103 protein-coding genes and 1 pseudogene (2 of these 104 only partly in view) are annotated in these 115,343 nt (G+C 64.6%); 32 read left to right on the top strand and 72 right to left on the bottom strand.

What is annotated here, in order from left to right:
- Positions 1-776, top strand: the 3' portion of a protein-coding gene (locus L0U81_RS20715) for a nucleotidyl transferase AbiEii/AbiGii toxin family protein (protein WP_233805382.1). Its footprint begins 127 nt before the window's first position; only the last 776 of its 903 coding nucleotides appear in the window; its start codon lies beyond the left edge, outside the window; the stop codon is at positions 774-776.
- Between the two features lie 60 nt (positions 777-836).
- On the opposite strand, the gene L0U81_RS20710 is transcribed toward L0U81_RS20715, so the two are convergent.
- Complete coding sequence (locus L0U81_RS20710) at positions 837-1,823, bottom strand: LysR substrate-binding domain-containing protein (RefSeq protein WP_233805381.1); 987 nt, start codon at positions 1,821-1,823, stop codon at positions 837-839.
- A 173-nt stretch (positions 1,824-1,996) separates the two neighbouring features.
- Here L0U81_RS20710 and L0U81_RS20705 point away from each other — a divergent pair, with 173 nt between their 5' ends.
- The 4 genes from L0U81_RS20705 to L0U81_RS20690 all read left to right on the top strand — a co-directional run bounded on the left by L0U81_RS20705 (position 1,997) and on the right by L0U81_RS20690 (position 6,454).
- Positions 1,997-3,292 carry a gallate dioxygenase gene (locus tag L0U81_RS20705; RefSeq protein WP_233805380.1) on the top strand — a complete coding sequence of 432 codons (1,296 nt, stop codon included), beginning with the start codon at positions 1,997-1,999 and terminating at the stop codon, positions 3,290-3,292.
- A 186-nt stretch (positions 3,293-3,478) separates the two neighbouring features.
- The gene (locus L0U81_RS20700) at positions 3,479-4,393 is read left to right on the top strand and encodes a LysR family transcriptional regulator (RefSeq protein WP_233805379.1); all 915 of its coding nucleotides are present in this window, start codon (positions 3,479-3,481) and stop codon (positions 4,391-4,393) included.
- Positions 4,394-4,550: 157 nt separating this feature from the next.
- On the top strand, positions 4,551-5,540 hold the full coding sequence (locus L0U81_RS20695) for a zinc-dependent alcohol dehydrogenase family protein (RefSeq protein WP_233805378.1): 990 nt from the start codon (positions 4,551-4,553) through the stop codon (positions 5,538-5,540).
- Positions 5,541-5,578: 38 nt separating this feature from the next.
- Positions 5,579-6,454 carry an MBL fold metallo-hydrolase gene (locus L0U81_RS20690; RefSeq protein WP_233805377.1) on the top strand — a complete coding sequence of 292 codons (876 nt, stop codon included), beginning with the start codon at positions 5,579-5,581 and terminating at the stop codon, positions 6,452-6,454.
- Between the two features lie 29 nt (positions 6,455-6,483).
- Here L0U81_RS20690 and L0U81_RS20685 read toward each other — a convergent pair whose 3' ends face one another.
- From L0U81_RS20685 to gltA, 5 genes are all read right to left on the bottom strand, one after another.
- On the bottom strand, positions 6,484-6,756 hold the full coding sequence (locus tag L0U81_RS20685; RefSeq protein ID WP_233805376.1) for a hypothetical protein: 273 nt from the start codon (positions 6,754-6,756) through the stop codon (positions 6,484-6,486).
- Between the two features lie 88 nt (positions 6,757-6,844).
- On the bottom strand, positions 6,845-7,504 hold the full coding sequence (locus L0U81_RS20680) for a hypothetical protein (protein ID WP_442793440.1): 660 nt from the start codon (positions 7,502-7,504) through the stop codon (positions 6,845-6,847).
- Positions 7,505-7,553: 49 nt separating this feature from the next.
- On the bottom strand, positions 7,554-8,180 hold the full coding sequence (locus L0U81_RS20675; RefSeq protein ID WP_233805375.1) for a DUF429 domain-containing protein: 627 nt from the start codon (positions 8,178-8,180) through the stop codon (positions 7,554-7,556).
- Complete coding sequence (locus tag L0U81_RS20670) at positions 8,177-10,456, bottom strand: amylo-alpha-1,6-glucosidase (RefSeq protein ID WP_233805374.1); 2,280 nt, start codon at positions 10,454-10,456, stop codon at positions 8,177-8,179. Before L0U81_RS20670 ends, L0U81_RS20675 begins: the two co-directional genes overlap by 4 nt.
- 244 nt (positions 10,457-10,700) lie before the next feature.
- Positions 10,701-11,999 carry a citrate synthase gene (gltA, locus tag L0U81_RS20665; RefSeq protein ID WP_233805373.1) on the bottom strand — a complete coding sequence of 433 codons (1,299 nt, stop codon included), beginning with the start codon at positions 11,997-11,999 and terminating at the stop codon, positions 10,701-10,703.
- Positions 12,000-12,376: 377 nt separating this feature from the next.
- Here gltA and L0U81_RS20660 point away from each other — a divergent pair, with 377 nt between their 5' ends.
- On the top strand, positions 12,377-12,778 hold the full coding sequence (locus L0U81_RS20660) for a hypothetical protein (RefSeq protein ID WP_233805372.1): 402 nt from the start codon (positions 12,377-12,379) through the stop codon (positions 12,776-12,778).
- 5 nt (positions 12,779-12,783) lie between these two features.
- Here the strand turns inward: L0U81_RS20660 and L0U81_RS20655 are convergent, their stop codons facing one another.
- The 3 genes from L0U81_RS20655 to L0U81_RS20645 form a co-directional block, all read right to left on the bottom strand.
- On the bottom strand, positions 12,784-13,572 hold the full coding sequence (locus L0U81_RS20655; RefSeq protein ID WP_233807868.1) for an alpha/beta fold hydrolase: 789 nt from the start codon (positions 13,570-13,572) through the stop codon (positions 12,784-12,786).
- A gap of 254 nt (positions 13,573-13,826) precedes the next feature.
- Positions 13,827-14,879, bottom strand: a complete 1,053-nt coding sequence (locus L0U81_RS20650) for a rod shape-determining protein (RefSeq protein WP_233805371.1) — start codon at positions 14,877-14,879, stop codon at positions 13,827-13,829.
- A gap of 188 nt (positions 14,880-15,067) precedes the next feature.
- Entirely contained in the window at positions 15,068-15,730 is a 663-nt protein-coding gene (locus L0U81_RS20645) for an alpha/beta hydrolase (protein ID WP_233805370.1), read from the bottom strand.
- A 223-nt stretch (positions 15,731-15,953) separates the two neighbouring features.
- On the opposite strand from L0U81_RS20645, the gene L0U81_RS20640 reads away from it, so the two are divergent.
- The gene (locus L0U81_RS20640) at positions 15,954-17,546 is read left to right on the top strand and encodes a DHA2 family efflux MFS transporter permease subunit (RefSeq protein ID WP_233805369.1); all 1,593 of its coding nucleotides are present in this window, start codon (positions 15,954-15,956) and stop codon (positions 17,544-17,546) included.
- Between the two features lie 54 nt (positions 17,547-17,600).
- Here L0U81_RS20640 and L0U81_RS20635 read toward each other — a convergent pair whose 3' ends face one another.
- Positions 17,601-18,389: an AraC family transcriptional regulator gene (locus L0U81_RS20635; RefSeq protein WP_233805368.1), complete on the bottom strand. Its 789-nt coding sequence runs from the start codon at positions 18,387-18,389 to the stop codon at positions 17,601-17,603.
- Between the two features lie 118 nt (positions 18,390-18,507).
- Positions 18,508-18,831 carry a hypothetical protein gene (locus tag L0U81_RS20630; protein ID WP_233805367.1) on the bottom strand — a complete coding sequence of 108 codons (324 nt, stop codon included), beginning with the start codon at positions 18,829-18,831 and terminating at the stop codon, positions 18,508-18,510.
- A 489-nt stretch (positions 18,832-19,320) separates the two neighbouring features.
- On the opposite strand from L0U81_RS20630, the gene L0U81_RS33575 reads away from it, so the two are divergent.
- The 6 genes from L0U81_RS33575 (at position 19,321) to L0U81_RS20605 (ending at position 25,256) form a co-directional block, all read left to right on the top strand.
- Positions 19,321-19,455, top strand: a complete 135-nt coding sequence (locus L0U81_RS33575) for a hypothetical protein (protein WP_267957162.1) — start codon at positions 19,321-19,323, stop codon at positions 19,453-19,455.
- Between the two features lie 53 nt (positions 19,456-19,508).
- Positions 19,509-21,044, top strand: coding sequence for a hypothetical protein (locus tag L0U81_RS20625; protein WP_233805366.1), 1,536 nt, complete (start codon positions 19,509-19,511; stop codon positions 21,042-21,044).
- Between the two features lie 153 nt (positions 21,045-21,197).
- Complete coding sequence (locus L0U81_RS20620; RefSeq protein WP_233805365.1) at positions 21,198-22,085, top strand: FecR domain-containing protein; 888 nt, start codon at positions 21,198-21,200, stop codon at positions 22,083-22,085.
- Positions 22,082-22,960 (top strand): Tll0287-like domain-containing protein, encoded by an 879-nt coding sequence (locus L0U81_RS20615; RefSeq protein WP_233805364.1) that lies wholly within the window; start codon positions 22,082-22,084, stop codon positions 22,958-22,960. Before L0U81_RS20620 ends, L0U81_RS20615 begins: the two co-directional genes overlap by 4 nt.
- A 1-nt stretch (position 22,961) precedes the next feature.
- A complete protein-coding gene (locus tag L0U81_RS20610) occupies positions 22,962-24,401 on the top strand; it encodes a serine/threonine-protein kinase (RefSeq protein WP_233805363.1) in 1,440 nt (479 codons plus the stop codon).
- Positions 24,402-24,428: 27 nt separating this feature from the next.
- Complete coding sequence (locus tag L0U81_RS20605) at positions 24,429-25,256, top strand: PP2C family protein-serine/threonine phosphatase (protein ID WP_233805362.1); 828 nt, start codon at positions 24,429-24,431, stop codon at positions 25,254-25,256.
- On the opposite strand, the gene tagF is transcribed toward L0U81_RS20605, so the two are convergent.
- The 17 genes from tagF to L0U81_RS20520 all read right to left on the bottom strand — a co-directional run bounded on the left by tagF (position 25,253) and on the right by L0U81_RS20520 (position 46,746).
- The gene (gene tagF, locus L0U81_RS20600; RefSeq protein WP_233805361.1) at positions 25,253-25,837 is read right to left on the bottom strand and encodes a type VI secretion system-associated protein TagF; all 585 of its coding nucleotides are present in this window, start codon (positions 25,835-25,837) and stop codon (positions 25,253-25,255) included. The two genes, L0U81_RS20605 and tagF, sit on opposite strands and share 4 nt — an antisense overlap.
- Positions 25,837-29,259: a type VI secretion system membrane subunit TssM gene (gene tssM / locus L0U81_RS20595; RefSeq protein WP_233805360.1), complete on the bottom strand. Its 3,423-nt coding sequence runs from the start codon at positions 29,257-29,259 to the stop codon at positions 25,837-25,839. Before tssM ends, tagF begins: the two co-directional genes overlap by 1 nt.
- A 66-nt stretch (positions 29,260-29,325) precedes the next feature.
- Complete coding sequence (gene tssL / locus L0U81_RS20590; protein WP_233805359.1) at positions 29,326-30,672, bottom strand: type VI secretion system protein TssL, long form; 1,347 nt, start codon at positions 30,670-30,672, stop codon at positions 29,326-29,328.
- A 41-nt stretch (positions 30,673-30,713) separates the two neighbouring features.
- Positions 30,714-32,066, bottom strand: a complete 1,353-nt coding sequence (gene tssK, locus L0U81_RS20585) for a type VI secretion system baseplate subunit TssK (protein ID WP_233805358.1) — start codon at positions 32,064-32,066, stop codon at positions 30,714-30,716.
- Between the two features lie 10 nt (positions 32,067-32,076).
- Positions 32,077-33,498, bottom strand: coding sequence for a type VI secretion system-associated FHA domain protein TagH (gene tagH, locus L0U81_RS20580; protein WP_233805357.1), 1,422 nt, complete (start codon positions 33,496-33,498; stop codon positions 32,077-32,079).
- A gap of 20 nt (positions 33,499-33,518) precedes the next feature.
- Positions 33,519-35,525: a type VI secretion system Vgr family protein gene (locus L0U81_RS20575; RefSeq protein ID WP_233805356.1), complete on the bottom strand. Its 2,007-nt coding sequence runs from the start codon at positions 35,523-35,525 to the stop codon at positions 33,519-33,521.
- Between the two features lie 14 nt (positions 35,526-35,539).
- Complete coding sequence (locus L0U81_RS20570) at positions 35,540-35,929, bottom strand: DUF4280 domain-containing protein (protein ID WP_233805355.1); 390 nt, start codon at positions 35,927-35,929, stop codon at positions 35,540-35,542.
- A 20-nt stretch (positions 35,930-35,949) separates the two neighbouring features.
- The gene (gene tssH / locus L0U81_RS20565; RefSeq protein ID WP_233805354.1) at positions 35,950-38,556 is read right to left on the bottom strand and encodes a type VI secretion system ATPase TssH; all 2,607 of its coding nucleotides are present in this window, start codon (positions 38,554-38,556) and stop codon (positions 35,950-35,952) included.
- Complete coding sequence (gene tssG / locus L0U81_RS20560) at positions 38,549-39,583, bottom strand: type VI secretion system baseplate subunit TssG (protein ID WP_233805353.1); 1,035 nt, start codon at positions 39,581-39,583, stop codon at positions 38,549-38,551. Before tssG (L0U81_RS20560) ends, tssH (L0U81_RS20565) begins: the two co-directional genes overlap by 8 nt.
- On the bottom strand, positions 39,568-41,463 hold the full coding sequence (gene tssF / locus L0U81_RS20555) for a type VI secretion system baseplate subunit TssF (RefSeq protein WP_233805352.1): 1,896 nt from the start codon (positions 41,461-41,463) through the stop codon (positions 39,568-39,570). Before tssF (L0U81_RS20555) ends, tssG (L0U81_RS20560) begins: the two co-directional genes overlap by 16 nt.
- On the bottom strand, positions 41,460-42,017 hold the full coding sequence (tssE, locus tag L0U81_RS20550) for a type VI secretion system baseplate subunit TssE (protein WP_233805351.1): 558 nt from the start codon (positions 42,015-42,017) through the stop codon (positions 41,460-41,462). The genes tssF (L0U81_RS20555) and tssE (L0U81_RS20550) overlap by 4 nt, the downstream gene beginning before the upstream one ends.
- Before the next feature lie 38 nt (positions 42,018-42,055).
- Entirely contained in the window at positions 42,056-43,558 is a 1,503-nt protein-coding gene (gene tssC, locus L0U81_RS20545) for a type VI secretion system contractile sheath large subunit (RefSeq protein WP_233805350.1), read from the bottom strand.
- Positions 43,559-43,562: 4 nt separating this feature from the next.
- Complete coding sequence (tssB, locus tag L0U81_RS20540) at positions 43,563-44,105, bottom strand: type VI secretion system contractile sheath small subunit (RefSeq protein WP_233805349.1); 543 nt, start codon at positions 44,103-44,105, stop codon at positions 43,563-43,565.
- A 33-nt stretch (positions 44,106-44,138) separates the two neighbouring features.
- Positions 44,139-45,194: a type VI secretion system protein TssA gene (gene tssA / locus L0U81_RS20535; RefSeq protein ID WP_233805348.1), complete on the bottom strand. Its 1,056-nt coding sequence runs from the start codon at positions 45,192-45,194 to the stop codon at positions 44,139-44,141.
- A 39-nt stretch (positions 45,195-45,233) separates the two neighbouring features.
- On the bottom strand, positions 45,234-45,791 hold the full coding sequence (locus L0U81_RS20530; protein ID WP_326489844.1) for an Hcp family type VI secretion system effector: 558 nt from the start codon (positions 45,789-45,791) through the stop codon (positions 45,234-45,236).
- A 55-nt stretch (positions 45,792-45,846) separates the two neighbouring features.
- Positions 45,847-46,332, bottom strand: a complete 486-nt coding sequence (locus L0U81_RS20525) for an Hcp family type VI secretion system effector (protein WP_233805347.1) — start codon at positions 46,330-46,332, stop codon at positions 45,847-45,849.
- 165 nt (positions 46,333-46,497) lie between these two features.
- Positions 46,498-46,746, bottom strand: a complete 249-nt coding sequence (locus tag L0U81_RS20520) for a hypothetical protein (protein WP_233805346.1) — start codon at positions 46,744-46,746, stop codon at positions 46,498-46,500.
- A 168-nt stretch (positions 46,747-46,914) separates the two neighbouring features.
- Between L0U81_RS20520 and L0U81_RS20515 the strand changes: the two genes are divergently transcribed.
- Together L0U81_RS20515 and L0U81_RS20510 are read left to right on the top strand one after the other, a co-directional pair.
- The gene (locus L0U81_RS20515) at positions 46,915-47,448 is read left to right on the top strand and encodes an RNA polymerase sigma factor (protein WP_233805345.1); all 534 of its coding nucleotides are present in this window, start codon (positions 46,915-46,917) and stop codon (positions 47,446-47,448) included.
- On the top strand, positions 47,445-48,275 hold the full coding sequence (locus L0U81_RS20510; RefSeq protein WP_233805344.1) for an anti-sigma factor family protein: 831 nt from the start codon (positions 47,445-47,447) through the stop codon (positions 48,273-48,275). The genes L0U81_RS20515 and L0U81_RS20510 overlap by 4 nt, the downstream gene beginning before the upstream one ends.
- Positions 48,276-48,360: 85 nt before the next feature.
- Here L0U81_RS20510 and L0U81_RS20505 read toward each other — a convergent pair whose 3' ends face one another.
- Positions 48,361-48,531: a BON domain-containing protein gene (locus L0U81_RS20505; protein WP_233805343.1), complete on the bottom strand. Its 171-nt coding sequence runs from the start codon at positions 48,529-48,531 to the stop codon at positions 48,361-48,363.
- 665 nt (positions 48,532-49,196) lie between these two features.
- Between L0U81_RS20505 and L0U81_RS20500 the strand changes: the two genes are divergently transcribed.
- Complete coding sequence (locus tag L0U81_RS20500) at positions 49,197-49,604, top strand: OsmC family protein (RefSeq protein ID WP_233805342.1); 408 nt, start codon at positions 49,197-49,199, stop codon at positions 49,602-49,604.
- Here L0U81_RS20500 and scpA read toward each other — a convergent pair.
- The 10 genes from scpA to L0U81_RS20450 form a co-directional block, all read right to left on the bottom strand.
- Positions 49,561-51,711 carry a methylmalonyl-CoA mutase gene (scpA, locus tag L0U81_RS20495; protein WP_233805341.1) on the bottom strand — a complete coding sequence of 717 codons (2,151 nt, stop codon included), beginning with the start codon at positions 51,709-51,711 and terminating at the stop codon, positions 49,561-49,563. The two genes, L0U81_RS20500 and scpA, sit on opposite strands and share 44 nt — an antisense overlap.
- A complete protein-coding gene (locus L0U81_RS20490) occupies positions 51,708-52,532 on the bottom strand; it encodes a Pnap_2097 family protein (RefSeq protein ID WP_233805340.1) in 825 nt (274 codons plus the stop codon). The genes scpA and L0U81_RS20490 overlap by 4 nt, the downstream gene beginning before the upstream one ends.
- Positions 52,529-53,830: an MSMEG_0569 family flavin-dependent oxidoreductase gene (locus L0U81_RS20485; RefSeq protein ID WP_233805339.1), complete on the bottom strand. Its 1,302-nt coding sequence runs from the start codon at positions 53,828-53,830 to the stop codon at positions 52,529-52,531. Before L0U81_RS20485 ends, L0U81_RS20490 begins: the two co-directional genes overlap by 4 nt.
- Positions 53,831-53,900: 70 nt before the next feature.
- Positions 53,901-54,185 (bottom strand): MSMEG_0570 family nitrogen starvation response protein, encoded by a 285-nt coding sequence (locus L0U81_RS20480; protein ID WP_233805338.1) that lies wholly within the window; start codon positions 54,183-54,185, stop codon positions 53,901-53,903.
- On the bottom strand, positions 54,185-55,378 hold the full coding sequence (locus L0U81_RS20475; protein WP_233805337.1) for an MSMEG_0565 family glycosyltransferase: 1,194 nt from the start codon (positions 55,376-55,378) through the stop codon (positions 54,185-54,187). The genes L0U81_RS20480 and L0U81_RS20475 overlap by 1 nt, the downstream gene beginning before the upstream one ends.
- The gene (locus L0U81_RS20470; protein WP_233805336.1) at positions 55,375-56,361 is read right to left on the bottom strand and encodes a sll0787 family AIR synthase-like protein; all 987 of its coding nucleotides are present in this window, start codon (positions 56,359-56,361) and stop codon (positions 55,375-55,377) included. The genes L0U81_RS20475 and L0U81_RS20470 overlap by 4 nt, the downstream gene beginning before the upstream one ends.
- Positions 56,358-56,921, bottom strand: coding sequence for an MSMEG_0567/Sll0786 family nitrogen starvation N-acetyltransferase (locus tag L0U81_RS20465; protein ID WP_233805335.1), 564 nt, complete (start codon positions 56,919-56,921; stop codon positions 56,358-56,360). Before L0U81_RS20465 ends, L0U81_RS20470 begins: the two co-directional genes overlap by 4 nt.
- Before the next feature lie 2 nt (positions 56,922-56,923).
- Positions 56,924-58,057, bottom strand: a complete 1,134-nt coding sequence (locus L0U81_RS20460; protein ID WP_233805334.1) for an MSMEG_0568 family radical SAM protein — start codon at positions 58,055-58,057, stop codon at positions 56,924-56,926.
- Positions 58,026-59,042 carry a Nit6803 family nitrilase gene (locus L0U81_RS20455; protein ID WP_233805333.1) on the bottom strand — a complete coding sequence of 339 codons (1,017 nt, stop codon included), beginning with the start codon at positions 59,040-59,042 and terminating at the stop codon, positions 58,026-58,028. The genes L0U81_RS20460 and L0U81_RS20455 overlap by 32 nt, the downstream gene beginning before the upstream one ends.
- A gap of 18 nt (positions 59,043-59,060) precedes the next feature.
- Complete coding sequence (locus L0U81_RS20450; RefSeq protein ID WP_233805332.1) at positions 59,061-59,543, bottom strand: MSMEG_0572/Sll0783 family nitrogen starvation response protein; 483 nt, start codon at positions 59,541-59,543, stop codon at positions 59,061-59,063.
- A 381-nt stretch (positions 59,544-59,924) separates the two neighbouring features.
- Here L0U81_RS20450 and L0U81_RS20445 point away from each other — a divergent pair, with 381 nt between their 5' ends.
- The 3 genes from L0U81_RS20445 to L0U81_RS20435 all read left to right on the top strand — a co-directional run bounded on the left by L0U81_RS20445 (position 59,925) and on the right by L0U81_RS20435 (position 62,405).
- Positions 59,925-61,316, top strand: a complete 1,392-nt coding sequence (locus L0U81_RS20445) for an aminotransferase-like domain-containing protein (protein WP_233805331.1) — start codon at positions 59,925-59,927, stop codon at positions 61,314-61,316.
- Between the two features lie 38 nt (positions 61,317-61,354).
- Complete coding sequence (locus L0U81_RS20440) at positions 61,355-61,501, top strand: LuxR C-terminal-related transcriptional regulator (RefSeq protein WP_442793439.1); 147 nt, start codon at positions 61,355-61,357, stop codon at positions 61,499-61,501.
- Between the two features lie 217 nt (positions 61,502-61,718).
- Positions 61,719-62,405, top strand: coding sequence for a response regulator transcription factor (locus L0U81_RS20435; RefSeq protein WP_233805330.1), 687 nt, complete (start codon positions 61,719-61,721; stop codon positions 62,403-62,405).
- A gap of 46 nt (positions 62,406-62,451) precedes the next feature.
- On the opposite strand, the gene L0U81_RS20430 is transcribed toward L0U81_RS20435, so the two are convergent.
- The 26 genes from L0U81_RS20430 to L0U81_RS20310 form a co-directional block, all read right to left on the bottom strand.
- A complete protein-coding gene (locus tag L0U81_RS20430; protein ID WP_233805329.1) occupies positions 62,452-63,720 on the bottom strand; it encodes a hypothetical protein in 1,269 nt (422 codons plus the stop codon).
- 378 nt (positions 63,721-64,098) lie between these two features.
- Positions 64,099-65,271, bottom strand: a complete 1,173-nt coding sequence (locus L0U81_RS20425; protein ID WP_233805328.1) for a M35 family metallo-endopeptidase — start codon at positions 65,269-65,271, stop codon at positions 64,099-64,101.
- A 146-nt stretch (positions 65,272-65,417) separates the two neighbouring features.
- Positions 65,418-67,019, bottom strand: a complete 1,602-nt coding sequence (locus L0U81_RS20420; RefSeq protein WP_233805327.1) for a hypothetical protein — start codon at positions 67,017-67,019, stop codon at positions 65,418-65,420.
- 275 nt (positions 67,020-67,294) lie between these two features.
- Positions 67,295-68,452: a type VI secretion system protein TssA gene (gene tssA, locus L0U81_RS20415; RefSeq protein ID WP_233805326.1), complete on the bottom strand. Its 1,158-nt coding sequence runs from the start codon at positions 68,450-68,452 to the stop codon at positions 67,295-67,297.
- Entirely contained in the window at positions 68,449-72,636 is a 4,188-nt protein-coding gene (locus L0U81_RS20410) for a type VI secretion system protein (RefSeq protein WP_233805325.1), read from the bottom strand. Before L0U81_RS20410 ends, tssA (L0U81_RS20415) begins: the two co-directional genes overlap by 4 nt.
- A gap of 37 nt (positions 72,637-72,673) precedes the next feature.
- Entirely contained in the window at positions 72,674-73,426 is a 753-nt protein-coding gene (locus tag L0U81_RS20405) for a DotU family type IV/VI secretion system protein (protein ID WP_233805324.1), read from the bottom strand.
- A 22-nt stretch (positions 73,427-73,448) separates the two neighbouring features.
- Positions 73,449-74,780, bottom strand: a complete 1,332-nt coding sequence (gene tssK, locus L0U81_RS20400) for a type VI secretion system baseplate subunit TssK (RefSeq protein ID WP_233805323.1) — start codon at positions 74,778-74,780, stop codon at positions 73,449-73,451.
- 78 nt (positions 74,781-74,858) lie between these two features.
- Positions 74,859-75,407: a hypothetical protein gene (locus L0U81_RS20395; RefSeq protein ID WP_233805322.1), complete on the bottom strand. Its 549-nt coding sequence runs from the start codon at positions 75,405-75,407 to the stop codon at positions 74,859-74,861.
- The gene (locus tag L0U81_RS20390) at positions 75,404-76,822 is read right to left on the bottom strand and encodes a dicarboxylate/amino acid:cation symporter (protein WP_233805321.1); all 1,419 of its coding nucleotides are present in this window, start codon (positions 76,820-76,822) and stop codon (positions 75,404-75,406) included. Before L0U81_RS20390 ends, L0U81_RS20395 begins: the two co-directional genes overlap by 4 nt.
- Positions 76,819-77,529: an aspartate/glutamate racemase family protein gene (locus L0U81_RS20385; RefSeq protein ID WP_233805320.1), complete on the bottom strand. Its 711-nt coding sequence runs from the start codon at positions 77,527-77,529 to the stop codon at positions 76,819-76,821. The genes L0U81_RS20390 and L0U81_RS20385 overlap by 4 nt, the downstream gene beginning before the upstream one ends.
- Before the next feature lie 9 nt (positions 77,530-77,538).
- Positions 77,539-78,813, bottom strand: a complete 1,275-nt coding sequence (locus tag L0U81_RS20380; protein WP_233805319.1) for a dicarboxylate/amino acid:cation symporter — start codon at positions 78,811-78,813, stop codon at positions 77,539-77,541.
- Positions 78,814-78,836: 23 nt separating this feature from the next.
- The gene (locus tag L0U81_RS20375; RefSeq protein WP_233807867.1) at positions 78,837-79,781 is read right to left on the bottom strand and encodes an ABC transporter substrate-binding protein; all 945 of its coding nucleotides are present in this window, start codon (positions 79,779-79,781) and stop codon (positions 78,837-78,839) included.
- Positions 79,782-79,801: 20 nt separating this feature from the next.
- Entirely contained in the window at positions 79,802-79,981 is a 180-nt protein-coding gene (locus L0U81_RS20370; protein ID WP_233805318.1) for a hypothetical protein, read from the bottom strand.
- 12 nt (positions 79,982-79,993) lie between these two features.
- The gene (locus L0U81_RS20365) at positions 79,994-80,380 is read right to left on the bottom strand and encodes a DUF4280 domain-containing protein (protein ID WP_233805317.1); all 387 of its coding nucleotides are present in this window, start codon (positions 80,378-80,380) and stop codon (positions 79,994-79,996) included.
- A 1-nt stretch (position 80,381) separates the two neighbouring features.
- Positions 80,382-81,098, bottom strand: coding sequence for a toxin-antitoxin system YwqK family antitoxin (locus L0U81_RS20360; protein ID WP_233805316.1), 717 nt, complete (start codon positions 81,096-81,098; stop codon positions 80,382-80,384).
- An 8-nt stretch (positions 81,099-81,106) separates the two neighbouring features.
- On the bottom strand, positions 81,107-83,011 hold the full coding sequence (locus L0U81_RS20355) for a type VI secretion system Vgr family protein (protein WP_233805315.1): 1,905 nt from the start codon (positions 83,009-83,011) through the stop codon (positions 81,107-81,109).
- Between the two features lies 1 nt (position 83,012).
- Positions 83,013-85,739 (bottom strand): type VI secretion system ATPase TssH, encoded by a 2,727-nt coding sequence (gene tssH / locus L0U81_RS20350; RefSeq protein ID WP_233805314.1) that lies wholly within the window; start codon positions 85,737-85,739, stop codon positions 83,013-83,015.
- Positions 85,740-85,752: 13 nt separating this feature from the next.
- Positions 85,753-86,850, bottom strand: coding sequence for a type VI secretion system baseplate subunit TssG (gene tssG / locus L0U81_RS20345; protein WP_233805313.1), 1,098 nt, complete (start codon positions 86,848-86,850; stop codon positions 85,753-85,755).
- Positions 86,805-88,565 carry a type VI secretion system baseplate subunit TssF gene (gene tssF / locus L0U81_RS20340; protein ID WP_233805312.1) on the bottom strand — a complete coding sequence of 587 codons (1,761 nt, stop codon included), beginning with the start codon at positions 88,563-88,565 and terminating at the stop codon, positions 86,805-86,807. The genes tssG (L0U81_RS20345) and tssF (L0U81_RS20340) overlap by 46 nt, the downstream gene beginning before the upstream one ends.
- Before the next feature lies 1 nt (position 88,566).
- Positions 88,567-89,052: a type VI secretion system baseplate subunit TssE gene (gene tssE, locus L0U81_RS20335; protein ID WP_233805311.1), complete on the bottom strand. Its 486-nt coding sequence runs from the start codon at positions 89,050-89,052 to the stop codon at positions 88,567-88,569.
- Positions 89,053-89,084: 32 nt separating this feature from the next.
- Positions 89,085-89,576: an Hcp family type VI secretion system effector gene (locus tag L0U81_RS20330; RefSeq protein ID WP_233805310.1), complete on the bottom strand. Its 492-nt coding sequence runs from the start codon at positions 89,574-89,576 to the stop codon at positions 89,085-89,087.
- Positions 89,577-89,643: 67 nt separating this feature from the next.
- Positions 89,644-91,140: a type VI secretion system contractile sheath large subunit gene (tssC, locus tag L0U81_RS20325; RefSeq protein WP_233805309.1), complete on the bottom strand. Its 1,497-nt coding sequence runs from the start codon at positions 91,138-91,140 to the stop codon at positions 89,644-89,646.
- A 52-nt stretch (positions 91,141-91,192) separates the two neighbouring features.
- Positions 91,193-91,729, bottom strand: a complete 537-nt coding sequence (gene tssB, locus L0U81_RS20320; protein ID WP_233805308.1) for a type VI secretion system contractile sheath small subunit — start codon at positions 91,727-91,729, stop codon at positions 91,193-91,195.
- Positions 91,730-92,153: 424 nt separating this feature from the next.
- Positions 92,154-92,279, bottom strand: a complete 126-nt coding sequence (locus tag L0U81_RS33570; protein WP_267957147.1) for a hypothetical protein — start codon at positions 92,277-92,279, stop codon at positions 92,154-92,156.
- A 77-nt stretch (positions 92,280-92,356) separates the two neighbouring features.
- Positions 92,357-94,300, bottom strand: a complete 1,944-nt coding sequence (locus tag L0U81_RS20315) for a sensor histidine kinase (RefSeq protein WP_233805307.1) — start codon at positions 94,298-94,300, stop codon at positions 92,357-92,359.
- Between the two features lie 275 nt (positions 94,301-94,575).
- Positions 94,576-95,142: a helix-turn-helix domain-containing protein gene (locus L0U81_RS20310; RefSeq protein WP_233805306.1), complete on the bottom strand. Its 567-nt coding sequence runs from the start codon at positions 95,140-95,142 to the stop codon at positions 94,576-94,578.
- Positions 95,143-95,457: 315 nt separating this feature from the next.
- Here L0U81_RS20310 and L0U81_RS20305 point away from each other — a divergent pair, with 315 nt between their 5' ends.
- The 7 genes from L0U81_RS20305 (at position 95,458) to L0U81_RS20275 (ending at position 104,151) form a co-directional block, all read left to right on the top strand.
- On the top strand, positions 95,458-96,144 hold the full coding sequence (locus L0U81_RS20305) for a response regulator transcription factor (protein WP_233805305.1): 687 nt from the start codon (positions 95,458-95,460) through the stop codon (positions 96,142-96,144).
- 463 nt (positions 96,145-96,607) lie between these two features.
- Positions 96,608-97,306 (top strand): response regulator, encoded by a 699-nt coding sequence (locus tag L0U81_RS20300; protein ID WP_233805304.1) that lies wholly within the window; start codon positions 96,608-96,610, stop codon positions 97,304-97,306.
- A 67-nt stretch (positions 97,307-97,373) separates the two neighbouring features.
- Positions 97,374-99,332, top strand: coding sequence for a sensor histidine kinase (locus L0U81_RS20295; RefSeq protein WP_233805303.1), 1,959 nt, complete (start codon positions 97,374-97,376; stop codon positions 99,330-99,332).
- Positions 99,333-99,393: 61 nt separating this feature from the next.
- A complete protein-coding gene (locus L0U81_RS20290) occupies positions 99,394-100,374 on the top strand; it encodes a helix-turn-helix domain-containing protein (RefSeq protein ID WP_233805302.1) in 981 nt (326 codons plus the stop codon).
- 424 nt (positions 100,375-100,798) lie between these two features.
- On the top strand, positions 100,799-101,515 hold the full coding sequence (locus L0U81_RS20285; RefSeq protein WP_233805301.1) for a PadR family transcriptional regulator: 717 nt from the start codon (positions 100,799-100,801) through the stop codon (positions 101,513-101,515).
- Positions 101,516-101,579: 64 nt separating this feature from the next.
- Positions 101,580-102,416, top strand: a complete 837-nt coding sequence (locus tag L0U81_RS20280; RefSeq protein WP_233805300.1) for a siderophore-interacting protein — start codon at positions 101,580-101,582, stop codon at positions 102,414-102,416.
- A gap of 232 nt (positions 102,417-102,648) precedes the next feature.
- Positions 102,649-104,151, top strand: coding sequence for a phytoene desaturase family protein (locus L0U81_RS20275; RefSeq protein WP_233805299.1), 1,503 nt, complete (start codon positions 102,649-102,651; stop codon positions 104,149-104,151).
- Positions 104,152-104,171: 20 nt separating this feature from the next.
- On the opposite strand, the gene L0U81_RS20270 is transcribed toward L0U81_RS20275, so the two are convergent.
- Both L0U81_RS20270 and L0U81_RS20265 read right to left on the bottom strand, forming a co-directional pair.
- On the bottom strand, positions 104,172-104,897 hold the full coding sequence (locus tag L0U81_RS20270; protein WP_233805298.1) for a hypothetical protein: 726 nt from the start codon (positions 104,895-104,897) through the stop codon (positions 104,172-104,174).
- Positions 104,898-105,004: 107 nt separating this feature from the next.
- Entirely contained in the window at positions 105,005-105,661 is a 657-nt protein-coding gene (locus L0U81_RS20265) for a phosphoribosyltransferase (protein WP_233805297.1), read from the bottom strand.
- 264 nt (positions 105,662-105,925) lie between these two features.
- On the opposite strand from L0U81_RS20265, the pseudogene L0U81_RS20260 reads away from it, so the two are divergent.
- From L0U81_RS20260 to L0U81_RS20250, 3 genes and pseudogenes are all read left to right on the top strand, one after another.
- A pseudogene (locus L0U81_RS20260) lies at positions 105,926-107,020 on the top strand (sensor histidine kinase); the annotation flags it as partial.
- Between the two features lie 21 nt (positions 107,021-107,041).
- Positions 107,042-107,494, top strand: a complete 453-nt coding sequence (locus L0U81_RS20255; RefSeq protein ID WP_233805296.1) for a response regulator — start codon at positions 107,042-107,044, stop codon at positions 107,492-107,494.
- Positions 107,491-108,993, top strand: a complete 1,503-nt coding sequence (locus L0U81_RS20250) for a hybrid sensor histidine kinase/response regulator (RefSeq protein WP_233805295.1) — start codon at positions 107,491-107,493, stop codon at positions 108,991-108,993. The genes L0U81_RS20255 and L0U81_RS20250 overlap by 4 nt, the downstream gene beginning before the upstream one ends.
- Positions 108,994-109,056: 63 nt before the next feature.
- Here the strand turns inward: L0U81_RS20250 and L0U81_RS20245 are convergent, their stop codons facing one another.
- Together L0U81_RS20245 and L0U81_RS20240 are read right to left on the bottom strand one after the other, a co-directional pair.
- Positions 109,057-109,746, bottom strand: coding sequence for a CBS domain-containing protein (locus L0U81_RS20245; protein ID WP_233805294.1), 690 nt, complete (start codon positions 109,744-109,746; stop codon positions 109,057-109,059).
- 192 nt (positions 109,747-109,938) lie between these two features.
- Complete coding sequence (locus L0U81_RS20240; RefSeq protein ID WP_233805293.1) at positions 109,939-110,919, bottom strand: acetyltransferase; 981 nt, start codon at positions 110,917-110,919, stop codon at positions 109,939-109,941.
- 293 nt (positions 110,920-111,212) lie between these two features.
- On the opposite strand from L0U81_RS20240, the gene L0U81_RS20235 reads away from it, so the two are divergent.
- Positions 111,213-111,881: a nitroreductase family protein gene (locus L0U81_RS20235; RefSeq protein ID WP_233805292.1), complete on the top strand. Its 669-nt coding sequence runs from the start codon at positions 111,213-111,215 to the stop codon at positions 111,879-111,881.
- Positions 111,882-111,959: 78 nt separating this feature from the next.
- On the opposite strand, the gene L0U81_RS20230 is transcribed toward L0U81_RS20235, so the two are convergent.
- Positions 111,960-112,394, bottom strand: a complete 435-nt coding sequence (locus tag L0U81_RS20230) for an Hsp20/alpha crystallin family protein (RefSeq protein ID WP_233805291.1) — start codon at positions 112,392-112,394, stop codon at positions 111,960-111,962.
- 430 nt (positions 112,395-112,824) lie between these two features.
- On the opposite strand from L0U81_RS20230, the gene L0U81_RS33565 reads away from it, so the two are divergent.
- The gene (locus tag L0U81_RS33565) at positions 112,825-112,959 is read left to right on the top strand and encodes a hypothetical protein (protein WP_267957140.1); all 135 of its coding nucleotides are present in this window, start codon (positions 112,825-112,827) and stop codon (positions 112,957-112,959) included.
- A 25-nt stretch (positions 112,960-112,984) separates the two neighbouring features.
- Positions 112,985-114,673, top strand: coding sequence for a bifunctional aminoglycoside phosphotransferase/ATP-binding protein (locus L0U81_RS20225; protein ID WP_233805290.1), 1,689 nt, complete (start codon positions 112,985-112,987; stop codon positions 114,671-114,673).
- Here the strand turns inward: L0U81_RS20225 and L0U81_RS20220 are convergent.
- A complete protein-coding gene (locus L0U81_RS20220) occupies positions 114,657-114,932 on the bottom strand; it encodes a DUF1488 domain-containing protein (RefSeq protein WP_233805289.1) in 276 nt (91 codons plus the stop codon). The genes L0U81_RS20225 and L0U81_RS20220 overlap by 17 nt on opposite strands.
- A 135-nt stretch (positions 114,933-115,067) precedes the next feature.
- A protein-coding gene (locus tag L0U81_RS20215; RefSeq protein ID WP_233805288.1) for a hypothetical protein crosses the window boundary here: on the bottom strand, positions 115,068-115,343 show its 3' portion. It continues 39 nt past the right edge of the window; only the last 276 of its 315 coding nucleotides appear in the window; its start codon lies off the right edge, out of view — the gene reads right to left on this strand; it ends in the stop codon at positions 115,068-115,070.

Genomic DNA, 115,343 nt, shown 5'->3' with positions numbered 1-115,343 from the left:
CGGGTGCCACCGCGCGCGACCTGGTTCTGTGGCACGTGTACGGGATTCGGGCAGAACGGGCAACGCGCGACGTTGACGTAGCGGTATGTGCAGTGAGCTGGGAGGCCCACGACAAGCTGGTTGCGCTGTTGCTCGCGACGGGGCGTTTCGCGGCCCATAAGGAAAAGCGCCATTCGCTGAACTTCCACGACCCGGATGTTGGCGCGGCCGTACCTCTTGATCTTGTGCCCTTTGGTGACGTCGAGGCACCGGCGGGAGAAATCGCGTGGCCTCCCAGGGGCGAGTTCGTGATGAATGTGCTCGGCTTTCGCGAAGCGGTTGATACCGCGATCAATATCGATATCGGCGACGGCCTCGTAGTGCCGGTCGTTTCCCTTCCGGCGCTCGCCCTCCTAAAACTTCTGGCATGGCACGATCGTCGCACGCGCAAGAACACCGACGCATCCGATCTTCTTCTCGTCATTCGCCACTACCTGCGTGCTGGAAACGAAGAACGGATATGGACGATTGCCAGTGACCTGCTCGAGGCGCACGGATTCGACCTTGATCTGGCGGCGGCTACGCTGCTTGGCCGCGAGACCCGCGCAATCGCCCTGTCGGCGACGGTCGATGCGGTCACGCCGCTTCTGACTGACGAGGGTACGTACGATACGCTCAGGCGCGACGTCCTGGCGCGCGCGGCCGCACAATTGCTCGAGGATTTTGCGGATTCCTCTGACAGGATCCTCGCGGCGTTCCGTGATGGATTCCTTTCGCCCCAGTCAGGCGCCGTCTAAACCGGAACACTTCAGTTTTCGTTTGTAAAACCAATCATAAAAACGAACACGCATGGACCGTTAGTCAACCTGCACAAGATCACGCAAAAGCTGGGCGAGATCACTGACCGTTTTGTTGAGCGTAACCGTGCTGCGCCGGAGGATTCCGATTGGCTCGACTCCTTGTGGAGCCGGCATGTCGATCTGCACGAGCAACCCTGCCTCGATATCGCTTTGCGCGACCCGCTGCGGCACGATCCACACGGCGTCCGAACCTGCAACGATCAAGCGCGCGACAGAGGCTGACTGTGTCTCGATAGCGCCTTCAGGCACGGCAAAGCCGTGCGTCTCGAAGAACGCCTCAGTGTGGTGGCGCGGTGCGGTAAGTTCGCCCGCGATCACGAGCGGAAATCCGAGCGCGGCGTCAAGCGTAGGCGCAACACGTTCGCTCACAAGCGGATGCCCCGTCCGTACGACGACAATGAGCGACTCCGTGTAAAGATATTCGAACGACACGCCCGCCATCATCGCCGGCTCCGCCATGCGCCCCACCATCAAGTCGAGGTCCCCACCTTTTACGGCACGGAGCAGTTCGGCGTTCGAATCGGTAAGAATTTTCACTCCGACTTGCGGGTGCAACGCCTTGAAACGCAGGACCACCGCGGGCAGAAGCGCCGAGGCTACGGTTGGCAACACGCCCAGACGCACCGGCGCCGCCGCATGCACGCCTTGCCGCGCCAGCGCGACGGCGGACGCCTCCACTGCGCGTGTAGCGTCGAGCGCGTAGCGCAGGAAGCGCTCACCCTGCGCCGTGAGCGCCGCGCCGTTCCTACCCCGCTCGACGAGACGCACGCCCGCCCATTCCTCGAGTTCCACGAGCGTCTTCGAAACGGCGGGCTGACTCAGATGCAAACGCTCAGCGGCCCGCGCGAGCGTGCGCTCCTGGGCAATGGCCACAAAACAGTTCAAATGCCGAAAACGCAGCCTCGAGGCAAGTTGCCGCTGCGCTTCCTCTGCCGCCTCGCGGGCCGCGTCTGCGTTTGTGGACGTTTTGCCGCCTGATTTCATGACCGAATTCGTGGCTGGCTTCGGCGCAGGTTTCCTGCGGGATCGATACTCGCTGTTTTCCATAACCTCAAGTTATGGAATTTTTGCGAAGAAGTCAATTTACCGAAGCTGCCCGTCAACCATACATTGGCGCTATCGATTTAAATCACCCGCAAACAAGGAGCACCGGAGACATGGCCACGATCGCTGGCGGCATCGCCGTTTCGCACACCCCAACCATCGGTTTCGCGCATGATGCGCACAAGGAGCAGGACCCGGCCTGGGCGCCGATCTTCGAGAGCTTCGAGCCGGTCAAGCGATGGCTGCGCGAGCAGCAACCGGACGCCATCGTCTACATCTATAACGACCACGTTACGTCGTTCTTCTTCGACCATTATTCGGCGTTCGCGCTCGGCATCGGCAGCGAGTACGAGGTCGCCGACGAGGGCGGCGGCAGGCGCCACCTCCCCGGCATCAGCGGACATCCGGCGCTCGCGCGGCATATCGGCACGAGCCTCATGAGCGACGAATTCGACATGTCGTTTTTTCAAGACAAGCCGCTCGACCACGGCTTCTTCTCGCCGATGTCTGCGCTGCTCGACCGCACGGAAACGGGGTGGCCCACGCGCGTAGTCCCGCTACAGGTGGGCGTGCTGCAGTTTCCGATCCCCACGGCGCGCCGCTGCTACAAGCTCGGTCAGGCGCTGCGCCGCGCGATCGAGAGCTACCCCGAAGACCTGCGCGTCGTCGTGATGGCCACGGGCGGCCTCTCGCATCAGGTACACGGCGAGCGTGCGGGATTCAACAACCCGGACTGGGACCACCGCTTCCTCGATGCGATTACGAACGATCCCGAGGCGCTAGCGGAAATGACGCACGCCGAGTATGCGCATCTGGGCGGCCTCGAAGGCGCGGAGATCATCATGTGGCTCATCATGCGCGGCGCGCTGAGCGGCAACGTGAAGAAGGTGCACAGCGGCTACTATCTGCCTTCGATGACCGGCATCGGGACGCTCGTGCTCGAAAACGCGGCGATGGAGCCAGCCGGTGGAACACAGACGCGGCACCGCCAACATATGGCGCGGCAACTTGCCGGAGCGGAGAAGCTTGCGGGCACGTATCCGTTCGGGCTGGAATCGAGTGTGAAGGCGTACCGGTTGAACAAGTACTTGCACCAGATGATCGACGAGGAGCATCGGCGTGCGTTCCTCGCCGATCCCGAACGCACGTTTTCCGAGGCCGGGCTGACCGCAGAGGAAAAGGATCTGGTGCGCAAGCTCGATTGGCGCGGATTGATTCACTACGGAGTTGTCTTTTTCGTGCTTGAGAAGCTTGGCGCGGTGGTTGGGACATCCAACCTTCACATCTACGCAGCAATGCGCGGGGAAACGATTGACGATTTCCTCAAGACGCGTAATACGCCTGTGCTGTACTCAGTGGCGGGGAACGTGGATTCCACCGAGCAATGGCGGGAGAAAGAAGCACCGTAAGCTTTGCAGTTAGTCGACCACGCTGTCTGTGGACAACGCCTGGCGTATCGGTGTACGGATGCGCCCCATTCTTCGCCTGCCCATCGCCGCAATAAATGAGCTAGCATTGGTCAGATTGTTGCGTCGCTACGAAACAAAGACGTGGAACCCACCCTGTTCCCACGTCTTATAGGGCCTGGAGAACGTATGGAACTGCTGCAAGCAATGAAGGTTTTCAGTGCTGTAGCAAAGCTGGGCAGCTTCACGAACGCCGCGGAAATCCTCCAGGTCGGGCGTCCGCATGTCACGCGATACGTCCAGGAGCTCGAGGCTGCCCTTGGCGTCCGGTTGTTTCAACGTACCACTCGCAGCGTCAGGCTCACCGCGGAGGGCGAGCAGTTCTACGCACGCACCGAGGAAATTCTTGCGGGCATCGACGACGCAACCACGATGTTCAGCCATACGACTGAGGCAATGCGTGGGCGCCTGCGCGTTGACCTTCCCGCCGCGCTGTCTCAACAAGGACTGGTGAATCGCCTGCACGATTTCGCTCGTCAGTATCCCGGTCTTGAGCTCGTACTCGGAGTGACGGACCGCACGGTCGACCTGGTCGCTGAAAGCGTCGATTGCGTTCTCAGAATCGGAGAGTTACCAGACTCGAGCCTGGTCGGCCGGCGGGTCGGCGCCGCCGTGATGGTAATGTGTGCCTCCCCGACGTATCTGGCGGAATACGGGACGCCGGAGTCCCTATCGGACCTGCCGGCACACAAGGGCGTCAGCTTCCTCTCTGGCCACGACAATCGGCCGATGGTCTGGCGCTTTCTCGTTGGCGCGGAGGAACGGACCGCTGCCTGCAGTGCGAGCATCAGCGTGAACGCGGCGAATGCCTACGTGCACTGCGCGGTGGCGGGCTTCGGCCTGATTCAGGCTCCCGGAATTCTCGTGGAGCAACACCTGGCAGAGGGAACGTTGGTCGAGGTTCTTGCTCAGTACAGACCAACGCCTTGGCCCGTATCACTTCTGTATCCCAGCCGGCAATACGTCTCGCCTCGCGTCAGGCTTTTCTCTCAATGGCTTGCCGAGGAACTCGTCACGATAAATCAGACCTGGCTCGTGCCCTAAGGTCTGTTCACCCCGGTTGGGAGATTGTTACCCTGCAAGGCAACAGTCAGTTGCGTGCGAATTCGTTTATCTGGACCTCTCCCGGACCTAAAGTGCCAGTCATCCGCCCGTTGCAAAACACCGGCAACGAAGTTCACGGCGCTCTTGAGGTCAAATCATGTCCAAGGTAGTTCGCTTTCATCAAACCGGTGGCCCTGAGGTGCTTCAGTTCGACGACCTCGAAGTAACCGCGCCTCAGTCCAGGGAAGTTCAGATTCGGGTCAAGGCCCTGGGTATCAACCGTGCCGAAGTGATGTATCGCACCGGCCAATACGTCATCGAACCGCAGTTTCCGGCCGGGCTCGGCTATGAGGCTTCCGGCGAAGTCATCGCTGTGGGCGCCGGCGTCAACGAGTTCTCCGTCGGCGACCCGGTCAGCGTCATTCCGGCGTTTTCATTCGCCGAATACGGCATGTACGGGGAAATCGTTAACGCCCCTGTCCACGCAGTCGTGAAGAATCCGGCAGGAGTAACGCACGAAGAGGCCGCGGCCACATGGATGATGTTCGTCACGGCATACGGCGCACTGATCAACTACGGCAAGTTGAGTAGCAGCGATACCGTGGTCATCGGCGCTGCAACCAGCAGCGTCGGGCTCGCGGCAATCCAGATCGCGAAGATGGTGGGCGCCACCACCATCGCTCTCACCCGCAGCAAGGAGAAGGAAGCGACCCTGCGTGCAAGCGGTGCTGACCACGTCGTCCTGAGCGGCGAGCCGGACCTGACCGGTTACATCATGCGTGCGTCTGGTTCCAGGGGGGCGCGCATCGTCTTTGACCCGGTCGGCGGTCCGAACGCCCGGGATATCATCCGCGCGATGTCCCACGACGGTATCTACTACCAGTACGGAGCGCTCGATTCACGCGATATTCCGGTGCCGGTCATGGACCTCCTGAGCAAGCACATTGTCATTCAAGGATACGAACTGTTCGAGATAACTACCGACGAAAAGAAGCTCGAGCAGGCCAAAGCGTTTATCTCCAAAGGGTTGTCCTCGAAAGCATTGCGTCCCGTCATCGACCGTGTATTCCGCTTCGATGAAATTGCCGACGCCCACCGATACATGGAAGCCGGCAACCAGGTCGGCAAGATCGTTGTAACGCTTTAACAGAAGCTCTCCTCCCCCAGAACAACTGCGAGATAACCATGCGTTCCCAAGTAGCGTTCCAGGCACCGGCCATCAACAGGAAGAAGGTCGGCGACATGACCGTCACCATGCTCAGTGATGGCTATCTCGATGTTTCGTTCGAGTTGCTTGACGGCATCGATGCGGCCAGGGCAGAAGCATTGCTCGAAAAGCGCGGTGCGCCGCCGTTGCCCCGGATGAACATCAACGCTTATGTCGTGCAGAGCGCCGAACGGACCATCCTTGTTGACAGTGGAGCCGGCGGTATCAATGGCTGGGGCGGTCGCCTTCAGGTCGCGTTAGCCGCGGCAGGTATTGACCCGCTTGAAATCGACACGATTCTGCTCACCCACGCTCATCCAGACCACATCGGGGGCCTCGCAGGTCCGCTCCAAACGCCGATCTTCCGAAACGTGCAACAGCTATTCGTGCACGAGAAGGAACTCGCGTTCTGGCGCGACGACAGCGTCTACTCTGGCGCTCCCGACGGATTCCGTCCGTTCTTCGACGTGGCAAGAAACGCCTTCGACGCATACGGCGAGAAGCTGGTTCCGTTTCATCAGGAGTCGATTCTCCCTGGCATCCAGACGGTACCGTTGTTTGGTCACACGCCTGGCCATACTGGCTATCTGCTCGGAGACGGCCCGGATTCGCTACTGATCTGGGGGGATATCGTTCACTTCCCTCACGTTCAGCTGGCGCAACCAGAAGTCACCATTGCTTTCGATAGCGACCCCGCAACGGCTGCACGCACACGCGCGCAACTACTCGACCGGGTCGCGACCGACAGGCTTTCCATCAGCGGCATGCACTTCAATCTGCCGACTACTGGCTCGGTCCAGCGCGAGGGTAATGCTTACATCCTCAACTACGATCTATGGTCACCAGCCGTGTAAGCGGCAGCTCAACCGGGTGGCATTCGCGGTTAGTCCCCGAACGGGTTATCGATGTCTTTCACTTCGGTACTGAGGTTGTATTCCGCACGCACGGCCTTGAGCACGCCCTCGATGTCGCGCTCGAAACCGATCGCGTTGCCGAAGTGAGTCATGTTCCAGTTGCAGCCCGTCTTGTCAGCCTCTTGCAGCTGCGGCCGCGGCACGCGAATCTTCACGCCATCCTCGACGACTTCCTGCAGTCGATGGATTCGCCGATTGACCTCCTGCTGTAGCTGCGAAGCATTGAGCGTCTTGCGTTTCATCGAGGTCTCCTTCCGGTTGCTGATGTCAGTCTAGCTCGAATGAGGCGTTCCGCGACCTGGTGCTGAAAAGCAAGGTCGATGACGCTTTTCATCGCTCGTCATTGTCTTGCCGCTTCTTTGCGGGCCCTGCGCTGCTGTTGCGACGCGCAAAGATCACACCGGCTCCGATCGCGACGAGCAGGGCTGCTATCAGTCCGCCGGCCATGCCGCTCATGCTACGGGATTCGCTCACACTGGAAGCCGCCGAGACAGCCACGGGCGCGGAGGCCTCGGGCGCGACCGGCTGCGGAAGCGCCACGCCAGCGGCGCTGCCGTGCCGTACAAGAGAAGCCTCCGATGTCGGCAAGGCCGGGGACGCCTGCGACCCTTCAGGTGCGGATGCAACAGGTGGCGCGCCCGGATTGGGTCCGACAGGCGCCATTGCTGTTTCCGGCTCCGCCACGACAGGTACGGCCGCCCGAGGAGCGGCTTCGACAGATCGGGCCATCGCCTTCCACTGAGCAAATACGCCATCCACGCAATGCACATCGACACAGGCGTTTCGCGCGTGCCGCCACTGGGCCAACTGCGCGGACGAGAGTCTCCCGCTGCTCAGCAGAGCCTGTTGCTGCGCGAAGATATCGTCGTACTCATTGTTCAGGATCGCGTGATCGCAAATGACGCGCTCGGCGAGTTGCTGCGTCGTTGCACACTGAATGTCGGTCGCCCATGCTTCGTTCGAACCCAACGCCGCCATGGCCAGAAGCAATACCCCAAGTCGTCGTGCTTGATGCACCCGTCCTCCCAGAATGTGAATATCAAAGTTTAGGCACCACGATGAATCCGCCCGACTCGTCACCGTAGGTATCGACTCTGCCTTCGAGCAGAAAATGTGCTGCCAGCGCGCATAGCGCCGCGTCGACATCGTCGATCGATCTCAGCGGAGCTGTTTGAATTCCTTCCCGTTCGAGGATTTCCCGGCGCTGAGTGCCCTTCTGTTTCGCGGATGCCACGTCTGCCCCGAGGAAAGCGCACGTTATCGCGTGAGGGAAGGTTTCGAAGCACACGCTGCCGGTGATTTTTTCACCGCCGCTGAAAAGCGGAAAGTGTGCGGCGAACACGTCGTAGACGCGTTCGCCGTTGAACATCCATCGATAGAATCCGCTTTTGCTGGCCATCGCCAGTTCGCGAGCCGGTGTGGCAAACGAAAAAATCCGCTGCTGCGCGAGGGCCTTCTCGGCCAGCCTTCCCGCAGCGCCCGTTCGCCATCGACACGGCGCATCGATGCCCACCGCCGCCACCCCGAATGCGCGACACTGGTCGAGCATCCGTTCGGGTGTCGTCCTGCTGGCATTGCACACCGGCTCGGTGCCGCGCAGGATGACCAGATGGTTTCCCTTGCGGTCGCCGCCAACATCGATTCCCGCTACCGTCAGCGGCGTCAAAGCAACGCCACCACCCTGACATCCCCCTGCTCCGCCGACGCCACGACCTTCTCGCCAATCCGGCGAAACGTGATCGACACGGTCGCATCGCCGACCCGCAGATCGCTGACTTCGAGCCAGTCGATACCTTCGGGCAGCATCGGCTGTTCGATCAGCACCTCGCTGCGCTCGGCATCGATCGTGAGGCCCAGACACGCCTCCAGCATCATGAACGGCGAGCCCGCCGCCCAGGCCTGCGGCAAACACGCGACCGGATAGGCGGTGGGCGGCTCGCCGCGACGTTGCGGGAAGCCGCAGAACAGCTCCGGCAAACGCATGTCGAAATTGACTGCCGCCTGGAACAGCGCCTGCAGCAGCCTCACGGCCGACGACTTGGCGCCATAGCGCGACAGCCCGCGCGCGCAAAGCGCATTGTCGTGCGGCCAGACCGAGCCGTTGTGATACGCCATCGGATTGAAGCGCGCCTGGCTTGCGGCCAGCGTGCGTACACCCCAGCCGGTATGGAACAGCGTCGAGTCGAGCGCACGCACCACCGCCTCGCCGCGCTCGCGCGTGGGCAGGCCGAACGCCAGCAGATGCCCCGCGTTCGATGCCATCACGCGACACAATTCGCCATGACCGTCGAGCGCGATGCCGTAAAAGCCGACCTCGTCCATCCAGTACTTTTCTTCGACGCAGCGGCGAATCTTCTTCGCGCGCTCCGCGTACTGCGCGGCCGCGTCGTGCAGGTCGCGCAGCGTCGCGAAATGAGCCATCGTGTCGAACGCCGCGCTCGCATAGGCTTGCACTTCCACGAGCGCGATCGGGCCATCGGGGATGCGCCCGTCCGCATGGAACACTGAGTCGTGACTATCTTTCCAGCCCTGATTCGCGAGGCCGCCATCCGATTCGCGCTGGTAATCGAGCAGCCCGAGACGGTTCTTGTCGCACACGCCCGCGACCCATTGCGCCGCGCGCTCGAGCGCGGGCCATAGTTCGTCGATCAACGCAAGGTCGCCGGTGCGGGCCGCATAGGCCCCGGCCAGCACAATGAAAAGCGGCGTGGTATCGACGCCGCCGTAGTACAACGCGAACGGCACTTCGCCGGCCGCGGCCATTTCTCCCTTGCGCATCTCGTGCATGATCTTGCCCGGCGCGGCGTCGCGAAACGGCGAGTTCTCGCGCGCCTGGTGCTCGGCGAGAAAGCGCAGCACGCCGGCCGCGAGATGCGGCTGGAGCCAAAGCGTCTGCAGCGACGTGATCACCGCGTCGCGGCCGAACGGGGTCGAAAACCATGGAATGCCCGCGTAGGGGTACGGGCCGGTCGCGAGATCGGTCGTCAGCAGGCTGAGGTCGGCGAACGAGCGGTCGATCCACGCGTTGAACAGCGGGTTGCTCGAACGCACGCGCGCGCTCGCGAGGCGTCGCGCGCGCATCACCAGGTGCGCATCCACCGATGCCGCACGTACCGCCGCACGGCCCACGCGCGGACGCTCCGCGTCGATCTGCGACAGATGCGCCTCGCTCTGCGCATGCACCGGCTGCGACACGTCGGCGCCGGGCTTGCCGGTCATTGGCACGACATGCACCGCCACCGACAGATAGATCGACACGCACGCCTGGGCGGGCAGCTTGACGGTGTAGTCGGCGCGATCGGCGAACAGCTTGTCCGGCTGCGGCGAGAACGCGATCTGCACGTTGCGCGCGACGTCGTCGAGACCGATATAGCCGAGCAGCACCTCGTGATTTTCCACGCGCGCGGGCTCGACGCGCCCCTGTTTGTCGCGCTTCAGGCCGCGCACTTCGAACATGTCGCGGAAATCGCTGGAAAACGAAATGGACAGCGGCACGGTTGCGTCGTTGGTGCCGTAGTTCGTCAGTTCGATCGCCTCGTTGAGCACGGTGCCCGACAGCACGCGCGCGCGCTGGACGTGGATCACGCCTTCCGGTGTGCTGCTGCCGCCGAGCGGCGGCAGCGGGCGGTTGGTCAGATGCGCGGTAAAAGTGGCGTTATCGCTGCTGACGCTGCCCGACAGCAGCGACGGCGCGCGGCCCCCGAAGGTCAGGCGCAGTTGCGACAGCACGCGCGTGTCGTTGACGAACAGGCCATCTTCGTGGCCGGTGATATCGCCGAGCGGATCGTTGACGATGAAGGTGTCGCCCGACTTGAGCACGTGCTGCATGGCGCTCGCGACGTTGAGATTTTCCGTCGGGATGAAAATGCCGTCCTGCTCGGGCTCGCGATGATCGACGCCGCCCGAGTGGGTCAGCCCGCCGAGGGCTTCTGGCTGCTGCATCAAGGTCGCTCCTATGGATTCGCTGCTGCGTTCAGTTGCACTTCGGGTCTCGCCTCAGATTTGCCGCTGGGCATCCGATTGTAGAGGCTCTGTGCGCGTGAGACGAACTTATCACGTCGGAGTTTCAGCTTGTTGCGCCGTTTGCCGTTTGTTACGGAGTTTTTGGTGGCACAGGACGTGCAGAGGCGGAATGGAAAGACCCACGGCCTCGTGAGCCGTGGGTCCGGGCGCTTGAAAGAGCGCTTTAACGCTTCGCGATCGGCTTCGCCTCGCGCAGCGTCTCACCGATGAACAATTGACGCGGACGGCCAATCTTCTGCTCAGGATCGGCGATCATCTCGTTCCACTGCGCAATCCAGCCCACCGTACGTGCCATCGCGAAGATACACGTGAACATCGAGGTCGGAATGCCCAGCGCGCGCTGCACGATGCCCGAGTAGAAATCGACGTTCGGGTACAGCTTGCGCGACACGAAGTAATCGTCTTCGAGCGCGATCTTTTCCAGCGCCATCGCGAGCTTGAACAGCGGATCGTCGTGCAGGCCCAGCTCTTCGAGCACTTCGTGGCAGGTTTCGCGCATCAGCTTCGCGCGCGGGTCGTAGTTCTTGTAGACGCGGTGACCGAAGCCCATCAGTTTCACGCCCGAGTTCTTGTCCTTCACCTTTGCGATGAATTCGGGGATGTTGTCGACCGAGCCGATTTCTTCCAGCATGTTCAGTGCGGCTTCGTTCGCGCCGCCGTGCGCCGGGCCCCACAGACACGCGATACCCGCTGCGATACACGCGAACGGATTCGCACCCGACGAACCGGCGAGACGCACGGTCGATGTCGACGCGTTCTGCTCGTGGTCCGCGTGCAGAATCAGGATACGGTCGAGCGCGCGCACCAGCACATCGTTGACCTCGTAGTCCTCGGCCGGATTCGCGAACATCATGCGCATGAAGTTCGCGCTGTACGACAGGTCGTTCTGCGGATACACGAACGGCTGGCCGATGCTGTACTTGTACGCCATTGCGACCAGCGTGGGCAGCTTCGCGATCATGCGGATCGCCGAAATCTCACGATGCTGCGGGTTCGTGATATCGAGCGAGTCGTGATAGAACGCGGACAGCGCGCCGACCGCGGCCACCAGAATCGCCATCGGGTGCGCGTCGCGACGGAAGCCGCGGAAGAAGAAGTGCATCTGCTCGTGCACCATCGTGTGCTGCGTGACGGTATTCACGAACTCGGCCTTCTGCTGCGCGTTCGGCAGTTCGCCTTTGAGCAGCAGGTAGCAGGTTTCGAGGAAGTCGGCGTTCTGCGCGAGGTTGTCGATCGCGTAGCCGCGGTACAGCAGTTCGCCCTTGTCGCCGTCGATATAGGTGATTTCGGAGTTGCACGACGCCGTCGACATGAAGCCCGGATCGTACGTGAATTTGCCGGTCTGGCCGTACAGCTTGCGGATGTCGATGACGTCCGGGCCCAGCGAGCCCTGATAGATCGGCAGATCGATGGTCTGGTCGCTGTCGGAGAAGCTCAGCGTTGCGTGGGACTTCGAGTTCATCTACGTCTTCCTTTTGCTTGATACCGCACACTGCCGGCATGCATCGGAGTCGTACGGCGAGGCGCGACATCGGCGCGCCCAATCAGGTACGGGCATGCTCAGGCTCCGCTGGGCATTCTAAGGGCCGCTGTGTCGTTGATTGCGTCAATTGGTTGCAACAAACCATCTCGGCGTGCGCAACATTCGTTGTCGGTACGTGACGCTGAGCTGGACGAAAGTTGCACGAAAGACGGAACACGAACCGCAACAATGTTTTGCTGCCAGCACACTGCGTCGATTTGTAGCCATCTGCGATACTGAATGCATGCATTGATGCTTGCGGCCCGCTAGTCGAAGCGGGCTTTTTTTGATCACACAGAAAAGCAGGACGAACGCAAATGAATGCCTCTCTCGAAACGCTGTTTCCGGATCACGTCCATGGCGAAGACCGCACGGTCACCGCGCTCAATCATCAGGACATCGTCGTCGCGTTGTCGGCGGCGCTGAAGACGCAGAACGTCGCCGTGCTGCACATGCTCTATCCGCGTACCGACGCGCGCACGCATCGCAGTCTCGACACGCTCGTGGACGTGCTGCACGGACACGGCCTGCACGAAGTCGCGGATCTGATCGCGCAGGAAGCGCACTACCTGCTGATCAAGGACCCGGTGAAGGCATGGAAGGTCTTCCACGAAATTCGCAACGACTCGCTCGCGATCGGCGTGCATCTGTACTACCACGGGCTCGTCGGCGAGGCGGCCGAACGCGCGCTCGACAAGGACGCGCACCGCAAGGCCTGACTTCTTCAGCGCGCGCTCGTCGTCTGAATGAACTCGTCGACGTAGCGATTGAACGCCGACGGATGTGCGAGGTTCATGCCGTGCGACGCACCGCGCACCGTTTCGCGGCGCGCATCGGGTAACCATCCCTGCAACGCCGTCACCGTGCGGCGGAACATGTCGGGACTTTTCTCGCCGTCGATCAGCAGCACCGGGCGGCGCAGGTCGCTCGCGTCCTCCGGCACGTACGCGGGCAGCGGGTCGCGAAATTGCCGCGCGAGCGTGTGTGCGTTGTCGGTCGCCATGCGACGAAAACCTGGCGTGCTCATCGCCCAGAAGCCGGGGCGGCTCACCGAATCGACGAACAGCCGCAACCCTGCTTCGACCTCGCCGCTTTCGATCAGCTCGGCCGCTTTCGCGCGCAATGCGTTGACCGTCTCCGGCAGGCTCGCGGGCGGACGTCCAGCCATCTGCAGCGGGCCGCCCGGATCGGCGAGCGTGAGCGTGCGCACGAGCTCGGAATGGCGCCGCGCGAAATGATAGGCGACGCAGCCGCCGCGCGAATGCCCGACCACATGCGCGGGCCCCGCGCCGAAACGATCGATGAACTCCGCCACTTCATTCGCGTGGTCGCTCCAGCTGAACGGCTGGTCCGCCGCGCTATCGGTTACAGGCCAGTAGTGCGTGAGACTGACGGCGACGCAGCGATAGCCCTTCGACAGACCGGCCAACTGCGGCTCCCAGTAGCGGTAATCGCACAGCGAGCCGTGCACGAACAGCAGCAGTTCACCGTCGCCGGCCGCGATGTAAGGCATGCGCAAGCCGCTGTGTAGTTCGATGAAGGATGGCGAGGACGGCAGGAACGAAGCGGCAACAGATTGATTCACGGATGATCTACGGGCAGCGCGGCATCGGCGCGCCAATGCGCGCGGAGTCGGCAATAGAAGCCTTGGGAAATGAGCGTATCGGCGTCCCTACAAATGGGACGCGATGCGTATTGTCACACAAGCATCAGCGACGCGTCGGGCGGCCGCCTGATGGGTGCCCCGACCGGATGCGAACCCGCCGCTCACTCGCCCCCGAGTTCATCGAGCCACCCCGCCGCGGCCGCCGCGCCCGCGCCGCGCACCGCGCAGGTCAGCGGTTCGTCGGCGACGTGCACCTCGAGACCGACTTCCTGGCTCAAACGCCGCCCCAGATTGCGCAGCAGCGCGCCGCCACCGGTCAGTACGATGCCCCGGTACGCGATGTCCGTCACGAGTTCGGCGGGCGCCATTTCGAGCCCGCGCTTCACCGCGACGATCACCTCACGCAGCGGCGCTTCGATCGCTTCGGCGATATCGCGGTTGCTTAGCTGCACGGTGCGCGGCAGACCGTCGTCGACGCCGCGGCCGGTCGCGTTCATCTGCTCGAGCGGCACGTCGCGCACGGCGGTGCCGAGGTTTCTCTTGACGTGTTCGGCGGTCTGCTCGCCGAGCAGCACGCCATACAGATTGCGCACATAGCTGATGATCGCCGCGTCGAAATTGTCGCCGCCGACGCGCACCGAGTCGCTGTACGCGGTGCCGCCGAGCGCGATCACGCCGACCTCGGTGGTGCCGCCACCAATGTCGACCACCATCGAGCCGGTCGCGTCACGGACCGGCAGGCCCGCGCCGAGCGCGGCCGCGAGCGATTCGCCGATCAGGCTGACCGTCCACGCGCCGGCCGCCTCGGCCGCTTCACGGATCGCGCGGCGCTCTACGTGGGTCGCCGAGCCCGGCACGCACAGCGTGAATGCCGCGCGCCGGCTAAACAGCGAGCGCGGGCGCGCCATGTCGACGAACTGCTTGATCATGTGTTCGGCGGCGGTGAAATTGGCGATGACGCCGTGGCGCATCGGCCGCACCGTTTCGAGATTGAGCGGCGCGCGGCCGAGCAACTGGCGCGCCTCGGCACCGATCGCCGCGATGCGTTTCGCCCCGCTCGCCGGCTGCGTCTCGAAGCACACGACGGACGGCTGGTTCAGCACGATGCCGCCCGCGTCGGTATAGATAAGCGTGTTGGCCGTGCCGAGATCCACCGCCACGGAATGACGGAACAGTCGCTCAAAGAGCGGGTAATGCGGCGTCGGTCTGGCCATAAGCAGGCTCTGATATGTCGTTATCCGCCGTCTCGGACGGTCTGGAACTGCGCCCCCGGTCCCCCGAAGCCGCGCGACACGCCCGGCTGGGCGTTGCGCGTTCCGCGCGGCGGGGTGATTTTCAAGCTATTCCCCCTATGTCGGCAAGCCCATCAAAATCTTTAGGGCCACTTTCTAGTGGGGTTGTGTCAATCGCGCGACAGCGCACCTAGCGCGCGGTCCAGCGCGTCACGGCCGAGCGCGACGCCGTCGGCGGTGATCGTGTGGCCGACGCCGGGCAGCACGTAGGCGTCGACCGGATAGCCGGCCTCGCTGAGGGCGTGGGCTGCGGATTCGAGCTCGCGCACCGGGATCACCTCGTCGTCCTCGCCGTGGATCAGCGTGAGCGGTGTCGCGCGATTCGCAGACCCGATCGGCGATGCAAGCCGCCCCGAATACGCGACGACGCCCGCCGCGCCCTCCGTGCTCGACGCGACGTGATGGAGCGCCATGATCGAACCTTGCGAAAAGCCGACGATCGCAAGTCGATCGAAAGACAACTGCCAATGCGCGAGCTCAGCGTCGAGCACGCGGCGCAGCGCCGGATAAGCGGCGGCGACGCGCGCCTCGCGGTTCGCCTCGTTGACATCGCGCAGGCTGAACCACTGGCGGCCGCCAAAGCCGCCGTCGAACGGCTCGGTGCCGTCGAGCGAGACGAACGCCGCGCCGGGAAGGTCCTCGCTCCAGATGTCCGCAAGCGGCATCAGATCGCGCGCGTTGCTGCCGACGCCGTGCATCAGCACGACGAGGCTCGTCGCGCGTGCGTTCTGCGGCGCGCGCCGCCAGCCGTGTTCGAATTGCTGCCAGCTCATGGTGGTGTCCTTTTTCTCGTGGGTTGGTGTCTGCGGCTTTCGTGAATCAGCCTCAGCCGCGAGCATACGCTGCGCGCCGCCTTCGTGTCGCCGGACGCCGCTTCGGCTGCGCCCGTGGCCAACGTCGGCCGGCGAATGCGGGTATGCTTTTGCGCATCGCGCGCCCTCGCCGTCTGCCCACACTGTCCGTACTGATCGCAACAACCCATCCGGAGAACACCGTTTGAGTCAGCCAAACGCCGCGCCTGCCTCTGCGTCGCCGCCGCCACGGCCACCTGCTCCGCCCGCGCCTCTCGAAGGGGGCCGGCTGGTTCTCGCGACGATCGCCGTCGCGCTGGCCACGTTCATGAACGTGCTCGACACCTCGATCGCGAACGTCGCAATTCCGACGATTTCAGGCAACCTCGGCGTATCGATCGACGAAGGCACGTGGGTCATCACCGTGTTCGCGGCCTCCAACGCGGTGTCGATTCCGCTGACCGGCTGGCTCACGCAGCGCATCGGCCAGGTCAAGCTGTTCGTCGGCGCGATCCTCGCGTTCACGCTCGCGTCATGGCTGTGTGGCGTCGCGCCGACGCTGCCGATCCTGCTGATCGCGCGGGTCTTCCAGGGCGCGGTGGCCGGCCCGCTGATTCCGCTCTCGCAAGCGATCCTGCTCGGCTCCTATCCGAAGGAAAAATCGTCGACCGCGCTCGCGCTGTGGGCGATGACCGCCACCGTCGGCCCGATCGCGGGCCCGGCGCTCGGCGGCTGGATCACCGATAGTTACAGCTGGTCGTGGATCTTCTACATCAACATCCCGGTCGGCCTGTTCGCGGCCAGCGTCACGTGGATGATCTACCGAACCCGTGAATCGCCGACGCGCCGTCCGCCGATCGACGTAGTCGGCCTCGGTCTGCTCATTACCTGGGTCGCGTCGCTGCAGATCATGCTCGACAAGGGCAAGGACCTCGACTGGTTCTCGTCGCCGGTGATCTCGATTCTCGGCCTCGTCGCGCTGATCAGCTTCGCGTTTTTCCTCGTCTGGGAGTTGACCGAAGAGCACCCGATCGTCGATCTGCGGCTCTTTCAGCAGCGCAATTTCCTGGGCGGCACGATTGCGATTTCGATTGCGTACGGCGTATTTTTCGGCAACCTCGTGCTGCTGCCGCAATGGATGCAGGAGTATCTGAACTACCGCTCGATCGACGCTGGTCTCGTCACCGCGCCGCTCGGCATCTTCGCGATCATTCTTGCGCCGGTGCTGGGCCGCGTGCTGCCGCGCTCGGACGCGCGCGTGATCGCGACGCTCGCGTTCGTCGGCTTCGCGATCGTGTTCTACATGCGCTCGAAATACGTGATCGAGATCGACACGTGGCACCTCGTGCTGCCGACACTGCTGCAAGGCATTCCGATGGCGCTGTTCTTCGTGCCGCTGACGGCGATCATCCTGTCGGGCCAGCCGCCGAGCCGGATTCCGGCGGCGGCGGGTCTGTCGAATTTCGTGCGGGTGTTCTGCGGCGCGGTCGGCACGTCGATCGCGGGTACCGCGTGGAACAACCGCACGATACTGCACCATGCGCGGCTCACCGAGCAGGCGTCGATCGACAATCCGACGTTCGCGCAGCAGATCGACGCGACCCAGTCGCTGCTGCATCTGAATTCCCAGTCGGCGAACGCGCTGTTCGATTTCACCGTGAACACGCAGGCCGCGATGATGGGCCTGAATGACATCTTCTTCGTCTCGGCGATCATCTTCCTGCTGATCATTCCGCTGATCTGGATCACGCGGCCGGCCAAGGGCGGCGGCGGGCCGGATGCGGCGGGCGCGCATTGAGGCGGCCTCGTTTTCGCGCGACGGTGAGGTCCGGGCGGTGAGCGCGACGTTGCGTCAGCGGAAATAGCGCGCGGGGGTGTCGCCGAAGGCATCGCGAAACACCGCGATAAACGACGACACGTCGCTATAGCCGACTTCGAGCGCCACCTGCGTGACACTCTCCCCGGCCCCGAGATGTTCGAGCGCGGCCAGCAAACGCAATTGCTGGCGCCATTGGCCGAAGGTCTGCCCCGTTTCCTTCGCGAACAGACGCGCGGCCGTGCGCGCGGTCACGCCGGCCGCCGCGGCGAGTTCCTCGAGTACCAGCGATTGCGCGGGATTCGCGCTGAGCGCGTCGGCGATGCGCTGCGCGCGCGGATCGCCCGGCCAGTTCAGGCCGAGCGGCGCGGCAGGCAAGCCCGCGACGCGATCCAGCAGCACCTGAAGGAGACGGCGGGCGGGTTCGTCGGGCGGGCGGTCGTGCGGCAGATCGGCCGCGGCGGCGAGCAGCGCCTGCACGAGCGCGTCTGGAATCAACGCGCCGCTTTGCGCGGGCAGCGGTTGGGCGTCGCGGGCGGGGTCGGCGGCGGCATCCAATGCGGAATCAGTCGCGACATAGAGGGAATACAGCTGCACGGGGCGCGTCGCGTGCAGGCGGTGCAGCGTATTCGCGACGATCCACAGCGCGCGGGCAGGCGGCACGACCCAGCGGCCGGAATCGGTGCGTACCGTCAGCACGCCTTCGTTCACGTGAATCAGCCGCGCGCGGCGATGGGCGCGCCACGGCTCATCCAGCGCCGCATGGCGCTCGCCGACCACGAAGACCGCTTGCTCGATGCCGTCCGGATCGAAGGCTTCCGTCATGGTGTCTGCTCTGAGGCGGGCAGTCCGCGAAGGGGGCAAGATTAGCACGCGCGCGAGGCCCGGCAGCCGGGCGGGCTAACAGGGTCCGGCCACCGTGCCACCGCCCATTAACACGTCGTCACGCGGAGTGATAACGCAGCCAGAAGGTCTCACGGCAGACGTTGTCGAATCTCTGGCTCGCCGGAGTGATGCTGAGGCCGGTGGGATGCTGGATCACGACATAGTCGATCCAGCATTCAGCGCAGAGCGCATCGGAACTCACCTGATCCCACTCCATGGATCGGCGAATCACCGCACCGTTGTCGAAAACGAAGGTGATTTCCTGCTTATGGACTTCGATGTCCTGTTCGCGCCAGGTCTCGGTTGAAACGTCCTGGCGCACGATCGCCACAGGGCCGGACAGCCCATGAATCGAGCTGACATAAGAAACGAGTTTATTCATGCTTGAAGAACCGAAGTTCTCGCGTATCGCGCAACAAAGCCGACAAGTATACATGCGGCCGCGCGACAGCGTCGTTGGCACCGATCCTCACCCCTTTTCGGGAATACGTACGATCGTTCTCCACCCGCCGGCGGCAACCTCGAGAAAGCGCAGAGGGGCCGCAAACACCGGGGAAAAAGGTGATGTGAAGGCGTAACTCACAAAAGGCAAATGTGGGAGGCCATGCTCCTCAGACAGCGACGCAGTGGAATCAGATTTCATCGCTTCACTTCCTTTTCAGCCTACGACGCAATCGGTTTTTCCGAAGCAGCTCCCCCGAATACGGGACACTCCAGCACCCGTTTTATTCCCACTTCTCGCGGAAATAAATAGCCGCTTCCGCGGGAACAATCACCCATCCCCCGCTGTTTTGCTATTAAAGGTCGCGGCAACCTGCGGCGACCCAGCACGGCACGATTCGTCCAGCGAACCGGCCAGGCAGGAGGAATCATGCACCGCGCCATCTATATCCAGGACCAGAGCTTTTTCAGCCTCGGCTGCTTCTATCGCGTGGACCTGCGCAGTCGAAGCGGCCGCTTGATAGAAACGCACTACGTCCAATTCAGCGACGTCGCGTGGTGCTAGGACGCACGCGACGACGCAGCCATCGATCGCTTCAGACCCGAGGAGACCCGCCCATGACCTATGCTTACGCCCGCTTGCCGGACATCGTCCCCTACGATGAATGGCTGAGAGGAACTTCGGCGCTGCTTAAGGTGCGCAGCTCGGCGCTGAAGAACCTGGACGAGCAGATCCAGCTGTACCACCGCGATCGCACCGTCTACCAATTCCATCTTCTGGTGAGCGCGTTCGAGTTCTGGCAAGACTCGATCGGCCCCGGCGATGCCTGGAAGGATGTCTCGCGCAACGGCTCGAACTATTTCACGCTGCTCGATCAGCAACTGCAAGGCAAGGGCGACACCGACGCCGCAGCCGGTGCGCAGGACTTCATGACGCCGGCGCTCATCAACTCGCGGCTCGGCGTGCTGTATCTGTTCGGCAACCTGGAGATCGAGGACGACATCTTCCAGGTGCTGCTGGAAGGTGCTTTCGAAATCACCAACGCCGGTCTCGGACTTGCACCGGACAGCAACGAGGCCGCATCGATTGCCAGCGACGTGCTCGACAATAGTCTCGTGCAGAAGTCGGCGTCGGTCGCGCTCGAACAGGTGCAGAAAAGGATCAGCAAGCGCAAGGACCCCACGGTCACGAGTTCCGGCCAGCTCATGACGTCCAGCTTCACGCTGCCGGCGTTGAGCGGCGCGGCGCAGCGTCTCTATGAAGCCATTCGCGTCAAGGTCGAGGAAGGCGCGAAAAAGCTCTGGGAGATGATTCGCGAAAAAGTCGCGGATATCCGCAACGATCCCGGCGCATTCGCGCTCGACACCATGCCTGCGCTGTTGCGCAAGCTCGTCGACTTCCTCTGCACCAAGCTGCTCGCCACCCTTGCGCCGCTCATCGGCGCGGGCCTCGATCTCGCCAAGGGCATCGCCAACACCGTCGACAGCAGCATCACCAAGTATCGCGAGTGGGTGCAGGGCCGCGATGTCCAGCTGATCACCGGACACCCCGGCACCATCGTCACGGCGATCAGGAGCGCGATGAAGCTGAGCATCGGCGAGGGCGTCTACGACATGGTCAAGGGCGGCGCGAGCCTCGGCCTGCAGTTCGCGAGTCAGGGCGCATCGACCATCGTGGATGCCGTTGTCTCCATCATGGAAACGATCGCGAAGGTGATCTGGAAGATCGTCGAGATCAAGCGCATCAAGCGCTTTTGCGAACAGGCGAAGGAGTACTGGGACGCGCGTATGCAGCGCGATGCGCTGCATACCCGGCCGATCGCCTTCAACGGCTGGTTCAAGCGTTACGCCGTGCCGATCCCGGCGCTCTCGGTGCTGGCCTTGAATACGGGCATCTGCGGCGACAAGATGCATTTCCTCACGATGTTCAAGGACAACGAAACGATCGTCACTCAAGCGGAATTCACAGCCGGCTGCAAGTACATCGATAACCTCAAGGTCTGGGGATCGGGCTATCTGGACGATGCGGGCTTCGCGTTCAAATCGGACGATGCGATGATCAAGGGATTGCTTACCCTCGCCAAAAGTCACACGGAAGAGCAGACCTGGGACCTGAAGCTGCGCAAGGCCGTTCTCGGCTTCCTGAACGGATAGCCGCTCTGCGCGCAACACAGCCGGCGCCTTCGCCTTTGCGAAGGCGTTTTCGTTTTCCGTTCCACGGGGCTTAGGGAAAATCCCCTCGGAATAGAAGCGGGCACCCAGCTGTTTTCGTCGCAATCCCTTCACGTTTTCGAGGCAACGACCGCGATGAACGCCCGAACCCTGCCACAAGTTCTGCGCAACGGCATCGCTATCGCGTGTCTGTGCGCACTTCAGAGCGCGCATGCGGGCCAGTTCGTCCTGCTGCCCGAAGGAACCGTCACGCTGATTCGTGCGACGACGGTGTTCAACGTCGATGCGCCCATCGCGCTGGAGCAAGGCGATCTGCTCGCCACCTCGGCGCAGGGCAGCGCACAGATCGAAGCAGACGGCACGATCGTCGCACTCGGCGCGGACACGCGCATCGCCGTCGATGCCGCGCAGGGTGGCGATTCCCTTGCGCTGCTCTCGGGCTGGATCAAGATCGCGCGCACGCAGGCCGCTGCGACGGAGCCCTTGTCGCTCGACACCCCCGCGCTCGATGCCGTCATGCGCGATGGCGCCGCCGTGCTGCACGCGAGCCGCGACGCAACCTCTCTTTTCCTGGAGACGGGGGGCATGACGCTCTCCCTGCCTGGTCATGCCGACGCTTACCAGCCGCTCGACGGCGATCATTACGCCGCGCGTGAAGCGGGCAAGCCGCTCGATGTGAGCGCGCGTCCAGCGCCGTCGTTCGTCGCCGCGATGCCACGGCCGTTCCGCGACCCGCTCGCGCCGGTCCCCGCGCCCGCAAAGGCGAAGCTCGCCATTCCGTCGCAGGGTCGCCCGGCGACCTTTGCCGATCTCGCGGACTGGCTGGTCGCGCCGCTCGGCATTCGCCGCAGCTTCGTCGCGCGCTTCCGGCCGCTCGCGCAAGGCGAGCCGTTCCGCTCGCAAGTGCGGCAGAACCTGCGCAGTCTTCCCGAATGGAGACGCGTCCTGTACCCGCCTCCTGCCATGCAGTACCGGCGCGCGGTCGTGCCCTTGCAGGCTCAATCAACCGAGGTGAAGTCATGAGACTGTCGCTCGCCGTCAAATTCAATCTGGTGTTTCTCGTGGTCTTCGTCGTCGGCTTCGTGTCGGCCGGGTTCGCGGCGCGCGAGCTGCTGCGCCGCGCGGCGATCGAAGAGACGGTGCAGAATGCGCGCGTCCTGATGGAAGCGGCGAGCGCGGCGCAGAACTACACCGCGACACAAGTCACGCCGCTCTTGCAGACGCAGCTCAAATACAGTTTCGTGCCGCAGTCGGTGCCGGCATTCTCGGCGGTCGAGACGCTGATGACGCTGGAAAAACATCTCGCCGGATACGCCTATCGCTCGACGATGCTGAATCCGACCAATCCGCGCGACCGTCCCTCGGACTGGGAAGCGGACGTGATCCGGAATCTGCACGACAAGCCCGAACTGAAGGAGATCGTTGGTCTGCGCGATACGCCGTCCGGGCAGAACCTGTATATCGCGCGCCCGAACCGCATCAACGACGCCGCCTGCATGGAGTGCCACAGCGTCCCGTCACGGGCGCCTAAGACGATGATCGACAAGTACGGTCCCGACAACGGCTTCAACTGGGCAATGCACGAAGTCATCGGCGCCGATTTCGTGTCGGTGCCGATGGCGATGCCGGTCGCGCGCAGCGACGCGGTGCTGCGCACCTTCCTCGGGTCGCTGCTCGCGGTGTTCGTACTGCTGCTGATTGCGCTGAACGTCATGGTGCATCTGCTCGTCACGCGGCGCATCCGTGCGCTCTCACGCGCCGCCGATCAGGCGAGTCTCGGCCAGCTCGAGAGCGCGACCTTCACTGATGGCGGCCGCGACGAGATCGCTTCGCTCGCCGCGTCGTTCGCGCGGATGAAGACGAGCCTCGTCGAAGCGTTCAAGATGATCGAGGCATGAGGTGACAGCCGCCGCGACGGACACGCCACGCATCGCGCAGCTCGGCAAGTACCGCATCGAGGCGATGCTGGGCGCGGGCGCGATGGGCATCGTCTATCGCGCGTTCGATCCGCACATCGAGCGGCATGTCGCGCTGAAGACCGTCCGCCACGAGTTGTTCGAAGGCGGCGATCGAGCGAGCCTGATGGCGCGTTTGCGCAATGAGGCACAGGCGGCCGGTCGGCTCGCGCATCCGAACATCGTGGCCGTGTACGACTATGGCGAGACCACGGACACCGCTTATATCGCGATGGAACTCGTGAGCGGGCGGGGACTGAAGCAACTGCTCGACGCGGGCCGTCCGCTCGAACTCGCCTCCGCGCTCGACTGGTTCGGGCAACTGCTCGCCGCGCTCGGCTTCGCGCACGAGCACGGGGTCGTGCATCGCGACATCAAGCCCGCGAATCTGCTCGTCAGCGAACAAGGGCGGCTGAAGGTCGCGGACTTCGGCGTCGCGCATGTCGAGTCGTCCACGCTGACGCTGGCGGGCGCGATGATCGGCACGCCGAGCTACATGTCGCCGGAGCAGTTCACGGGCGAGCCCGTCGACGGGCGCTCCGACCTCTTTTCCGCCGCGATCGTGCTCTATCAGATGCTGACAGGTCTTCGGCCGTTCGCGGGGGCGTCGCACGTCGAGGTCATGCGGCAGGTGATGCACGAGACACCGCGAGCGCCTTCCGCCTGTAACCGTGCGCTGCCGCCCGCGCTCGACGACGTGCTGATGCGCGCGTTATCCCGACGCCCCGCCGCGCGTTTCCAGACGGCGGACGCGCTGCGCCGGGCCCTTGCCGATGCGTCGGACGGCGTGCAGCCTCTGCCGCCCGAACGCGCGGACGCAGTGGAAGACGACCGCACGATTCTGGAAGCGCAGGCAGCGAGACCCGCCGGGCCGCTCGCGTCAGGAACGGGTTCCTGGCGCGGCGAGTCGCTGCCCTCGTTGACAATGTGGCCCACCGCCATGCTCCTCCCGGTCGAGACTCAGCTCGCCGCGCAGATCGGGCCAGTAGCGCGTCTGCTCGTGCGGCGCGCCGCGGCGCGCATCGCCAATGCGCCGGACCTGCCCGCGCTCATCGCGCTGCTCGCGCCGCATGTTCCTTCCGACAAGGGTCGTGCGCAATTCATCGCCGCCTTCGCGGATGGGTCCCGTGCAGGCACGACGCATGGCACCGCGGCGTCGCGGCAGGGCGCAACCCAAGGTGCATCCTCTTCTTCATCGCTTGGCGTGGAAGAGGTGCAGGCCGCCGCGCTCAGGCTCGCCGTTTATCTCGGCCCGATCGCGACGATCGTCGCGAGACGCGAAGCATGCCACGCGGCCAGCCTGCGTGCGCTGCACGAGCGGCTCGCGGCGGCGATCTCCAACGAAGCCGACCGCGCGCGTTTCGAGCGCGACGTCGGACTGTAGCGACACGCATCCGAAGGAGCACGACCGATGGATTCCGACACGCTCACCCGCTGCGCACCGATCCGCCTTGCCACGTGCTCGGCGTTCGGCCTCACCGACACAGGGCGTGTGCGCCGCGAGAATCAGGACCGCTTCCTGATCGATCCGGGGTCGAACCTCATCGCGGTCGCGGATGGCATGGGCGGTCACGCATTCGGCGCACGCGCCAGCGCGACCGCGCTCGACTGCATCGCCGCGCGGCTCTCAGCTGACGCAATGCCACGCGCTCACGTCGAGGCAACATTCACCGATGATCCCGACGCCACCGTGTACGATGCAACCGCGTGCGCGATGCGCGCCGCCGCCGACGCGCTCGATCACGCCAACGCGATCCTCCACGCGATCAACCTGCGCGAGCGTCTCGCGCCTCGATCGATGGGCACCACGTTGACGGGCATCTGGCAGCCGTCCGGCTCAGGGCGGCTGATCTCGTTTCACATCGGCGACAGCCGGCTCTACCGCTATCGCGACCGCGCGCTGTCGCAGTTGTCGCGCGACCACACGCTTTATCAGCAGGCGCTGGAGCACGGTGTCATCGAACATCTGCCGCCGCGTAACGCGCTGCTGCAGGCGCTGGGGCCGATGCCGTCGATCGCCCCGGCCATCGAAGCGCATGCGTGGCTGCCCGCCGACCGTTATCTGCTGTGCAGCGACGGCTTGCACGCCGAAGTCTCGCATTGCGAGATCGAGGCGGTGCTCGCAGCGACAACGCCGCACGCTATCGACGACGCCTGCAGGGATCTCGTGGCGCTCGCACTGGATGCGGGCGGCAAGGACAACATCACAGCGGTCATTGTGTGCTTCGACGCCGTTTAGTCCGCGCGGCCGGCGGCATTGTCGAATAACCCGGCGACGAACGCGGCATCGGGCAGACCTGCGCTCGTGCGCGCCGCTTCCGCTTGCCACCAGACACTCATTCCCCGCGCACCGGCGTGTAATGGCGTCGAAACGCCGCTCGCGTGATGCGCGTGCGAGAGCGCCAGCAATCCGGCATCGAAATCCGCCAGACGCGCGCGCTCGTCGAGCGTCGCGAGCGCGAGCGCACCGCACCGCTCGAACCACGCGTCCGCATGCGCACGCCACCGCGGCCACGCAAGCGCGTCGACGGGCGCGGCGATCGTGAGTGGAAAGTGTCGGCCCGCGCTGTCGACGCTCGGCATCAGCACCCCCGCCCATCCGCTCTCCCCCAGCACGCCGCCGCCGAGCGCGAAGCGCCACAGCGGCGCGGTCAGATATGCATCGAGCCAGGCACGCCCGCGCGCCGCGCGGCTCGCGATCAGGGCCGCCTGCAGCATCGCGTCCCAAGGTTCGACGAAGCACGCCGGCAGGCGCCGCGTCACGAAGTCGCCGTTGCCGCGCAGCTTGCCAAAGCATCCGGCGACGCCCGGCGACGCCATCACAGGTGCTCCGGACAGCGAAACTGCTCGAGCGGCGCGCGCCGGAAAGGATTGACGACGCTCGTCGCATCCAGCTCGAGCACGGCCTTGCGTCCGGCGGAATCGAGCGTGAGTCTGTAGCGGTCCGGTTGCGCAGTGCCTTCGAGCCGGCCGGTGTCGATCAGATGCAGGAACGCCCACGGGCCGCTCGCATCCAGCGGCGGGGTCTGTGCGGCGGCGGGCGGATCGAACTGCGCGGCCGCGCGGCCCGTATTCTTGCCGCTCGGCCATTGCAGCAGCATCGACTGGAGACCGTCCTGCCTGAGCGCAAGCTGCTGACCGTCGATGTCGAGATTCACCTGCGTCACGGCCGGATCGAGAGAAAGCGCCTTCACGCGAAAACGGATCGACATGTCGCGGCTGCCGTCGTGGAAGAACGCGTCGCGGATCTGCGCGGCGCGCTGAAACTGCGCCAGCGCATCACGCGACGTGCCCGCCGGTGGAGTCCCGGCGCGCCATTGCCACACCGGCCCGCTCGTGTCGACCAGCGCGGCGAGGTTCTTCTGGAAGAAGTCGTCAATGAGGCCGCCCGGTGCGAACAGTTTGCCGAAGTCGTCGGCGGCGACATCGCGGGTCGAGGCATGCACGAATGGATAACGGCCATCGAGCGCGCGGCGGCACAACGGTCCCGCGCTCGCGTTCCACTGCGCGTCGAGGCGTGCGCGTTCGCCGCCTTCCACGAGCGCCGTGCCTGCCGTCGCGAGCGACGCCGCCACCGGCGTGAGCGGCGCCGGCGCCGTCTGGCTCGCGAGCCTCAGCTTGCCTAACGCGTCGCCGGCGGGCGCGGGCTGGCCCATTCTGCGCGCGGCGTCGGCCGCGTCGAGAAACACGGCGGCGTCCTTGAGCGGCGCAAGATCGCGGTCCAGCGCGGCAGCGTCGCCCGGCTTGCCCGCGAGCTCGTGCAACGGTTGAAAGTGCTCGTCGACGCGCGTCGTCGCGTCTTGCTTGCCGGATGCGTTCGCCGCGAGCGTCGTCTCGCGCGCCGCTGCGACGATGAACTTCCTGAGCGGCGAATCGGGCGCGGAAAGCCCGTTCGCGACACGCGCGCCATCGGCAAGACCGGTCACGGGCACGATGGTCACATCGTCGAGGAGGCCGTCCCATGCGCGGATATAGGCGTCGAAGTAGCGCTCGTCGAGCGCGGCGCGCAACGCGGCGATGCCCTCGGGCGTGAGTGCGACGTCGTCGCGGCCAAGCACCCAGGCGTCCTTCGCGACATCGGCGAGCGCGGCGTCGCGCGCTCGCGTGTATTGCGCGTAGCCGGCGCGGGTGTACGCGCCCGCCACGCCGGCCGTGAGCGGCGCGCCGCTCGTGCGCCTGAGCAGCAGCGGCGCGTTCGGCCCGGCGGCGGCGCTCACGTTGAATGCGGCCAGATTCGCCTGCGCGAGTTCGCCGTCCACCCGGTTGCCGACGCGCTGCGACAGCGGCAATTCGGCGAGGCGCGCGCGTGCCGCCTTGATGAGCGCGTTGTCGAGCGGCAGCGAGGGATCGAACTGCGTCTTGTCGAACAGCGCGGCGAGATGCGCATCGAGCGCGCTTCTTTGCGCGGGGCTCGCGTTGCCTGCGAGCGCCGGCACCAGATGGGCGCGCAACGCGGCGGGGTCGAAATGCGCCGCGTCGCCGAGCATCAGATACGCGCGCAAGGCTTCGTAGCGATACGCTTCGGTTTCCGAAGCATTCTCGGGAGCGCCGTCGCGCAACTCCTGGGTCAGCTTGCCGAGCGCGAGCGGCAGCAAGGTCTGATTGAGCAGGCGCCGGTAGGTGACACGCGCTTGCTGGCCGAGCTTGTCGCCCTGATAGAGCCAGAGCCGGGTGAGCCATGGCACCTGCCTGTCGGCGTCCGCGTAGCCGCCGGGCAGCGCGCGCGCCGCGTCGAGCAACGGCAGCACCGCGAGCGGGTTCGCGGTCGCGTTCGCTTCTCGCGCCAGTTGCTCGACGTGCCGGGTCTGCCGTTCGAACTCGGCGACATAGGCACGGTTGCGCTGATAGCTCACACCCATGCCCGCGAGCGCGAGTATCAGCGTCGCACCGACCAGCGCGAGCGCGCCTCGCCGCAGCCACGCGCGGCATTGCTCGAAGCGCGCGTTCGCGCCCACCAGCCCCGCCTCGGCGATCACCACGTCCTTGAGCAGCCGGTTGATGAAGTACGCACGCCCCGACGCGTCGCGCTGGTACGCAACGTCACTGCGCAACCCAAGCGATTGCGCGATGGCGCTGATCGCGCGGTCGATCGGCCGGCCGTGCTGCGTACCGCTCGTAAAGTAGACGCCGCGCAGAAACGGCGACGCCTCGAAGCGCGTGCCGCGGAACGCGCCGTCGAGAAAACACCCGAGCGCCGGCTGCAGCCCCGCGAACTGTTGAGCGAAGCCGTACAACCGCGCGCGCCGCTGCACGTCCGTTTCACGCTGCATGCGATGCAGCACGCGCGCCTGCAGCCGCGCGCCAAGCGCATCAAATTCGGCGGGGAACGCGGCGAGCGCGGCGCCCGCAGTCGGCGACTCGTCGAGTGGGAACGTGATGCCCCAGACCTGGTTGCGCTCCGCTTCGCCGAGGTCGTCGAAGAACTCGGTGAAGCCCGCCAGCAGATCGCACTTCGTCACGACGACGTAGACCGGAAAGCGCACCCCGAGCCTCTCGCTCAGCTCCGTGAGCCGGCTTCGGATCGTGCGGATGTGCGTGTCGCGCGCCGCCTCGTCCTGGCGCACCAGATCCGCCGCCGAGACCGTCACGATGAGACCGTTCAGCGGCCGGCGTGGCCGGTACTTGCGCAGCAGTTGCAGAAAGCCCGTCCACGCGGACCCGTCGGCTTGCGCGTCGCTGTCCTGCGTCGTGTAGCGGCCCGCGGTATCGACGAGCACGGCGTCGTCGGTGAACCACCACTCGCAGTGGCGCGTGCCGCCGACGCCGCCGATCGCCGCCTCGCCGAGCTTCTCGCGCAGCGGAAAGCGCAGGCCCGAGTGCGCGAGCGCCGTGCTCTTGCCGGTGCCCGGCGCGCCGATGAACATGTACCACGGCAGCTGGTACACCCATTGGCGGCCGTTGATGCCTTTCATGCGCGCCTGCCGCAGGATCGCAAGCGCCTGCTCGAAGCGCTCGCGCAGCACCGCGAGTTCCACACTGCCCGCCGCCTGACCCTGCCCTGCCACACCGCTCACGAAGCGCAGATTGACGAGTCGCGCGACGCCCGCGCGCGCGCCCCAGGCCAGCACCCACGCGGCGACGAGCAGCGCCATCGCGATCCAGCGGGCGCGCGGCGATTCGAGCGGCGCGTGTCCGTTGAACGCGAACAGCGGCCCTTCGAACCACACGACGACGAGCAGCGCGAGCACGCCCGCGAGCGTGAGCCATTGCGGCGGCGTCAGCGAACCTGCGATTTTTTTCATCGGTGTCTCCAAGCCTGAGTGTCGATACGAATGAGTTAGGCTGCGCCGCGTAGGCTGCGCCGCGCGTCACGAGGACGCGCCCGGCGCGAGCAGCGTGATTTCGACGCGGCGGTTTTTCGCGCGGCCAGCGGGCGTGTCGTTCGACGCGAGCGGCTCGGCGTCGCCCCGCCCTTCAGCGGAAAAGCGCGCGGGTGCGCCAGTGAAAGACGCGAGCATCGCGCGCACGCTTTCGGCGCGCGCCTGCGACAGATGCCAATTGGACGGGAAGCGCGCGGACAGGAGCCGCTGGTCATCAGTGTGGCCCGTGACGACGACCTTGCCGGGCACACTTTTCAGCGCCTCTCCGATGCGTCCGATCAACGCGTCGTAGGCCGGATCGAGCGTTGCGCTGCCGGACGCGAACAGGTTGTCGCCTGTAATCGTGATGATCGAGCGGTCCGCCGTCTCCCGCACCGAGACCAGCCCCTGGCGGATCTCGGGCGCAAGAAACGTCGACAGCGTCGCGGCGGCGGCGGACATCGCGGCAGGCGCGATCACGCTCGCCTGTACTGCGGGGCGCTCGCTGACCCGGATGCGGTTGAGCGCGTCGAACACGGGGTCGGAGGTACGGTTCAGGCTCTGCGCGAGCACGATGTGCGTCGCCACCACGACGACAGCCGCGAGCGCGGCGCAGACCCACGGCGGCATACGCTGCCCGAGCGGCCTGCGCGCGCGCTCGGCGGGCCGCCAGTTCACCGACAGCTCGGTCTCGAAAGCGCCACGCTGAATGCGGATGATGCGCTCGAGCCGCTCGCGAACGGATTCGAGCTGGCTGCGCCCGCCGTCGATCAGGCGATACCGCCCTTCGAAGCCGAGCGACAGGATCACGTACAGCAGTTCCAGGACGTCGACGTTGCGCGCCGGGTCTTGTGCGAGTCGTTGCAGGATCAGGAAGAAGCGCTCGCCCCCCGACGCTTCGTTATGGAAGGTGACGAGCAGGCTGCGGCTCGCCCATACACCGCTGCCCCACGGCGTGCCCGAGATCGCCTCGTCGATGCAGGTGCACAGGCAGTAACGCGCCGCCGCGAGCTTTTCGGTATCGATGCCGCTCGCGCGCGCGTCCTGCTCGAAGGTACGCACCATCCGCGCAAGCTCGGCGCGCAGTCCTTCGATATCGGCGATCGCCGCGCGCTGGCGCAGCGGCAGCGCAAGTTCGAGCAGCGCATTCGCGGCGCGCACGAGCGGGTTCAGGCCGGCCGCGACCGGCAGTACCGGCGAGCGGGCGCCGCGTGGCGCCGGTTGCTCGCGCTCTTCATTGCGCTCTTCATTGGGCTCCTCATTGCGCCGACGCGTCGCAGTGCGCCCGCCCGGTTGCGGAATCAGGATGGTGTCGTCCGGGTCGAAGCCGGCTTGCGGAAAGGTCGGTGCGTTCACGGTGAGGTCCTTCGTCGAATGTGGCCCAGAACCGGCCGCGCTCATGGGCGGATTGCCCAGAACTCGAGCTCGATCCCGGGGAAGTCACCTGCAACGTGCAACGCGACGCCAGCCGAAGTGGCGAACTGCCGCCACAACTCGCCGCCGCGTTCCAGCTCGAAATAGGTGAAGCCCGCATGGAACGGCAACTGGCGCGGCGCCACCGGCAGCGCACGCAACGCGATACCCGGTAACTGGAGATTGACGAGATCGCGGATGCGCTCGACCGGCCCGAGCTTGGCCTGCTGCGGGAAGCCATTGAGCAGCACGGCCGGCGCGAGATCGGCCTTCACCGCAAGCACGAAGCTCGCTGAGGCGAACAGCTCGCGGTCCGGCACGATCGCCACGCGCAAGCCGTACTTGCGCTCCTCCAGCGCGATCGGCACCGCATGCGGGTCCATCACGGCACTGAGCGCGCCACGCAGCGCGTCGATGAGCGGCGTGAAGGTCTCGTCGAGCCGCTCGTGGCGATAGACCGGAAAGGAGGCGGGACGCTTGCCGGACTGACTGAAGGTCGCGAGCTCGCCGGCCAGCTGCAACGCGTGCTGATGCAGATCATGCGGATGCAGGCCGGTGGTCGATGCGATCCCCGCGAACAGCGGCTCGGCCCGGTTGAGGACCTGCAGCAGCAGAAAGTCGGCGATCTCGGCCGCGCCGGTCGCGGCGGGCTGGGCAAGGCGCGCGGCGAGCGCATCGGCGCGCTGATGCATGAGGCCCACGAGTTCGTCGACGAAGCCGCACAAGCGGCGCGACACGCGATAGTCGAGGCAAGGCGGCGCGTAGGCGGAATCGATAACGAGGCTGTTGTCCGCACGGCGCTCGACGATACGCGCAATGCCGAGCGACGTGTGCGCATGGACCACGTCCCGCTCGAACGCGAGCCGTAGCTGAAGCTTGCCGACCTGCACGAGCGCGGCACCGATGGCGCCGTCGTTGCTGTCGAGCACTTCGGTCTCCGCGATGCGGTGACGCGCGAAACCATCATGGCCGCCCGTGCCCTCTGCGTGCGCCCCATGCGCGGCCTCAGGCACGCCCCGGCGCGCGACGGGCAGCGCCAGCACGACCGTCAGATCGCGCGCGTCCTCGGGCACGGCGAGCGGCAGCGGCAGATCATCGTCGGCGGGCAGTCGGAACGGACTGCCATCGGGCAACACGCCCGCGCACGAGGTCAGCGCGATGCGGCCGAGCTTCAGTTGCTCCACGTCGATCGCGAGCTCCGAGAATCCGAACGCATAGGGCCGCAGCGCGGCGCAGCGCGCGTCGATCTGCGCGCGCAGGTAGCGGTCATGCTGTTGCAGATGCTGCGGCTGAAGCAGCATGCCTTCCGACCAGATCACCTTGTTGTTCCAGGACATCGTCGCCTCACTATCGGATTGAAGGAGCCAGCGGGATCACGTCGGCGCGGCCGTTCACCTGCCGCTCGTATGCGTCGTTGAAGGCGCTGCCGCACAGAGCCTGAAGGTCGTCGGCGCTCGCGCGCGCGAGCTCGGCGTGCAGCGCAACCAGACGGTCCCACTGGCGCGCCTTTCTGCATGCGGGCAGCCAGTCGAACCTGCCGCGCCGTGTGTCGGCAGCGACGATTGCCTTTGGGTCGAAGCGGCCGAGCAGGTGCAGCATCGCCGCGCGCGTGCCCGCGAGGACCGCGACCTCGTGGCGGCGGATATCGTCGAATGCGCCTTCGAGTGCCGTCTGCGGCGGCAGGTATCCGGCGCTCGCGCCGCGCAGCATCTGCGCGAGCGCGCCGTCACCGTCGGGGAAGAATTTGAGCGGGTTGTTGTCGCGCTGGACCAGCATCGTCGTGTCGAGGCTGATCTCGCGCTTGAGCATCGAGCGTGACAGCAGCACGTCGACCACGCCGCGCACCGCCGTGCGCAACATCGCACCCGCGAGACGCGCGACCTCGGCGGCGTTGCGCCCGGCGAGCGCGCCGGCATCGACGCCCAGGCCGTCGAGCAACGCCGCGAAGGCCGCTTCGGCGTTGGCATCATTGGCTGCAACGCCGCTCGCCGGCGCGGCGCGGGACGGTGCGGCAGCCGGGATCGTGGGGCGCTGCACCGGTTCGCGTAGCGGCCCGGACGCGGCGCTCGCGGAAGACGCGAGCGCGACATCGCCCAACGGATCGTAGTCGTGCGGAATGCCGCCCGCCGGCGCATGCGTCATCGCGCCGGCAGGCGGCACGTAGGCGAACTGCTCGGGCGGCACGTGATCGCTGCCGGAACCGGCGAACACCGCGTGCCCGTCGAAGCGCCGCGGCGCTTCGTGCGCCGGGTGCGCGTCGCCAAGCGTCGCGGCGAGTGGATCGAAGCGCGGGCCCGGCAGCGGGCAATCCGCAAGCACCGCCGCGCGAGCGAGCGGATCGTGCGCGAACGTCTCCGTGAGCGCGTCCTCGCGCTGGCTCGACCGGTCGAGCGGATCGAAATCGCGGCGGTCATGCACGCCGAGGGGCGCGTCGAAGGCTTCGGCGGGCGCGGGCTCTAACGTCCGCACATCGAGCCGGTAGCCGCCAATCTCGAGCAAGTCGCCGTTGGCCAGCGGCACGGGCCGATCACTCGTGAGCGGCCTCCCGTTGAGCCGGCTGGGATTGGTGCCGAGGTCGGCGAGCCGCCAGCCGTCCTCGGTCCTGTCGATCCGCGCTTGCACACGCGACACGGTCTTTGCCGTATCCGGCAGCACCATCGTGTTGTCGGGGCCGCGCCCGATGGTGCCGCCCGCCGCGCCGAAGCGGCATGCGAGCGGCACATCGGGGGCGCTGCCCTGATACGTGTCGAGCGTGAGCGTCAGATACATGAGGACTTCTCCGTGCGCGTTCATTTCGAGCCGTCGTCGGCCTGGCGGGGATCGGCGGGCGCATCGGGCGACGCGCTCGCCGCACCCGCCCCGCCGCCCCCGCCGCCACAGTTGATCTGCACCACCACGCCATCGATCGACACCGGCCCTGCCGCATTGATCGCGATGCCGGATGGCCCCAGCACGATCGTGTTGCCGCCCGCCTTGAGCGTCAGCGTCACGCCCGCCTCGACGGTCACGTTGGCCTCGCCCTTGATATCGACGTTAACACCCGCCCCCACCAAAATATTCGCCCCGCTCTTGTGTTGCGTGTCGCCGCCGACATCGAGCGAATACTTGCCGCCGATCCGCACCCGCTGGTCGCCCTGCACGGCATCGCTGCGATTGCCGCCGCAGCGCGCCAGATCGTCGTGCTCGACAATCACGTGGCGCTCGTTGCCGATGCGCGTCAGGGCGTCGTGCTTCACCCAGGTCTCCAGATCGCGCTCGGCATGGAAGAACAGTTGCTCGGCCTCCTTGGTATCGTCGAAACGCATTTCGTTGAAGCCGTTGCCGCCCTTCGTCGAATTGCTCTTGAGCGTGGTGCGCGCCATCTTCGCGGCGAGTTCGTACGGCGTGGTCTGCGCGGCGTTGTAGACGCTGCCGATCACGAGCGGCTGGTCCGGGTCGCCCTCGATGAAATGCACCAGCACTTCCTGACCGATGCGCGGCAGGAAGAACGCCCCATAGCCCTTGCCGGCCCACGGCTGCGCGACCCGCACCCAGCAGCGCTGCAAGGACTCGCGCGAAGCCTCCGGCGCAAGCTGCTCCCAATGGAACTGCACCTTGATGCGCCCGTATTTGTCGGTGTGAATCTCTTCGCCGTTCGGCCCGACGACCACCGCTGTCTGCGGCCCCGCGACGCGCGCTCGCGCAGTACTGCGCGCGGCGCGAAATCCGGCGTCGCGCGGCAGTGCCCGAAAGGCGCAATCGAATACTGGCGGCCGGTTGTTCGGGTCGAGCGCGGATAGATAGTCATCCGAATTGATCGCGTACTCGGCCGAAACGACGAGGTATTCACGATTCTGCTGCTCCAGCGGGTGCCCGGTCAGCCGCACGAGGCCGCCGGGCCAGATGGCGCGCGCGGTCGTGCGTGCGCTGACGAACACGTTGGACGCCTGATGTGTCTCGGCATGCGCGCGCGCCAGTCGCTCGGCGTCTTCATGCTGCGTATAGCCGGGCGCGTGCTCCTGCATCGCGTAGACGGCAGGGTCGAAAGGCGTGCTGCGCAACGCCCGCGCGACCAGACCCTGCTGCGCCGATTGCGACGGCTTCTCGAAGTCGTAGTCGTTGATCTCGACGATGCCCGTGGCGACTTCGCCGCCGGTGGACCATGCATAGACCCACTCGTGCTCGTGCGGCATCGCCGGCTGCGGACGAAACGGCAGCGCGGCGCAATGCGGTGTCGCGCCGTGCACCTGCGACGAATCCGTGAGAATCAGCCGATGCTTGCCGCCCTGATGCTCGAAGAAGTAGTAAATGCCTTCTCGCTCGGCGATCCGGCTCACGAAATCGAAATCCGTCTCGCGATATTGTGCGCAATGCTCGACGCTCGGATACGTCGCCGAGCATTTGTTCTCGAAGTCGATGTGATAGTCGGCCAGCACCTTGCCGATGATCGCGGGCACGGTCATCTGGTGAAAAAAGCGGCAATGCGACGCGCGCGTGAGCAGCCAGAGGCGCGGGCGCACCGTGGCGCGATACATCGCCGGACGGTTGGGCTGCGTGCTCGCCGCACGCGCCAGCTCGAACGCCGTGACGATGCCGTTGTACTCGCGCGTGCCGCCGCCAGGAATCTCCAGCGACAGCGAGAAGTCGCTGCCGAGCATCCTGGCGATGTCGAGATTCGACCGATCAGCGAGCAGATCGACATCCCATTGCGCGAGCCGTCCGAGCTCCTCAACTCCGCGCATCCGATAGAGCACCAGCGCGTTCTTGCCGAGTGCGCAGGTCACCTGCGCGACACGATCGGTATCGGTGAGCGTCATCGCCGGCCTCGCTGTCAGGGAATCTGCGTTTCGCAGGTCGCCGGATCGACGATCGTCACCACGCCGCCCCAAATGCACTGGCAGGTGGATACGTTGTCGAGCGACGGCTGGTTGCCGAGCAGCACGTTGAGCGCACCGGGCACCCACGGCGACACGGTCACGGGCACGCAAGGCATCGGCGTCGGCGTGCCGAGCGCGGCGGCGGTGGCTGCGGCGACCTCCGGATTCGCCGGCGACGTGCACATGCCGAACGGCATGATGTTCACGAGCGGCACGTGATCCATGATGTTCGCGGCGAGCGGCCCTTCACAGAGCACCCGGTTTATGGGCAGCACGACGAGCTCCGACGGCGCCATGCCGAACGAGCATTGCAGTGTCGCGCCCATGCTGACTTGTTGTGGCATGGCTGGCTCCTTGTTCAATATCAGTCGAAGGCATAGGTAAAGTCGCCGTCGCACACGCCGACTTCGACTTTCCCGACCGTGCTGCCCTCGACCAGACGGCCGAGGAATTCCTTGCTCACACGCGGCAGCAGCGTGTTGGTGAGGATCGCGTCGATCATCCGGCCACCGCTCGCGAGTTCCGTGCAGCGTCGCGCAATCAGGCCGACCACCGCGTCGTCGTAGGCGAAACTCACGCGATACTGCTGCTCGATGCGCCGGCCGATGCGCGCGAGTTGCAGACGGATCACCGCATCGAGCATCGCGTCGTCGAGGGGGTAATACGGGATCACCGCGACGCGTCCGAGCAACGCGGGAGGAAACGCGTCGAGCAGCGGGGTGCGCAGTGCTCGCGCGATCTCTTCCGGCGACGGCGCCTCACGCCCGCCGCCGCACAGATGCGTGATGAGTTCGGTGCCGACGTTGGTCGTGAGCAGGATCAGCGTGTTGCTGAAATCGATCTCGCGGCCTTCGCCGTCTTCCATGCGGCCCTTGTCGAAGACCTGAAAGAAGAGCTTGTGCACGTCCGGGTGGGCCTTCTCGAATTCGTCGAGCAGCACCACGCTGTAGGGACGCCGCCGCACCGCCTCGGTGAGCACGCCGCCTTCGCCATAGCCGACGTATCCCGGCGGCGCGCCCTTGAGCAGCGACACCGTATGCGCCTCCTGGTACTCGCTCATGTTCACGGTGATGACATTGTCTTCACCGCCATACAGCGCTTCGGCAAGCGCGAGCGCAGTTTCGGTCTTGCCCACGCCCGAGGTGCCCGCCAGCATGAACACGCCGACCGGCTTGCAGGGATCGTCGAGCCCGGCGCGCGCGGTCTGCACGCGGCGCGCGATCATCTCCATCGCGTGACGCTGCCCGACGATGCGGCGGTTCAGCGTCGCCGCCAGATCGAGCACGCTCGCGGCTTCGTCGCGGACCATGCGGCCGACCGGAATACCGGTCCAGTCCTGCACCACCGACGCGACCGCATGCGCATCCACGCCCGGCAAGATGAGCGGCGCTTCGCCCTGACGTTCCGCGAGCTCAGCGCTCATCGCCTGCAATTGCGAAAGCGTTTCGCCCTCGCCGCCCTCCTCGATGGACCGCCGCGCCGCGAGGATGCGCACGACCAGCGCGCGCTCCGTTTCCCAGCGCGCGGTGAGATCCGCGAGGCGCGCGCGCTCGGCGTCGAGACGCGCCGCGACATCGGCGGCCCGTTCTTGCGTGTCAATGCCGAGCGCCGCTTCACGCGTCACGATCTCGCTTTCGGTCTGCCACGTCTCGATGCGCCGTTTCGCATCGTCGATGGCGGGCGGCAGCGCCTGCTGACTCACCGCGACGCGGGCACAGGCCGTGTCGAGCAGGCTCACCGCCTTGTCGGGCAACTGCCGCGCCGGGATGAAGCGATGCGAGAGCTTCACGGCAGCCTCCACCGCCTCGTCGAGCACCTGCACGCCGTGATGCCGCTCCATCTTGCCCACGAGGCCGCGCATCATCGCGATCGCGCCTGCCTCGGAAGGCTCCGGCACCTTGACCACCTGGAAGCGCCGCGTGAGCGCCGGATCTTTCTCGATGTGCTTCTTGTATTCGACCCACGTCGTCGCGGCGATGGTGCGCAGCGTGCCGCGTGCGAGCGCTGGCTTGAGCAGGTTGGCGGCATCGCCGGTGCCAGCCGCGCCGCCTGCGCCGACGAGCGTATGCGCTTCGTCGATGAAGAGAATCACCGGTTTTGCCGACGCCTGCACCTGCTCGATCACCTGCTTGAGCCGGCTCTCGAACTCGCCTTTGACGCTCGCGCCCGCCTGCAGCAGACCGACGTCGAGTGTGCGCACGACGGCGTCGCGCAATGCGGGAGGCACCTCACCCGCGACGATACGCTGCGCGAAACCTTCGACCACCGCCGTCTTGCCGACGCCTGCCTCGCCCGTGAGGATCGGGTTGTTCTGGCGCCGGCGCATGAGAATGTCGATGACCTGGCGAATCTCCATGTCGCGTCCGACGATGGGATCCAACTTACCCTCGCGCGCCTCGGCGGTGAGATCGACCGTATAGCGGGTCAGCGCGTCCTGCTGACCGGACGGTACGACCGCGGGCGCCACCGACTCATCGGCGGTAGCGGCATGCGCTTCAGGTGAACCTTCGAGCAGCGCGTCGAAGCGGCCGGACAGTGCATCGAAGCTGATCTTCTCGAACTGACGCGAAAGCGCGTAAAGCGCATTGCGCAGGTTGGGCGTGCGCAACATGCCGATCACGAGGTGTCCGGTGCGCACCTTCGCGGCATTGAACATCAGCGAACCGAAGACCCAGCCGCGCTCGACGGCTTCGTCGACTTGCGCGGAGATATCGGAAACAGAGGTCGCGCCGCGCGGCAGACGATCGAGCGCGGCTGTCAGATCGCGCTCGAGTGCGGTCTCGTCCAGCTCGAAATGACGCACGAGGCGCCGCACATCCGAATCCGCCGCGAGCAGGATCTGATGCATCCAGTGCGCCAGCTCGACATAGGGATTGCCGCGCAGCTTGCAGAACGCGGCGCCGTTTTCGATCGCGCGATAGGCAAGCGAATCGAGCTTGCCGAACAACGCCGTGCGGCTGATCTCAGTCATGAGAAGTCTCCTTGCGATGGCTCGCTCCCGCCTGCCCGGCGATCACGACCCGATGGTTGTCATGAACCGGCGCACCGCTGGTGAGCCACGTGTTCCAGCCGAGACGTGAGCCGTTCGTGGCCGTCCCTTGCAGCCGCAGCGCGGGCACCTCGTCGCGCTTCAGATGCAGCGTCATGTCCCAGTCGAGCGGATCGCGCACGTAGTTGCGGACCCAGTCAACGAGCTTCGTGAGGCTCTGCCCGCCCGGCAGGAAGCGTGCGAAGTCGGCATAGCCAAGCGGTCCGATCGCAATGCGGAACTTGTGCTGGCAGTCCCACACCCGTGTACCGACGACCGTCGATACACCAAGCTGCGCGCCGCCGAGACGCGTGCGGGCGTCCTCCGGCAGCGCGATCCAGTGGCCGCGCCACGGCTCGATCGACACGTTCACACCAAAGAAGCGCGCGAGAATCAGCCGCAGACCGTCCGCGTGGCGCGTCGGCGCGGCGAGCACGCCCGCGAAGTGACGCTTGGCGGAATCAGGCACCGCGTCGCGATCGGCGAGCGCGGGCGCGCCCAGACCGAACAGGCTGCCGACGTAATCCGCGAACCGATCGTCGCGCGGACGCTCGGCGCTCACGACCGGTTGGGCGTCGGCCCACGCGCGATAGAAGAGCGACAGCATCCGGTGATGGAACACGTCGAGAAAGCGCGCGAGCGTCGGATCGTTCGCGTTGCGCGCGCGATCGCGCACATAGGCGGTCAGGTGGGTCGGCAGCGGGCCGTTCGGTCCAAGCAGGCCGAGAAAATTCACCGCGAGACGGCCGGGCTGCCCGTTCTCGCCCGGCACGTAGTCGCCGAGCGTGGTCGGATGGAAGATCAGCTCCGTGTCTTGCGACAGGCGCACGGCGTCGTCGCGCGCGGCCAGCGACCGGCCGAGGCGCGGACGCTCGGCATGCGCCCGCTCGATCAGCCGCAGCGCCTGAAAGAAGTCGAAGCGACGGGCGTCGCGCGCGAGCACGCCGTCGATGGTCAAAGCGTCGCGCATCGTCCGGTCCTCGCTGGCCACTGCATGATCGGACCGCGCGCGAGCGTCGCGACGTGAGTTTCGGTGAACGAATTGATCGACACGTACTGCGCGAAGAACCGCGCGAGCACCGCGCCGAGCAGGAACGCGCTCGCGCCCTCGAACGCGGCGTCGTCGAAGCGCAGCGTGATCGCGAGGCCGCGCCCATAGACGATCGGCCCCGGCGAAGGCAAGCGCCGCACGACAGGCGCGCACGACACCGAGCGCAGTCCCTCCACCTGCCGGTGCGCGGCGGCGTCATCGGCCGGGCAGTACAGCGTGAGCAGTTCGCGCAGCGCGCGGGCGCCTTCCTGCTCGTTCGCATCGACGAGCGACGCGTAGTTCAGCGAGAGATGATCGAGCAGCCGCCATGCAGCCGGCCCCTCGGCGAACGACGGCAGCGGCCGGCTCGGCCCCGCGACGCAGCGCACGGCGGTGACGGGCGCTTCGGCATCGAGCGTAAAGTCGGTCGAGCCCGCGCCGAGCGGAATCGACAGCGGCAGGTCGCGGTTCGTACACCACGCGCTGATGCCGAGCTGACGCACTTCGCCGCCCTGCGGCGCACCCGCCGCATCGACCAGCGCGATGAAGGCTTCGCTGCCGAGGTAGCTGCTGCGCGCGCCGTTCTGCTGCTGCCGCGCCGACGCGCGTCGAGCCTCACGGCGCAACTGATAGAACGCGCCGCCCTCGCCCGGCATGTCGAGGTCCTTCGCGCAGTGGAACGGCCGGTATTGCTTCTCCGCAGCCGTGCCCGCGCCGTAGCCGGTGACTTCGTCGATCTGATGGATTTCGTAATCCATCGGCCGCGTGCGGTCGACGACGATGTGATGCTCGAACTCCGTTTCCGAAAGCGCGACGCGGTCGGTGCGGCGGCGAAACAGGTTGATGGCGGGCGTGCAGTCGAGTGCGAAATTGGCTGCGTCGACGCCACGTTCGAGCGACGCGTCCGCCTGATCGAGCAGGATCACGATCTCCGCGTCCTGGCCGCGGCAATGACGCAGCGCGTCGCGCAAGCCGGCCAGTTCGACGAACATGAAACGCGGCGCGAAGGCGAAATACTCCTGCAGCAGCCGATAGCCGTCGAACGATTGCTGGCCGACCGGCAGAAGCGCCTCGTCCTCGGCGAAGCCAAGCGGCCGCAACGCGCTTTTCGGCAACAGACCGAGCGTGGCCGCCGCGTTCGCGCCATTGCTCGGCTGCATCACCGCGACGCCGACGCAATGCGCGAGAAGCCGCTCGTGCAGACGTGCCGGCAGGCCGTCGGGGCCGCGCAGATAGAGCGAGAGACGATCGAGCGCGAGACGGTCGAAGCCGAGCGAGCCGGTCGCGCGCAGCCGCAGGCGCAATCCCGCCTTGACGCCCGCGGGCAACGCCGGCGACGACGCGTTGAGCGAACCTGCATGCGTGAAGAACCTGGCGTGCGCGATCTCGACTGGCCAAAGCGTCAGCGCATGCGCGGTGCGGTATTCGCAGCGCGTCGACGCGGACTTGTCGAGCATGCTGCGCAGCGCCGTATGGCGCGGCACGACAATCCCATCGGCGCTGGCGGCGAGTTGCGGGTTCGCATGGTCCGCCTGAAGCTGGACGACCGCCATCGACGGCGTCGGCGCCAGATAGTGCGGATACGCCAGTTCCAGCAGATGCTGCGTGAAGCGCGGGAACTCGGCTTCGAGCTTCATCCGCACGCGCGCGGCGAGGAAGCTGAAGCCCTCCAGCAACCGTTCGACATACGGGTCCGCGCATTCGACGCCGTCCAGTGCGAGCCGCCCGGCGATCTTCGGAAATGCGGCGGCGAATTCGCCGCCCATCTCCCGTACGTGCTGGAGCTCCTGGCTGTAGTACTTGAGGAACTCGGGGTTCATGCCTGCTGCTCCCCGGCCGACCCGGCGCGCATGCTCGATGCGTCGAAAACGCGCGCCTCGCCCGCTTCGAGATCCAGTTCCGTGCGCAGGAAAAGTCGCTCGGGATACGGCTGCGACCACAGGTCCGCCTCGATCTCGAAGCGGATCACATGGCCGCCCCTCATACCCTTCGCGCCCTTCGCGCCCTTCGCATCGTCGATCGCCGTCACGCGCACCGATTCGCGCGCGAGCCGCGGCTCGAAGGCCCACAAGGCGTCGCGAATCAGGCGCTCCAGCGTACCCGCCGTGAGCGCGGCGACGTCACGCCCGGCGAGGTCCGGCAGACCGTAGTTCAGCACCGACGTCGCGACATGCGGCAAGTCCGCCCCGTCCGTGCCCGCGCCGAGAGCGCTCGCGTTCAGCAGCCAGCCGATGTCGCGCTGCACGCTGTCGCGCAGCGCGCGCGCCGAGATCACGCGACGCTCGCGGGATTCATGACGCGCGTGCGGTTCGAGATCAGTCAGGCGGTCCAGCAACGACGGCTGCAGGCGGTCCCGGGCGGAAGGTTCGTACATGAGCGGCTCTCCAGCAGGATCAGTGGGCGCGACGAGACTCAGGCGGTCTTGGCAGTCGGCAGCTTCGACACGAGCCGCAACGACACCGTGAGACCTTCGAGCTGGTAGTGCGGGCGCAGGTAGAACTTCGACGTGTAGTAGCCCGGATTGCCCTCCACTTCCTCCACGACGACCTGCGCGTCGGCAAGCGGCTTGCGCGCCTTGGTGTCATCGGAGGAGTGGGTGGGGTCGCCGTCGACGTACTGGAGAATCCAGTTCTGCAGCCAGCGCTCCATGTCGTCGCGCTCCTTGAACGAGCCGAGCTTGTCGCGCACGATGCACTTCAGGTAGTGCGCGAAACGGCAGCACGCGAACAGATACGGCAGCCGCGCCGCGAGATTCGCGTTGGCGGTGGCGTCCGGATCCTCATATTCGGCCGGCTTGTGCAGCGACTGCGCGCCAATGAATGCCGCGAAGTCCGAGTTCTTCTTGTGCACGAGCGGCATGAAGCCGTTCTTGGCGAGTTCGGCCTCGCGCCGGTCGCTGATGGCGATCTCGGTCGGGCACTTCATGTCGACGCCGCCGTCGTCGGTCGGGAACGCGTGCACCGGCAGCCCCTCTACCGCGCCGCCCGATTCGACGCCGCGGATGCGTGAGCACCAGCCGGACATCTTGAACGAGCGCGTGATGTTCGTCGCCATCGCATACGATGCGTTCGCCCACGCGTACTTGCTGCTGTTCGCGCCCGCGGTGTCTTCCTCGAAATCGAACGCCTCGACCGGGTCGGTCTTCGCGCCGTAGGGTGCGCGCGCGAGAAAGCGCGGCATCGCGAGGCCGATGTAGCGCGAATCTTCCGAATCACGCAGCGAGCGCCACGCGGCATGCTCGGGGGTCTGGAAGATCTTGGTCAGGTCGCGCGGGTTCGCGAGTTCCTGCCAGGATTCCATCAGGAGCGCAGCCGGGTCCGCGCCAGCAATGAACGGCGCGTGCGCCGCCGCCGCGATCTTCGCGATCTGCGTAAGCAGGTCGACATCGGGGCCGCTGTGATCGAAGTAGTAATCCGCGACCAGCGCGCCGTAGGGCTCGCCGCCGAACTGGCCGTACTCTTCCTCGTAGAGCTTCTTGAAGAGCGGGCTCTGGTCCCACGCGACGCCGCGGTACTTCTTCAGCGTTTTGTGCAGCTCCGCCTTGGAGATGTTCAGCACGCGGATCTTGAGCGACTCGTCGGTTTCCGTGTTGTTGACGAGGTAATGCAGGCCGCGCCATGCGCTCTCGACCCGCTGGAACGGCTCGCTGTGCAGGATGAGGTTGATCTGCCCGGTGAGCGCCTGGTCGATCTGCGCGATCAGCGCCTCGATGGTCGCGAGGACATCGCCGGAAATCACGCCGGTGTCGCGCAACGTCTGCTCGGCGAGCGTGCGCACCGCGTTCGCGACTGCGTCGCGAGCACGATCGGACTTTGGCTTGAACTCCTTTTGCAGCAGCGCGGAGAAATCGTCGAGTTCGGGCGCCGCTTCGATCACAGACTCGCTCGTCTGTTGCTGGATGCTGAAATCGTTCATCGCGTCATGCTCCGGTAGTTGAAGCGCGGTTGGACGTATCGTCGGACGGCGCGTCGGCGCGCGGCTGCGCGGCGAGTGCTTTCATCAACGTGGGCTCTTCCAGCAGGCGGGCGATCAGCGCTTCGGCACCGGTCTTGCCGTCCATGTAGGTCAGCAGGTTGGCCAGTTGAGTACGCGCTTCCAGCAGTTGCCGCAGCGGCTCGACCTTGCGGGCGATCGCGGCGGGCGTGAAGTCGTCCATGCTCTCGAAGGTCAGATCGACTGCGACGTTGCCGTCGCCCGTCAGCGTGTTCGGCACCTGCACCGCCACGCGCGGCTTCATCGACTTGAGACGCTCGTCGAAGTTGTCCACGTCGATCTCGAGAAACTTCCGTTCGGCGGCCGGCGCGAGCGGCTCGGCGGGCTGTCCCGACAGATCCGCCAGCACCCCCATCACGAAGGGCAGATTGACCTTCTTCTCCGAACCGTAGACTTCGACGTCGTATTCGATCTGCACGCGCGGCGCACGATTGCGCGCGATGAATTTCTGACTGCTTTCCTTTGCCACGATGTCCACTCCTTTGCAGTTGCCTGAGTCCGGTCAGACGACCCCGCCCAGATGCCTGAATTGATGCGCGCCGTCCGGCGCGACGTCCTCGATGATTTCCATGAAGCTCTTGCCGACCAGCCTCCGGGCACGCTGCAGCAACACCGGCAACGGGCTCGATGGTTCACACTCGACGTAGTAGGCGCAGATCGCGTCGAGCGCGTCGCTCACGTCGCGCGCGCTCGCGATGCGCCGGGGCGTGGCGGGTCCCGCCGCGACGACGCGCTGCGTCGCCGGACCGGAACCCGCGCCCTCTTCACTGCTATTGGTCTCCATCGCACTTCCCCTTCCCCCCGTATCCGGATCGAGCACCGCGATGCGCGCCGCCACGAACTCCCCAATGCGTCCGAGAAGCCTCGCGAGCGGTCCGAAATCAAGTGCGCGCGCCGGCCCCACGCGCCCGGTCAGCGTGTTCTCGATCTTCGCGAGCGAGCCACGCGCCGACGAGAGCACCTCGCACATCGCTCGTCCTTCGTCGATGCCCGCTTGCGCGAACGCCGCATCGATGGCCGCCAGCGTCGGCATCTCGTCGCCTTCGCCAGGCGGCGCCTCCCCCACCAACACGTCGAGATCGCGCAGCGCAAAACCGCGCTGCCCACGCGGCACGACGAAAGGCACGTCGCGCAGTTCGCCCACGAGCCCCGCGCCGTCGACGAGCTCCGACAGCGCGTTGACCCGCGCTGTCGGATCGTCGCCGTCGCTCGCATCCAGTTGCGGATGCACGGCGCTCCAGTGCTGTTCGAGCAGCCCTTCGATCAGCGCGAGACCGCACGCGAGGCCCGCGAAGCCCTCACGCACCATGCTCGAACGCGTGTAGAACACCGCCACGCGCAAATCACGCGTGCGTCCGAGCAGGGTCATCGATAGCGAGCGCGCGAGCGCCCAGTCGGGCGGCGTCGCGGCGATGAACGTGCCGCCATACTCGGCGTCGGGCTTACCGGCGACCGCCTGTTCCAGCGCCCGAAACTCAGGGCTGTACTCTTCGTCCTCACCGCACGGAGATTCCGGCGAGAGGGCGGAAAGCCAGACTGCGATATCTGCGAGGTTCATGGCGGTGTCCGCGACGAGTATTGAAAGGAAGGCAGGCTATTACCGCGGTGGCGACGCTGAACGCGAGCTGGAGCCGGAGCTCGCGCCGGCGCTGGCGCCGGGGGCGGAGTCACAATTCGCCGTTTTCTCCGGGATATTCCATTTGCCGGACACCACGCCGCCCTTCTTGGCCCCAGTGTTGTCCTGCGGCTGATACTCCACGTTGAATTGCGCGAAGTTCAGCGTGACGTTCTCGGCGACCTGATCCGCGCCGCCGGAGCCCACCGAGTGGCGGCTGATGAGCACCTCCTTGAGCGTGATCTTCAGATACTCGACCGGCTCGTTACCGCCTGCCTTGCGTAGCGTGAGCACGGCCTCCGGCATGTGCACGCCCTGACAGCACGACTGCACGATCGTGGGCGAACTCTTGTCGAGGTACTTGGTGATCGAGAGGTCCTGCACCGATGCAGTCCCGGTGCCGCCGCCCGTGCCGCTGTGCGTCGTGCCAGTCTGCGAGCTTCCCCACGACCAGCTCAGCACCTCGATCTCGTCGGTGTGACCCGCCGCCAGTGATTCACCCTTGATGTCGCCCAGCTTGAGAAACATATCTACAGCCATGTCAGTCTCCAGAAAATGCGCCACTTGCGGCACTGGTCAATGCCGGAGTCACGACTCAACTCGCCGTGTTCTTCGGGATGTTCCATTTGCCGCTCACCACGCCGCCCTTCTTGGCCCCAGTGTTGTCCTGCGGCTGATACTCCATGTTGAATTGCGCGAAGTTCAGCGTGACGTTCTCGGCAACCTGATCCGCGCCGCCGGAGCCCACCGAGTGGCGGCTGATGAGCACTTCCTTGAGCGTGATCTTCAGATACTCGACCGGCTCGTTACCGCCTGCCTTGCGTAGCGTGAGCACGGCCTCCGGCATGTGCACGCCCTGACAGCACGACTGCACGATCGTGGGCGAACTCTTGTCGACGTACTTGGTGATCGAGAGGTCCTGCACCGATGCGGTCCCGGTGCCACCGCCCGTGCCGCTGTGCGTCGTGCCAGTCTGCGAGCATCCCCACGACCAGCTCAGCACCTCGATCTCGTCGGTGTGACCCGCCGCCAGTGATTCACCCTTGATGTCGCCCAGCTTGAGAAACATATCTACGGCCATGTCAGTCTCCAAAAAAATGCGCCCCTTGCGGCACTGGTAAATTCGCGTCGCGTTGGATTGCGACGCGTGGTTTGCGAGCTTTTCGTTGATTACCCGCATTACTTCGTTTGACTAAGTTTCCGTGCTGCTTCGATACGTATTTCGTCGCCACGCATCAGCCCAGAATCATGTGCTGGCTCGTTCGTCGAGCGCCCGCTTGATCGCCGCCGCCATGGCCGGCATGTCGCCGCGTTCGCAAAGTGCTGACCAGCTCGCGAGCGTGTCGCGATTCACCGCCGGTGCTTCGCAAAGCTGCGCAAATCGTTCGAGCGTGACCGCCGAGCCGACTATGCTATGAAAACGTTCGCGTCCGATGCACGCGTCCAGCATGACCGCCATGCCTGCCTGCCGGGCGCGGTCGAGGAGTGCCTCCATGATCTGTCTCCTATTCGGTGGTCCAGTTGCGCTTCGTTGCGCGATCCGTGACCCGAAAACAGCCGCCCTCGCCGGCTTATTCCGCAAAAAAGTTCGAAAAATTCGTGGAATAGATTCGCGTCTGGAGTGTTGTCAATCATGAGCGCGCCCATTCCAGGAGCTGCCCCGATGAACGACGACGACCTGACGACCGTCCTGCCGACGTTATTGCCGCGGCTCTGGCGCTTCGCGCTGCGGCTGACGCAGAATCCGCATGACGCCGAGGATCTCGTGCAAAGGGCGTGTGTGCGTGCGCTGGAGCGGCGCAGTCAGCTTCAGCCGGGCACATCGGCGCTCAGCTGGCTCTTTTCGATCCTGCATTCGACATGGATGAACGAGCTGCGCGCTCGCTCGATTCGCAACCGCGGCAGCATGGATTGGCAGGACGAGGAAATCGAATCGTTTGCCGATCCTGCGGCGCACAATCCGGAGCTGGATCTGCTGCATCGGCAGGTGATCGACGCCGTCGAGGCGTTGCCCGAAGCGCAGCGCGTCGTGATGGTGCTCGTGGCGATCGAAGGCTTGAGCTATCGCGAGGCGGCCGAGGTGCTCGACGTGCCAATCGGCACGGTGATGAGCCGGCTGTCGCGAGCGCGGCTGACGATCGGTCAGAAATTTAGCGTGCAGGCGCATGCGGGGACAAGAAAAGGAGAATCCTTATGAACATCGATGATTCGCTGCTGATGTCCTATGTGGACGGCGAGCTTTCGCCGGAGCAGCGCGCGGAAATCGAAGCAGCAATCGCGCACTCGGACGAACTGGCGGCGCGGGCCGCGGCGCTGCAGGCATCGGTCCTGCCATATCGTGCCGCGTATGACCGGCAGACAGTACCGCCCGTGCCGGAAAGCCTCACGCGCCGCATTGAAGAGCTCGTGAGCGTCAGCACGCCGCAGGAGCGCGGTGCGCCGCGCTTCGGCCGGCGTATTTCGATGCAATGGGCGGTGGCCGCGTTCGTCGCCGGTGCGATCTGCTCGGGCGTGCTCACTGGTTATTTTGGTGGCGTGAATCCGTTGAGGTCGGGGGCCGACCCGTGGGTGCAGAGCGTGGCGGACTACCAGGTGCTCTACGGACGCGACACGGTCGCCAATCTCCGCGAAGACAAAGCCAGCACGGAACAGGTGTTGGCCGATATCCATCAGCGCGACGGCATGCCGGTCGATGTTCCCGATCTGCATCAGGTGGGCCTGAAGTTCAAGCGTGTGCAGCGCCTGAATTACCACGACCGCCCGCTCATCCAGATGGTGTATCTGCCGGAGCGCGGTGATCCGGTCGCTCTGTGCGTGATCGAGGAAAACGAGCGCGACGCGCCGGTGCGCTCGAGTCAGGTTGGACAGATGAAGACGGTCACGTGGCGCGCGAATCGGCTCGCCTATGTGTTGCTCGCGAAAGACCCTTCGCTTGACCTGGAAGCCATTGGTAGCAGCATTGCCGGTGGCAAGACTGCGCCGCTCTACAGCAGCGCCAATGCAGACGCGCCGCGCGACAGCTAGGCGCACGCTTGGGCCGCGGCGCACCTCCGAGGCGATTCACGAAGGTGTGCTGCGCGCCGATCCGGCCGACGCCGCGAGACGTTGCTCAATGCTCGCTGTCTCCCTCTCGCACCGTCAATCTGTTCGTTACCGTCCTGACTCCGAGCACTGACCTTGCCGCGTTGCCAGCGCGCGAGATCTGCCAGCTCTCCGGTACCTCTCCCGTGAGCGTGACGACGCCGTGGCTCGCCCTGATGTGAATCCCTGAATCGTCCATGTCCGGTACGCGCCTGAGAGCGCGACGAACGTCTCGAATCACCGAGCTATCCGGCCTGCTTCCAGGCGGCGACGTCGAAACCGCCATCTTTTGCGGAGCCGCGTCGACCGGCGCGCTCACGCCTGTTTGCGCGTTTGCATAGATGACGCAACTCGCGACGGCCGCAGCCAACATCGCGCCGATTATTCTGCTCGCACCGTTTATTTTCATGCTTCCTCCTTTGGGTTCCGGGAACTTCGCAGTGAAAAGCAGAGGAATTGGATGTAGCCCTGCGGTTCATTGAAGAATACGCGGGAATTGTCGAAATGCTGTTCGTTCAAGGACCGGGGGTTCGCCATGTGGACGACGCGGGCGGCCGCTACGGCGAAATGAGCTGCCTGTCGAGGAGAAGGTGTGCAAAGGCGACCATAAAAAGGGACGTAGCGAAACCGTGCCACATCGCATCAAATAGCGCCGTATTCGCTCGGCATAGCCGACCCGAACCGTTCGACTTAGGTTCACCAACGGGGGTCGCACCCGTGTCGATCCATACGGAACAGCCCCTGAGTCTCAGGACGCCCGGCATCTCGTAAAATAAAAAGTAGTCTTGTCTTCGTCTGCCGGATCCTGACGGGCGTTTCGCACTGCTCTCGCGCGTAAGAAATCACCACTCCGAGGAGTTATCCATGCCGCTCGCAGCCGCTACGGCCCACCTTACAGCCGACGCGCCCAACTACGTCGTCGCCATCGAGGCTGGTCACCACTCGCTGACCGGCGACGAAGGCCCGCACGAGGGCGGGCAGGATCGCGGCCCCGCGCCATTCGAGTTCGTGCTGTCCGGGCTTGCCGCGTGCACGGCCGCCACGCTGCGCATGTACATGCAGCGCAAGACGTGGCCGGCCGCCTCAATCACCGTTGAGGTCAGCCTGCATGCCGATCACGACGGGACCCACTACATCCGCCGCGGCGTCGCCGTCGACGGGCCGCTTGAAGAGGCGCAACGCGCGCGCCTTGCCGAAATCTGCGAAAAGACGCCGGTCACGCTTTTCATCAAGCGCGGCACGCGCATAGACACGACGCTGCGCATTGCATGACTGGCAAGAGGCCTTGCGCCGCGGGCAGAGTGGAAAGCGTGCACCGTGAAGCAGCAATGGCCGCCAGTTCTGAGACGATTGCGCGAATGCTCGCGCCCGTGGGAAAGCATCCGGTTACGCCAATTTTTTTCAAGGCCAGCTGACTCGCGTTATCGATGTTTCCACCAATCACAACCGGCACCTGCACGCACCGGCGACGCATTTCCTCAAGCAGAAGCGACACCAGTTCGATATGTGCGCCGACGTGCGACGAGATACCGATCATATCGACGTCAGCCGCTAAAGCCTGACTGCAGGCTTGCGCAGGCGATGTGAACATCGGGCCCGTCACCACGTCGAAGCCCGCGTCTGCCAATGCAGCAGCCACGACGCGCACGCCCCGGTCGTGCCCATCTTGTCCGAGCTTGACGAGCAGAATGCGCGGCGCTCGTCCCAACCTGCGGGTCGCTCTGGCAACCGTCTTGCAAGCCGCTCGCCATTCGGCATCGGACGACAGCATCTCGCCGTAAAACGCCGTCGACAAAGGCAATTCCACAGCCTGACGCGGCCACACCGCTTCCAGTGCCTGCGTGCATTCGCCGACAGTCGCTCGCGCCCGCATGCATTCGATCGTCAGTTCGAGCAAGTTGCCTTTGCCGTCGCGAGCCGCTTCCTGGAGACCAGCGAGCGTATCGCGCACGCGCTGTGCGTGACGCAGGCGCTTCACTTCGCTGATGCGTCGCGCCTGCAACGTGCGAGTCCGCGCTGCATCCAATGATTGCGGGAACAGGCGCTCGTCCTCGTCATCCGCCACGAAACGATTGACGCCCACGACAACGCGTTCCCCGCTTTCGATTTCGGCTTGTACATGCAACGCGGATTGATGAATCCGCTCGCGCGCCCATCCCGAACGTATGGCCTCGACAACACCGCCGCGCGCATCGATCTCATCGAGCACCGCACGCGCACGTTGTGCGATATCGGCTGTCAGTGCTTCCATCATGTACGAACCAGCCCAAGGATCGACCACGTCACACACACCGGTTTCGTGCTGAAGCACGAGTTGCGTGTCGCGCGCGAGCCGTGCCGACTGCGCAGATGGCAGCGCCAGCGCCTCATCGTACGCATTCGTATGCAATGACTGCGTGCCTCCGAATACGGCAGCGAGCGCCTCGACGGTCGTCCGCACGACATTGTTCATCGGCTTCTGCGCAGTCAGCGACCAACCCGAAGTCTGACAGTGCATGCGCAACGCTCGAGCCCTGTTCGAGCTTGCGCCGCATTGCATGGCGATCGCCGACCACAGCAGCCGCGCAGCCCTCAGCTTTGCGATCTCGACGTAGAAGTCCGTGCCGACGCCGAAAAAGAAACTCATGCGCTCGCAGGCGTCGTTTGCATGCATGCCGTGCCGGACAAGCGTATCGACATAGGTGCGCGCGTTGGCCATCGTCAGCGCGAGTTCGAGTACGGCATCGGCGCCCGCTTCCTGGAAGTGATAGCCCGATACCGACAGCGCATTGAAGCGCGGCACCTGTCGTGCGAGAAAAACGGCAGTGTCGGCGGCGATGCGCAACGAGGGTTCAGGCGCGAAGATGGCGGTGTTGCGCACCATGAACTCTTTGAGAATGTCGTTCTGGATGGTGCCTGTCAGTTGAGACGCATGCACGCCGCTTTCCTCGGCCGCGACGATGAAAGCGCCGAGCACGGGCAGAACGGCGCCGTTCATCGTCATCGACACGGAAACCTGGTCGAGCGGGATGCGCTCGAACAGGCGCGCCATGTCCTCGACCGTGTCGATCGCCACGCCCGTCATGCCGACGTCGGCAGCCACGCGCGGATCGTTTGAATCGTAGCCGCGCTGTGTCGGCAAATCGAATGCGACCGATAGGCCTTGCGCCCCTTCCGCCAACGCAGTGCGAAACGCGAGGTTCGTATCGGCGGCCTGCGCGTAGCCTGCATACTGGCGTATCGTCCACGGCTTCCCGGTGTACATCGAGGCGAACGGCCCGCGCACGAATGGCGCTTCGCCAGGCATGCTGTCGAGGTGAGCGATCCGTTCGAAGTCCGCGCGCGTATAGACGCGCTTGAGCGGCACGGAGCGCGGGCGGCGCGAATTGGCGGTGTTCATCGGCGCCTCCAGTGTTTTTCGGTCGCCACGTCGGCGATCTTCATGCCATCGCTCTTGCGCCGCACTTCCGTCCAATGCCTGATGCCCTGTTCGTTCTCCGCTTCGCCTACCACCTGCACACTCAACGTGTCGCCCACATCGACGTTGCCGTAATAGAACAACGAGCGGCTCGCAATGACGGGCGGTTCGTCGAAACGGCGCCGCTGCCACTCGGCGCGATCGACGAACGCCTGGAAGCTTGCGAAATACAGAAAGTCCGCGCCGTTGAAATCGCCATTGGGACAGGGCAGATATTCGATGGGCTTGTCCGTGGCGGGCCAGAGTTCAGGCATGGCGGCGGCGCGGTCGGCGCCGCGAAAGCGCTTGCCCATCTGCACCATCTGCAAAGCGCGAGCGGGCATCGGGGCGATATCACCTGGTAGCGCCGCAAGGACCGCACGCGCGACACTCCGATTGCTGCGCGCCCCGCCGCGGGTGACGAACGCTGACGACATCGACAGTTCCGCAATTTGCGTCTCGCCTCGCACGATGCGATGCGTGCTGAAATGGCGCACCGGTCCCGTCCTGCACAGCGAGCTGTGGATGTCGAATACGTCGTTTTCAGCGATCAAGTCGAGGCCGCAGGTCTGCAGATGGATCGCCGTGAAGGCCGCGTACGAGCGCCCGCCGTTGTCGTCGCGAAAATTGGGCTGCTCGCGACCCGCGTGGGATGCCAGCGCCTCCCAGTGCCGGTGCCCGCACTCCTTGAGCAACCAGTTCTCCGACAGGCCGGTATAGCTCAATTGCGGCATGCCCGCGCGATAGCGATGATTGATGTTCACGCAGCAAGACTCGCCGACGTGGCAACCGACGCTTCGTCTGCCGCGCGGATCGCATCAACCACATGCGCGGCGTCGCGCGCGATCCCCGAGAAGCGGCCCGAGCCCCACGTGTGCAGCCACGGCAAGCCGATGAAATACAGGCCCGGTTGCGGCGTGATACCCCGTGCATGCGCGGGATAGCCGCGTCCGTTGAACACAGGCGCATCGATCCAGCTGAAGTCAGGCGTGAAGCCGATGCACCAGATGATCGAAGTAATGCCGCTCGCCTCGAGATCCAGCGATGTACGCTCGCCCTCAGGCCGCCATACCGGTTCGTACGGCTCGCCGCGAGGCGCGTCGATGCCCTGCTTGTCAATGAACGCGTCGATGCTCGTGTTGATGCGGTTGTAGGTATCGTCGGCGCTATCCAGATTCGGGATCAGGTTGGGCGCGAATCGCAGCTCGCCGTCGCGCAGATCGTCGAGCCGCCCATAGAGTTCCATGCCGTCCAGCGCGAAGCGCCGCAGATCGATATCGCGGCCGCCGTCGCGACCCGTCACATAGTGGTTGGTGTTGTCACGCACGCCCTCGCGCAGCGGATGCTGTTCGACGGGCATATCGTAGTAGCGCATGTCGGCAAGCCAGTCGACGACATCGCGTCCCCGGTAGAAGCGCGCACAGCGCGGCGCTTCGCCGACGGCCAGATACACTTTGCGACCCGCCAGATGCAGATCCTCCGCGATCTGTGCGCCCGACTGCCCCGAGCCGACCACGAGCACCGCGCCTTCCGGCAAGGCCTGCGGATTGCGGTAATGCGACGACTGCAACTGCACGATGCCGGCAGGCAAACGCTCGGCCATGCGCGGCACGATCGGCGTGTGATAGCCGCCCGATGCGACCACGACGTGATCGGCGGTGAATTCGCCGTTCGACGTCGAGACGGCATAGCTGCCTGCCGGCAGTCGCTTCACCCGTCTGACCTCCGTATGCTCGAGCACAGGCGCATCGACCATCGCGATGAAGCCGTCCAGATACGCGATGATTTCTTCCTTCTTCATGAAGCCATGCGGATCGTCGCCGCGATAGGGATACCCAGGCAGCGCGCACTGCCAGTTCGGCGTGACGAGACAGAACGCGTCCCAGCGCTGCGAGCGCCACGTGTGCGTGACCGAGTGCTTTTCGATCACGAGATGATCGATGCCGGCCCCTTTCAGGTAGTAGCTGATCGACAGTCCCGCCTGGCCGCCGCCGACAACGATAACCGAATGGTGCGGGACCGGATTCGATCCGCCTGAAGCCATCATATTTGCGTTCGACATGATTCTTTCCTGCGTTTCCTTGTGGCATCCGGCGCACCGTGCATTTCTGGCAGCGCGCCGCATCCGGGTTTCACAAAAGTTCGATTACCTTCACTTCGGCTTGCGGGTCCGTTGCGAAGCGCTGCGCGTGTTCCTCGATCCGCGCTAGCTGGTCCATCGCCGACGAGCAGGCGAAGCCGTATTTCTCCCGCACGCGTTCGGAGCCGATATTCAGCGCCTCGCGCGCACGCTCGACGAATTCGCCGAGCGCATAGCGCTGTCCCGCGACGAAGAATTCGCCGACCACCGTCGACGGCGAATAGCAGTTGGCCTCGGTGCCGTCCGGCCACTGGACCCTGAAGTGCATGACTGGCATCACGTTTCCTTTGAGTGAGAAATTCCGGGTGCGACGGGTTGTGCATTACGTCGGTACAGGCCGATGTGGCGGCGCGCGCTTTCGCGCCAGCTGAAGCGAGCGAGCAGCTCGGGCACCGCATGGTCGAAGTCGATACCACCGCGATCAATGAGAGCGCGGCGCAGCGCTTCGGCAATACCATGCGCGTCGTGCGGCTGTGCCCAGCAGCAGACGCGTTCATCCAGATACTCGGTGAACGGCTCGATCCGCGATACGACGACGGGCTTACCCGTCGCGAGCCCTTCGAGCACCACGAGGCCAAAGCCTTCGTGGACGGACACCATCGAAACAATGTCAGCGCGCCGCATGAGCGCGGGGATTGCAGCGTCTTCGAGAGCGCCAGTTACGACAATCGATTGTCCTTGCCCGATTGCCAGTCGAAGTTGCGCCGCCCGTTCCATGAACCGGCGCGTGTAGGCATCATGGTCGAGCAGGCTCGCGCCGCCTGCGATGACGAGTTGCGCATCGCGATGCGTTTGCCTGAGCAACGCGAACGCTTCGAGCAGTTGCAAGGTGTTCTTGCGTTGTTCGACCCCGCCCACAGCCAGCACAACCGGCTGGCCGATCAGGCCAAAATCCGCGAGCAGCCGCGCGTCGTCTGCATGCGGCAAAGCGCGAAACCGCTCCACCTCGACACCGTTGTTGACCGTCGATGCCGCCACGCCGAACTCGTCGCGCATCTTGCGCGTCCACGTTTCGCTCACGCAGAACACCGCGTCGGCGTCCATATACGAGCGCCTCTGCCATGCAGCCAGTCGTGGATGGCTGAACGTATCGAGGTGATGCACCGTGCGCACGAAGCCGTCTATCGCGCCTGCTTCCCGCAGCTCGGCGAGCGCATTGCCGCCGATGCCGTCCTGCGCGTGCAAAACGTCGAAAGGGATCGCGCTGTGCGCAAGTAACGCCGCCTTCATCGCGTCGATCCGCGTGGCGACCATTTTTACCGTATCGTTGCCATGCGCTTCGACGGGAGCGAGCACGATACGGCACGGCGTCGCGCGAAACATCTTCGCGCCGCCGACGGACGGCGCCAGGATCGTCACGTCGTGTCCAGCTTCGTGCAATGCACGCCCCAGTTCAAGCGTGTGCACGACGCCGCCGCGTGGATTGACTGAGTGCGTCAGAAGCCCGATGCGCATTGAGGTGCCGTTCATCCCTTCGCTCCCGCCGGCGCACCGATAAACGCGCTGTCGTGGAAGCTCCACAGCAGCGCCGCGTCGCCATGCTGCGTCACTACCACCTCACGCGACGCGTCGACCTGGCCGATCACCGCGCACGCGAGATTGCGCTCACGAAAGCGCGCGAGCACTTCTTCGGCATGTTCGTCACGTACGGAGAGCAGGAAGCCGAAGCTCGGAAAGGCGCTGAGCCAGCGTTCGAAGTCGACGCCTTCAGGGCGCGGAATCGCGTCGAGATCGATGCGCGCGCCGACGCCCGAGCATTCGAGCAGCATCAGCGACGTGCCGAGCACGCCCGCCATGCTGATATCCTTCGCTGCATCGCACCGGCCGCTCTCCGCAAGTAGCGGCAGCAGTTCCAGATCGTCGCGGAGGCGCTGTGCGGGTGCACCCACGGATGCATTCCAGAACGGATAAGGGTCTTCGAAACGGCCGCGCAGATCGACGGCCATCACGAGGCTGTCGCCGGGGCGTGCGTTGAAGCTCGACAGCAATGCCCGCGCGCGGCCGACGATCGACACCGCAAGCTGCGGCTGCGCGCTGCGCGCATTGCTATGGCCGCCGACGATGGGCACGCCGTAAACGCTGGACGCCGCCGCCATGCCCGCCAGTATCTCGCGCGCCGATTCGAGTCCATCGCTCCATATCGCATCCACTACGGCCAGCGGCCGGCCGCCCATGGCATAGACGTCGCTGACGTTGACCATTACGCTGCTATAGCCCGCGAACCATGGCATCGTGTCGATAAAATCGCTGACCAGCCCTTCGATCGCGAACAGCAGATAGCCGTCTCCGTCGGCGATGGCCGCGCAGTCGTCGCCCACCGAAACGGCTTGCGCGAGATCGCGTGTGCCGTTCGGCAAGCGCGACGCCAACGACGCCACCACGCCCGCAATATCCGTCTTATGGCGAAAGCCTCGGCTTTCGCGCAGGCGTTCGACCAGCGTGTGCAGATTCATGAGCGGCCTCGCGACGACGTGACGAAGCCGCTTTCGGGCGTGGAGCACGGCGGGTAATGCGCGAGATCTGCTTCCATCAGATGATGCGACCGGCCAAACAGCGTTTCCTCCGCAATCGTCTGCCAGTGCAGCCGCCGGAACAGCGGCACGTTCTGGCTCTGGACGTGTGCAAGAAACGTATCGCATCCCAGCGCGTGTGCGCTGCTCACAGCGAGACGGATCAGCGTCGAGCCGAGCTTGCCGTGCGAACGGAATGCCGCGTGCACGGCGAGCCGTGATCCGAGCCACGTGCGCGGCTGCGTTTCATGAATACGCACGGTGCCGACCACCTGTTCCGGCATCCCCGCAATGCAACTCAACGCGACAAGCAGCTTTGCGTGACGGTCGATCTCGTCGCGGTCGTCGCCGACGAAAATCCCCTGCTCGACGCAGAACACTGCGCGCCGCAATGCATACGCTTCTTTGCTTTCCCAGGGTAGCGTCACCCATTTGACGCGGTACTCGGCGGGCGTGAAGGCGACGGGCGGCGTGTCGAGTTCGTCGAATGTCTCGCAGAACATGATCACTCCTCGTACGATGCCAGCGACGAACATGCGCCGCATTTCCCACAGCCGGCCTTGATGTCGGTGGAACGCATCTGTGCGTCCCGGAGCATCGCGCCCAAAGGTACCAGGATCGACTTCATGAACTCGGGCGAAGGCGCCGGATGGTCTTCGAGAGGTGTGCCGCTGATCGGCACGAACGGCACGACGAACGGATACACGCCAATGTCAATCAGTTCGCGCGAAATCGACAGAATCGCTTCGCGCGTATCGCCGAGGCCCGCGAGAATGTACGTACTGACCTGCCCATTGCCGAACACGGCAACGGCCGCCTTGAACGCTTCCATGTATCGCGAGATTGGTACGCTCGCCTTGCCCGGCATAACCCGCGCCCGCACTTCGGGCGTCACCACTTCGAGGTGCATGCCGAGCGTATCGATGCCGCTCGCCTTCATGCGCTCGAACCACGCGTCGTCGTCGGGTGGCTCGCATTGCGCCTGGATAGGCAGATCGACGGCCGCCTTGATCGCAAACGCGCTTTCGCACAGGATCTGCGCGCCGCGATCCGGCGTCGGCGGCGTGCCCGTGGTCAGCACCATGTGCTTTACGCCATCAAGCAGCACAGCAGCGCGCGCCACTTCCGCCAGTTGCTCCGGGGTCTTGCGCGCAATCGTACGGCCCGCCGCGAGCGACTGGCCGATTGCGCAGAACTTGCACGTCTTCTTGCGGCTCTCATAGCGGATGCAGGTTTGCAGCACCGTCGTCGCGAGCACGTCGGTACCGTGCAACGTCGCGATATGCGAGTACGGCACGCCGTCGAGCGTTTGCAGTTGCGTGAAGCGCGGCGCTTTCGGGAAGCTGATGCTTGCAATGGGGATCGTGCCGCGCATCAACGCGCTCGCGCCCGCTTCATCCGGCGCTCCCGCGACGAATGGCGAATTCCACGCGGAACTGGTGTGCACCGGCACCATGATCGTCACGCCATCGACGGTCACAGCCTTGTGGTCCGACGGCCCTGCCCCGCCGCGCCGGCTAGCGGCTCCTGCGTTCGGATCGACGAGGCGCAGCCCCGCCGACTGCAACTCCGTGCGCAACTCCATCATCTGGCGCTGCGTGCGCGGCTCAGCCGACGACAGGTTCATGCTGAGATTCATCCTGACCTCCATTCGTGATTTCAGACGCGGCGTCCGTGCGTTCGAACGACGTCGACATCGGTGCGACAGGCATCGCCGGGCGATCGTTGATCGCAAGACTCAGCAATTCGGGCCGCGCGTAGTGGCCGACGGAATCCATCATCCGTTTGCGCTTCGTGATCAGCGACATGTCGAGATCGGCGATGACCATCCCTTCCCCTTCCCGCAACGGCTCGACGAGATGCTGTCCTTCGGGCGACACGATGGCCGTCATGCAGCCGCCGCGCAGCGCCTTTTGCAGCTTTGGATCGGTCGTCACCGCTTCGATCTGCGCTTCGCTGAGCCAGCCCGTCGAGTTGACGACGAAGCAGCCCGATTCGAGCGCGTGATGACGGATGGTGACCTCGATCTGCTCGGCGAAAATCGGACCGACCAGCGAACCCGGGAACTGGCTGCAATGGATCTCTTCGTGCTGCGTCATCAGCGCGTAGCGCGCGAGCGGGTTGTAGTGCTCCCAGCACGCGAGCGCGCCGACTCGGGCAATGCCCGTATGCGCGACCTTCAGCCCCGCCGCATCGCCTTGTCCCCAGATCATCCGTTCATGAAATGTCGGTGTGATCTTGCGGCGCTTCAGCACGAGCCGTCCGTCGACATCGAACACAAGTTGCGTGTTGTACAGGCTGCCGTAATCGCGCTCGTTCACGCCGAGCACGACGACCATCGAATGACGGCGCGCGCGCTCGCTCACGGCCTGGGTGACGGGGCCAGGCACAACCACGGCCTGCTCGTAGAGCCGCATATGGTCGGCGCCCGACGCGACGGGAGGACGCACGAACGAGAAGTACGGGTAGTACGGCACGAACGTCTCGGGAAAGACGATCAGCTGCACGCCTTTCGACGCGGCTTCGTCGATTGCGGCGCATACCCTGTCGAGCGTGCCGCCGGGACGCTCGAACTCGGGCGCAATCTGCACCGCCGCTGCACGGATGATTCGCTGCTCGGACATGATCGGCACCCGGCGCGCTCAGACGGTCCACGTATGGATGATCAGCGCGTTCTCCTTGCGATGGAGAAGCTGAAGGTCCAGCACATCTAGCGGGTTGATCGGGCGGATGCCTTCGATCAGCGATGCCTCGCCATGACCGTACAGCGCCTGCAATGCAAAGCGGCATGCGTAGACCTTGCCGCCCTCTCCCATGAACTTGACCAGTTGATTGTTGAAGTTCAGATGGCCGGGGAAGGCTTCGTCGCCAAGCGTCGGGAAACCGCGTTGCAGACCGAGCGTGACGCCAGGGCCATACAGCAGCACCGACGTGTCGAAACCCTTGCGTTGCAGACGCGTCGCCTGCAGCAGATTGACGAAGCCGATCGAGCCTTCGAATGCGACCGTGTGAAAGGTCACGAGCGCTTTTTCGCCGGGTTCGGCCTTGACGTCAGGAAAGACCTTTTCTTCGTAGTCGACGAGGTAGTCGCCTTTCTGATGCAGAGGTTTGTTGACTGCAGGCATATCGCTCTCCAATAAGTCGAGTAATTGATCGGATTGCTCACCGGGAAATAACCCGATTGGCGACTCACTTAACGCAACGCATATGCCAATTTCCGGCCCGGTTCATGCAATCAACTTCCAATCAATCAAACCCGATTGGTCCAAGCGACCCGAAAATTTCTTTGCGAGCCTTTGCTGGCTGAGCTTTTGAGTCGTTTCGCAGGAGTGGCCGCGCACCGTCTTTGCGCAGCACGAACGCGCTTTTTGCGTTTTCATGGTGCGCGATACCCCTCAAGCGTGCACTCATCCAATCAATGCGATCACTGTTCGAATTGATCGGAATCCGATTTATTTTTTACGTCGAGCCTGTGCTATTTTTTGAATAAAACAACGGGAATCTTCATGGACAGTCTCACGCATCACTGGCTCAAACGTCTGACCGAAAGCCGCAAACCGGCATATCTCGTGATACCGGATCTGATCGAAGAAGATCTCGCGAGCGGACGGTTGCGTCCGCGAGACCGGCTGCCGGGGTTGCGCGATCTGGCGGGCGCCTTGCAGCTGAATTACACGACCGTTGCACGCGCCTATGCGGAAGCGCGCAAGCGCGGCTTGCTCGACGCACGCGCGGGCAGCGGTACTTTCGTGCGGGGAAGGACACAGACGTTGCCGCTTGCGGGCGGCAGCAGTGTCGAGATGTCGATGAACATGCCACCCGAGCCGCCCGAGCTTGCGGCGCGCTTGCGAGAGTCGTCGGCGAGTCTGTTCGCGCAAACCGATCCCTATCGGCTGCTGCGGTATCAGGACTTCGGCGGCACGCCCGACGACCGCGCAGCCGGACGCGCATGGCTGAAAGACCGCTTCCCGGACTGCGAGGAGGACACGGTGCTGGTGTGTCCCGGCATTCATAGCGCGCTGGTCGCGCTCGTGTCGCAGCTTGCCAGACCGGGGGAAACGATTTGCCTCGATACGCTCGCGTATCCCGGCATCAAGGCAATCGCGTCGCAACTCGGCGTGCGTCTACAGCCCCTGCCGCGCGACGAAGAAGGACCGTTGCCGCATGCGTTCGAGGCGCTCTGCAAGACCGAAAAGCCCGGCGCGTTCTACTGCAACCCGACCTTGCAGAATCCCAGCACGCTAACGCTATCCGTGCAGCGTCGCGAGGCGCTTGCCGATGTCGCGTTGCGCTACAGCGTCCCCATCATCGAAGACGACGCATATGGCTGGCTGCCGGCGAACAAGCCCGTTGCGCTGGCCACGCTCGCGCCCGAACTGACCTGGTACATGACCGGCTTCTCGAAGACGCTCGGCGCAGGTTTGCGGGTCGCTTACCTGCGCGCGCCGAGCGCAAGACAGACGCAACGCGTCGCGGGTGCGTTACGCGCGACGACCGTGATGCCGAGTCCATTCACGGTGATGCTGGCGACACAATGGGTCAACGACGGCACTGCGCATGAAATGCTCGACGCAATCCGCAAGGAAGCGAACCTGCGTCAGGCCATTGCGTCCCAAGAACTGTCAGACTGGCAGCACGATTCACAACCCGATGGCTTTCATTTGTGGCTGCCGATTCCGGCGCAGTGCGACTGGAGCGCGCCCGAGCTTGCGCTGCAATTGCGCAATCAGGGGGTCGGCGCGGTTGCAGGTGCTGCGTTTTCGACGGACGGTAACCCGCCCAACGCGATCCGGATCTGCCTTGGCGGTCCGCAGAACCGCGACGATTGCCGCGACGCCATGCAACGCGTCTCGGAAACGCTGAAAGATCCGCATCATCTGCATGTGCCGATGATGTAACGCAAGCGTTCGATCTGCACCGTAACGAATTGCGGCCCGTGCTTTCCAAGCATTGCACGAATCTGCCGCTGTTTCCGATTTTGATCACCAAGGGCTTCAGGACACAGGAAATCGCCGAACGGATGCAGCTATCCCCGCTCACCGTGAAGACCTTGGTACGGCGCATCTACGGCAGTTTGCGGTGACGTTCGGGGGGTGCCGGAACGATCGAGGGACTGGCACTCCGGTCCGGCCGGCACGCGCTTCACGCTCCGGCTGCCGCTGGAATGCGAGCCGGCAACGCCGGTTGACGCGTGAGGAGCAGCGAAAACGGACACGAGTCTAGGAATGCGGACCGTTCCCTTCTGTAGCACAAACGCGCTACATCGAACGTCCTCGCACTGCGCATAAAATGACGCTCCTATGCAACCCGCAAACACCGGTCAGGAACCCCGAACAATCCGCATCGCCCTCGTCGAGGACGACGCCGGCTTCGCCGATGCGCTGAGCCATGCTGTGCTGAGTACGCCGGACTTGCGGCTGACCGGCGTAGCCGGCACCCTCGCCGAAGGACTGGCGATGCTCGACGGCTCACCGCCAGATGTGCTGCTGGTCGACCTGTGGCTGCCCGACGGCGCCGGCGTCGATGTGATCCGCGCCGCCGTGCCGCAATGGACTACTTGCAACGTCATGGTCAGCATCAATCCCGGCGACGAAGCCCACGTGATGCGCTCGATCAAAGCCGGCGCGTCCGGCTATCTGCTGAAGGACAGCTCGCCCGCGCGAATCGTCGACGAAATCCGCCGGGTCGCGAGCGGCGGCAATCCGGTCAGCCCGATCGTCGTGCGGCAAATACTCACGCGTCTGCGGCAAAGCGGCGCCGAAAGCAGCAAACCGAAAGTGGCGTCTGCGCCCTTGCTGTCTGCCCGCGAGAAGGAAGTGCTCGACTTGATCACCAAGGGTTTCAAGGCACACGAAATCGCAGAGCTGATGCAGCTGTCCCCGTTTACCGTGAAGACTTTCACGCGGCGCATTTACAGCAAGCTGAAGGTTACGTCGAAGGCGGAAGCCATTTATGAGGCCAGGACGCTGGGGCTGTTGTCTGATTAGCCAGGGGGCTGAACACGCTGCCCCCCGTGCGTCGTCCAGGAGCGCGCTAGTCGGCAAGCGTGTTATGCACCACGCAGAGCTGATAGGCAGACTGCACGGAACTCGTGGCGGGCACTGACGTCATTGCGTGCTGCCGCTGGATGCCGGCCAAGTGCCCAGGGCCCATGCTGGCGAGTTCCTCACCCATAGCGCGGTTGTCGTCCTGCTGCCATCTCAGCGTGTTCTTGTAAGCCGCCATGGCCGTGAAGTATTTGCGATAGACGACCGGGTACTTGCGCTTGAACAGCACATGGTGATGGGCATTGATGAAGAACTCTTCGTGGCCCAAGGTGGGCCGGTTGTATACCTCGCGCCGTTCGCGCCCGGTAACAAAGCGAGCCACAAAACCAGTCTGGCCCGTTTTGATTCCTGCGGCCTTGGCACCCTGCATGAGCTTGTCGTATTCGGCCAACTGCGTGTTGGGGTGCATCTTGAACATCGTGCGCAACGCCGGGCTTATGTTTGAACCATGTGCCATCAGGAATTGGCAGCACATGTGAAATGTAAGCCGGCCGCTGGACGAACTGAACTTGGCTGTATCCGAATGGATGCCAGGCATATTGAGAATCGCGTACTTCGTCGTGCCGGTGAATCGCAGGGAGGTACCGGCGTTGCTGGTCAGCGTCATCGGCGTGAAGCCCTTGCGGTTCTCGTGTACCGATAAGGTCGCCACGTAGTTCTTGACGTTATCCCCGACGGTTTGGGCTTCGGGTTCTGCGTCGTGACCAGCCCCGGCAACAGGGTCGATGGCGAAGATGTTCACGGGTATCGCTTTGAGCCGGGGATCGAGATTAAGGAAGTGTGCGATCCGAATGCAGGTGACGCCCCCCCGGCTCCAGCCCATGAGGTTGATCGCGTCGGGCAGCTGGTTGGCGCGCTCCAGGAACTTTAGTGTGCTCAGAACGGCCACAACGTTCTCGTCAGCCCCGACACCACTGATCTGCAAGGCCTGATCGCGCGGCAGGAGCTTGCGTGCCAGCCAGGGCGTACCGGCAAGCTTGAGGTAGTCGTCCATGCGGGCGCTCCCCGGCGTGGCTCCGTACTCCATGAGATCGAAGCGAGATGCTCCCGTGGTCGTGTCCACCGTCAGTTGCGGCGTCAGTAACCGCTTGTCGGGGCTGCCAGCCGCGCCTACGCCCTCGGTCACCATCCAATCGATAAACTCGCGCCCCGCCTTGCGCGCCTCGTTGCCGAATATGTTCACGATCTCGGCCTTGCTGGCGTCCTTGGAGGACGCGCCGCCGGTACCATGGTTGTAGATTGTCAGCACAGCCATGCAGTGATTCCTCTGGGTTGGGTTCTGGGGACGCCCCCTGCAGCAGTCTCGGGCCTTCAGCACGCGTGCCAGCCACCCAGGCAAGCCAGATAACCTGCGCGCCCTCGATCGCCCGACCCAAGGTCTCCCCGAAACCGGGGGCGTCTTCCACGATGGTCACGTGGATCGAGCGGAAGATCTGGCCGTGATCCCGTTTTGGCGTGAGGTATCCCGTCATTCCATGAGGGCCTCATTTTGCAGCCCAAAGCGAAACATTGGATGTAGCGCGTTTGCGCTACAGACAGCGGAAATCCGCTTAGGCTGGTCCATCGCTTTGACACACCAGGCCGGTACAAACGCGAACTCCATCGCGAGGCGCACCACCTGGCTCAAGCTGCGCTAAAGGAATTGTTCACAAAAAAGACGATAACTATCCGCATTGTCGACAGTTTTTGCAGGATTGGTGCGCGCAAGCCACGAGCAGAAATTGGGGCCATACATCGCTTGTCCTGATACCACGTGGTCTGTCGTGCCAACAGCGTTATGACTCACTTCGTGCAGTAGCACGCCCGCGACGGAGATTTGTTCATCTCCCTTCGGAAGCAGGGCATCCTGCAGCGCGATTTGCGCCGTGAGGTCCGCAACTCGCATGTCCCGTTCCGCCTCCAGCACATTCACATCGCCGCCCGCCTGTACCGCCTGAAAGAACGCCTTGTTTGCCTGCACCCGCTCTTCACTCAACGCGATCGCGCGTTCCAGGTAGAGGATCTGTTCCGCGTCGTAGACGATCTGGTGACTATGCTCCGCGGCCCCCCCGAAGAAATGCTTCCCCAGATTGACCCGGATGACGCCGGTGGCTGCGAGAGCCTCCCACGCCCGCGTGGCAGATCCCCATAGATTCCTCAAGGTCGGGGCTTCGCTTGGCTTCGCGTACTCGTCGGCATAAATGCCGATGGCTCTGGTCCGATAGACGTCCATCATTTGTTGCAAGTTCGCGCGTACAACAGTCGCGTCTCCCGTACCGAACCAGCGCACATAATGCCCATTCGGGTCACCTCCTCGGGCGACATAGGCATACGCAGCTTCAAGCATTTTTACGCCGTTTTCCCGTCCGGTGCTAAGGGTTCGATTGATATCGGCGAATCGATGAACGCCTGCCCAATGATGAACCCGGTGGTCGACGAGAACCCTTCCTGCACGGACAATGATTCCGCCACAAAGCTTTTTGAGTTCCGTGAGTATTTCCCCACGCCAGTACATGGGATTGGCAGCAGAGGCGAGATCCTTCAGCCTCTTCAATGGCGCACCTGACATGGCAAAACGAGTGACCTGCAGTAGTAGAAGCGCGCGAAGGGCGTCACGTAAGTCAGCAATCGCAGGTGAGCTGCGAAAGTGATAACCGAGTGAAATCGCAGATCCAACCCTACGTTTGGCAGCTGCACTATTGGCTTGCTGACCCAGCCATTCCAGCACCCCGGCATATCCGTTATAAATGACGATTCCCTCGCGTTGTGCGAGTGACAACAGTGTTTCCAACGCTGCGTCAAAACGTTGCTCGTCGCTTTTCGACATTTTCCACCCCTTTTCGAACGCCGCAAACACAAACCCATTGGCACAATCACTCTCGACTCGCGCGTCGGTTCATGAAAATGCCTGCTGTATGAAATGATCGTTTATCGCCAATCTCGCGAGACGGATTTGCGTGACGCTATTTGCATTCACGTCAACGGATTATGTGGATCGTTCGTGATATGCACCCACGTGCCGCCGCGCCCAAGAAAGTTCGCTCCCGAGCGATGATGTTTCGCGCCATAGCACTTCGTGTTCCCAATCCGGCAGTGCTCATGCGCGGCATCGTCGCGCAGCCAATCGAGGACGCTGTATTCCATATCCCGCCACATCTCCCACTCCGCTGCCGACCAGTCATAGCAGTGCTTGCACAGCACATCGACAATGCCGATACAAGGCCCCGCATAGCGACTCACTTTCTCCATCTGGGACACGATTTCCGCAACCTTGGTGGACAGGGCCATCGCGTCGTTGCACGACGAGATGAGGCGCGGCGATTCGTCGAGCGCCTTCACGGCTTCCGCTGCCTTCTTGAAATGCAACATCAGCTTGGACATCAGTTTTTCCACACCCGAACCGGCCGCCCGGATTTCGGCCGTCGCGTGCCACTCGACGAGCTTTTGATCGATCAGGCTGCACTTGATGGCGGTACCGTCCGCTCCCTTCAGCAGATTGAGCCCCACCTTGTCGCCAATCAGCACCGCGGCGGTCGTGCTGCCCGAGATGGCGCTCTGCCCCAACCTGGTCAGTTCGTTGGCCTCATTGATGAACGGCAGAAAGATCGAGCCGACAGCCAGCGCCTCGCCGATCACCGCGCCGGCTTTCTCGCTCCCCGTCGTCCGCGTATACCAATGCCCGGCGCGCCGTGTGGCCCGCGCAAAATAGCCGGGGCGGTCGACCTGCCGCCACACTGCGTCGAGCAACGCGTCCAGACGTCTTTTGTGCCCGTGGTCGGCGACGGGCGCCCCCGACCTGGCGCGAGTCGTCATGACCAGGCGTTCCGCGCTGTAGTTCCAGGTGGCGTTATCGGCCGCGTGCATGCCCGCAACGATCTTGTCGCGAGCCGCCTTCATGCCTTCGAGCAATTCGCCGATCTTCACGGCGCCCGGTATGTCCGACGGCGGGGAAGCGGGTTCAAAGCCCGCCTGCAACGTAGAGGTCGCCTCGGCGTGCCGCTTTGCGGGCATGCCGCCATGGGGATCGGTAGCGGGCGGCGCATAGCACACGTCCTTGTCGCCGCCGCCGGGGCAACAGCATGCATGGCTGTGCTGCTCGAACCAGAGCTGCAAGGCCGCGCTGATGTTCGGCTCCAACAGGGTCCAGTTCTCGGCGAGCTTCGCATACGAATCGAGATAGAAGATCAGCAGGTCGAGCACAGGCAGCGTGTAGTTACGTACCTTGTCGCTGTGATGGATAAACCTCGACACCGCCTTGGCGTAGTTGATCGCTTCTTCGCAGTTCCAGAACTCCGAGCCGGCTGCATCTTTGACTTCCTGGTCGATCGTTTTCATCATGCGGAAGTGATCGACCGCCCGTCGCAGCGAATCGCTGGCTTCCACGGTCAGGAAGACGCCCATCTCGGACTCCAGCTTCGGCTTCGCACTGGGGAACCGCTTCAGCCAGTTGCGGTTCGCACGCCTATGATCCGCACCGATCAATTCGATGGCATTCCTGAGCGCGTAGGTGCCCGCCGCGAGCCCGATCAGCACAGGGATCGCGATGCCACCCGTCAAGGCGCCGGCAACGGTCACGCTGACCGCGACAGCCACGCCGGTTCCCATGCTGACCTTGCTTTCCGTGCTCCACTTTGCGATGAACGTCTTCGCCTTGTTGGACAAAAAGTGTTTGGTGAGCCCCGTATGCTCTTTCGACACGGATTCGACAGCGTCGCGCATCATCAGCCTAGCCGCCCGCTTCGCTACGATGGGTTCAAGAAACATCACATCTCCAACAAGACAGTTATGCAGATTGAAAAACGGGAGACCTGGTCCGCAACGGCGTCACGGCCGCTTCGCGCACATCGCCGTCACTCGAGCCCGAGCATCAGGAAATAGCGCTCGACACTGCCATCTGGCTGCACAATGTCCCGCATCAAGTCCGCCGGCGTCATGCTTTCCCATGAAATCGCGCGATCGAGCAGATACGAGGTCGGGCTGTGCGGCTCCTGACGCTGCAGGTAACGTGCGATGTCGCCGAGCAGCCGGTAGGCATGGGCACGGTCGGCGATCAGGTTGACGATGCTTGGCGGGAGTGGCGTGGTCACTGCATCGGCGGCCGCATGCGGCTGCATCGCGTCATGCAGGATCGGGGCATGCACAGGCTGCGCGTCTTCGCGGTATGCCTGATCAAGCGCGTCATCCAGCGCTTCGATGGCCGCCGCGGCAGGTGCCGTCGACGGCACCTGCACCGCCCGCTCGCCGATGAGGCTGGTTGCCGCCCGCGAAAGGCGCGTCAGCACTTCCGCAACCCCTTGGAAGCCCGGTGCATATTCGCCAAGCCCAGGATCGACGAGTTGGGCCAGCCGGTCCCACGCTTCCCGTGCGACGACCGCGCGCTGCTGGAGCCGTGCCAGCGCGAAAAGGTTGTCGCCGCGCGTCACGTATGTATCGACCAGTTCGCGAGTGAAGGTGCTTCCGCCTTCGACAACCGGCGCCGCCGCAAGCCGCTGGAACGCTTCAAGATTGAACACGGGCATCTCGGGTAAGTCGATTTCCATCAGCGGCACGTGCAACGACAGCACCTGCGCGATGTTCCTCGCGAACCACGCGAACGGCGCCGCCCGCACTTCGGCGTCGTCGTTCTCGAGTTGCGGCCAGCCCGTTTCCCAATAGCGCTCGACGAGTCCCGTCATCACCTCGACACCGGCCACGAAACCGTCGATGCGATGCAGATGCGTCCACGCCTCGCACAGCCACGCGGCCAACTGAAAATCCTTGCTGCGCGTGCGCAGCGCCTCGCCGCTCAGCGCGGCGACGGCCTTCCAGTCCGCTTTGGCGAGCGGGCGTTCCCAATCGCCCATCGGCAGCGAGGCATCGTCCTCGTGCCGCGCATCGCGAATCCGCGCGTACAGCGCATCGCCGCGCAGCGACGTACCCGCGCCGCCGCCATCCGGCAAGTCGGCGAGATAGCTCTCCACGTCGACGGTGAAGTCCGGCTGGGTGTGCAACAAATTCGGTGTGCTCATAGTGCGTTCCATTCGGGCGCGGAGGTCGGAAAGCTGCCGGGCCACGGCAGCGGCGTCTTGCTGCCGGGCGCGCTCAGCGTGAGCCTGACGAACACCTGGCCGCGCTCCTGTTTCGGCAGCAGCGCGAGATCCGCGGGGTTCACCGTGCCCAGCGGAAAATCGAACTTGAGCAAGGGTCCCGCCCCGCGTTCGCGCGCGAGCGTGTCGGCCACACGCTGCTGCGAGATGAACGAAAAGAGCGCCCACGGGTCGGCGAATTGCCACGTCAAGGTGCGGCCATCGCTCGAAAACGCGCGCTGCGCCGGATCGTCGAGCGCCGTGAGCGGCGAGTCCTTCGCAAAGCGCAGCACCAGCGTGACGGGCATGCCGTACTCCCAGTGCAGCGTGCCTGATGCATCGTTCAACGACACACTCTGCGTGCCGATCCTGAGCGTCCAGTCGATCACCTGGTTGGCCGCGATCTCGCCCGTGCGGTTCGCGCGGAAATCGACCCGCACGTCGTAGCCGGTCGGCGCACCGTCGTTGGCCGGATACAGCGGTGCAAGAAACGCCGCCACCGGGTCGAACCGGTCGGCGAATTGACGCACCGCCGGGTTGCCTCCGATGCCCCGCTCCGCGGCAACGTTACGCGCCTGCTGCAAGGTCCTGGCGGCGCGCTCGTAGTGCCGCAGCGTCTGCCCAAGTTCTGCGAAGTCCACCGATGCATTACCCGCACTGCTTCGAACCGCAAGCCGAGCGGGAACGCCGAACGGCTGGTGACCCGCGACGTTCTGGTTGAACGTCGACGCAAACGCATCCCATTGCTGGCGCAGCCCGGCGTTATAGCTCTGGCCGCAGCGCGCGAGCAGGCTGTCGTACAGACGCATGTGCACCGAGGTGAAATAGTCGCTCGCGCCGACGGCGGACGGCCGAGGCGGGAATCGCCCGATGCAGTCGCCGCCGCGGGGGTCGCCCGCCACCGTCTGCACGAACTGCTCCAGCATCAGCAGGCTGCTGTTCGGATTCTTGAGCTGGTAGCGGCCCAGGTCGAGTTCGATCGCCTGCCAGCGCTGCGCCAGCGGCGAGACCGCATCGGCCGTGCTGAGCGCGGAGAGATAGGCCGCCGCCTGCTTGCCGAGCGTCGCGGCCCGTGCCGACTGCTGGTCGAGATAGATGCCCAACTGCGCCGGGTCGGCGATCCCGAATGCCGCGAGCACGGGCGCAGGCGCGTCGCCGCTCGACACCGCGCCCGCCGGCCGCGTCGCATACAGCTCGGCACGCGTCAGCGCATCGTCGACGAGGCGCAGGTGCTCCATCGCGTCGCGCGACATCAGCGCGTCGAGATCGGCGCCCTGCGCGGTCGCGTCCATGTCGGCGAGCGCCGCGCGGATCTTCACGAGACGGCTGCGCGCGGCATCGAATGCGGCGCCGTCCGGCTCGCCCTGCGCGGGCGACACGGCAGCGGCCGCGGCCACCTGATCGATCATGAGGCGAGCGAACTGTACATCGAGCGCCTGTTCGACAACGGGACGCAGCGTGTCGGGAATCGCGCTCAGGCCTTCCGCCAGGAAGTGCTTGCGCGCCTCGCTCAAGGCCAGGGCCTGATCGAGCTGGGCGAGGTCCCACGTCACGATCGAGCCTTCCGCTATCGACGGCAGCGGGAGGTCGCGCGGCACGGCCATGAACGGCTGGTTCAGCAGCTTCAACAGACCGTCGCGCAGCGCGAGCCGCGCCGGCGAAACCGCATAGCGCGCCTCCTTGTTGACCCACACGACGCCGGCATCGGCGCCGCCGAAGCGCAACGCCAGCTCGCTCCTGAACGCCTGATAGGCGTTGCCGGAACGCGCCCGCACGCGCGCCACGAGATCAGGACCAAGCAGGCGGCTCTCCGCCGCGCGCGCGAACGTGCCGTCGTGGACCGGGCCCGGAACGAACTGCGTCTGCCTCATCCACCCGCCCTTGCCCGAGGCCAGCAGATCCTGCTGCGTGCCGATGCCCGCCGCGATGGCGCGGTAGTCGCCTGTGAGCTGGGTAAAATCCGCCCCGTTGTTGTCCGTCACCGACAGATTGCCGAGATGGCTCACGATCGAGCGTTCGGTATTCAACAGCGGACTGCCCGCGAAGAGCCCATCGTCGAGCTGCTGTGCGCCCTTGTCGAATGTGCAGCGCAACGCCTGCTGCACGACGGGCAGATCGATGCCGCCCGCGCCGTCGGCGGCGTAGGCGTCGCTGCGATCCGGGTCGCGATAGAAGTACGGCAGGCTCCCCGCGAGGTTGCCCTGCAAATCCGCGCCGAATGCGTAGCGCACGGCAAGACGAAGCGCATCGGCATTGCCCGCCGACGGCCGCTGCAACCGCTGCATGGCCTGCAGCGCCGCATCGAGCTGATCGACCTCGCCCACGTAGCGCTGCAAGGCGCGCATCGCGGGCGCATCCTCGACGGCGAGGCTGTCGGCGCCGCGCGCATCGGCACTCGCCGCCGCAGGCGCGGCGCAATCGTCGCCGACGATCAATTGACCCGTGCCCGGATCGCGCGCGATACCGCTCAACGTTCCGACACGTTGGAGCATTTCACGTTCGAGCGCCGTCACGACGATCTCGCCGAATTCGCGTTCGAAGCGCTGCCGGACCCGTTCATTGAGATCGTCGACGACATTCCACGAGCCGGGCATGAAGATCGACCAGTCCACGCCGGCATGCAGCCGGTCGTTCACGCCGATCAGCGCAAGCGCCTTGCCTCGATACCAGTCGGCGGGCAGTTGCTGGCCGCCATGCTCGGCCGAAGCGCGCTCCTGTGCGCTCTTTTGCAGCTCGCCGAGGGCCGCCACGAGCGCGGCATGGCGATGGCTCAACTGCACCGTCGCGACGGCGAGCCCGATGCCCCAACCGCCAAGCAGCGCGAGCGTGCCCCAGTGCAGCGTGCGATTGACGAGCGGCCGCGCAAGGTGCTGGGTACGCGACGGCCGGGTCAGGCCGTATTCGAGGAAGATCTTCTTTTCGAACAGGTCACGCAGGAAGGCCGGCTGCAGCATCAGGTCGCCGACCGGCGACGATAGCGGGTGCGCAGCGATTCCCGGATCGGCGTGGTCCGCACCCTCCTCTGCCGCGCCGGCATCGCCGCCCGCGAGATAGGGCTCCTCGCCTCGGCCATAGGGATCGGAACCGGCTTCCATTGCCGCAGCACTGGCCAGTACGGTCTCCTCGACGCCCGCATCGCTGAGCTCGCCGGTGTCGCCCGTCAGGTAGATGCCGCGGAAGAAAAACGGCTCGTGGTACGCGCTCGGCCGCAGCAGTTCATCGACGTAGAGCTGCAACTGCGAGCGGATGGCATCGATGCGCGCGGGCAGGAAGAGAATTTCGCGTGCGTCGAGATGGCCCGTGTCGAGCGTGAAAAGCTCGGCGCTCGCATCCGACACGGCGCGTTCGATGCTCGTCATCGCGGTTTCGACCCAGCTCGCCTGGTAGGTCTCCGACAGGTCGTACGGCGAAGACCAGCCGAGCATGCTGGCGCGCAGCGGCTCGGGCAAGGCCCGTGCAAACGACGTGAAGCCCGCCAGCGACTCGCACCCCGTGACGACGACGTACAGCGCGAAGCGCATCGCAAAGCGGTTCTGCGCAAGCCATAAGCGCCGGTGCGCGAGCTTCGCGTGCCGCACGAGCTCGAGTCTCGCATCGGTATCTTCGGCCAGCAGCATCGCGGCGGGCACCGTCACCACGACCGAATCGAACGGCCGTTGCGGCCGGTAGTTGCGGCACAGGCTCAGGAATTCGTCCCAGGGCTTTTCGTCGGTGTCTTCATCGGGCGAGCCGAGGTAGGCGGCCTTGATGTCGATCACGATGCCGCGATCGAAGAACTGCCACGCAATCCCCTGCGTCGCGGCCGGCGAGGCGGCCTCTGAACTCAGCACGCTCGCCACGCCGGACTGCGCGATCGGCAGCGCAGGCGGATCGTCGCCTTCGTTCAGCACGAGAATCCACGGCACGTTGTAACGCTCGGCCCGCGACACGATATTGCCTTCGACCAGTTCGACGGCCTGGCGAAACGCGTTGCGCAGCGAATCGGCGCGCATCCGGACGATCTTGCGATCGCCTGCCGCCTTGTTCTTCTCGCCATGCGCGGCGAAATACACGACGACGCCCAGCACCGTGCAGACGACCACGATGAGAACGGCCAGCGAGAGCAGGAACAGGTCGCTCGTCAGCATGCGCGGACTCCGGCGAATTTCAATTTGCGTATCGGGCTCATGAGCTCACCCTTTCCACCATGTCGCCGTGCAGCGCCTGGCGCACCGGCCACGACTGCCAAAGCCACAGCAGCTCCGAAACTGCGAGCAGCGCAACAGCCGCGAGCAGGGCCATCACGGTCCAGCGGCTCACCGCGCGCAGCTTGCGCGGCGCGATGTGCGAGATCGTATTGGCGTAAGCGGCTTGCGCCAGCAGGCGGTCGCGCCCGCCCAGGTCGGCGCGCCGCTGATAGATGAATTCGTAGAGCTCCTCGCGCAAGCTACGCAACTGCGCGCCGGCGTCCACGCCGCGAAAGCGCCCCTGAAACCCCATCGCGAGCGCGAACAGAAACAGCCGTGCAATGTCGCGGCGCGACGGCTCTCGATCCGACAGTAGCTGTTCGATCTTGCGAAACACGAGGTCGCCGGCGACGTTCGTTCGATACAGCGTCGATTCGAGCAGGTAGCCCGTCCAGCATTCGCGGCCGATCCACGGCGTATTGAGCAGCAGCTCGTCGGCGAGCACCGCTTTCAGATAGCGTGCGTCGGCGAGGTTCTCGATATCGAAGCGCGTGCTGTCGCGGCGGGACTGCAAGGTCTGGATTTCCAGCAGATTCAGCAGATGGCGGCTGACCCGCTGCGCCGCGAGTTCCGGCGTCGCGTCGGGCTCCTCGGAAAAGCGCCGTTGGGCTCTCACCAGTTCATCGACAAAGAGGCGAAACTGCACCATGACGATGTCGTTCTCTTCAAGTTCAAATGCGTTGCGTGCCATGTCAGGTCGTTTTCATTGGTGATCAGCCCTTCACGAACAGCAGCATTTCCTGCGGCCGCTGCACACTCGCACTCTCGTTCAGATTGCCGATCACGAGCGTCTCGCTTGCGCGCACGAGCACGGAGTCGGCGTCGATCTCGAACAGCAGATAACCTGACCCGGAGCGCAGGCCCAGTTCCTCCGCGTGGTCGACGACTCGCCGCTGCGCCCCGAGCACCCGGCGGTTGCGCAGCGACGGATAGACCGATTGCGAACCGGCGGTCGCACCCTCCATCCACGCCCGCAGGTCGCGGTCCGACTGCCCCCGCAGCCCGACCACCAGCCGCTCGCCCACCCAGTCCGGCTGCAGGGCGATCTCGAACGCGCCGTGGCGGAATTCGAATTTGCGCTCGCGGTAACCTTCGCTCACCTCGGAGATCGCATCGCGCAGCGCCCGCAGCAGCGGCGTGAATACGGCGAGGGGATCGGCATGGTCGTAGTCGGGCGGCACGGGCGCGAGACCGGCGGGCATCAGCATGCTCAGCGAGCCGCTCAGCGAGGCGAGCGCCAGGTACAGCGCGAGCGGATGCAGATGCGGGGTGCGCAGCACGGCTTCGGCAAGCGGCAGCGCGGTAAGCAGGCTGCGCAGCCGGTCCTTCAGTTCGAGTTGCGTGAGCCGGTCTTCGATTTTCGACGACGGAATCGTGGTCTGCCTGGCGACGAATGCCGCCTTGCCGCGCAATTGCCCGAGCATTACGGAAACGGCCGTCCATAGCGGATTGTCACGGGCGATTTCGAGCAGCGGCGGCAAGCGCTCGCCCAGCCGCACCACCTCGTTGTCCCGGTACACCGAGCCGAGCCGCAGCGAGACATGCATCGCCGACGGCAATTCCCCCGCTGCGAGCGCAAGCTCGGGAATGAGGCGCGGGATATCGGCGAGCGGCGCCTGCGACACTTCGTCGGCGACCGGCGCGCCGGCCGTCGAACGGAAGCGGCGTATCTCGCTGTCGTGACGCATCGATGCGGCGACGGGGAGCGTCAGATAGAAATCGATCGGCCCGTTCGCCAGCTGCTCCGCGAACGGCTCGAGCGACAACTCGAGCCGCCCGTGCTGGCTCGACTCCGCCGAATACGATACGGCCGTGCCGTCGGGCATGATCGCGTCGAGCGCCAGCACGCGCAGCACGCCGGCAGGCAGCAGCCCCTGGTCGAAGACGAGGCGGCGCACGCCCCAGCTAAACGGTGCCGCGGCCAGCGTCTGCCAGGCGACGAGCGAATCGACGCGCGCATTCATCAACTGGAAATGCTGCGGGGCAAGCAGCATGCCCTCGAACCATTCGACGCGGTCGACAACCGGTTGGACGCCCTCACTCATGGCCGTTGCTCCGCGGAGATAAGGACGCACGCGGCAACGCGGCGCAAGTGCAGGGATCGATAAGATGCTGATATAGGTTCATTTCACAGCCGAAACTGAAAAAGTGTTGTCGTCGAGCTGCACGGCAAGCCGGCCGCTGAACTGTTCGATCCGCACGCGGTGCGCGCCGGGACTCGCATAGTTGGCAAAGATGAAGGCCGCTGCCACGCGCGGACGATCGAAGGTGTCGCCGGGAACATCGCGAAGCTGGCCGGGCACGAATTCCCAGCTCCGATATTGGATGCTCTTCGGATACGCGCTGACGAGATCGGCGCGTCCGGCAAACCATTTCGACGCGGGCAGTTCCGCGATTCGCGCAAGCATCGCGTCGTCGGTGACGAACACGACGTCGACGGCGACAGGGCTGTTGTTGTTCACGTCGTCGCTGGCGCTGAAGGTCAACGCGTCCCACTTCACCTTGTCGCCCTTGAAGGTCAAGATGGACGGCATCGCGCATCCCGCCAGGACCGTTGCAATACAGGCGCTCAGGCACCAGGCCGCGAGCTTGCGCGCGATGTCCGCCATGCCCGTGCGGCCCCTGACCGGCGCACCGGCCGCGTGATTCAATGCGTGTCGGCAATTCGTCATTTCGCGCCTACTCCAATACCCATCAGTACGATCAGCAACCCCACCGTCACGACGCAGCCCGTTGCCAGTGCCAGTTGCATGCGGTTGAACGCAAAGCGCAACACCGCATCCGGGCCCGGCGCGGCCTGCGCCTCCGGCGCCGAGACGCGCTCCGTGGGCAGTCCCGCGGAAACGAGTGCCACCACAGTGCAGACCGAGAGCAAGCTGAGCAGGTTGCGCGGCCCTTCGCAGATCAGGTCGATCGCCACGAACAGCACGCCGGCCGCCTCGACGGGCAGTTGCAGAGTCGACAGCACGATGCCCGCGTAGCCGACTCCTGCCACACCGCTCTGCCCTGCCGAAACGAATGCCGCGAACGTCGATGCCGCCGCGACCATGGCGATGTCGCCTGCGTCCAGCGGCCGGCCATAGAGATTCGCCACGAACACGGTCGCCAGCGCGAAATAGAGCGCGGAGCCGGCGCGCACGAACACGGCGCCGAACGGCACCACCAGTTCCGCCACGCCGCGGCTGAAGCCGAGCCGTGTGCTCATGGCCTCGATCGTGTGCGGAATCGGCGCCGTCGCGCTGCCCGATGTCAGGCCGACGAGCATAGGTGCTTTCAACAGGGTCATCGCGCGTGCGAGCGGCACGCCCGCGCGCGCCGCGATGGCCGCGATCGCCACGCAGGACAGCATCAATGCGCAGAGCACGAACCACAGCAGAAACCCGCTCATTGCGCCGAGCGTCGCCCCGCTCGTTTGTTCCGCCACATGCGCGGCGCTGCCGAACACGAGCACGGGCAGCAGCAGATTCGCATGCTCGATGATCGTCTCGAAGGTCCGGTAGATACTCTCGAACACGCTGTTCAACAGCCGGGTCTGAGCGCTCGACAGCGCGGCGAACGCCATGCCGAACAGGATCGTGCAGGTCAGGATGCCGAGCCCGCGGCCGTCGGCGAGGACGCGATAAAAGTTGTCGGGGGCCACGTCGCGCAACGAGATCGCGGACAGCGTCCGGCCAGACCCCGATGCGCCGAGCAGCGGCATGCGCAGGTCTTCCGCATCGCTCGAACTGCTCAACACCACCTGTCCCAACTGGGCGCGCGCGCCGTCCGCAAGATGGGCGCCCGGGGCCGCGGAGAAACCCACCAGCGCGCCGCACACCGCGCACAGCGCGACCAGCGCGAGCGCCAGCGACAGCATCGAGCCGATCCGCAGTTCGGGTTGCGCCAGCGCCATCAGTTGCCGCAGCCCGAAGAACATCGCCACGACCAGCAGCGGCACGGCAGCCATGTTGACGAGGGCAAGGTAGATCTGCCCCACGACGTAGGCGGCCACGCCCGCCGGGCGCACCAACGTGCCCGCCACGATGCCCAGCCCGAGGAACAGGAGCAGCCCGAGGGTGCTGTTCGAAAGACGCTTCAGTGCCTTCATCGGTGTGCGTTCCAGCCACGGGAAAGACCGTATGACACCGTCGCGCGCGCCAGTTCGAGCGTGCTGTCCACGAGCGTCATGGGCGGCGCCTTCAGGTGGCGCGCCGCCAGCGGAATTTCCGTGCAGCCCATGACGGCGGCCTCGGCGCCGCGCGCGGCAAGATCGTGCAATGCCGCCGAGAGATGTTCCGCGGAGCCGATGAGATCGCCCGCCTTCACCGCATGGATGCAGGTGTCGAGGCGCTGCTGGGTGCCTTCGTCCGGCGCCACGGGAACGATGTCGTGCGCGGCGAGGATGCGCTGGTAGAGCCCCGAGTGAAGCGTGCCGCCCGTCGCGAGCACAGCGACGCAGCGCGTGCCCGGCGGCACGGCGGCAACACAGGTTTCGGCGATATGCAGAATCGGCGCACTGCTGCGCGCATGCATCGCGTCGTACCAGTAGTGCGCCGAATTGCACGGCACGGCGATCAGTTCGACGCCGTTCCGGTTGAGCATGTCGATACCGTCGAGCAGCGCCGGCAGCGGGTCTTCGCCGGTCCCGAGCAGCGCGTTCGAACGATCGGGGATATGCGGCAGATTGGCCACGAGCAGCGGCAGATGCTGCTGGTCGCGCAGTGCCCCCATGGCGCTCGTCAACTGGATGACCCGCTCCATGAAGTCGACGGTCGCAAGCGGTCCCATGCCGCCCAGAATGCCGATCAGTGCCATGCCGTTCTCCTAGATCTTGAGCGGACGCGGACAGATCACCGACACCGCCGCTGTATTGCCGATGACGAGGATCAGCGTGCGCAACATGTCGCACAGCGGATCGACCGCGAGGAACAGGATGAAAGCCGCTTCGAAGGGCAGACTCAGATAGGCGCAGGTCATGCCGATCAGCGAAACCGTGACGAGCCCGGTCATGCCTGCGGAAGCGAATCCGGCGAGCACCGATGCGAACAGCACGGTGCAAACCTCGACGACACCGAGCGAATGGCCGTACAACTGGGCAATGAAAAACGTGGCGCACACGTAGTAGACCATCGGACCAATGCGCAGCAACGAGATGGTCAGCGGCACCATCAGCTCGACCCTGGCGCGCGGAAAGCCCAGCCGCTCGACCATGCTTTCGATCATGCTCGGCATGCATGCGGCGCTGTTGCGCGTCGCGAGCGCAAGCGCGAAAGGCACGCGCAGCGCCGTGAGCGTCGCGCCGAGCGGCCGGCCCGAACGTTTCCAGATGACGACAGCCGCCAGCGACAGCAGCACGACGGAGGCAACGAAGAAAGCAATGACGAATTGCAGCATCGCGTGCAGCGGCCCCATGCCCGATTTGCCGAGCTGCGCCGCGCTCATGCAGAACAGGATCAGGGGCAAGGGATAGCTGAGCCAGTGCATCAGCTTCTGGCAGGCGTGATAGATCGTCTCCAACGCCTGGCTCAGGCCGACGGAAATCCGCTCCGGCACCCGGCCGACTGCGAGCCCGAACAGCAGTGCGAATACGAGAGCTTTCAACGCATCGCCGTTGGCGAGCGCGGCGAAGATGTTGGTCGGCACAAGACTCGTCAGCACGTCGACCAGGCTCACGCCTTTCTCGACCGTGTCCGTGCCGTAGAGATTCATCACCACTTCGTTCGAAGTCGAATCGTGGCCGACCATCAGCCCGAACGTCTGCATGGTCGAGCTCGGCAGATCGATGCCCGGGCGCAAGACGAGCAGCACCAGCGCACCGACGAAGGCGACCGTCGCCGAGGCGCCGAGAAACACCATCACGACGCGCAGCATCAAGCGCGCCGTGCCGCCTTCGCGGAACAGGCGTTGCAGGCTGAAGATCACGGCCGAGACCATGAACGGCAGCGTGGTCATCTTCAGCAGATTGACGTAGATGTCGCCGATCACGGTTAATCTCTGCGCCATCTCGGGCAACAGCAGACCGAATACCCCCCCGAGCGCGAGACTGCCGATCACCACCCACGGGTTCACGGCCCACGCATAGATCCTGCTGGAATTCATTGTTGCTTCCCCGACTGTTCCGATTAGTTGTTTGAAGCCTGTAGCAAGGTCGTTACATCGATCTTTTGGCTGCGTTCGGCGAGAAACTGATTGACGAAGGCGAGCAAGGTCGGCGCGCCGACGTTCACGCCGATCGCGATCGGGTCGTCGAGGTCCTCCAGGGTCACGACGCGTAGCCGCAGCGAAGCGGTCGGGTCACGCTTGAGCACGTGCTTGACTTCGAATTCGTCACGATAGGCCGCCGGCACGTCCCCGGCATCGAGCGCCTTGAGCAAAGCCTCCCAGCTCGGATAGGGCACCACCTTCGCCTGCGGGAAGTTGCTCTCGACGTAGGTGGCATACGACGAATTCCGGACCACGCCGAGCGTGCCGTCGTAGGCGCGGATGACGTCGGGCACCTCGCGGCCGTGCGCGAGCATCGCGAACTTCACGCGGTTCAGCAGCAGCGCACGATGCAGCCGGATATACGGCACGCTGAAGCTGATCACCTGAGCCCGCGACAGCGTTCGCGAGAGCTTGCTGATCGCCAGATCGGCCTGCCCGCTCGCGAGCAGATTCACGACGCCGTCGTAGGTTTTCGCATCGCGGTTGAAGCGCACCTTGACGCCGAGCTTTGCCGCGATTTCCCTGGCGATATCGATGTCGACGCCGCTCAACTGGCCGTCGTGCTCTTCGAAGAATGGAGGCTGGTCGACACCCATCACTGCGACGACGAGTTCGCCCCGGCTCGCGATGCGCGCAAACTCGGGGGCGAGAAGCCGGCCGTCGGGCATCTGCATGAGGCCCGTCGAAGTGGCCAACGGTGCGCTTGCGATAGGTGCGCTCGCCGCGGCCGGGGCGGCCTGGGTCACCGCGAACGCCGGCACGCCTGCCAGCAGGATGATCGCGCCGCCGAGCAGCGCGGCCAGCCTGCGCCATGCGCTGCGCAGCGTATGCGCGGAAACAGGAGTTGAAAACGCGAGGAGCATGTCAGATGGCAGTTTCAATTTCAATTGGTTGAGGAAACCGGCGCCGGCTGTGACGCAGGCAGCACCGCGGGCGCCTTCGCAGGCGCCACGTAGCGCACGCCGATCTCGATCCCGAGCAGGAACAGCAGTACGCACAGCGCCATCGCGCAGCCAAGCACGATGGTCACCATGCGCGCGGTCATCGAAAAAACGTATTGCATGACGGATATTCCTCAGGAAACCATAGTGGTGAACTGCGCCGGCGCCAGGATCGAGATGACCCCGCCCCATGCGCACATCAGCTTCGAAGCGTTCTGCAAGGCCGGCATCGCGCCGATCAGGACCGTCGGCGAGCCCGGCAGCCACGGCGCCATCGTCATCGGCACGCAGGGCATCGGCGTCAGGACGCCGAGCGCCGCTGCCGTCGCCGCCGCCACCATCGGATTCGCGACGCACGAGCAGACGCCGAACGGCGGCACGTTGACCATCGGCATGTGATCCATGATCGTTGCGGCGGGCGTACCCGCGAGGACGCGGTTGGTGGGCAGCACGTTCAATACCGCGGGCGCGGCGCCGAAAGTGCACTGCATCGTCGATCCGGTCGTTACCAGAAAGCTCATGTCAGCCCTTCACCCATTTTTCAAGCTGCCTGGCGAGGCGCTGTCCGCCCGTCGCCGGGTCTTGCTGCGGCGGGGGCGCGGCCACCTTGCGGGCTGCGCCAAGCGGCTTGCCGCTCTCGTAGGCGCGCTCCTCGCTCACACGGCCGTCGGCACCGTAGCGCCGCAACGTGCCGTGCAGCAGGCCGCCCTTGTAGGGTGAGGTCTGCACGAGCTTGCCGTCGCCCGTGTAGTCGCGCGTCTCTCCTTCGAGCACCCCTTTGCTGTAAGGCGCGCGTCGAACGACGACCCCGTCGTGCAGATGCAATGCTTCGCCTGTCAGCTTGCCGGCCTCGTAGGTGAACCGCGAGGTCGCCAGTCCCGACAGCGCATACGACACGGACGTCCCGTGCAGCACCCCGTGCGCGTAGTGCTGGCGCAAGGCGACGCGGCCGTCCTCCCACGTCGTCATCGCGCCGTGAAGCTGCCCCGCCACGTAGTTGGCCTCCAGAAGAAGCGCGCCAGTTGCCTCGAAAGTGCGCGCCACGCCCGACAACGCACCGTGCTCGTAGTGCGCCTCCAGGACGGGTACGGCGCCCGCGCCGTACATGACCACCTGTCCGTGCGCTACGCCGTCGAGCATCGGCGTGCGGCTCACCAGTTGCCCTGCCGCATCGCGCGTCTCGACGACCATCGCGTGCGCGGACGCGGAAGGTTCGGCAGTGGGTGGTAGCGTGCTCATCTCTTGCCTCAGTTGAGCTTGACGATTGCGCCCTTGAGCGCGAGCATCGTGCCGCCATCGATCGTCTGCATCGCCGACGCCTTGCTTTGCACCTGCAACGCCTCGTTGCTGAGCGTGGTGCCGGCCTTGTTGGCGAGCGTGGTGCCTGCCTGGTTCTGGAGCGACGTGCCTGCCTTGATGCTGATCGAGCCGGTCACGTCGATGACGAGATTGCCGCTCACCTTCAGCGTGTAGTTGCCGCTGACCTTTTGCACAAACGCCGCGTGATTCGTGTGGGTTTCGTCGCCGGTCACGTCGACCGAGCGCGTGCCTTTCACCCTGTGCGTCTCGTTGCCCTTCTGCACGTCGACGGTGCGATCGCCCTTTTTGACGACATGCGTTTCGGCCCCCGCAAGCACCGTCGTGGACAGCGCGTTTTCGACGGCGATATTCAGATCCTTCTGCGCGTGGAAATACAGCTCCTCGCTATTGAGCTTGTCGTCCATGCGGATTTCATTGCCGGCGGTGCCGCCTTTCGACGAACGCGAGCGCATCACGCTTTGCGTCTGCGACGCAGGCAGGCCGACGGGCAACGTACCCTGGCGGTTGTAGACGCTGCCGGTCACGAGCGGCCGGTCGGGATCGCCGTCGACGTAGCTCACGACCACCTCCTGGCCCACGCGCGGCAGCACCAGATGTCCCCAGCCGTTACCCGCCGCGACCTGCGCCACGCGCACCCAGCAAGAGCTGTTTTCGTTGGCGCCGGCCGAACGGTCCCAGTGGAACTTCAGCTTGATGCGGCCGTATGCGTCGGTCCAGATTTCCTCGCCCGACGAACCAGTGACGATCGCCGTGTGCGTGCCGGCCACCATCGGCTTCGGCGTCACGAGCGGCGGGCGGAATGCGACCGAAGCCGGGATCACGTCGAAGCTGTTGTCATAGCGATCGTTGTTCGACGCGCTGTGCGACACCGCGCAGATCACATAGGACGCGTTGAAGGCCGCATTCGCGTGGCCGCCCAGCGTGAAACTCGCGCCTGCGGTGAGCGTGCAGATTCCGCTGCTGGCGCGGCCCGTGCGCTGCCCCAGTTGATGTGCCGCGAGCCGCAGCTTCGCCGTGCGCGTGCCGTCCGCAGCCTTCGCATAGCCGCCGGGAAAGGTATAACGCGTTCCGCTCGCCGGCCCGCTGCCGGCTGCGGAATTGGCCGTCAGCAGCGCAGCCTTCGTGTAGTCGTAGTCGGCGACGATCTGCTCGGCTTCAACGAGCCCCGTCGTCATCTCGAAGGCGTCGACCCGGTCGACGTGACGATGCGCGACCGAATCGCTGGAGTACCAGAGGTGCGAGTCGGTCTTGCCCGGCTTGTGCGCGGCGGTGCTGTCGCCGAGCACCATCGTGTGCACGCCGTCGGCGAACGTGAAGAAGTAGAAGATGCCTTCCTCTTCCATCAGCCGCGAGATGAACTGCAACGCGCTTTCGTCGTATTGCACGCAGTATTCGCGCACGGCGTAGGTGCCTTTCACGCGCAGTTCGATTGCGATGCCGAACTTCTGCAGCACCTGCTCGACGATGTCGAGCGCACTCAGGTTCTGATAGATCGCCCGGTCGCTCCCGAGCCCGAGCAGCCATAGACGCGGCGCGAGTTCGGCGGTATAGAAGCCATGCTGCGCATCCGTGCCGATCTGCGCAAAGCGGGTGACGATGCCATGGAGATAGCGCTTCGTGCCCGACGGCACCTGCAGCGTCACGGTCGCATTCTTGCCGACGATCGCCTGCGCATCGAGCGCGCGGTTCGTCGAACGCATGCGCAGATCGAAGTGAAACGGCGCCGAAATCGCTTCGCGTCCGCCCAGCCCGTCGAGCAGCAGGACGTCCTTGCCGAACGGCGTGCTGATCGAAAGCAGACAGCCTGCCTGCGTCGCGTTGGCGGCTTGCACGTCAGTTCTCCTCGCGAGCCACGAAACGGAAGCAGACGGCGCCGTCCTGCGCGAAATCGAGCTGCACCCCGCCGAACGGCTTCGCCATCGACATGCGTTCGAGCACTTCGCGCGCCAGCTCAGGCAACACGTATTGCGTGAGGATGTGATCGACGTTGCGCGCCCCGCTGTCCACTTCCTTGCAGCGCTCGGCGATGACCTGCGCAAAGCGGTCGTCCCACATCAGTTGCGCATGATGGTTGCGCGCAAAGCGCTCGGCGAGCCGCTTGAGCTTCAGGTTCACGATCGCCGTGATCTGCGCATCGCCGAGGTGGTAGTAAGGCACCAGCACCATGCGGCCAAGAAACGCCGGGCTGAACTGCTTGAGCAGCGCGGGCCGCAGACGCGCGATCAGCTCCTCGGGAGGCGGACGGCGGCCGCCCTGGCACGCTTCCGTGATGACGTCCTGCGCCGCGTTCGAGGTCAGCAGGATCAGCGTGTTCCTGAAGTCGATCGAGATGCCCTCGCCGTCTTCCATCACGCCTTTGTCGAACACCTGGAAGAACAGTTCGAGCACGTCGGGATGGGCCTTCTCCATTTCATCGAGCAGCACGACACTGTACGGACGCCGCCGCACGGCTTCCGTCAGCACGCCGCCGCGGCCATAGCCGACGTAGCCCGGGGGCGCGCCCTTCAGTCCGGAGACGCTGTGCGCCTCCTGGAATTCGGACATGTTCACGGTAATCATGTTGCGCTCGCCGCCGTACAGCATGTCGGCCAGCGCGGCGGCCGTCTCGGTCTTGCCTACGCCGCTCGGGCCGACCAGCAGAAACACGCCGACGGGCTTGCCTGGATCGTCGAGATCCGCGCGAAACGTGCGCACGCGCCGCGCGATTGCATCGAGCGCTTCATCCTGGCCGACCACGCGCGCCGCGAGCTTTTCGTGCAGGTAGAGCACCGTGTGGAGTTCGTCGGCGAGCATGTCGCCGACGGGAATTCCCGTCCAGCCTGAAATCACCTTGGCGACCACGGTCGAATCGACGCACACGGGCACCATCGGCTCATCGCTGCGCACGGCTTCCAGGCCCATTTCGAGGCGCCGGAGATTGGCGGCCAGCGACTCGCTGTCCTCTTCGTCGCCGACGGCCTGGGTCTCGCCAGGCGGGCTCTCAGTCAGCGTGCGCGCGATCTTGCGCCGCCACGACAGAATCTCGTCGACGACGCGCTTCTCGGTCACCAGCTTCTCGTTCAGGCGCGTGCGATGCGCGCGCTGTTCGTCGAGCTGACGGACGAGTGCCGCGATGGCATCCGCGCGCTCGGCCCCCGTGGCCGCTTCGTGACGCAGGATCCGCAACTGGTTTTCCGCGGAGTCGATCGCGCGGCCCAGCGCTTCGATCTCTTCCGGCACGCCGTTCTGGCCGAGCGCCACGCGCGCGCAGGCCGTATCGAGCACGCTGACGGCCTTGTCCGGCAACTGCCTGCCCGAGATGTAGCGATGCGACAGCTTCACGGCGTCGCGTACCGCCTCGTCGAGAATCTCCACGCCGTGATGCGCCTCGAGCTTAGCCACCATGCCGCGCAGCATTTCAATGGCGACAGGCTCGCTCGGCTCTTCGACCTTCACGACCTGGAAGCGTCGCGCGAGAGCGGGATCGCGCTCGACATACTTCTTGTATTCAGCCCAGGTCGTAGCGGCAATCGTGCGCAGTTCGCCGCGCGCCAGCGCGGGCTTGAGCAGATTCGCCGCATCGCCCTGGCCTTCGCTGCCGCCCGCGCCGATCAGCTGATGGGCCTCGTCGATGAACAGAATCACGGGGACAGGCGACGCTTTCACTTCCGCAATCACCGATTTCAGCCGGTTCTCGAACTCGCCCTTGACCCCGGCGCCCGCCTGAAGCAAGGCAAGATCGAGCGAGCGCACGGAGACATTGGCGAGCGCAGGCGGCACTTCGCCCGACGCCACGCGCTGCGCGAAACCTTCGACGATCGCGGTTTTGCCGACGCCGGCCTCCCCCGTCAGGATCGGGTTGTTCTGACGGCGCCGCAGCAGCACGTCGATCAACTGACGGATCTCCGCATCGCGTCCGCAGATCGGATCGCTCGCGCCTTCGCGCGCGAGTGCGGTCATGTCCACTGTGTACTGGGCGAGTGCGGAAGAACGGCCGCCGCTGTTCGCAGTCATGGCCGGCATCGCCTGCATCGTCTGAGAGACGCCGCCCGCCGGCGCGGTTGCGGCGCCCGGGACGGCGGTTTGCGGCGCCGCCCCGCCGCCGTCTTCGGACGAGTTCACCACCAGCGCCGGCAGCGCGTCGCGCAGCGCGGCACGCGGAATCTTCAGCAAGGCCGGCGCCGAGTCGAGCAGCAGCCCGCGCAGGCTATCCAGTTCGAGCAGCGCCAGCACGATCGTGCCCGAGCGGATCTGCTGCTCGCCGAGCAGCATCGAACTGAGCAGCCACGACTCCTGGAACAGCGGCGAAAAATTCGGCGATAGTGCGGGCGTCCGGCCATTGCCGCGCTTGAACTGATCGACCGCCTTTTGCAGCGAATCCGTGACGTCAGCGGCCGAAATGCTGAAGCGCCCGAGAATCGCGCGCAGATCGGGCGCGTCCGATTCGAGCAGTTGCAGCAGCAGATGCTCGACGTCCACGTTGTAGTGCGTCTGCCGTACGCACAGTTGCGCGGCCTGCTCCATTGCGTGTTTGCATGCCGGGTTCAGGCGGCTCAACAGCGTGCGGATATCGATGTCCATGTCGTATTGATCTTTATGATGGTCGCAACGCGGCTCGTGTGACGCGGGCCTCACCCGCGCGCATCGCGAACCTCACGGGCGCGGGCTTCGACGAGGGCGCACCGCCCTCGTCCGCCGACGCCGCCAGCCACGAAGTCCAGCCCAGCCGCAAGCCGGGCGCGCCCACCGCGCAGCGTTCGCGCCGCGCGGCGGGATAGAGGACGAACTCCACGTCGAAGTCCTGCTGCAGGTGGCACCGCACGAGCCACGCTGCCAGCCGGTGCATCTCGCCGCCCGGGAGCAGCGCGGCGAACTGTTCTGCGGGCACATCGAGAAACTCGATGCGCACGCCGGCGGCCTGGTCCCAGCTCCGCCGTCCGAGCACGGCAAGGCCGCCGGTCCGCAATGCGCACTGGCCCGCCTGCGAGCGTCCAAGCCGCAGGCTGTCGCGCGCGTCGACGTCGCGCCAGCCGCCTACGAACTGCGTGCCTCGCACACGCACCCCGAGGCGGTCCGACAACAGCGCGAGTAGCCCCGTCATCGAGCGCGAGCCATTGGCAAAGAGTCCCGCATGCCGCAGCCACAGGCGCGCATCGTCCGGTCCGCGCTTGCCGTCGTGCAGGCCGAGGCTGCCGAGCGCATCGAGGCTCGTCGCGAGCGGCGCCTCGCCGGGCGCGCGCGCGGCGAGCCCCAACGCGTGCTTCTGGCGGCTGCGATAGAAGAACGACAGAAAGCGGTGATTGAAGATGTCGAGCAGATCGGCCATTGCCGGCTCACGGGCCGCACGCCGTTCCAGCAGCATCTCGGTAAAAGCGAGCGGAAGCGGCCCGCCGATGCCCGCCAGCGTCATCACGGGCGTACTCACCGTGTAGGTCTCGCGCGCCGCGTGTTCGTCGCTCGACGCGTGGCGGTCCACCGCGTGAATGTCGCTTGCCTGGAACGCCAGCGAGACGAAGCCCCGCAGACGTACCGCCTCATTCGCGCCGTCCCCGCGACCGAGCCCCGTCGCCCACGGCTGCGCGCACTCGAGCAGATGAATGGCCTGGAACAGGTCGAAACCGTGAGGCCGCGGAAGAAGCCGGGCAATCAAAGCAACTGCTGGCAACCGGTCATCGGCTCCCATCGCTTCCATGTCTCGTCTCCCCGGCGCACCACGAGCCGTACGAATGAATTGACCGACGTATACATGGCGAAGAAGCGCGCCAGTACCGCGCCCATCAGCAACGGCGATCCCCCGACGAACGCCTCGGCATCGAACTCGACGCTGACCTCCGTGCCGCCGCAGAATCCGCGCCACGCCTGCCTGCCCACATGCGCGGTGACGTTGCGCGCAGCGACACTGACGAGGCCGCGAATCTGCTCCTGCTCCCGTGTGCCGTCCGAGGCGAACAGGCGCAACATCTCCTGCAGCTCGCGTTTGCCCGTCGCACCGTTCACGAGCGAGTGATAGTTGCGCGTCAGCAGCGACACGAGACGCCACAGCGCCTCGCTCCCGAGCGGCGGGTTGCGCTGGGCGGTCGGTTCGTAGAGGCAGCGCACGCGCACGTTCTGCGATACCCGCTCGACCAGCATGCGCGCGCCCACGGGCACATGCTCGGCGAGCCGCCGGTTGGTGCAGAGCGCGTTGACGTACACCACCGGCGTATCGGACCGGCTGGCCGCGTCGCCATCGATGAAACTGATCCACGTGTCGACACCCGGCACGTTGCCGCGCAAGCTGTGCTCGCGGCGCGCCGACCAGAACATCGCCGCGTCGCCGGCACCCGCCGGATCGAAACGATCGGCGGCCGTGAAGCACGGCACGCTCGTTGCGCGATCCGTGACGGGATCGGATGCGCTCACCGATACGATCGAATGGATCTCGGTAATGGCTTGCCGCTTCTGATCGGCGACCAGCAGATATTCGTAATTGCGCCGGTCGACCACGATCGGCTCGCTGGTCTGCGTGAACAGATTGACGATCGGCACACATCCGAGCTGGAAATGCCGGGCGTTGAGCATGCCGAGCCCGCGCGGCATGCGGTCGAGCTGCAGCACGACTTCGCAGGTCCGCCCGGTGCCGCACGATCCCGCCGGCAACATCAGATCGAAGAAATGAAACTTGCGCGGAAAGGCGAAGTATTCCTGCATCAGCCCGTAAGCGGGATGCGCATGCGGCGGCTGCGGCAACACGCTGTCCTCGTCCGCGTAGCCCACCTCACGCAACGCGGACGGTCCCAGCCTCACGACCGGCCTCTGTGCGGCGTGCACGGCAACACCCGTGACCGACGAGACGAGCAGTTCGTAAAGCGGCATCGTCACCATCCAGTCACCGCACAAATGGAAGCGCAACTGCGTGAGTTCGAGCTCGGAGAAATCGACGCCCGGCTCGCATTCGAGCTTCAGGCGCAGCGTCGCATCTTCGCTGAATCCCGCGTGCGAGATCTTCAACGGCCACAACACCGTGTCCCATGCCGTGCGGAAGCGGCACGCGTCGCCGGCTTCCGTGCGCGCGGAGAGACTCGTGTGGCGCGGTACGCGAAACCCCGACGTCACCTTGCCCTGGGACGTGTCGAGCTCGAACTGCGCGACCGTCATCGACGGAATGGCCTGCACGAGCGAAGGACAGACGTTGTCGAGCAGGGCGCCCGCGATCTGTGGGAAGGTCTGATCGAGATCGCGATGCACGCGCGCGGCGAGAAACGCCGTCGCCTCGATCAAGCGCTCGGTATGCGGATCGAGCGACTCAGTGCCGTGCAGCGCGAGCCTTGCCGCGATCTTCGGATAACGCTGCGCGAACAAGGCACCCTGGTTTCGCAGATAGCCGAGCTCGCGCTTGTAGTACTGAAGGATGTCGTCGGGCGCCATGTCAGGCACGCTCCGTCCAGCGCGCATCGACGGCATCGCGACTGACCGTCTCGAGCTCGAACGACACATGCTCGACCGAGGGGCCGGCATTCAGGCGTCCGCCAATGGTCAGCACCGCATACGGCTCACGCTCTGGCGGGAGGGAAAACGACACTTTCACGTCGACGAGACGCGGCTCGAAGAGCGTGATCGCGTGGCCGACGGCGGCGGCGATCGCATCGCGATCCTCGCCCGAACGCAGCGAGCGCTCCGAAAAATCCGGCACGCCGTAATCGATGACCGTCCCATCGCTGTGCGCGAACGCCTCCATCGTCAGATGCGAGCGCGTGTTGAGCAGACGCATCAGCTCGCGCGCGATCGATTGACGAAGCGAATCCTCTTCGGGCAGCGAAGCATCGGCGTCGTTCACCAAGCGCTCGAACAGCGGTACCGGATAGCGATGAGTCATGGTCGGCAGGTCGTAAAGGCAGATCGACGGGCGGCTCATGCGCCGCCCGTCGCGTCACGGGCGATGTCGCGTCACGTCTTCGGCGTCGCCGCCTTGTTCGTCGACAGATCCCAGCCGAACGACGCGTTGCCCTTCTTCGTCGAGTCGGTTTTCTGCTGCGTGTATTGCGACGTGATCTGCGAGAAGTTGATCGACAGCGCATCCATCATTTCCGAACCGCCGCCGCTCGTGCTCACATTGGCGATCATCGCGTTGCTGAGGACGTACTTCATCTGCAGCATGAACTTGCCGCCCTCGTTACGGCCGATCGAGATCGTGGCATCGCCGAGCTTGGTGCCTGCCGCGCAGGCGCTGTAGAGCGCAGGCGTCGATTGGTCCGTGATCTTGCTGACCTGCACTTCGGAAAACGTCGGACGACCCAGCGTACGTTCCGTGTTCGCCGTGTCGCGGCCCATCGGCATCGACACGCCGTGGGAGAACGACATGAGTTGAATTCCGTCGGCGAAGCCGTCGATCAACGCATTGCCTTTGATATCCTTGAATTTCAGAATGATCGTATCCATGACTGACCTTGATATTGAAATTTACGGCATACGTAACGATGTGCGGCGCGAGGCCGCACATCGCGCATCAGGCTGCGGCTTCCGGGAGATCCGCCACCAGACGGATCGAAGCTGTCAGCTCCTCCATCTGGAAGTGCGGCTTCAGGAAACAGGTCGCGCGATAGGCGCCCGGCTTGCCCGGCACCTCGGTGACGTCCACCCGCGCTTCGCCCAGCGGATAACGGGCCTTCTGCGCCTGCGATGCCGAGGGATTGATCAGCACGTAGTCGGCGATCCAGTTGTTCAGGTAGTTCTCGATATCGGCGCGGGTCTGGAAGCTGCCGACCTTGTCGCGCATGATGACCTTGATGTAATGCGCGAAGCGTGACGCCGCCAGCACGAACGGCAGGCGTGCCGACAGTTGCGCATTGGCGTTGGCCGCATCCTTGTTGTAGAGCGTCGGCTTGTTCACCGTCTGGCCGCCGAAAAACGCGGCGTAGTTCGAGCCCTTGGAATTCACGAGCGCGATAAAGCCCAGGTCGCTCAATTCCTTCTCGCGGCGATCCGTGATCGTCACTTCCGTCGGGCACTTGAGCGCGACATCGCCCTCATTCGTCTTGTAGGCGTGCGCGGCGATACCGTCCACCTTGCCGCCGCCTTCCACGCCGCGGATCGCGGTCGCCCAGCTGTATTTCGCGAAGGCATCGGTGATGCGCAGACCGAGCTGGTAGGCAGAATTCGCCCACAGATACTTGCTGTGATCGGTGCCGTCGACGTCCTCTTCAAAATTGAACGACTCGATGGGCTTCGTCCTGGCGCCATACGGCAGACGCGCGGCGTAGCTCGGCAGGACCAGCGAGACATAGCGGGAATCTTCGGAATCCCGGAAGCCGCGCCAGGTGGCCAATTCAGCGCTCTCGAAGATTTTCGACAGATCGCGCGTGACGCCCAGGTCGGTGTACGACTTGATGTCGAACAGGCTGGGCGCCGCCGCCGCGACGAACGGCGCGTGCGCTGCCGCGGCCACGCGGGAGATGCGCTCCAGCAGCGCGATATCCTGCGGATGACGGCCGAACGTGTAGTCGCCGATCAGCAGCGAATACGGATGACCGCCGAACGTGCCGTACTCTTCCTCATAGACCTTCTTGAACAGCACGCTCATGTCGTGGTCGACAGCCGACTCGAGGTCCTTGAGCAGGTCCTTCTTCGAGACGTTGAGCAAACGCAGTTTGAGGTTGGTGCCCGTCTCGGTGCCGTACACCATATCGTGCAGACCGCTCCACGACGCTTCGAGCGCCTGGAATTCGGAGTCGTGCATGATCGCATTCATCTGGTCGGTCAACAGGCGGTCGATTTCGGCGACACGCTCGTGGATCATGTCCACGACGCTCTTGTCCGGGCTCGTGCGCATGCCTTCGTCGAGAATCTGCGATGCGAGCTGGCCGATCAGCTTCCTGGCGTAGACGCCTTGCGAAGGCTCCACGGCCATGTTGCCTTCCTGAACGATACGATCGAGCAGGCTCAGCGCGCCTTCCTGCGTATTCGTCGCGGCTGCTGCGCCTTCGACGGCGGAATTCGTTTCCATCTGGATCACCCTTGGGGAGTTCGTTGCGTCTGCGACGCGGAGATTGTTTGCGTCAGGCCGACGGCGTGTCTTCGGCCGCCGGTGCTGCCGGCGCGTCACTTGCGTGCGCCTGGGTATGCACCTTCTTCAACTCTTCGGCATCCAGAACAATGCGTTCGAGGATCGAATCGAGTTCGTCGTTGCCGTCCAGCTTCGCGAGCAGGTCGCGCAATTGCTGGCGTGCTTCTACGAGCTTCGCGAGACGCGGCACCTGGAGCACCAGGTTGTCCGGATGGAAGTCCGCGAACTGGTTGAAATTCAGCTCGACCTTCAGATTGCCTTCGCCCTTCATCGTGTCCGGCACGCTCAGGTCGAGGCGCGGCGCGACCTTGCCCATGATTTCGTCGAAGTTGTCCCGGTCGATTTCGACGAAACGGCGCTCCTTGAGCTTGGGCAGCGGCTCAGCCGGCTGCCCCGACAGATCGGCCATCAGGCCCACCACCATCGGCAATTCACGCTTTTCAATGGCGTCTCCCAGCTCGACGTCATAGGTGATCTGAACACGCGGCGGCCGATTGCGCCCGACCCAATTCTGCAAACTATCTGACATGAACCCCTCCGAGAAAAACCCGTGTGTGTGGACAATCCGTCACCCGCGGCGAGCTGCCGCGAGCACCAAGAAAGAGAATGGGGATTGCAACGACGCCCCGCTGATGACCGTCTGGTCTCAACCGATATGGGGGTCGATAGGTAGCATCCCTAACGGCAAGGCCGTCGGGATTCGTGTGGATTGTTCGTGAATTATGACTGCCGTACCTGAGCTGATCGGCAGCCGTTTCCCCGTGCAACGCATATGGTGTATTTCCCCGTGTACTGCTTATCTTGGAATTGATCGGAGTATATCGACGGGGGCCGATCTCATCTGTCGCACAAAAGGACTACAGCGACCTGGGGCTGCCCGACGGCTCGCGGATTGAAATGTCACACGGCAGTCAACTGGGCGTGTTTGCAGGCCGGCGTCGTGCTCGCCGCCGTCAGATCCAGTAGATGTCACCTTTAGCCAATATCGCCGGTACATGGCTTTCGGCCACGCGCTGAAGCTCTTGCAGCGTCTCATCGACGAAGCCCGGCTTCACATGCGGAATCAGCAGACCAAACACGCCGGCAGCATCGGCACGAAGCGCAGCGGCGACAAGCGATCGGCGACGAGCACTAGCTCCGCCGCAAGGCGAGCACCCTAAACGGCTCGCGGCTCGCGCCTCAACGGCAGCCAGAGCGTGAAGCGCGTCCCCCCCGGTCCCGATGCCCAGGCAACGACGCCGTCGATGGCCTGGGCCCGGCGCTGCTGGTTGGAGAGGCCGCGTCCTTTGCCGGCGGCCAGCGCGCGCTGCACGTCGAAGCCCTGCCCGTTGTCCTCCACGATGACCAGCACGCCGTCCGCCTGCGCCGCCGTGCCTACCCGGATCTGATTGGCGCGTGTGTGATGCAGGATGTTGGCGATGCTCTCCTGCACGATGCGCAGGATTTGCAGCGCGCTCGAAGGGTCGAGCCACGACAGGGTCGGCAGTTTCCGTACGTCCCAGCGCAAGACGACGCCCGTGCCTTCCAGGCGCGGTTCCAGCCGGAAGCGCAGGGTGGCCAGTAACAGCAGCAAGTCGGCCTCGACCGGCTCCATCGAATCGATGGTCAACTTCAGGTCGTCCAGGCAGCTCTTGAGAACGTGCGAGACGTCGGCGTCGCTCAACGCCCCCTGCTCCGCCGAGCGAATCGCGCTGATCAGGGACGCACCGAGACCGTCGTGCATGTCCTGCATCAGGCGCTGCCGTTCGTTGCTGATCGTTTGCTGCCGCTCCGCTTCACGAAGCCGCTGATGGCTGAGTTCGAGTTCGGCTTCGCGCTCTTTCAGGCGTTGAGCAAGGTTCACGTTGGCACGCTCGACTTCGACGATAGCGTTGACGTAGCGCCGGTACATCAGGGTGCCGAAAATACCGAACGTGATGGCGTTGGTGTAGGCCCCGAAATAAAAGCCTTCCGGGCTGACGAAGTTGTTCTGCAGCAGCCAGTCGGACACGCCCAGCAAAGTGCAGACACCTACTCCGAGCGCCACCAGCGTCGCTTCTTCGGAACGGTGCCAGGCATGGATGCCCCCCACCACTCCGACGCTCGCGCCCATCAGCGCGGCGATCGGATAGATCAGCGGAGTGACTTTGGGCGTGTTGGGCACCACCGCCAGCACCGGCAGCGTCAGCACGCCAATCAGGCCGGTCACCCCGACCAGTGCGCGCGTGAACCATATGAGCGGGCGGCCATGCAATTGACGCAGGAAGAAGTGCACGACGATGACGAGCCACAACAGGGAGTTGACCGTCAGCCAGGCGAACCAGTCGTTAGCGACCGGCAAGTCCACGTAGAAGTGCAGGCTGCGCAGGAATGAGGTGACCGCGAGGTTGAAGAACAGCAGGTAGGCCGTCTCGTTGCGACGCTGGAACCACACGAATAGCGCAAACACGCCAACTGCCAGAAACGCCGCGCTGAGTACTGCAGGCAGTTGCTGCTGCAGCCATTGGCGCGTGTTGTAGCGCCCCTTCAGCGCCTCAACGGAACCGAGCCACAGCGAGGACACGGCCACCTGGGTTGCCTGGGAGTGCTCGAGGCGGATGAGTATCTCGCTCACCGGCGCGTCGCCGGGATGCCTGTGCAGCACGACCCACAGCGGCGTACGGGTGCTGTTCCACAGTGGACCTTGTTCTTGCGCCTGGTGCACCAATTGGCCGTTGACATAGACCGCGATGGTGCCGTCCGTCTTGATGCGTATGCCATATAGCGCCAGGCGAGCGGAACGTGTGGGCAATCCGTGCACGGACAGCCTGAGCCAGGTGGTGCGGCTGCCCCTGGACGTCGCTTTTGCACTACCGGCCTGGCGCGCCAGAGCGATGGACCGGGCGAGAGGCAGCGCGACACGCTGCCAGGTATCCGGCAATGACGAGCTGTCCAGCGTGGGCGGCGGCTCGCTGAAACCTGGCACATCGTCGACCTGCCAGTCGGCTTGTGTCAGGTGCAGGCTGGCGGCCGGCGTCTCCTCGCTGCCGGCTTGCGAATAGAAGATGCCCACAATGAACAGCAGCGCCACGGAAAAGACGAACACCGCATGGGCGGCGAGCGGCGTGGGGCGATATCTCAAGCCGCCCCCTTGCCTGGGCCGGCCCGAACGACCCAGCTCGACGCATCGACGAGGCCAGGATCGTCCTCGACATCGATGGGGATCGGTTCCGGACCTGTGTTCATGGGGTGCATTTCGCTGACATTGTACGGACGGGCTACGATGCGCGGGCATCGTACTATGTGTTATCGGCATGAGGTTCTGACTTTTTACGGTGGGCCAGTCGGGTCATGCCGGAATTGCCAGCCTCACCTGTTGTCAGCCCCCTTCTTGTCAAACCCTTTCTGCAGGAATCTCTAAAACAGCCTGGGCGTACCGACCCAGACGAGTACCGTCTCCTCGTCGCCCGTATTGGCCCATGCGTGAGGAACCGTGGACTCGTAATGCGCGGTATCCCCCGCCTGCAGATCAAAAGTCGTTCCCTGCAGCGTGAGCGCAATCTGCCCGCTGATCACATACAGAAACTCTTCACCGGCGTGCGTCGTGACTTCGGAGCGTTGCTGGCCGGCCGGCATCCGGACCAGAATGGCGTCCAGCTTCCTGTCCATCGACAGGTTGGTGAGCCATCCAAACTGGTTAGCCGAATCGGCAAACCCGAAGAACTTCCGCTCTTCGACTCTGCATACCGGGCGGGCTTCAGCCGGCGTGTCGACGAAGTACTCCAACGTGGCACCCAACGCCTGCGCAATGCCGGCCAACGACGTAAGCGATGGGGTTGCGCGAGCGCGCTCCACCTGCGACAGAAAGGGTTTCGAAATACCCGCCGCTGTCGCCGTCTCATCGAGCGTGAGCTTCAGCCTCTGGCGCAGGGAGCGGATTCTGTTTCCCAAGGCTAGTGCGGTGTCTTCGTTCTCAGCTTTCATGGCAGTCAGGCCGACCCTAAGGATCTGTATTACCAGGAAACCGCTGGATACGGACAACGCACTGATGCATGCCTGGCCGTCCCCAAACGGACGAGGCTGGTTCACGGAGGGAGACAACTTCGCCCCGTCGGATCAGAACAGCCGGCGCAGGCGCACGGCGCAGCCGTTTCCCGGTCGTGCCATGCGCGCGGTGCACCGTTTCCCCGTAGCGCGTTTTTTAAAATTGGGCCGAGTGTATTGATGCGGACTGGATACGTCTGTCGCACGAACGTGCTATATCGGCTATGGGCCGCTCGCTCGTAGAATCTCGCTCGTATGGAAGCCGATCACACCGCCCCGGAACCGTCCGCCATTCACGTCGCGATCGTCGAAGACGACCCCGGCTTTCTCGATGCTTTGGGAGAAGTGCTGCGGACTACGGCCGACATGCGTCTGACCGGCGCCGCGGTGACGCGCGCCGAAGGGCTCGCGCTGCTGGAGGGGCCGCCGTCGGATGTGCTGGTGGTCGACCTGGGGTTGCCCGACGGCTCGGGTATCGATGTGATCCACGCCGCGGCCCGGCAATGGACCGCCTGCAGCATCATGGTCAGCACCAATTTCGGCGACGAGAAAAACGTCATGCGTTCGATCGAAGCCGGCGCGGCCGGCTATCTGTTGAAGGACAGCTCGCCCGCGCGGATCGTCGACGAAATCCGCAGCGTCGCAAACGGCGGCAGTCCGATCAGCCCGATCATCGCGCGACAGATACTCGTCCGTCTCCGGCAGGACGGCGTCGAAAGCGGCAAACCGGAAGCAGCGTCCGCGCCCCTGCTGTCCGCCCGCGAGAAGGAAGTGCTCGATTTGATCACCAAGGGCTTCAAGACCCAGGAAATCGCCACGCTGATGAACTTATCCTCCTTCACCGTGAGGACTTTCGTACGCCGCATTTACAGCAAGCTGAAGGTCACCTCAAAGGCCGAAGCCATTTATGAAGCCAGGACACTGGGACTGTTGCCCCGCTAGCCGTGCACGGCTGCTTGAATCGTCCCGCTCTGGCCGCTTGGCGCGGCGGCCCACCCACCGTCAGCGCCCGGAAATCCAGCGGTGACATGTCATATGCGCGCCGGAATGCATGATTGGATAGTTAAAAAATCATCAAAAAGAATTTCAAAAACTGAGACGCACGATCAATTTTCAAAAAAAAGCTGACTGTACACTCGCCCCATCGCCATATCGGGGGATGGCGTCGGCACTCACAGGTATCGAAAGCGAAGACTGAAGCCGGCGACGGGCGATGCAAGCGCCTGGGCCGTGGCGCTTGAACACCATGCTCTCTTTCTCGCCGCGTGCAAATCATCGCTGCGCCATAAATGGGCTTGCCGCCGCGTAGCGGCACAGAACCGTGACACAAGCAGTCGTCATCCCTCACCGATCGGGATGACGACGCGTCATCGCGCCCGCTCCTTTTGCCTTCGAGAGCCTGACAATGCATTTCCAGCATGTAGCCGCCACAAAATCCACGCTCGCTGCCCCGGAGTCGCGGTCCATCCACGTCGCCATCGTCGAGGACGATGCCGGTTTCGCCGATGGATTGAGTCAGGCAGTGCATGGTGCGCCGGACATGCAGCTGACCGGTGTGGCCGGCACCCGCGCCAAAGGACTCGCGCTGCTGAAGGGGCCGCCGTCGGATGTGCTGCTGGTCGACCTGGGGCTGCCCGACGGCTCAGGTATCGATGTGATCCGCGCCGCGGCCCGGCAATGGACCGCCTGCAACATCATGGTCAGCACCAGCTTCACCGACGAAACCCACGTGATGCGTTCGATCGAAGCTGGCGCGGCCGGCTATCTGCTGAAGGACAGCTCGCCCGCGCGGATCATCGACGAAATCCGCTGCGTCGCAAACGGCGGCAGTCCGATCAGCCCGATCATCGCGCGGCAGATACTCGACCGTTTGCGGCAAGGCGGCAAACCGGAAGCAGGGCCTGCGCCCCTGCTGTCCACCCGCGAGAAGGAAGTGCTGGGCTTGATTACCAAGGGCTTCCAGGCCCAGGAAATCGCCACGCTGATGCAACTCTCCCCCTTCACCGTGAAAACCTTCGTACGGCGCATCTACAGCAAGCTGAAGGTCTCATCGAAGGCCGAAGCCATTTATGAAGCCAGGACACTGGGACTGTTGGCGGACTAGGTAGGGGATGCTGGGGTACGTGCTGTGTCGTTTGCTTGAGATCGAGGCCCGTCGAGAGAGCTGCTGAATGATCCGTAGTCCTTTACGTATTTTTCCCGTAGGGATATTCCTATTTTCCGTGGCGCTACTGATTGGCGTCGGTGTCTGGTACACGCAAGCGGGCCGCACACAGCCGGTCGAGACAGCCGTGCATCTCACGCAGGCCGACTGGCAAGTCACCGATGCACCGGATTTCAGCGCGCCGCCGCACGTGCTGGATAGCCGCACGCTGCCGGATTCCTGGCACGACGTGACGCTTCCCTCCGACTTGCCCGACGCCGCGGGGCATCCGGCCCATGCTAAGCCGGCCGCTCCTTCCGCCGGCAATGTCCGCGTCACGTGGGTCAGGTTTTCCTTACGCGCATTGCCCATCCCCGTCGGGCCATGGGTGCTGTACAGCGCCCGCGCCAGGACCGACGGCACCATTGCGATGTATGTTGATGGCCGGCTGGTGGCTCGGGCACAGGAACAAGGCCCGCTGTGGAACAGCCTGTTTACGCCGCTATGGACACCCCTGGATAGCGGCGCCGGCGACACGCCGCCAGCCGAGGTTCTGATCCGCCTGGAACACACCGCCGGCACGCGCGTAGCCCTTTCCTCCTTTTGGCTGGGGAGCGCTGACACGCTGCGCGGGAGCTACCACACGCGCCAGTGGCTGCAGCGGGAGCTGCCGGCGACCGTCGGCGCGGCGTTTCTCGCGGTGGGCATCTTCGCGCTGTTCGTGTGGTTCAGGCGCCGCCACGAAACCGGCTATCTATTGTTTTTCAGCCTCGCCGCCACCGCGTTCGTTGCGCACCTGCACTACTACGTCAGCTTGCCGGTCACGAGCGACTGGTTCGCCTGGCTGACGATCAACTCGCTCTTCTGGCTGATCGCAGTCGTGCATTTCTACATTCGCCTGCTGCACGGCCGCGCGCTCAAGGGGCTGACCATTGCGGTTGTCGCCATCACCGCGCTGGTCACCGTCCTGACGCTGCCGTTCGTGGCGGTTTTGCCGGTGCTGCCGGACGTGCCCGTCATCGTTCCGGCGATCTATGCCGTTGCCATACTGATGGCCGCGGCGGTCGGCGGGGTGGGCCTCTTCAGCGCGTGGCGCCGCTCCAGCGAGGCACGGTTCATCGCGGCGGGCGTGGCGCTGTGCGTGCTGCTCGGCATGTCCGACTGGATGCTGTACAACAACGTCGTCAGCCTGGAGGGCTGGTTCCTCGGGGCCTATACCAACGCCGCCACGTTCTGCACGTTCGCCATCCTGATGTACCGGCGCTACGTCGGCGCCATCGAAGAAGTCGAGCAGCTCAACGCCGGCCTCGCGCAACGCCTGAAGGCGCGCGAAGCCGAACTCGAACTCAGCCACCGGCAGCTGCGCGAGGCGGAGCGGCGGCAGACGATCAGCAACGAGCGCCAGCGCCTGATGCAGGACATGCACGACGGACTCGGTTCGTCGCTGATCAGCGCGATTCGCTCCGTCGAGCGGGGCGACGCGAGCGACGCCGACGTCTCGCAGATCCTCAAGCATTGCCTCGACGACCTCAAGCTGACGATCGATTCGATGGAGCCGGTCGAAGCGGACCTGCTGCTGTTACTGGCGACACTGCGGTTCCGGCTGGAATCGCGGCTGGAGGGCGCGGGCATCGCGCTGCGGTGGGAGGTGCAGGAGCTGCCCACGCTGGCCTGGCTCGATCCCAGCAGCGCGTTGCATATCCTGCGCATCGTGCAGGAAAGCATCGCCAACGTCCTGCACCATACCCGTGCAAGCGCGATCCGGGTCAGCACCGCCGTCGAGACGGACGGCGTACAGGTAGCAATCGAAGACAACGGTCAGGGGTTCGACGTCGAGAGCGTGCTGGGGTCGACGGCCGGACGCGGCCTCACCAATCAGCGGCGCCGCGCACAGGCCGTCGGCGGTACGGCTTCCTGGCATTCCGGAGCGACTGGGACGCGCTTCATGCTCTGGCTGCCGCTGGAGCGCAACGCGTGCGAAACATAATGTGGATTGGCGATATTAGGGTAATCTTGCGCCGTTTTGTCTTGTCGCCGGATCACTATTCATGCTCTCGAACCGCATCGCTTACAACCGATTCGATGTTGCCGGGCTACCGCCGCAGCAGCAGCTGCTAGCCTATTGGGAGCAGCTTGGCCATGTTATCGAGGTGGTGCCGTCGCTCGAGCAGATCGGACAGCCCTTCGCCTGCATCAACGACCGCTACGATATCGGCGAATTCCGTATCAGCGACACTTTTACGGACTCTGTCGTGTTCGAACGCACCATCGCCCGCATTTCGCGCGATGCCGTACGCGGCATCGGCATTACCATCTTCCTGGACGGTGAAGCGCATTCGGCAATCACGCACGCCGGGAAGCGCGAATCCACCTTATGCGCGGGCAGCGTACTCGCCACAGACCTCGATCAACCCTCACGCGTAGTGCGGCAGGCGTGCCGGTACATTACGCTTGTTGTGCCCCGCAATTTGCTCGCGCACGTGTTCTCCGACCCGGGAGCGATACACGGCCGCGTGCTCGACCCGCGCAAACCTGGCACGCGGCTTATCGTCCAGCGTGCCAGAACGCTTGTCGAGAACTTCCGGTATATGGTGTTCGAGGACGCTCATCGCAGGCTCGCCGACCTCGTTCAACTGATCGCAGCCGCCTTCGGGGAAGAGGCTGGTTTGAGTGGCAATAAGCGGGCCATCGGCCGCGCGTTGATGTTCGATCATGTGCGACGCTATGTTCGCGCCAACCTGCAGGAATGCGAACTATCACCTGAGAGCGTAATTGAATCGCTAGGGCTCCCGCGTAGTACGCTTTATCGGCTGTTCGAACATGAAGGCGGGCTTGGTGCTTACATCCGCGATCTTCGCTTGCGCACCGCCGCAGACGACCTCGTTCGAAACCCAATCATTCCAATCAAAGACATCGGCTATTCACTCGGCTTCAAAAGCGCCGCCCATTTTACGCGGGCCTTCCAGAGCGCCTATGAGATCACACCCAAAGAAATGCGTCTGAATAACTACCGATACCGCCACGCTTAATAGCCGGTGATATTGGTGCCTGCCATTGCCTGGCGATCGAACGGGTCGCGAGAATTGCTGCCGGTCAGCCCCGGGATCTGTGACAGACACAGAAAGAAAAAGTGAACGTTGAGTTCCCTCGCCTAGTTTTCCCTCACCCTGCCATCGCTGCGGCTTAACCGCGCCGGCACTGGCTGGATCATGGCCCAGCCTGGACGAAAACGGGCCGATGCAGGCGCCGGCGCTTGAGTCGACCTCGGCGGCGTGTGGCACCAATCCTATGCGCTTGTGTTACTGCTTCGTGGGGAATGGGCGGTCTCGAACGGTCCGTCTTACGTTCCCTCAGACTTTGTTGTGCACCCATAACCACAAAAAAGAGTTTGACAGACCATCTTAAGATATATATCTTAAGATGCATCTTACGACACTCACGGGAGAGTCCCAGATGCGTCATCCTCATCGTTTTTCCGGTCTGCGCGGCGCGCACGGGCGTTTTCACGCCGGTTTCGGCCTTCCGTCGCCGCAGGCGAGCGAAGTCGCAGGCCGCGGCCCACGCTTCGGAGGTGGTTTCGGCGGCCCTGGCGGATTCGGTGGTTTCGGCGGCGGCCCGGGCGGCTTCAGCGGCGACGGCGAAGGTTTTCCGCGCGGCCGCAAATTCAGCTCCGACGATCTGCAACTGCTGCTGCTGTCGCTGATCGACACGCAGCCGAGCCACGGCTACGAACTCATCAAGGCGCTCGAAACGCGCTCGAACGGCTTCTACAGCCCGAGCCCCGGCATGGTCTATCCGGCGCTGACCTATCTCGAGGAGCTCGGCTATGTCACCGTGCAGCTCGAAGGCAACCGCAAGCGCTATGAACTGGCCGATGCAGGCCGCGAATACCTGGCCGCGAACCGCGAGCGCGTCGAGCTGATGCTCGCCCGGCTCTCGCATATCGCACGCAAGATGGATTCGGTGCGCCGCGCGTTTGCCGGCGAAGAACCGGCCGACGTCAGCGAGGGCGGCTGGGTGCCTGAGCTGAACGAAGCGCGCCGCACGCTGAAGAATGCGCTGCTGCGCCGCGATAGCGCGCCGGCCGACGAGCAGCGCCGCATCGCCGCGATACTGATGCGCGCGGCCCAAGAAATCGAAGGCGGCAACGGCAGCGAGCCGACCGCCTGACAGCGCGCGCCTGTCCACAAGCCAACCCGCGCATCGTCTCGAACCGAACAGGAGCACCACCCTTATGCAGGACCAGCCCACTCGCCCCGATCTCGCCGTGTATCGCGTGCGGCATCCGTTGAAGTTTCGTCTGCTGCAGGTCAAGCAGGTGCGCGCGCTAACGCCGCACCTGATTCGCGTGACCTTTACCGGCGACGATCTGGACAACTTCGTGTCCGCGTCGTTCGACGACCACATGAAGGTCTTTTTCCCCGAGCCGGGCGCCGACAGACCGACGCTGCCGCAAGCCGGCCCCGACGGTCCGGTGTTCCCCGACGGCAAGCGCCCGACCGCGCGCGATTTCACGCCGCGCCGTTTCGACCGCGACGCGCGCGAGCTCGACATCGAGTTCGCGATGCACGACGCGGGTCCGGCCGCGACGTGGGCCGCGCAGGCGCAGGTGGGGCAGTATCTGGGCGTCGGCGGCCCGCGCGGCTCGCTGGTGATTCCGACCGGTTTCGACTGGCATCTGCTGATCGGTGACGACACCGCGCTGCCCGCGATCGCGCGCCGTCTCGAAGAGCTGCCGGCCGGCGCGCGCGTCGCCGCGGTGATCGAAGTGGCCGACCCGTCGGCGCGCATCGAATTCACGACGCAGGCCGAACTGCACCTCGTCTGGTGCTATCGCAGCGACGCCGACACGCAGACCGGCACGCGCGGCGCAGCGCTGTTGCACGCGGTGCGCGATCTCTATCTGCCGGAGCAAGGCGAAGGCTACGTGTGGGCCGCCGGCGAAGCGGCGACGATCCGCGCGGTGCGCCAGCATCTGTGCGGCGAGCGCGGCGTCGAAAAAACGCGGATTCGCGCGGCCAGCTACTGGAAACAGGGCGCGGTCGCGGTCCACGAAACGCTCGACGACTGAACATCGACTCGCGTTCTATGGTGGCCTGATGTTCTGGACCTTCTGGTCCCGCGGAAAATTGCGCGAGCGAGCGCTCGCGCAGCGTCGTTCGCGTCGCGCTTGATACGGATCAACGGTAGCGTCGAACCGCGCCGCACACTGTCGATGTGTGCGGCGGTGCCCCGTACAGGTGCGCTCCGCGCGCCGCGTCATACGCGCCATACGCTCTCCTCATTGCGCTGGAGTCGCAGTCATGAACGCCATTCCCCAAAAAGTCGTCATCATCGGCGCCGGCATTGCGGGCCTGTGCGCGGCAGTACACGCGCGCAAGTGCGGATACGCCGTCACCCTGCTCGAACAGCACGACCGTCCTGGCGGACTCGCCACTAGCTGGCAGCGCGGCGCCTATACGTTCGAGGAATGTCTGCATTGGCTGCTCGGCTCGAATCCGCACGACCCCATGCACGCGCTATGGCGCGAAGTCTTCGACATCGACCGACTGCACTTCGTGTATCCGGAAGAATGGATGCGCGTGGAAAGCGCGGACGGCAACCATCTGTCCATTTTCTCGAACCTCGAGCGGCTCGAAGCGGAGCTGCTGCGGCACGCACCGCAGGACGAAGCGCAGATTCTCCAGTTCGTGCATGCCGTGCGCAGCTTGAGCCACTGCCCGCTGCCGCCGTTGGGCGGCACCTGGCATGACCGCCTGACGACGGGACTGCGATTGCTCCGCTACATGCCTCTTCTGCAAAACCTCTCGCACATCACCTCCGAAGCCTATGGCAAGCAGTTCAACGACCCGTTGCTGCGAGGCTTCTTCGGCGATGGAGAGAACGCGCAGCTCTCGGTGATCGCGCTCGTTTTCGCGCTCGCGTGGGTCAGCAACCGCAATGCCGGCTACCCGGCAGGCGGCTCGTCGGCAGTGATCGATCCGATTGCGCAGAACCTGCGGCAGCTCGGCGGCGTGTTGCGCACTGGCGCGAGCGTCAGGCAGATTCTCGTGGAAAACCACACGGCGGTGGGTGTGCTACTCGACGACGGCGAGCGCATCGACGCCGACTGGGTCGTCTCCGCCGCCGACGGGCATACGACCGTCTACGACCTGCTCGACGGGCGGTATGTCGGCCCACGCATGGCGCACATCTATCGCACGTACAAGCCCTTCCCGTCGTTCCTGCAGGTGAGCCTCGGCGTGGCGCGCGACCTCTCGCAACAGTGCGGATATGTGATGCGTCTGCTCGACGAGCCGCTCACGGTCGACCCGAAAACAGTGCTACGTCAGATCGCCTTCCGGCTGTTCCACTACGATCCGACGTTCGCGCCGGCAGGCAAGACCGCCGTGACGTGCACGCTGCCGACGCGCAACGTGGCGTACTGGTCGCAATTGAGCCAACACGACCCGCAACGATATGAAGCGGAAAAGCAGCGCGTGGCGAACAGCGTGGTCGCGATTTTCGACGAGCTCGCGCCCTCTGCGCGCGACGCGATAGAAGTGATCGACGTGTCGACACCCGCCACCGTGGTCCGCTGCACGCGCAACTGGCAAGGCAGCATGGAAGGTTGGCTGCTCACGCCGCAGACAGGCATAAGGCCCTTGCCGTCGACACTGCCCGGCTTGCGGCGGTTCCTGATGATCGGCCAGTGGGTCATGCCCGGCGGCGGCCTGCCGTCCGGCCTGATTACCGCGCGGCGCGCGGTGCGCCGCATGTGCCGGCAGGACGGCATCGCCTTCGTGCCGGACGAGCACATGCAGTAGTACGTGTTGATTCGGAAGGATTACCGCGACGCTTCCTCGAACGACTCTCCAGCGGCGATCTTCTCAACGAGGGCTACCGCGCCTGGCGCACCGCCGTGCGAAGCAATCCACTGAGTCGTGCGACATGCTGCCTTTGCGTATAGCTGATGGTCCGCCAGCGCAGCCCTATTCCACTCGAACATGCCGGTAGGCAGATAGGTGGGCGCAGGAACAAGACAGCGGTCCGGTTCGCTGGCTGGCGACAGGTAGCGGAGATCATTGGATGTATACATCGCTATCCCCTCGTCAAACCAGATAGGCATCCGTTCCGTCGAGAACGCCCATAGGCCGATACGATGGTGCAATTCGTTCATCGAGAGTTCGTGAGCGACTATCGTGACGTTGCTGCCCCGTGGAGATAGCACGGCTACCCGGTCAAAGAGCGACATGCCCCTTCGCCCGCCGCCGCCCAGGCGACGAAAACAATCATCGTCTGAACAAACAAGAATCCGGGGCTTCGCTTCGAGCGGCCCCCAAAATTCCGTCAGTTTCCTGCGGGCCTCCTCGATTGTGCCGATTATCGCAACTCGCTTTTCGTCCCCAGTCGTCTTCTGAACATAAATGTTGGGGCCCGCTTCCTGGAACCCGTAACACGCGGGACAGACTGCTGCGGCAGAAGAAGGTAACGCGTAGACAGTTCCTGTGATGCACACGGCAAGCGCCGCGAAAATGCCGACGCCCCAGATGCGACGTTTCTTTTTACTCATTCGAGTCAGCCCTCAGCATGACGAGAGCGATGATTGTCCCTGTCGAACCGGCGCATGGCAACAGGTCGTGAACGGCTCGAAAATCCCATCCCGGTCATTCCCAGGGGCTACTCATGCTCCCAATCGCGCGCGGCCGCGAGACACGCGTGGACTTCTTCATCGGTCGTCTGGTCGAAATTCCCATAGAACGCGCTGATCCCGGTGAACCAGCCCGGCTGCAGTACGCTCACGAACGCATGCGCGATGCCTTCGAAGTCGGTCTGCGCACCGGCGGGCGACACCGGGACCGCCACGACGATGCGAGCGGGATGCCGGCTACGGAGCGCCTTGAGCGCCGCCTGCATCGACGCCCCCGTCGCGATGCCGTCGTCGACCACGATCACCGTCTTGCCCTCGACGGGCGCCGGAGGGTTCTCCCCACGGTAGGCCAGTTCCCTGCGCGCGAGTTCGACTCTTTCGCGAGCGATCACATCGGCCAACTGAGCGTCACTGACTTGCAGTTCGCGCAGCACTGATCTTTCCAGGTGAAGGGTGCCTCCGGTCGCTATCGCGCCCATCGCCAGCTCCTTGTCGTAAGGTGCACCAAGCTTTCTGACGATGAGGACATCGAGCTTCGCATGCAATGCCCTCGCGACCTCGAACGCGACAGGTACGCCCCCGCGCGGCAGCGCCAACACCACCAGATCGTCGCGTCCCTGATAGTCGGTCAGTGCGTCGGCAAGCCGCCGGCCCGCATCGGCGCGGTCGCGAAACAGATTACCCATCGCTCTTTCCATCCCGAAACGTTCATGTGCGTCGCCACCTGCTAACTATGCCACCGATCGGCTGTATCGAGCGCGCCTGTTCCTGCAGTTACGCGCCGACTCGGCCTCGCACCGCGCATCGGGCGCAAGAATTGCTCTCATTGTCCGTTCAGACCGGTAATAGCTGCTATAAAGTGAAATGAGCTTCGCATGCTCATTGACGGTACTCTTCGAACAGACGGAGATTGAATGGAACCGTGCAGGCACTTGAGCAACCCCACTCACGAGCTATTTCGCCAGGTAGTCGAAGCTGCCCCCAACGCGATGGTCATGGCTGACCGGGACGGCCGGATCGTACTCGTCAACGCGCAGGCAGAAAGGCTGTTTGGATATCTGCGCGACGAACTGGTCGGCCATAGCGTCGATATGCTCGTGCCCGAGCGTTTTCGTTCGGCGCATCCTGAATATCGCCGCATGTTCTACGGCAACCTCAGCAGCAGGCCGATGGGCACCGGCCGGGATCTCTTCGCGCTCAGAAAGGATGGCTCGGAAGTCCTCGTGGAGATCGGACTCAATCCCGTCACGACTTCGGAAGAAGTCTTCGTGCTCGCTGCGATCGTCGATATCACCGAACGCAAGCGCGTGGAGCAGGAACTCATCAGGCGCACCGAAGAACTCGCGCGTTCCAACCACGATCTCGAGCAATTCGCCTATGTCGCGTCGCACGACCTTCAGGAACCGTTGCGCGCCGTCGCCGGGCCTCTTCAACTGCTGCAGCGCCGCTATCACGGGCAACTGGATGCCCGGGCGGACGAATTCATTGCGCATGCGGTAGATGGCGCGGCGCGCATGCGCAAGCTCATCGAGGATTTGCTTGCGTACTCGCGCGTCGGCCGATCAGGGGCCGCGCGGGAACTGACCGACTGCACGGCGGCACTCGAGCAGGCGCTACAAAGCCTAAGCGTCGTCCTGCAGGAATCCGACGCACGGATCAACCGCGAGGCACTCCCCGTCGTCGTGGGCGTTCCGACGCAGCTCGCCGTGCTTTTTCAGAACCTGATCGGCAATGCGATCAAATTCCGGCGAGCCGATCAACCGGTGCGAATCGACATCGGCGCCCGTCGTCAAGGCGACGAATGGATCGTTTCGGTCAAGGACAATGGAATCGGTATCGAGTCACAGTACTTCGAACGCATTTTCATGATTTTCCAGCGCCTGCATTCGCGTGCCGAATACCCCGGCACGGGAATCGGCCTCGCGCTATGCAAGCGTATCGTCGAACAGCATGGCGGCCGCATCTGGGTGGAATCTGCACCAGACGGCGGATCGACCTTCTTTTTTACGCTGGACGCGAAACTGGATAGCAGCGCTCGAACATAATATCCGCCCGAGGAGTCGCCGATGCTGTCACAGGTCACGAGCAATCCCGTTCACATCCTTCTCGTCGAAGACAGTCCTACCGACGTGTTGATGACGCGCGAGGCCTTCGAGTACCACAAGGTACTCAATCCCTTGCACGTCGCGCAGGACGGCGTCGAAGCCATGGATTTCCTGCACCGCAAAGGGCGGCATCTCAACGCGCCCCGTCCCGGGCTGATCCTCCTTGATCTCAATCTGCCGAAAAAGAGTGGCCGGGAGGTACTTCAGGAACTGAAAGCCGACCCCGATCTGATGAGCATTCCCGTCATCGTGCTCACCACGTCGAAATCGGAGGAGGACGTCGCAAGAACGTACGGACTACATGCGAATTGCTACGTCACCAAGCCGGTCGACTTCACGACGTTCGTCGATGTCCTGCGCAGAATCAACGACTTCTGGTTCAGTGTCGTGACGTTACCGCCGGCCAGGACATGAACACGACCCAGCACCTGCGGATCCTGCTCGTCGAAGACAGTCCGAGCGATGCTCTGCTGATCCGGGAGGCGCTTGCCGATGCGGATGACTTCAGGCACGACCTCGTGCATGCGGAACGCCTTGGGGACGCCATTTCTCGCTGTACGGCCACCCGTTTCGACATCGTTCTTCTCGATCTCGGTTTGCCCGACGCGCACGGAATTTCCACGTTCCGGATCTTTCGCGATCGAGTGCCGGAGCTGCCCGTGCTGGTATTCACCGGTCTCGACGACAAGTCGGTTGGCCTCCAGGCGATTCAGGACGGGGCACAGGATTATCTCGTCAAGCGCAACCTCGACCCTTCCGGATTGAGCCGGGCGATCCGCTACGCGATCGAACGCCATCGCATCGCGCGGGCGCTCAAGGAAAGCGAAGAGCGGTTTCAGCTGGCCGTACGCGGTGCGAGCGCGGGCTTGTGGGACTGGAATCCGCAATCGGGCGCAATCTGGCTTTCCCCATATTTCAAGAAAATCCTCGGCTATGAACCAGACGAATTTCCCGACGACGCCGCGGCACTTCGCGAAGCCACTCATCCGGCTGACATCGAACGCGTCGACACATGTCTGGCCGCGCATCTCGAACAGATGCGCCCGTATGACATCGAATACCGCATGCGGACAAAATCCGGCGACTACCGCTGGGTCCATGCGCGAGCGCAGGCGCTGTGGAATCAGTTCGGGCAACCCAATCGTATGCTGGGCTGGATCATCGATGTCACAGACCGCAGGCTCGCCGAGGAGGCGCTGCGAGCCTCGCGCGCAGAGCTCCAGCGACTGTCGGCAGGCATCGAGCAGGCGCGCGAGGAGGAAAAGACCCGGATCGCGCGGGAATTGCATGACGATTTCGGCCAGCAGCTCGTCGCGCTGAAGATCGCGTGCGCGAGGCTCGATACGCAGATCAGGAGCAGCGATAGCCCGGAAGGGGCGGCCGACCTCGAGAGCGTCTACAGGCTGATCGATCAGCTTGTGGAGTCCGTGCGGCGCATCGCCACCGATCTGCGGCCGGCGATGCTCGACGATCTGGGGCTTATTCCTGCCCTCGAATGGCTCGTCAGCCGGTTTTCGGAGCGGCATGGCGTGCGCGTTGCTCGTCGCATCGGCGAAGACATCGATTTCAACTACGACAGCGCCACGGCGGTGTTCCGGATCGTTCAGGAAGCGCTGACGAATGTCGCGCGGCATGCGCAAGCAACCGACGTGGTGCTTGAAATTGTGCGCGAGGAACCGTACTGCGTCGTTCGCATTACAGACAACGGCCGCGGCAGCGCGCCGGACCAACGACCCGCTACGGACTCGTTCGGTCTGTTGGGAATCCGCGAACGCGTGTGGGCCTTGCGCGGCGACCTGCAAATCCGCACGGCGCCGGACGAGGGCTTTGCAATAACCGTCTCGTTGCCGCTCGACACCATCGAAGCCCGCATCGAGAGAGCGGCGCACGGCCCCTCGGACCCGACGCGCTAGCTCGTCGAGCCTGCCTGTTCGCGCCGCTCATATCGCGCGACGGCGGATCTTCCGCCACGCCCGTCACATCGGCGCAAAGGCGACCGGATACTCCAGATGATCCTTCACGGCTTTTACGCCCGGCGTGCGCGCGGCGGCCGCGAGGATCACCTGACGCTCTTCCTCGGAGCGCACTACACCCCAGCAATGCGCGACACCCTCCGTAACGATCAGGCCGTCGGCGGCCATCGACCAGCGGTGTCCTTCGAGTTCCTTCGTGATCGCGTCGCGGATCTGCTCGTCCGACGGTTGCGCATCGAGCTGCGCGGGCGCGCAGCTCGCGAGCGCGCGCACCAGGTTGGACCTGCTGACGATACCGACGAGCTTGCCCTTGCGCACTACCGGTAGCCGCTTGATGTGCTTGCGTCCGAGCAATCCGGCGACCTCGGTCAGCGGCGCGGATTCGTCGACGGTGACAGCGGGCGCGCTCATCACGTCACGCACCTGAATCGAACGCTCCTTCAGATATTCGACCGCGAGCTGACGCGTGGGCGCGAGGAACTCCGCAAGCCACGAACGGCGCGGCGTTTCGGTGCCGGTTTCGACACGCCGGAGCAGATCGCCCTCGCTGACGATGCCGATTACGCTGCCCGCGTCGTCGACGACGGGCATGCCACTGATCCTGTTCCCGGCAAGCAGCTTTGCCGCGTCATAGACCGAGCTGTCCGGCGTGATTGAAACGACCTGGGTCGTCATGATGTCCGAGGCTTGCATGGTGATCTCCCTATCGAGTGACGGGTGGTGGCAAGACGAGACACTGGTTCGTTCGCTTGCGCGAGTACACCCCCATGATCGATGCCCGGCGCCGGACCATTGTTGATTTGCATCAAGCCGGCGGGGACGACACTCATGCCGGGGTGCCGCAAAACGAAGGTTTCGCACTTGCGACTGCGATGCAGCGGCGAACTATCGGCCACCCGCCCCACGGCTTTGGCTGCAAAACGCAGCGCTGAACGCCGCCATGAATTCGTCGAGACGCGCGTGATCGAGCCCGGCGATACCGCCGGCCGCCACCCTGCCGTTTCCGCCGAATTTCCTGCAAAGAACGTCGGCGCCGCGCGGGCAGTCCAGCGGCGCGCGCACGCTCGCCACGTATCGGCCGTCGCCGCGCAGCGTCAGCACCGCGTGTGCTCGCTCTGGGTCGCGTCGCGCGACGAGATTGGCGAATTCGCCTCGCACGCGCCGCGCCCACGCCGCGTCGGGAAGGATGTGCAGCGTTCCGTTCGCGAGCCGCCGGACTGCCGCGCTTCCCAAGGCCAGTTCGAGGTCTTCGGTTCGTCGCGCCTGTAGATCGGGCAATACGCTGCTCGACGCGATGAACTCCAGCGGGTCCGCAAAGGGTTGAATGGCGCGATACATCTCGACAGGATCGACGGCGAGATCGGCGACGCTATCTCCGTAGGCGTTGTAGTTGATCGCTTCGCCAAGTTCGCGCAGTTTCTGCTCGTCGAACGAGTTCATCGCGCACGCGGTGGCGGCCCGATGCGCCGCCCGATGCAGATTGTCGCCATAGGCCGCGATCACCGCCCAGCGTGTGTAGCGGCCTTGCAGATGGCGGTCCACGATCAGCGCCGTGCACATATCCGGTGACGTATCGATGTGGGTCGTCAACAGCGCGTGTTCGGGGATGCGGCCGGGGAAATGGTGATCGAAATAGTCGATCTTCACCCCGCGGTCCAGCAACGCGATCAGCGAATCGCGGTTCGAATCGAGCGAAATATCCAGCACGGTCACGCTATCGCCGGGTTGCGCGTTGGCTCGACGCAACAACGTCACGTCGCGCTTGGCGCCCGTGACCGGGATCGTGTCGGCAGGCTCGGCGAGCCGCAACTCGTGCAGCGCGCAGATACCGTCGGCATCGCCATTGAAAACGTCGAATCGGTTCATCGGCTGCTTCATCGGGGCATCGCATCCACTATCGCGCGCGGCTCGCGCGGGGTCAAACGGTGATGCCCGCTTGACGTGGATCAACGCGACGGCGCCCCTCGACCGTAAGGTAAGGCCATTGGCGGCATGGAGACGCACATGGCAAGCGCAACGGAATCCCTGACGCCCGGTGCGATGCGTGCCGCCGGCGCCAGCACGCCGTCAGCGATGCCGGCGCGCATGCGCCGCTATGTTCAAAACGATGCATCGACATGCGAGGTAACGCATCGCCCCCATCATCGAAGGAGTCGACCATGCCCGACACGCAACTGCTGACTTATGAACCCGCACCCGGTCAAGCGCCGGCACGCGCGCGCGGGGAAGCCCCGGCTTCGATCGAATTGCCGCTGCCCGACATGAGTTCGGGCGCACCGCTCATGAAAGCGCTGTCGCTGCGTTCGAGCACGCGCGAGTTTTCCGGGGACGATCTGCCGCCCGCCACGCTCGGCGCGCTGCTGTGGGCCGCCGGCGGCGTCAATCGTTCCGCGACCGGCGGCCGCACGGCGCCGTCCGCGCATGCCTTCAACGAAATCGACCTCTACGCGGTGCTGCCCAACGGCGTCTACCGCTACGACCCGGCGTCGCACCGTCTCGTGCTCAAGCATGCGAGCGACGCGCGCAACCTGACCGGTTATCAGGACTTCGTCAGCGAGGCGCCGCTCGACCTCGTGTACGTGGTAAACACGTCGCGTCTGCTGCAGATGCCCTTGCAGCAACGCGATATCTTTTCCGCCGTCGCGGCGGGCGCGATGGCGCAAAACGTCGCGCTGTATTGCGCGTCCGAGGGGCTCGGCAACGTGGTGCGCGGCTGGATCAATCATCGTCTGCTCGCCGACGCGCTCAAGCTGAACGAAGACGAATTGCCGATTCTCGCGCAGACGGTTGGCGCACTCGGCACGAAGCTCAGCTCTCTCGCGGACTGAGGCGGGAAGACAGGAAAAGAAAAGGCGCGCCCGTGACGGCGCGCCATAACTTCATCGTTCAGCCCGGGTTGCCGCCTTCTAGCTGACCGTCAGGCGCTTGCGATCGCCAGGCGCCTTTTTAGGCAGGCTCAACGACAGCACACCGTCCTTGTATTCGGCTTTCGCGTTGGCCTCGTCGACCTCAACGCCGAGCGAGAACGAGCGGCTGAACGTGCCGGAATAACGCTCGCGGCGGATCACGCGCTCGCCTTCCTTTTCCTCCTTGTTGCGCTCGACCTTCGCGTTGATCGAAACGATGCTCCCGTCGATCTGAACGTCGATATCCTTCTTGTCCACGCCCGGCAGCTCGGCTTTCACCGAATAGGCTCCGTCGGTTTCCGTCATGTCGATCTTCATCGATGCGAGTTCGGTGTCCTGCGTCGTCAGCGTCGAGCGCATCGGCCGGAAGAAACCCTGAAACAGTTCCGCAACAGGGTCCAGCGAAAGCGGATCAAAACGCGTCAGATTGCTCATTGCCTCTCTCCTTAAGATAAGCAGGCCGTGATTTGGCCCAATTGACCGACTGCAAGCCGGCTTGCAGCGTCGCCGGATGGCGCGAGGCGCCGGGCGCAACCAATGCCGCCGCCGTCTCGTGCATTCACGTTCACGATGGTCCGCACCGTGAAACCGCACCTTCAGCGTAGTCGCGCATGGCTTCGCGTCGTTGATCCACGTCAAGTGCGGTCCCGGGCTCGATGCGGCGCAAACGTCCTGTGGGTCATCCTGCATAACAGGACCCCTTATGTTCCGAAACCTTTCCTGGTGTCTTGACAAAATCAGTAGGCCGCCCCGGCCTCGTTGATACAGATCAATCCGCTCGCCACACCCCACGACTTAAATAGGCAGATAATTTCGGCTTGCGCGCCGCGCGGGCGCTGGCCGCTCCACCACGCGGAGGTCAACCGTGTCGAATGAGACGCTCGTGTTCCACCATGACGCCCGGCAAGGGCTGCTCGCAACCGACTGCATGATCATGCGCCCAGCGACGGAACGCACCTACGGCGCGGGCCGAGGCGGCTCGCGCCCCGAGTTCGGATGAACGCGGTGCTGGGCAGGAGGCCGGCATGAGCTCGCCGCCGAAGGGCAAGCATGGCGCACGCCGCGCTGATGCCTCTGGTGGTGGCGTCCAGCATCTCGCCAACCGTCTGCGCGCCGCGCGCCGCAGCGTGCGCGGACTCGGCGCGGTGCTGCGCAGGCCCGCAACCTATCGTCATCCGGCGGGCAGGATCGTCAGGATCGAAACGCATATTTCCGTCGTCTACCTCGCCGGGCGCTTCGCATACAAGATCATCAAACCCGTCGCACCAGGTTTCGCGGACTTCACCGCCACCGCGACCCGCGAGCGCTGCTGCCAAGCCCAGGTCCGTCTTAACCGCCCACTCGCACGCGGTCTCTATGCCGGCGTGCTGCCGATCGCGCGCCACGCCGGCGTGCTGACACTCGGGGCCGGCGGCGCGGCCGTCGAACACGCGGTCAAAATGCGCCGTTTCGACGAGGCGGCGCTCTTTTCGAGTCTCGCGGCAAAGGGAGCGCTGACGACGAGCGACATCGACAGCGCGGCGCGGCGGCTCGCCGACTATCACCTGAGGGCGCCCCGCAACGCGTCCTCGTCGCGCTACGGCAGCGCCACGCTGGTGCGCATGCAGGTCGAAACGATCAACGCTGCACTGCTGGCCAATTGCAACCATCCCGAAGTGCCCGGCATTGCCGCGTGGTGCGCGCGTCAGCTCGACGCACTCGCGCCCGTGATCGAGCGGCGCCGCGCCGAGGGTTTCGTGCGCGGCTGCCACGGCGATCTGCATCTGGACAACGTGGTTCGCTGGCGCGGCGCCATCGCGATGTTCGACTGTATCGACTTCGACGATGCGCTACGCTGGATCGACGTCGCCGCGGACGTCGCGTTTCTCGTGATGGATTTGTGCGCGCGAGCGGAACCCCGTCTGGCCAATCGCCTGTTGAACCGTTGGCTGGAGACATCGGGCGACTATGCGGCGCTTTCGCTGATGCCTTTGTATGTCGCCTATCGCGCTTTGGTGCGGGCGTGGGTCGCGTGCCTGAAAGCGGGATACGTGGCGGGCCGCAATGTCGCCATTCCGCAACCGGCCCTGCGCTACATCGAGGTCGCGCGAGCGCAGACGCAGAGGCCGGGACCCGTTCTGCTGCTGTGTCATGGCTATTCCGGTTCGGGGAAATCGGTCGCGAGCCGGGCTCTCGCGGACCTGTGCGGCGCCGTGCGCGTGTCGAGCGATGCCGAGCGCAAGCGCCTGCGGCCGGCGCCCGACGCGCAAACGGCGCTTGGCGCCGAACACTACACGCAGGGAGCGCGGCACGCGATCTACGAACACCTTCTTCAGCTCGCGTGCGGCGTGCTGCAAAGCGGCCACAGCGTGATCGTCGACGCGACCTTTCTCGAGTTCCGTCACCGCGGCACGTTTTTCGCGCTCGCCGAACGGCTCGGCGTGCCGGCCCGCATTCTCGACTTTCGCGCCGAGCGAGCGGTGCTCGAGCAGCGCATCGAAGCGCGCCGGAAAGGTCCGCGCGATCTGTCCGACGCCGACACCGCCACGCTCACGCGTCAGCTCGCGAGCGCCGACGCGCTGACTGCGGCCGAGCAGGCGCTGAGCTTGCCGTTCGACACTGCGGTACCCATCGCGGCGTTCGAGTCCCCCGGGTTCTGGCGCCCGGTGCTTGAACTGATGCTGCCGCGCACGGAACCTGGCGCGGTTGCCTCGCCCGCTACGTGCAGAACCTGAAAAACCCGCTGTGCAGCAGGACGGGTTTGGCGCCGACCTCTTCGAGCAGACGCTGCGCGGCCAGTTCGATCTGGACACGATGCGCGAGGAACGCCTCGACCAGATCGTCTTCGCGCAGCGAGCACGCGCCGAAATGATCTTCGAGCGCTTCGGCCGTGATCGCGCATTGCACCGGCTGATCGTCGACGAGCGCCGGAAACGCCAGCACCAGATCGCGAGCGCAATACTCGGGCGGGCTGGATGGAAAGGAAATATGCATGGTGACGCCCCCTTCGGGCATGAAATGTCGCATCGGCGGACCCTCTACGCATCGGCCGCCGCGCGATCTTCCCAACTAAGCCACACGATACGCGGCGGATTTGATGCACGTCAACGCGAGTCGGGCCGCCCTCGGTCAGTGCGTGCGCGCTCGCGCTGCGATCGTCTCGAGTTCCTGTTCCGCGAGATCGAACGTGCCGCGAATCGCTGCCTCGGCGTCCTCACCGGAGCAATGAGCGATGGGCCTGAATTCGTGCGCGGACGTGATGAGATCGAGCCTCACGTCGTAATGCGGGCCGGCGTGGTCCGGACGCATCGCCTCGATCGCCAGATGGCAGGTGGATACGAGCGCGCCGAACCGGGCGAGACGCAACAGCTGGACCCCAGCCTCCGCTTCGAGCTGCGCCGCCCC

Origin of the sequence: Paraburkholderia sp. HP33-1 (assembly GCF_021390595.1) — a bacterium.
Lineage (GTDB): Bacteria > Pseudomonadota > Gammaproteobacteria > Burkholderiales > Burkholderiaceae > Paraburkholderia.
This window is presented reverse-complemented; position numbering and strand designations above follow the sequence as displayed.

Bases quoted from the DNA above. Each gene is read 5' to 3' on its own strand.
- L0U81_RS20385 (WP_233805320.1), bottom strand. From the start codon at position 77,529: ATGGCACTGATCGGCATTCTGGGCGGCATGGGACCGCTTGCGACCGTC.
- L0U81_RS20435 (WP_233805330.1), top strand. From the start codon at position 61,719: ATGCAACCCGCAAACACCGGTCAGGAACCCCGAACAATCCGCATCGCC.
- L0U81_RS20710 (WP_233805381.1), bottom strand. From the start codon at position 1,823: ATGAAATCAGGCGGCAAAACGTCCACAAACGCAGACGCGGCCCGCGAG.
- L0U81_RS20705 (WP_233805380.1), top strand. From the start codon at position 1,997: ATGGCCACGATCGCTGGCGGCATCGCCGTTTCGCACACCCCAACCATC.
- L0U81_RS20235 (WP_233805292.1), top strand. From the start codon at position 111,213: ATGCCCGACACGCAACTGCTGACTTATGAACCCGCACCCGGTCAAGCG.
- L0U81_RS20405 (WP_233805324.1), bottom strand. From the start codon at position 73,426: ATGGCACGCAACGCATTTGAACTTGAAGAGAACGACATCGTCATGGTG.
- L0U81_RS20475 (WP_233805337.1), bottom strand. From the start codon at position 55,378: ATGAACGGCACCTCAATGCGCATCGGGCTTCTGACGCACTCAGTCAAT.
- L0U81_RS20575 (WP_233805356.1), bottom strand. From the start codon at position 35,525: ATGACGCTCACCGATACCGATCGTGTCGCGCAGGTGACCTGCGCACTC.
- L0U81_RS20375 (WP_233807867.1), bottom strand. From the start codon at position 79,781: ATGCTCCTCGCGTTTTCAACTCCTGTTTCCGCGCATACGCTGCGCAGC.
- L0U81_RS20230 (WP_233805291.1), bottom strand. From the start codon at position 112,394: ATGAGCAATCTGACGCGTTTTGATCCGCTTTCGCTGGACCCTGTTGCG.
- L0U81_RS20225 (WP_233805290.1), top strand. From the start codon at position 112,985: ATGAGCTCGCCGCCGAAGGGCAAGCATGGCGCACGCCGCGCTGATGCC.
- L0U81_RS20450 (WP_233805332.1), bottom strand. From the start codon at position 59,543: ATGCCTGCAGTCAACAAACCTCTGCATCAGAAAGGCGACTACCTCGTC.
- L0U81_RS20380 (WP_233805319.1), bottom strand. From the start codon at position 78,813: ATGAATTCCAGCAGGATCTATGCGTGGGCCGTGAACCCGTGGGTGGTG.
- tssC (WP_233805309.1), bottom strand. From the start codon at position 91,140: ATGGAAACGAATTCCGCCGTCGAAGGCGCAGCAGCCGCGACGAATACG.
- L0U81_RS20445 (WP_233805331.1), top strand. From the start codon at position 59,925: ATGGACAGTCTCACGCATCACTGGCTCAAACGTCTGACCGAAAGCCGC.
- L0U81_RS20505 (WP_233805343.1), bottom strand. From the start codon at position 48,531: ATGGACGATTCAGGGATTCACATCAGGGCGAGCCACGGCGTCGTCACG.
- L0U81_RS20605 (WP_233805362.1), top strand. From the start codon at position 24,429: ATGGATTCCGACACGCTCACCCGCTGCGCACCGATCCGCCTTGCCACG.
- L0U81_RS20280 (WP_233805300.1), top strand. From the start codon at position 101,580: ATGCAGGACCAGCCCACTCGCCCCGATCTCGCCGTGTATCGCGTGCGG.
- tssE (WP_233805311.1), bottom strand. From the start codon at position 89,052: ATGAGCCGCCCGTCGATCTGCCTTTACGACCTGCCGACCATGACTCAT.
- L0U81_RS20625 (WP_233805366.1), top strand. From the start codon at position 19,509: ATGACCTATGCTTACGCCCGCTTGCCGGACATCGTCCCCTACGATGAA.
- gltA (WP_233805373.1), bottom strand. From the start codon at position 11,999: ATGAACTCGAAGTCCCACGCAACGCTGAGCTTCTCCGACAGCGACCAG.
- tagF (WP_233805361.1), bottom strand. From the start codon at position 25,837: ATGGCGTCGCCGGGCGTCGCCGGATGCTTTGGCAAGCTGCGCGGCAAC.
- L0U81_RS20285 (WP_233805301.1), top strand. From the start codon at position 100,799: ATGCGTCATCCTCATCGTTTTTCCGGTCTGCGCGGCGCGCACGGGCGT.
- L0U81_RS20515 (WP_233805345.1), top strand. From the start codon at position 46,915: ATGAACGACGACGACCTGACGACCGTCCTGCCGACGTTATTGCCGCGG.
- tssA (WP_233805348.1), bottom strand. From the start codon at position 45,194: ATGAACCTCGCAGATATCGCAGTCTGGCTTTCCGCCCTCTCGCCGGAA.
- L0U81_RS20425 (WP_233805328.1), bottom strand. From the start codon at position 65,271: ATGTCGAAAAGCGACGAGCAACGTTTTGACGCAGCGTTGGAAACACTG.
- tssF (WP_233805312.1), bottom strand. From the start codon at position 88,565: ATGGCGCCCGACGACATCCTTCAGTACTACAAGCGCGAGCTCGGCTAT.
- L0U81_RS20650 (WP_233805371.1), bottom strand. From the start codon at position 14,879: ATGGCCAGACCGACGCCGCATTACCCGCTCTTTGAGCGACTGTTCCGT.
- tssH (WP_233805354.1), bottom strand. From the start codon at position 38,556: ATGACTGAGATCAGCCGCACGGCGTTGTTCGGCAAGCTCGATTCGCTT.
- L0U81_RS20300 (WP_233805304.1), top strand. From the start codon at position 96,608: ATGCATTTCCAGCATGTAGCCGCCACAAAATCCACGCTCGCTGCCCCG.
- L0U81_RS20695 (WP_233805378.1), top strand. From the start codon at position 4,551: ATGTCCAAGGTAGTTCGCTTTCATCAAACCGGTGGCCCTGAGGTGCTT.
- L0U81_RS20655 (WP_233807868.1), bottom strand. From the start codon at position 13,572: ATGCCTTACATCGCGGCCGGCGACGGTGAACTGCTGCTGTTCGTGCAC.
- L0U81_RS33575 (WP_267957162.1), top strand. From the start codon at position 19,321: ATGCACCGCGCCATCTATATCCAGGACCAGAGCTTTTTCAGCCTCGGC.
- L0U81_RS20530 (WP_326489844.1), bottom strand. From the start codon at position 45,791: ATGGCTGTAGATATGTTTCTCAAGCTGGGCGACATCAAGGGTGAATCA.
- L0U81_RS20620 (WP_233805365.1), top strand. From the start codon at position 21,198: ATGAACGCCCGAACCCTGCCACAAGTTCTGCGCAACGGCATCGCTATC.
- L0U81_RS20270 (WP_233805298.1), bottom strand. From the start codon at position 104,897: ATGAGTAAAAAGAAACGTCGCATCTGGGGCGTCGGCATTTTCGCGGCG.
- L0U81_RS20410 (WP_233805325.1), bottom strand. From the start codon at position 72,636: ATGCTGACGAGCGACCTGTTCCTGCTCTCGCTGGCCGTTCTCATCGTG.
- tssB (WP_233805308.1), bottom strand. From the start codon at position 91,729: ATGTCAGATAGTTTGCAGAATTGGGTCGGGCGCAATCGGCCGCCGCGT.
- L0U81_RS20390 (WP_233805321.1), bottom strand. From the start codon at position 76,822: ATGAAGGCACTGAAGCGTCTTTCGAACAGCACCCTCGGGCTGCTCCTG.
- L0U81_RS20220 (WP_233805289.1), bottom strand. From the start codon at position 114,932: ATGCATATTTCCTTTCCATCCAGCCCGCCCGAGTATTGCGCTCGCGAT.
- L0U81_RS20305 (WP_233805305.1), top strand. From the start codon at position 95,458: ATGGAAGCCGATCACACCGCCCCGGAACCGTCCGCCATTCACGTCGCG.
- tssH (WP_233805314.1), bottom strand. From the start codon at position 85,739: ATGGACATCGATATCCGCACGCTGTTGAGCCGCCTGAACCCGGCATGC.
- tssF (WP_233805352.1), bottom strand. From the start codon at position 41,463: ATGAACCCCGAGTTCCTCAAGTACTACAGCCAGGAGCTCCAGCACGTA.
- tagH (WP_233805357.1), bottom strand. From the start codon at position 33,498: ATGTATCTGACGCTCACGCTCGACACGTATCAGGGCAGCGCCCCCGAT.
- L0U81_RS20700 (WP_233805379.1), top strand. From the start codon at position 3,479: ATGGAACTGCTGCAAGCAATGAAGGTTTTCAGTGCTGTAGCAAAGCTG.
- L0U81_RS20245 (WP_233805294.1), bottom strand. From the start codon at position 109,746: ATGCAAGCCTCGGACATCATGACGACCCAGGTCGTTTCAATCACGCCG.
- L0U81_RS20430 (WP_233805329.1), bottom strand. From the start codon at position 63,720: ATGGCTGTGCTGACAATCTACAACCATGGTACCGGCGGCGCGTCCTCC.
- tssC (WP_233805350.1), bottom strand. From the start codon at position 43,558: ATGAACGATTTCAGCATCCAGCAACAGACGAGCGAGTCTGTGATCGAA.
- L0U81_RS20615 (WP_233805364.1), top strand. From the start codon at position 22,082: ATGAGACTGTCGCTCGCCGTCAAATTCAATCTGGTGTTTCTCGTGGTC.
- L0U81_RS20485 (WP_233805339.1), bottom strand. From the start codon at position 53,830: ATGTCGAACGCAAATATGATGGCTTCAGGCGGATCGAATCCGGTCCCG.
- L0U81_RS20295 (WP_233805303.1), top strand. From the start codon at position 97,374: ATGATCCGTAGTCCTTTACGTATTTTTCCCGTAGGGATATTCCTATTT.
- tssK (WP_233805323.1), bottom strand. From the start codon at position 74,780: ATGAGTGAGGGCGTCCAACCGGTTGTCGACCGCGTCGAATGGTTCGAG.
- L0U81_RS20460 (WP_233805334.1), bottom strand. From the start codon at position 58,057: ATGAATCTCAGCATGAACCTGTCGTCGGCTGAGCCGCGCACGCAGCGC.
- tssE (WP_233805351.1), bottom strand. From the start codon at position 42,017: ATGTACGAACCTTCCGCCCGGGACCGCCTGCAGCCGTCGTTGCTGGAC.
- L0U81_RS20310 (WP_233805306.1), bottom strand. From the start codon at position 95,142: ATGAAAGCTGAGAACGAAGACACCGCACTAGCCTTGGGAAACAGAATC.
- L0U81_RS20365 (WP_233805317.1), bottom strand. From the start codon at position 80,380: ATGAGCTTTCTGGTAACGACCGGATCGACGATGCAGTGCACTTTCGGC.
- tssM (WP_233805360.1), bottom strand. From the start codon at position 29,259: ATGAAAAAAATCGCAGGTTCGCTGACGCCGCCGCAATGGCTCACGCTC.
- L0U81_RS20370 (WP_233805318.1), bottom strand. From the start codon at position 79,981: ATGCAATACGTTTTTTCGATGACCGCGCGCATGGTGACCATCGTGCTT.
- L0U81_RS20455 (WP_233805333.1), bottom strand. From the start codon at position 59,042: ATGTCCGAGCAGCGAATCATCCGTGCAGCGGCGGTGCAGATTGCGCCC.
- L0U81_RS20510 (WP_233805344.1), top strand. From the start codon at position 47,445: ATGAACATCGATGATTCGCTGCTGATGTCCTATGTGGACGGCGAGCTT.
- tssK (WP_233805358.1), bottom strand. From the start codon at position 32,066: ATGTCCTGGAACAACAAGGTGATCTGGTCGGAAGGCATGCTGCTTCAG.
- L0U81_RS20250 (WP_233805295.1), top strand. From the start codon at position 107,491: ATGAACACGACCCAGCACCTGCGGATCCTGCTCGTCGAAGACAGTCCG.
- L0U81_RS20500 (WP_233805342.1), top strand. From the start codon at position 49,197: ATGCCGCTCGCAGCCGCTACGGCCCACCTTACAGCCGACGCGCCCAAC.
- L0U81_RS20635 (WP_233805368.1), bottom strand. From the start codon at position 18,389: ATGACGGAAGCCTTCGATCCGGACGGCATCGAGCAAGCGGTCTTCGTG.
- L0U81_RS20520 (WP_233805346.1), bottom strand. From the start codon at position 46,746: ATGGAGGCACTCCTCGACCGCGCCCGGCAGGCAGGCATGGCGGTCATG.
- L0U81_RS20525 (WP_233805347.1), bottom strand. From the start codon at position 46,332: ATGGCCGTAGATATGTTTCTCAAGCTGGGCGACATCAAGGGTGAATCA.
- L0U81_RS20470 (WP_233805336.1), bottom strand. From the start codon at position 56,361: ATGAATCTGCACACGCTGGTCGAACGCCTGCGCGAAAGCCGAGGCTTT.
- L0U81_RS20330 (WP_233805310.1), bottom strand. From the start codon at position 89,576: ATGGATACGATCATTCTGAAATTCAAGGATATCAAAGGCAATGCGTTG.
- L0U81_RS20255 (WP_233805296.1), top strand. From the start codon at position 107,042: ATGCTGTCACAGGTCACGAGCAATCCCGTTCACATCCTTCTCGTCGAA.
- L0U81_RS20480 (WP_233805338.1), bottom strand. From the start codon at position 54,185: ATGCCAGTCATGCACTTCAGGGTCCAGTGGCCGGACGGCACCGAGGCC.
- L0U81_RS20395 (WP_233805322.1), bottom strand. From the start codon at position 75,407: ATGACGAATTGCCGACACGCATTGAATCACGCGGCCGGTGCGCCGGTC.
- L0U81_RS20685 (WP_233805376.1), bottom strand. From the start codon at position 6,756: ATGAAACGCAAGACGCTCAATGCTTCGCAGCTACAGCAGGAGGTCAAT.
- L0U81_RS20660 (WP_233805372.1), top strand. From the start codon at position 12,377: ATGAATGCCTCTCTCGAAACGCTGTTTCCGGATCACGTCCATGGCGAA.
- tssG (WP_233805313.1), bottom strand. From the start codon at position 86,850: ATGGAAGCGATGGGAGCCGATGACCGGTTGCCAGCAGTTGCTTTGATT.
- L0U81_RS20645 (WP_233805370.1), bottom strand. From the start codon at position 15,730: ATGAGCTGGCAGCAATTCGAACACGGCTGGCGGCGCGCGCCGCAGAAC.
- L0U81_RS20570 (WP_233805355.1), bottom strand. From the start codon at position 35,929: ATGCCACAACAAGTCAGCATGGGCGCGACACTGCAATGCTCGTTCGGC.
- L0U81_RS20265 (WP_233805297.1), bottom strand. From the start codon at position 105,661: ATGGGTAATCTGTTTCGCGACCGCGCCGATGCGGGCCGGCGGCTTGCC.
- L0U81_RS20290 (WP_233805302.1), top strand. From the start codon at position 99,394: ATGCTCTCGAACCGCATCGCTTACAACCGATTCGATGTTGCCGGGCTA.
- L0U81_RS20630 (WP_233805367.1), bottom strand. From the start codon at position 18,831: ATGAATAAACTCGTTTCTTATGTCAGCTCGATTCATGGGCTGTCCGGC.
- scpA (WP_233805341.1), bottom strand. From the start codon at position 51,711: ATGAACACCGCCAATTCGCGCCGCCCGCGCTCCGTGCCGCTCAAGCGC.
- L0U81_RS20690 (WP_233805377.1), top strand. From the start codon at position 5,579: ATGCGTTCCCAAGTAGCGTTCCAGGCACCGGCCATCAACAGGAAGAAG.
- tssG (WP_233805353.1), bottom strand. From the start codon at position 39,583: ATGCGCGACGCTTTGACCATCGACGGCGTGCTCGCGCGCGACGCCCGT.
- L0U81_RS20240 (WP_233805293.1), bottom strand. From the start codon at position 110,919: ATGAACCGATTCGACGTTTTCAATGGCGATGCCGACGGTATCTGCGCG.
- L0U81_RS20360 (WP_233805316.1), bottom strand. From the start codon at position 81,098: ATGAGCACGCTACCACCCACTGCCGAACCTTCCGCGTCCGCGCACGCG.
- L0U81_RS20465 (WP_233805335.1), bottom strand. From the start codon at position 56,921: ATGTTCTGCGAGACATTCGACGAACTCGACACGCCGCCCGTCGCCTTC.
- L0U81_RS20275 (WP_233805299.1), top strand. From the start codon at position 102,649: ATGAACGCCATTCCCCAAAAAGTCGTCATCATCGGCGCCGGCATTGCG.
- L0U81_RS20670 (WP_233805374.1), bottom strand. From the start codon at position 10,456: ATGCAGCAGCCAGAAGCCCTCGGCGGGCTGACCCACTCGGGCGGCGTC.
- tssA (WP_233805326.1), bottom strand. From the start codon at position 68,452: ATGAGCACACCGAATTTGTTGCACACCCAGCCGGACTTCACCGTCGAC.